This is a genomic window from Geomicrobium halophilum (assembly GCF_014207655.1).
Taxonomy (GTDB): Bacteria; Bacillota; Bacilli; order Bacillales; family Marinococcaceae; genus Geomicrobium; species Geomicrobium halophilum.
Genome location: NZ_JACHHJ010000002.1, coordinates 391,199 through 506,541, shown reverse-complemented (window position 1 = coordinate 506,541; position 115,343 = coordinate 391,199). Strand labels below are relative to the sequence as shown.

Genomic DNA, 115,343 nt, shown 5'->3' with positions numbered 1-115,343 from the left:
ATAAAATAACAATACCTTTTTGAGCAGCCTTTTGAAGTTGTTTACCTTTGCTCACCTTCCATTTGTGTAGCTGTGAAGGTCCATTCAAGCTCTAAAGAGTCCCCCTGGAATTGGTTAAGATCGGCGTCCACGTCACCGAGGAAGTTGAATGCAACGACAAGGTCATGGGATTCACCGACGGGCAGGCCGTCATCGCCCAACTCCGGATAGAAAATATGTTGACTAATCGCTTCCGGCGACATGTCCTCAAGTTCACTCAACGTCGTTTGGTAAATAACTTCGTCCAAATTATTAGCATTATATAAAAATTCCACTTCTATAAAATCCCCGAAATCTTCCGTATTATTCCCTTCCACATCAATAACATTATAATCCGTATCCAACGTCACTGTATCAATGGCCAACGAACCATTGTTTTGAAGTTCAAAATCACGGATCATCGAATCCCCTGGCTTGAGATTGTCCACATCAATCACGGTGGTCGGCTCTGCATCCAAATCAAGTGTACCCGCCGCAAACGTGTTGTTCGTCACTGAACTGTCACTAAAATATGCGAACGTTCCTCCGCCAATTAGCGTTAAACCAAGTACCGCTGTCGTTACACCCATGCCTAGCTGTTGTTTAATTCCCATGTTGATTCCTCCTCATAGAGTTTGTGTGATGTGAAAGCCCCATCAGCTTCAATGATGAACCTGATGAAGGGCGATGACACCCCGTTCATCATCATGATGCTTGTCTATTGATCATTCAAAACATCTACATCATTTTTAGAAAATGCGTTGCTGATAATCAAGTAGATTCTAAAAGCCATCCATGTTCGGTAACTTTTTCAGCTGCTTTTTGTTCTTCAAAATGGCGCACTGTCGTCAAATGGAGATTCAAAGATCGGTGTCTTTACCGCTTTCAAATGCCCCTTTCTACCTGATCTTGCATAAGCATTTCTTTACAAGTTGATAAAACAGGTTAGTACAGCTTTTAATCCCTTTGTTTTTCGATCAACGTATCTGTCTGAGCGCTCAGAACTTCATATGCCTCCTCCGAAATCAAGCCATTCTCTTGTTGATGATCGAGCAAATTCTGAAAGCTCCCCATGTGTTCGACGACTTTTTCATATTCTTCTTGATTTTCATAATGATGGACGGCAGTTAAATGGCGATCAAGTGAGTGAGCGGCTTCCTCTGTCGTGAATTCTCCCTCTTCTTCAAAGCGCTCGATAAGATTGATCATTGAAGCTCCATCAAGCGTAAAGCCAACAGAAGCGCCCCCTCGTCTTGGGTCAGCTACACCTTCAAATACACTTTCTTCATGATTAACTAGAATACTCTGGACATTTCCAATCAGCATAGAACTTTCCTCAAATTCATGACCTAAGGCTTCTAACTCCGGACGTACATCCTGCGGGACCGTGTCTTCCCATGTAATATTCGGGTAACTCATACTGTGAATACGAGGTTCCTCGATCGCCTCTTGTAAGCTCATATTATGATCAATCACATTCGTAGTCACCTGAAATACAGCATTGATAATCCGTGGGCCTCCAGGAGACCCTACACTCATGTACGGTTCTCCATCTTCAAAAATGATGGTAGGTGTCATACTGCTTAAAGGACGCTTATTTGGTTGAACCTCATTAGCTCCACCGGGAGTGGCATCAAAATCCGTCAATTCATTGTTTAACATGATCCCATAATCCGGCACCATGATACCTGTACCAAACACTTGCTCAATGGTGCTCGTATAGCTGACCATATTGCCCCATTGGTCAGTTACGGTAAAGTGAGTGGTTTCACCCAAGCCTTCTTGGTCTTCCAAATGTCCAGAATCATAGCTTGGTTCCTGATCCTCAAATCGCCAAGGATCTCCTGCTTCTATATTTTCATTCGCTTCTTCAGCACTGATTAAATCTCGGCGTTCTTCAATATATTCAGGATGTAATAGACCGTTAAAAGGCACCTCTACAAATTCCGGATCCCCCATGTATTCACCCCGGTCTGCGTAAGCAAGACGCATGACTTCGGTTAGATGGTGGTAACGCTCCGAATCCTGAGAATCGTATTGCCCAATATCAAAACCTTCCAAGAGTGCTAACATTTGCAAAAGGGTTAAACCTCCAGAGCTCGGAGGCGGCATACTCGCGATGTCATACCCTTGGTATGTTCCCCATACCGGCTCATCAATGGTTGCTTCGTAACCTTGAATATCACCCATCGTCATACTGCCGCCGAAATCCTGAACGGTATTAGCGAGTGCTTGTCCAATTTCCCCGTTGTAAAAAGCATCAAGGCCTTCGTTTTGAATGAGTTGAAACGTTTTAGCCAAATCCTCCTGAACGAGATGATCCCCTTCCTGCAAGGGTTCTCCTTCAGGCATAAATACTTCCTCGGCTACACTTTCCGACAATTTATCCTGATGATTGGCAATGGCATTGGCCAATTCCGTATCGATTTCAAATCCCTCTTCCGCCAGTTCGATGGCTGGCTCCATCAAAGTTTCGAAATCAATAGAACCCCATTCTTCATTAGCGGTCATCAACCCGTTCAATGTTCCAGGTACTCCGACCGCATCCCCACTGGTGGACCTTTCAGAAAAAGAAATTACATTTCCGTCTTCATCGAGAAACATATCCGGCTCAGCCCCGGATGGCGCCCGTTCGCGGCTGTTGATAATCGAGGTATCGTCCTCCTCAGCATCGTACACCATCATAAAGCCGCCGCCACCAATCCCGGACATCATCGGTTCTACAACATTTAGCGTAAATTGGATCGCGATCGCGGTATCAACCGCATTGGCATTCCTTTCTAACATCTCTGCCCCAACTTCAGAAGCGATTGGATGGGAAGTAGAAACCATGCCATTCTCACCTTCATCAACCGTCAATTCTTCCACAGCCGCCACTTGTTGCGTACCAAGACCCGTTAGTCCCATCGAAGCGACCAGAGCTACAGATGATAGCACGGCAACACCTTGATGCCAACGATTACTTTTCATCAGCATTCCTCCCGCTTAAAATCTCCTTATTACCTTTGCTCACCTTCCATTTGTGTAGCTGTGAAGGTCCATTCAAGCTCTAAAGAGTCCCCCTGGAATTGGTTAAGATCGGCGTCCACGTCACCGAGGAAGTTGAATGCAACGACAAGGTCATGGGATTCACCGACGGGCAGGCCGTCATCGCCCAACTCCGGATAGAAAATATGTTGACTAATCGCTTCCGGCGACATGTCCTCAAGTTCACTCAACGTCGTTTGGTAAATAACTTCGTCCAAATTATTAGCATTATATAAAAATTCCACTTCTATAAAATCCCCGAAATCTTCCGTATTATTCCCTTCCACATCAATAACATTATAATCCGTATCCAACGTCACTGTATCAATGGCCAACGAACCATTGTTTTGAAGTTCAAAATCACGGATCATCGAATCCCCTGGCTTGAGATTATCCACATCAATCACGGTGGTCGGCTCTGCATCCAAATCAAGTGTACCCGCCGCAAACGTATTGTTCGTCACTGAACTGTCACTAAAATATGCGAACGTTCCTCCGCCAATTAGCGTTAAACCAAGTACCGCTGTCGTTACACCCATGCCTAACTGTTGTTTAATTCCCATGTTGATTCCTCCTAAAAAAGATTTAAAGTATGTGAACGCCTACTCAGGCAACCATTCATGCCTGACGAGACGATGTCACTGTTCATCAATGGCTTGATCGTCTCTAGATCCGTTATCCATTTGTCGCAAAGCTCGCCAAATGATAACGATCGAATAGATGACAAGCAAAATTCCCGGTACAATTAATAATAAAACGGCTCCCTGATCGGAAGTGGCAAAATCAATCGCGTATCCAACATACGGAATGGTAAAGCCTGTATATTCCCCTACTACATTTTCTGCAAGCACCGGTTCTGCATCCGTCGTATTGTTATTATCACCTTTGGTAATATATTGCTGACCTTCGTTTTGAACCTCATGGATTCTGTGAGTGATGAGGGTATCGTCAGCATTCGTAAAAGTAATGACATCCCCTTTTTCAAATTGGCCCTGATCCTCTGTTGGTTGGATGGAAATAATCGAACCCGTTTGAATCCCCGGTTCCATGGATCCAGAAAGCACTGTTTTTAGCTGATACCCAAAAACCTCCGGTTCCCCGTCCGCTGCCTGGGTAGAAATGACAGCAAATACAGTAACTATCAGCAGAGTGAATAATAAGGCTGTTGTAACACCACTGATAAGTTTTTTGATGGTACTCCACATGGTGTTGATCCCTCCTATTTTAGATCAGAATAATTAGGAATATATGATAAAATATATAATCATTGATGCCTATTCTGTCTTCTCCTCTGATTCTCCATTCTCTTCTTCCTCTTTCTCAGCGTCATTATCATCACCTGACGCGTCATCCATTTGATTCGCTTTTGTTTCTTCCTTGTTACTTGGGTCTTCTACCTCTTCTTCTGTCTTCTCTTCCTCCTTCTCTGAGTCACTTTCATCTTCTGACTCTTCATCTGTTCGTTTCGTTTCCGTGTCTTCCTCGTTGCTTGGGTCCTCTACTTCTTCCTCTATCTTCTCTTCTTCCTTCTCAGCTACTGACTCTTCATCGTTCGTGGAACCATCATCTCCCTTCTCGTCTTCCTCGTCATCTTTATCTTCTTCAAAAGTGTGATGAGCAGAAATATTCCCTGCTATCGTTTCCTCCTCAGTAAAAGTTGCTGAGGTGGGCGAAGTCACCAAAACGCCCAAACAAAAGATTAAATATAGAGTGGCGGAGATTTGAAAGGAAAGGCTTATTTGTATACCGTTATTTTTCTTTGGATGGCTGCTTCTCATACGATCCCCTTTCTCTCTATAGAGCAAAAGACTTGGATTCAGCAATAGGTTAAGGCTCATCTACTGGTAGCACTTCTTCAGCCTATATTTTTCTGATTTAACTCAACTATTTTATTATTATGAATTATTATGCAGGAACTTCGTTATAACTCTCATCTCAGCTCCTATCCGGATCGTTTTAACCCTTAAAATGATTGTAAGCCGAATTCACTAAGCTAAGTATATGTACCAAAATTCCTTAATCATTTAGAGCTAATGTTTTTTACAATTTTTTTACTAGATTTAGCTATTTATATCAAATATGTTAACATCATCGGTAATTTTGTAAAAGTCTAAAAACATTCACCGTTATCGCTGGATGATTTTGAATGTTAAAAATAGTTGTTTTTGCCTGCCATAAAGATGTTAATATTGGTTTTAATTTCCTAATCTTTATATGTTCTATGGACGTTTTATCTAACAACAGGTCTATTTACCTGTGTCATTGTTGTATTTTTTTCCTTTATTATTTTATGAAATCCCATTAAAATGCGAATTGTTCCATAAATAGGTAATATCCTGTGGACAAAAAATGACAAAATAGCACTAAATAACTACCCCTAAAAGAGGGCTCATGTTTTGTAAAATAGTGCTTTATATTTAACTGCCATTAATGCTATTATTTTATTAGTTTAAATATTTTGAATTAGGAGGGATTTAATGCTTAAACCCAATCGACAAGCAGGCATTTCAATGGTTTGCTGGATTTTAATAGGTTCTTTATTTGCTCCGACAGTAACAGCTCAAGAGCCTAAAGAGCCTATCCCCCATGTCACCGGAAGTGGTGGAGCAGTGGCTTCAGAAGATGTCCATGCTTCAAAAGCTGGGATGACGATTCTGGAACAAGGCGGGAACGCAATTGATGCTGCTATAGCAGTTGCGGCTGCTCAGGGGGTAACAAGGCCTTACTCCGGCGGGATCGGTGGAGGGGGTATGATGCTCATATATTTGGCTGAAGAGGATGATTACATCGCAATTGATAGCCGCTCTATAACCCCAGCGTCATTTAATGATGAAACATTCTTTCATCCTGAAACAGGTGGAATTTTCCCATCAGCCATGAGAATATCCGGCGGAAAATCTTTTTCCGTACCTGGTACCGTGAAGAATTGGGAATTGGCCTTGGAAGAGTACGGAACGATGACGTTCGAGGAAGTTTTACAGCCTGCCATAGAAGTTGCTGAAGAAGGATTTATCGTCGATGATAATTTTGTTCGTGAAACGTCTGAAAACCAAGAACGCTTCAATCTTTTTACATCAACGAGAGAAATTTACCTTAATGAGGAAGGTTCCACACCAGAAGCAGGCGAGTTGATCCGCAATCCTGATATGGCTTATACCTATCAATTGTTAGCGGATGAAGGAGCCGATGTTTTCTATGAGGGAGAAATTGCCGAAGCAATGGTCGATACAATTAATCATCCTCCAGTGGTGGACGATCCAAATTTCGAAGCTGTAAGCAGCGCATGGGATCCTGACTATGGGGTGTTAGAAGGTAATGTCACGATGGAAGATTTCGCAAACTATGAAACAGTAGAATATGATCCCATCCAAACGGGATACCGAGGGTACGAGATCTACGGAATGCCACCATCTTCAAGTGGCGGAATTACAATCGGACAAACCTTAAACATGCTAGAACATTATGATTTAGAAAGCATGAGCGAAACACAAGTGTGGCATTATTTTATGGAAGCGACAAGATATGCGATCGCAGATCGCCGTGAATACATTGGAGATCCAGCATTTACCGACATTCCTGTTGATGCTTTGCTTTCCGATTGGTATACGGCGGAACGGATCACCAATATTCATCCCGAACGTGCTTCCATTGGACAGGTTCCCCCTGGGAATCCGTGGCCAGACGACGACGGCTTTTTCTATGATTTTAGCGGAGAAGATGGAGATGAATGGAAGCGGCAAAAGTTTTACAGAATCGATACGGGGCCCCGGAGCAGTCCATTTGACACGGCCTTTACAATCGAAGAAGATACAGGCCGTATCGATGTATCAGAACGAAAGGAAGGAAGGGGCAGTGCGTATGGACGAGCAGCAGCAAATATGGATCCAATCGAGGATAATGAACTGAGTTTGCGTATGCGTGCAGATAACGAAGGGTACGACCAACGTTTACGTTTATGGTTGAATGGAGATACCTGGCAATCAGGAAGCAGTATCCCGAACAATGGTTATGGGGTGGAAATCAACACAGAAACCAATGAACTTGTGCTTCGACGTGTAAAGGATCGTCAACTCTCCACACTAGCGCGTATTGATTATCCCGTGACAACAGATTGGCATGACTTGCGTTTTAGAGTGGAAAATCATCAACTCAAAATAAACGCTTGGAATGTTGGTGACGAGGAACCGGGCGAATGGTTAGCTGTCCATGATTTATCAGAAGAAGATCAGCTGGAGCAACCTCTCGGCCGCTTTATGATGAGCGTTATTAATTTTGATTATGAACAAACACAGACTTTTTTTATTGATGAAGTCGAAGTTGAACCAGTGACTGAAGAGAGTGACAATCTCGCTGATCCAGAGCCTGCCAAAGCAAACATCACTGCTAGTACTAGCCCTCCTGCCGAAACGACATCGCTGGAAGAAGAGAAACAAGGGATCAAAGAGGACGAAGAAGAGCGGCGAAAAGATGAAGAGGATGAGGTAGATGAATCAACGATTCATTTAGCGGTTAGTGACGCTGAAGGGAATGTGGTGAGTTACACGACCACGATTGTATCGATCGGGGGGAACGGCATGGTCGTCCCCGGTTATGGGTTCTTACTCAATAACGCGGTATATGGAAGGATTCCTACCGAATCACCTTCCCACCCAAATTACCCCCGCCCTGGCATGCGCTCCATGAGTAGTATGGCTCCTACACTTGTCATGGAAGATGATTCACCTGTGCTTACAGTAGGAGCTCCAGGTAGTGATACCATTTTAACGACGATCGCACAAATCTTAATCAGCCGCCTTGACCTTAACATGTCGCTCCCGGAAGCCATCGAAAAACCACGGCTATCTCAAAGGAACAATTTCAATGCTCTTGCAGAGTATGAAGAAGCTTATTTAGATGAGGAAACCGCTCGAGCCATCGAAGATTTGGAAGCCATGGGACATCGTTTTTCTCCTAATACAGCCGTTCAAGGGATTAGCGCTGCTGTAGGGATCGAGTTTTTAGAAGATGGAAAAGTCACCCCCGCCACTGAGCCTGAACGCAGAGGGGGAGGGAGTGCTATGGTCCAGAGTGACAGCGATGAGATTCGTGCGTCTGACATTAAGGCGCTTGTACAGCAATATGCAGATGAAGGGGCTTTCAAAAACGATGAAGCTGTCCGTTCTCTAGAGGTTCATCTGACTTCCGTCAGTCATTTTGAAGACCAGGAACAAGCAGGAAAAGTCCTCGACCATATGAAAGGATTTAAAGATTTACTCGATCATCAGCACAATCAGAATTGGATTTCGGAGGAAGTGTTTAAAACACTTCAGAATCAGGCTGACGCAATGATAGAGAAATGGCAATAAACATCGCCGAACGTTCCGACCACATAAAAAAGCCAGGATAGGTTTCCTGGCTTTTTTATGGCAAATTCACACGTTCAGGTATTGTATAAATGTTCAATGACTCCTTGCGGATAAATCCAATGGATGTGATCTCTAACTCCTCTGCTAATTCCAATGCTCGCTGCGTTGGAGCTGATTTTGAAAGGACGACCTCACATCCGATTTTGGCTACTTTTAAAAGGATCTCTGAGGAAAGACGGCCACTAAAGACAATGATCTTATCGCGCAAAGAAATCCCGTTATTTAAACAATATCCGTAGATTTTATCAAGGGCATTGTGCCTGCCAATATCCATTCGCATGAGCACAATGCCATCCACCGTACATAACGCCGCATTATGTACACCACCAGTTTCCTGAAACGTCTCGGCTGAGTCCTGCATTTCTTGCATCAGGCGAAAACAATCATCGAGTGAAACCTCTACATTCCGCGATTGCATCGTTTTCGTTGTTTTTACATCCCCAGCAAAGACGAAGCTTTGACGACTCATCCCGCAGCAGGAAGTAATGTAGCGTTTATTTTGCATTTGTTGATGCAATCGATCGAGCTTCCGGTGCAATTGAACGTGTACAAAACCGTTTTTTTCGTCCACTCTCAGCGTTTTAATGTCGTCAGAAGAGCGGATCATACCTTCCGAGGCTAAATAGCCAACGGCCATATCGCCGATATATTCCGGTGTACATACCATCGTTACGAACTCTTCATCGTTTACCTTTAACGTTACAGGAAACTCAGTCGCAACGATATCTTCTTTCCTTTCAACAGTCCCATTTCGGAAACGCAAGATCGATCGAGACGATTGGATATTCTCGTTCATTTATATTCACGTTCCTTTGGTGGGCTTTCTACTTTTTAAAAAGAAAAGGTAAAGCGAGCAGAGAAACGCCTGCTGCAACCATATACCATTTATTGTTCGAAGATGATCGCTGGGAGACACGACTTCTTTCCTTTTTTTCTTGTTCGTGCTTCAGCTTGGCTTCTACGGGTTCCATTTTCTCCCTATCCTCTTGATTAATACCAAAGCCTTTTAGAAAAGCCATAAGGACATTCATTCCTTCGACCACTTCCGGATCTTTTAAGGAATGAAGAAGAGAGGGGTATCCGCCCCCTTCTCTTCCAAAATGCTCGTATTCAGCAACCTTCGAGATCCCCGTATTCAGCTTAAGAAGGAGGGGTTCAAGTTCTTGCATATTAAAGCTGCCTAGTGTATCAAACATGAGAAGAGAATTCTTCATCGACTGGGTGGCATCAGAGTTGTCGATCGCTCTCATTACTCTGTCAAGAACCTTGTCTCCTTCAGCAAGAAGGGCATTTAAGGTGTTAAATATTTCTTTCTCCTGGAGATGCTTCATCAGCTCAAATGTATCAGCAATGACCTCTTTGTTTTCAAGGAGTGTCGTTTCGATTTGTTCCCAATCGCGTTGGCGTAATTCTTCTTCACTCGGTTCTATACGATGGATGACTTTGGTCGCTTTAGCCATTATACTGGGACCTCCTCGCCTTTACGACATCACCTGGGAAGGTGTAATCCTTGCGAGCCCATTTTTTCTCAACATCCACACCAATTTGCGGTTGCGGATTTCCATTCCGATGATTGATTTTCGGCAATGGACTTTCGCCCGTGGATTCAAGTACTTCCATTTTCACAGAAGCCTCTTTATAAGCAGGCGTGTCAGTGTCCTTATCGGCATGGAAGCTCGTCAAGTAATTGATGGCCCCTTCTCCCCGATCGTTCATCGGTAAATATAATTCATGGCCTTTTACTCGATCCGTTACGATACACCGAACTTTCACATTCCCATACGGTGAAGTTAAACGGACAAGCGTACCGTCCTCGACACCACGTTCTTCCGCGAGCTCAGGAGATACTTCAAGGAAAGTGTTCGGGACTTTCTTCGTAATCCCCTCGGACCTATAGGTTAAGTTGCCTTCATGGAAGTGTTCAAGCATGCGTCCATTATTAATGTGCAGATCATATTCTTCACCAAAATCGATCGGTTCTGTCCATTCGACAGGATAAAGTCTAGCTTTCCCATCTGGGAATGGAAACTTGTCTGTGAATAGAAGCGGCGTATCCGTTCCGTCCTCGGCTACTGGCCATTGCAAGCTGTCATAGCCTTCCAGGCGATCATAACTGACACCGGCAAACATCGGGGAAAGGGAAGCGGCCTCATCCATAATTTCACTTGGGTGTTCATAATTCCAGCCCGCTCCAAGACGGTTGGCGACCTCCATAATAATCTGCCAATCAGGTTTAGAATCACCAAGCGGGTCGAGCACCTTATACAAACGCTGGAAGCGACGCTCGGTATTCACAAACGTTCCATCTTTTTCAAAGCTAGGGCTAGCCGGCAATACGACATCTGCAAACTCTGCTGTTTTCGAGAAAAAGACATCCTGAACAACAAAGAAATCCAACTTCTCAAACGCCTCTTGTACATAATTCGCGTTTGAATCAACAATCGCCATTTCTTCCCCTTTTATATACAATACATTCAAATTCCCATCATGAATCGCCTGTACCATTTCGTGGTTGTTAAGTCCCTTTTCACTCGGGAGGTCTACACCCCATCCTTCTTCATAACGGGCACGAGCATCATCATCCGTTACAAATTCATAGCCAGGGAATCGATCCGGCATGCTGCCAAAATCACTCGCTCCTTGAACATTGTTGTGGCCGCGCAATGGATATGTCCCTGCTCCCGGCTTCATGTAATTGCCTGTAATCAGCATCAGGTTAGAGATGGCTGTACTTGTATCGCTTCCTCCCCCGTGCTGAGTGATCCCCATCGCCCATAAGAAACAAGTGGTCTCAGCATTATGGATGGATTTAGCAATTTCAATCATTTCTTCTTTTGAGATGCCTGTCACTTTCTCCGCATAATCTAATGTATAGGGTTCTAAGCTTTCGATATATTCATCAAGGCCATTCACATGATCATTCAAAAATTCCTGGTCATGCCAACCCTGGTCAATGATGTATTTCGTCACAGCGGAAATCCAAACCAGGTCACTGCCTGCTGATGGCTGAATAAATAAATCAGACCGATCCGCCATCTCATGTTTACGAAGATCAGAGACAATCACCTTCTGACCATGCAGTTTCTGGGCACGCTTAACCCTCGTTGCAAGCACTGGGTGTGATTCTGATGTATTGGAACCGGCAATAATGACAAGCTCAGCCTTTTCAATATCCTTAATTTCTCCGGAGTCTCCTCCGTAACCGACCGTTCGCCATAACCCCATCGTTGCCGGGGACTGGCAATAGCGAGAACAGTTGTCGATATTATTCGTTCCGATCACTGAACGACCAAGCTTTTGCATGACAAAAGAGTCTTCATTGGTACATTTGGAAGAAGTGACGAAGGCCAGCGAATCAGGCCCATTCTTCTCCTTCTCTTCTTTAAATTTCTTTTCAATTAAATCGTATGCTTCTTCCCATTCGGCTTCCCGAAAGGCATCCCCGTCACGGATCAACGGCTTCGTAAGACGTTCTTCGCTATTGACAAAGTCCCAGCCGAATTTGCCTTTAACACAAGTAGAAATCCCATTTGCCGGGGCTTCCGTCTGAGGTTCCACCTTTAGTATTTGGCGATCCTTCGTCCATACGTCAAAGGCACATCCTACCCCGCAATACGTACACACGGTCTTCGTTTTTTCAATGCGATTATCACGCATCGAAGCTTCGACATCAGAAACGGTCATCAGCTGCTCATAACCCGTTTCGACTTCTTTCGTAACGTTGATCATCGGGCGCATCGAAGAATCTTTAATCCCAGTCAAAAAGCCGGCTTCTCCTTCCATGCCTACTTCCATCATCGCGTTACATGGACAGACCGTCGAACAATGCCCACAATTGACACATGAGGATTCCTCAATCGGGGAGTCCTTGTCCCATATGACACGCGGACGCTCCCTTTCCCAATCAATGGTCAATGTTTCCGTTACTTGCACATCCTGACAGGCTTCGACACAGCGTCCACAAAGAATACATTGATCCGGGTCATAGCGATAAAAAGCATTGCGATCTACTTCATACGGCTTGTGATCGAAAGGCGTCTCTTGATGACTGACTTTCATTTCTTTGACCGCATTATGTATTTCACAGTTCCCGTTATTATAATCACAAACCGTACAATACAACTCATGATTGCCAAGGACACGGTCTAAAGCAAGTAACTGTGCTTCGTGTGCTTCTTCACCGTTGGTATTGATGACATCACCGCTCTTCAGTTTCGTTGAACAGGATCTCACCAGTTCTCCATTCACACTAACAATGCAAGTGTCACACGTTTCAATAGCGCCCAGACTTGGGTGATAACAAAGACTGGGAACTTCCACGTTATTTTCAGACATGACGTCGATTGCTGTCTGATCTTTTCTGACTTTTAAGCGCTTCCCATTGAGTGTAACTTCAAAATTCTCCGTCAAAAAACAGCACTCCTCTCATTACTGGTATAGCATCTCTCTTTTGTCATATTTATATCATTTTTCGTCAAGCTTTGTAAAGCAGGTAACACGGACCACGCTTGCATGTTATCAAATAACTTAAATAATGTTTACATTTTGTATGGACCGTGTAATTAATATTTAAAGTACGTGTTCAAAAAGGAGGACAAAAAGAGCCGAGAAGCTCGAGAAGACGTAGCTGCGAGCATCCTGTTTGCATCACGAATGCATTCCCTTCTTACGAAGGAAAAGTGGGTTTCTTTTTCGAGGACGTTTTCCCGGACTTTTGAACATCTTCTTTTTGAACATCTTCTTAAAGGTATTATATATAACAAATTTGGAGGGAGAAGGTTGTACAACGACACGCTAGACGATTTAAATAATCAAGCGCGTACAAAGCATGGACTTTTTAAATCCAGTCCACTTCGCTACCTTGTTGCAGCAATGCTTGCCGGGGCTTATGTAGGCGTTGGTTCTCTTGTAATGTATGCAGTGGGAGAGCCACTCGATCAGGCCAATTCACCGATGCTAGATTTAATCACGGGCCTTTCGTTTGGGGTCGGTTTAGCGCTCGTTCTTATCGCCGGCTCAGAACTGTTCACAGGCAACTGTTTAATTTTTACTACAAGCGCCCTATCAAAAGTAACAAGTTGGAAGGACACCTTTCTTGTTTGGGGATGGAGTTACATTGGTAACCTCCTAGGCGCTATCGTTTTCTCTATATTTATCCTATTCTCTGGTGTTTTTGCCGATGCAGGGGCGAATCATTTCATGATGACGCTCTCAGAAGATAAAATGACTGCAAGCGTCACGGAACTATTTTTCCGAGCCATCATCGCTAATTGGGTGGTCTGCCTCGCGATTTGGACGAATTTACGAGTGAATAACGATGCAGCAAAACTCTTTCTTATTTTTATCCTCATTACTGTCTTTATCGTTTCCGATATGGAACATAGCGTTGCCAACATGTCGCTGTTCGGCATCGCGCTGGCTCATGGCGGAACAGAGACCGTCACAATCGGCGGATTCATCTATAATATGATCCCAGTTACGATCGGAAATATTATTGGCGCAGGATTTTTCATTGCAAGTCTCTATTTCTATATTGGTAACAAGAAAAAAGAAGAAGAAGCAGATGAAGAAATGGAAAAAAGTGCGTAAATTAACAAACCTCGGTGTCATTTCCTCTCCGGGGTTCCTTTAATAGATCTCCCCCTTCCTAAACTTCCCCTTTCCGTAAGTATAAATGGTTTCAAAGTACTTAAAATACATACAAACGCCAGAAGCATGAAAGGAGACGTATGTATCACGATACCCTTAAAACATTAAATAACCAGGCGCAGACAAAGAAAGGGCTTTTACAATCCAGCCTCCCCCGCTACCTTGTCTCTTCGATTTTGGCTGGCGGCTACCTTGGAATTGGTACCATTGTGCTTTTCGCTGTCGGAGCCCCGCTAAGCGCGGTGGATTCACCGATGCTTGGCGCGGTAACTGGCGTTGTATTTGGGATAGCCTTAGCACTTGTGCTTTTTGCAGGTTCAGATTTATTCACCGGAAATCATTTAATCTTTACAGTGAGCTCACTTTCGAAGGTAACAGAATGGAGAGACACTCTCGGGATTTGGGGGTGGAGCTTCCTTGGTAATCTTATCGGAGCCTTGGCTTTTTCTCTACTTGTACTGTTCTCAGGATTATTTGCTGAGGTAGGACCGGATCATTTCATGATGACGCTGGCTGAAGAAAAGATAAACCCCGGCGTTATAGAACTCTTCTTTCGAGCCATCCTTTGCAATTGGCTTGTCTGCCTTGCCATTTGGGCCTCTTTGCGCACAGAAAATGATATGGCTAAACTCTTCCTTATTTTTGTACTCATTTTTGCCTTCGTGGCGTCAAGCATGGAACACAGCGTTGCCAACATGGCAATTTTAAGCATGGCGTTGGTACATGGAGGGTCAGAGACCGTAACGATCGCTGGTTTTTTTCATAATCTAATTCCCGTCACGATAGGAAATATCATAGGCGGAAGTGTTTTGGTTGGGGGCAGTTACTATTATATCAGCAAAAATAAGAGAGGAAAATTAGGGGAAGGAGCTTAGCGTACTGAAACGATTCCTTCCCTAACGCAATATAAAGTTGTGCAAATAAAAATACTATGGTAGATTATGACTATTCACTCATTTTTCTAGTCAAGAAAGGAGCCCTTACTATTGAAAGCGAATCGAAACCGCTGGCTCATTGCTTTATCAGCCATAGCCATTCACTTGTCTATTGGCTCCGTATACGCCTATAGCGTTTACCAAAATCCTTTGAATGAAAGTGTTGGCTGGGAAATTTCCGCCGTTACTCTCGCCTTTACAACAGCGATTTTCTTTTTAGGGATGTCAGCAGCTTTCATGGGGAAATTCGTCGAAAGGAATGGCCCTAAGCGCTCTGCCATGATCTCTGCTATTCTTTTTGGCATAGGTACATTAGGATCCGGGCTTAGCGTACAGGTGGATAGCTTTCCGCTTTTTGTGGTCTTTTATGGTGTTATTGGGGGAATTGGTCTAGGGATCGGGTATATCTCTCCTGTTTCCACTTTGGTCAAATGGTTCCCAGACCGTCGGGGTCTGGCTACAGGTATGGCTGTTCTTGGCTTCGGGGCCGGATCGTTAATCACAAGTCCTGTTGCCGACTGGTTGATGGGGACGTTGACAATTCCAGCTACTTTTTACATACTAGGAGCCGCTTATTTAATTCTCATGTTCTCCGGAGCAAGCTATCTTGCACCGCCGCCAGAGGGTTGGCAACCGGCCAATATGCGCGGACATGAACAAGAAGGTAAAAAACAAAAGAAAAAAACGAAGCAAGAGGATCTTGCTCAATTAAACGCTCGGGAAGCATTGAAAACGCTTCGATTTTACTTGTTATGGGGCATGATGTTCATTAACATTTCCGCGGGGATCATGCTTCTTGCCGTAGCTTCTAACATGACACAGACGATCACAGGCGCCAGTTCAGCTACTGCGGCTACCATTGTTGGAATTATGGGTTTTTTCAATGGCTTCGGAAGAATTGGCTGGGCAGGTGCATCTGACTATATTGGGCGTACGAATACCTACATGATATTTTTTGCCTTGCAATTAGGCGCTTTTATTCTTTTGCCACTTACAACGAATATCATTCTTTTTTCCATTCTTCTCTACATTATTATGACTTGTTATGGCGGTGGGTTTGCCTGTCTACCGGCATATATTGGCGACTTATTCGGAACGAAACAGCTCGGTGCGATTCATGGCTATACGTTGACGGCCTGGGCAATGGCCGGCATTGCCGGACCTACAGCTGTCTCGGTTACTTTTGAACTCACAAACAATTTCACAGCCGCTTTCGTACTCTTTATCTTCCTATTAACAGTAGCCCTTATGATATCGATTCTGATGCATTTTAATATCAAACGTATTCGTAATCAATCGCAGACAGTCCCGGCACAAGGAGCAGAAACTGCTTCTGGTTAAGGGTTAAGGGTTAAGGGTTAAGGGTCGTTCAATGCGTCAAAGGAAAAAACGAAAAAGGCTGCACCTTTCCGCAGCCTTTTTTACATCAATTTATGAACTTGTACGATCACCGACAAATCTTCCATCCTCAAAAAACCGTTCAATTTTCGCTTCAACTTCTTCATCTTCAATCAACGGCGGAGCATGATGGGGTTTGATACGAGCATCAATGATCATGGTGTCACAACCCCAATGTTTATGCTCAATAAAACGATTGATGCCATGCATATCGTGGGATGGATTACTGCGTGTGAAGGTTGCCCAAAGAAAATTCTCTTTTGATTGGCTGAGAAATGTGCTGTCGTCACAAACGATGACAAGCGGACAAGGAGTCATATCAATATGCTTTGAAATCTCATCGGCCATTGCGTTGATTTCTTCTACAGCAGCCCCTTCACCCTCATAATCACCGATTTCTACCGCTACTACTCCCGGCATAACGAGCTGAGGTTGACGCATACTTTTGATGTTGTCCAGCCCCTCCGGCATTTCGCGGCAGAGTTCTCGTTTTTTCTCACCATAAGCGGCTAATACGACCTTGCTGCCACTATTCAATCCTGTCCCTGAATAATCAAGCGTATCAATCGTTGTGTTCGTCTGGAAGTGCAAATCCCGATGAAGGTCTATCCTTTCAAGAATATACTGCATAAATTCCAGCTCGTTATGGGTGCTGATTGCCGGGTCATCTTCAGCAGTAATCCATAAATATTTCGCTAAGCTTAACTGCCCAAATCCGAGAATACGATTGGCAATTGTTAACAGCTCCATCGGTTGTTTCACTTGTTCAAAAGGCGTATACCGCTCACTGCCATTGGCCAAAAGAAGTGGATGCACCCCTGCAGCGTCAACAGCATGTACTTCTTTGACCCCTGGGAGCTCTTGTGTGATCGCTTTTCCGGTTAGTTCATGAATAATTTCGCCAAAACTTGTATCTTCTTGAGGGGGACGCCCGACTACTGTAAACGGCCAAATCGCATCTGGTTTTCCATACACTTTATGCACACGCAACACAGGGAAAAGATGCTTAAGGCTGTAGTAACCGAGATGGTCGCCAAACGGGCCTTCTGGCTTTGTATCCTCAGGATAGACCTCGCCCGTGATAACAAAATCCGCATCATGACTGATACAATAGCCGTCCTCATAGCTATAGCGAAAACGACGGCCGGAAAGCAGGCCGGCAAACAACATTTCACTGAGTCCTTCAGGGAGAGGCATAACAGCCGCCAACGTGTGGGCAGGAGGGCCACCAATAAATATGCTCACTTTTAAAGGTTCGCCTTTTTGCTTCGCTTTCGTATGGTGTACACCGATGCCGCGATGGATCTGGTAATGCAAACCGATTTCTTTGTCCTGTTCATAATCATTGCCATTTAGCTGGGCCCGGTACATACCGAGATTTGCGTTCATCATTCCTGGGTTTTCCGGATCTTCTGTGTACACTTGCGGTAACGTCACGAAGGCTCCGCCATCATCAGGCCATGATTGCACCATCGGCAAGTCAGAGATATTAATTTCCTCTAGCTTGGACGTTTTTATGCTCGCTCGCCGCATCGGCAATGCCTTCATTGCAGAGACACCAGTACTCACATTTTTAAACGGATGCTTGAGCGCACTCATCGGATCATCACGCATCGCGATCACATCATGCACTCCATCCCAGGTTTTACGTAACATGTATTTACTACGTTCCGGAGTTCCAAATAAGTTTGAGACCGCACGATATTTCGACCCTTTCACATTTTCAAATAAAATAGCAGGCCCGCCTTCTTGATACACTCTGCGGTGGATTGATGGCATTTCCAAATAAGGGTCAACTTCTTCTCGAATACGGACAAGTTCGCCTTGTTTCTCAAGGTCGAGGACGCAATCGTCTAAACTTTGATACATCATATCTGTTTTGGAGAAGATATGGCGATAAGAAGCATCGGGTTCTCCAACCTTTCTATCACTTAGAATTTTCTCGTTTATTGTACCATCTTCTGAACAAATACCTCGATGCTAACGCTCGCTTCATTCATTTTCTGTCAATCATTCCCGGCTGCGTATTGTACACCACCCATTAACGAACGAAACAGCATACAAAAAACAGAGGCTTCCGCCACAAGATCTTGCGGTAAGCCTCCGTTTTTTCTAGCCTCTATGTTTGCACGTGAATACCTGCGCCCTCGATTTTTTCACGAACATTTTTTGCAAATGCTAATGCGTGAGGGCCGTCTCCGTGAATACATACAGTTTCTGCTAGAATATCAACGTCCTTGCCTTGAAGTGTGTGTACTTTTCGCTCTCCGATCATACGGATGACCTGTTGAGCTGCTTGCTCCGCATCCTCAATCAAGGCGTTCTCAAGGCGCCTGGAAGTCAGTGTTCCATCCTCCTGATACGTGCGATCGGCAAAAACTTCACTGGCTGTCTTCAAGCCAACATTTTCTCCAGCATCCAAGAGCGCACCGCCAGCCAGGCCAAAGAGGACAAGGTTTGGATCGATATCGTACACAGCCTGCGCAATTGCTTCAGCCAGCGCCACATGGGTGGTCGCCATATTATAGAGGGAACCGTGCGCTTTTACATGGCGTAGCCGGCCTCCCTCGGCCTGAACAACCCCCCACAATGCACCGACTTGGTAAGCGACAAGGTCGTACGCTTCTTCCAGGGAGATGTCCATATTCCGCCTCCCGAAACCTACCAAGTCTGGTAAGCCAGGGTGTGCCCCAATCGCAACATCATGATGAATGGCTAGTCGCACCGTCTTGCGCATCGTTGAAGGGTCACCGGCATGAAAGCCACAAGCGATGTTCGCTGAAGAAATGTAAGGAAGAATTTCTTCATCTGACCCCATTGTATAGGCACCAAAACTTTCCCCCATATCACAGTTTAAGTCGATGGTTTTCATCATGAATCCTCCCTTGTATATGATTAGTTAAACCAGAGAGCAACGATATCTTCAAATGCCAAAATGCTTGCACCAATCGTAAATAGCACTGTAATTGCCCCGAAAACGATGAGCCAAGTTGGATGGTGATAATCACCAACGACCGATTTTTTTCGTGATGCGACAAGTATCGTCGTAAGAACGATGGGCAAGATCATCCCATTTAAGGCCCCGGCAAGAATCAAAAGCATTACCGGCTCACCGATGGATATAAATATAAGTGATGAAGCAGTGATAAAAACAACAATAAACCACCCGTTGTGTTTTTCAAATACAGGGTGAAAAGAGCGCAGGAACGACATACTTGTGTAGGCAACTCCGATGATTGAGCTAATGGCGGCTACAGTTAGTACAACACCGAACATATAGTAGCCCAGTTCGCCAAGACCGACGAGAAAGGGTGTAGCTGCAGGGTTATTTTCATCAAGAGAAAAACCGGCACTTACCACACCTAAAAACGCCAAAAAGAGGAAAACACGCATCACACTCGTCGTTAAAATCCCATAGATCGAGGCGCGACTTACAAATCCTACATTATCTTTACCTGTAATTCCCGCATCAACGAGACGATGTCCACCGGCAAATGAGATATAGCCGCCGACCGTTCCGCCAACAATGGTCACGAGCGGGAGGAGCATCAGTAAATAATCCTCCGGGAATACAGATTGAACAAGTGCCTCTCTATAGGGCGGATTTGTACTCAGCATAACATAGCCAGTCATGAGGAGCATGACCGAGCCAAATATTTGCAGCAAAACATCCATGACCCGTTCGTAATTTTTGATCAAAAAGATAGTAATCGTAATAACTGTAATAATTGCAGCGCCTATTTCCAACGGAAGATCAAAAAGGACATTGAGACCCAGGCCCGCGCCGCCAAGATTTCCAATGTTAAACGCAAAGCCTCCGAGGATAATTAATATAGCAATGACATAACCTAGACCAGGTATTACCATGTTTGAAATTTCTTGCCCTCGTTTTCCAGATACGGAAATCACTCGCCAAATGTTAAGCTGAACCCCGACATCAATAATGATCGAGAGCAGAATCGCAAAAGCAAAGCTTGCAAGATAATCTTCGGTAAATGAAGCGGTCTGCGTAAGAAAAGCAGGTCCTATCGCTGAAGTCGCCATTAAAAAGATGGCCCCGCGTAAAAAACGCTTACGCTCCTTATCAGTCATGCGCGGATTTAACCTTTGATTCATTTTACACTCTCCCTTATTTAAACGCTAAAGTAAACCGATGCCTTTGATTTTTTGACGTTGGTCATGAACATATGCCTTGAGGAAAACCTCCTGGCATGTATCTCGTATTCTTTATCTAAACGGCATGGGTAATGTACCGATATAGTAGGGTTACATTCTCCTTTCTTTAGCGATATCTTCGATTTCATACATCATTGTTACATCGATGTCAGACGCGAGCGAAAACGACACCGGAGCGACCCATTCTACCGCATTTAACACGGGCCATCAACAGCTTTTATTCAGCGAATGTATGACCGTATAACCCCCTTATAAATCGTGTTCAAACACCCCATTAAGCATGAAAATGAATCGCCAGTGCAATGTTTCAAAAGATCTTGGGCGAGTGAGCGAGCGCGTGCGAAACAGGATTCGGCGCGAGGGGTGGTTTTTTCGACGCGGCAACACGTTTATTCAGCGTACGACCTATATAATTCGGCGCGTTGGGCATTTTATTCAGCGCTTGAGGAATTTTTTCGGCGCGCAGCGCAGTTTTAAACAACCGCTTAAATGACAAATAAAAACCCCGAGGAGTCCCCGAGATTTTGCATGTCACTTCTGCCATTTTAAAGATATCCCTATTTTTCTTTCATGCATCGCCTGCGCTTGTTGGAGGTAAAGTTCTTCAGCTTTTGCAAATGTTATTTTTTCAAATCTTACGGTTTCATTTGGACGTAATTGGGCAAGCCTTCCTAAATCAACCGCGGCCACTTGTGCAATTCGCGGATATCCGCCGGTGGTCTGTCGATCCGCCATTAACACGATCGGTTGACCATCATGGGGAACTTGCACAGTTCCAAACGCAACCGCTTCTGATAGTAAATTGACGGATTCCATCCATTCAAGCGGGGGAATCATGTGTAACCGATAGCCCATACGGTCAGATTGAGTAGAAATGGTAAACTCACTTTGAAAAAATCGATCTTGGCTTTCCGTTGTAAATGTTTCATAGTGAGTCCCAGGGAAAGCTCGTATCTTTCTATCCCCGTCACCAAGTAGACGTGCGTTTGCGCCCCAACGTTCGGAAAAAGGCTGGCCTCCTCCTTTGCTGGTGATCATTGCCAAACGTTTCTCTGCCTCTTCATTCTTTTCTCCAATATATAAACGATCCCCTTTCTGAAGGGCTCTACCTTTAAAGCCACCGATACCTGCGCGTACATAGGTACTTTTACTATTCATCACGAGGGGAACATCAATACCCCCGGCAACCGCTAGATAAGCCCGACACCCCCGGTTCGTCGGCTTAAACGCAAGTTCGCTATTAGCAGGAATAAATAAGGGGGCACCAAGTGAATACGTTTCTCCGTTAATGACCGGAACCATCCCGCCGCCTGTTACAGCTATGAGGGTATCTGCCTCAACTTTGATCCGGGGGCCTGTCATTGTCATCTCAAGCGCCCCTTCGTTTTCATCATTGCCAACAATGCAATTCGCACTTTTCAACGATTCTCGATCCATCGCTCCGCTCTCCAATACCCCTTGATGTAAAAAACCCAACCGGCCTCCATCCTGAACGGTTGTGAACAGACCCGTTGTCATGATTTGCAGGCTCACAGGTCCCCCTCCTTGTATGCATTAAACTCTTCGTATGTAATGGCCTTGAATCGAACATGATCACCAGCCTTTAGTAAGCTCGGTTCTTCGCGATGGGAATCGAACATTCTAACGGGCGTCTGTCCGATTAACTGCCACCCACCCGGCGTTTCAATCGGATAAATGCCTGTTTGAGAACCAGCAATGCCTACCGACCCAGCAGGAATCTTCGTTCTGGGTTCACGCTTACGCGGCGTAGCAATATCATCTTCCATCCCTCCGAGAAACGGAAATCCCGGCGCAAATCCAATCATATAAACGAGATATTCACCACTTGTGTGGATTTGAATGACTTCATCTTTAGTGAGACCATTTTCTACCGCAACGTGTGACAGATCCGGTCCGAAGTCTTCGTCGTAACAAACAGGGATTGTCACAACATTGCCACTTTCTTTGCTTTGAGGTATTGCATCTAGCGAGTCGACCACCTTCTTTAAATACCTCATCACGGATTCACTAGGTGATCCCTTCTTTTCTTCCATTGTATGATAAATATTGATTGGATCGTAAAAGACAGTTACACCGGTGTAACTCGGGACACATTCAACATATCCGTGAAACGGCTCTTCCTCAACTCGTTCCATTATTTTTTTTACTCGTTGATGAATCTCCGGATCGATGTTATGCCCAAGGGTAATATGGATTGCATTTTCACTTAATGGGTATAGCATGGAAGAACACCCCTCCTCACGCATAAATGTTATCGGTTTTTTCGAATATTTTAATTTAAAAAGTATATCATTCTTTTCCCTAGACTGCATCCCCCAGTAATTTTATAGTTTTTTTCTAATATTTGATTTATATTATTATTTATGATACTTTGATGAGCAGTAATAGAAAATGAATCAAACCACTAGGGGTGCTCCCATGAGCTGAGAGAGACATTGCCTCGACCCTTATGACCTGATCTAGTTCATACTAGCGGAGGGAAGTGGATGGATGAATACCTATGTATCCTACCGTGACCACTTCTCTACTGAAGTGGTTTTTTTAAAGGAGTTGATGGAGGATCGAAGACATAGAAAACCTTATACAAAAGGTCGATGAACGAGAAGACGAGTTGATCCAACTACTTTCAGATTTAATTGCCTTCCCCACTCCTGCCCCGCCGGCTAGAAACACAACGGAGATCCAGCATTACATCGCTGATGAGTTGCGAGCCACACAATTTACGATTGATCAATGGGATGTATATTCAGGCGATCCAAATGTTGTTGGAACCCGTAAGGGCTCGAAGTCTTCCGAGTATCAAAGTCTGATTTTAAACGGCCACGTAGATGTCGCTGCAGTGGAGGAGGATGAATTTTGGCAAACTCCACCATTCGAAGCAACCGTAAAAGACCGAACACTCTTCGGGCGTGGAGCCGCGGATATGAAAGGGGGCATCGCTGCCTGCTTGTTCTCACTTCGACTGTTGCATGAATACGGTATTGCCCTTCGGGGCGATATAATACTTCAATCCGTGATTGGCGAAGAAGTCGGGGAGGCAGGGACAAAACAGTGCTGCGACCGTGGATACAGTGCTGATTTCGCACTCGTTGCCGATACGAGTGATTGCGAAATCCACGGTCAAGGTGGTGTGGTTACAGGGTGGGTCACGGTAAAAAGCCCGACGACTCATCATGACGGAACGCGCCACCGTATGATTCATGCTGGCGGAGAGTTACGTGCAGCCAGCGCTATCGAGAAAATGACCAAACTAATAACGGCTTTACAGGAGTTGGAACGAGACTGGGCGATTCATAAATCATACCCAGGATTTTCCCCTGGAACAAATACGATTAATCCCGCTGTCATTGAAGGCGGACGCCATGCCGCATTCGTGGCTGATGAATGTAGGCTGTGGATCACTGTCCATTTTTATCCGGATGAAAGCGCTGATTCAGTGGCCAAAGAAATCGAGAACCACCTGCTGGCAACAGCAAATGCTGATCTGTGGATGAAAGATCATCCGCCTACATTTCACTGGGGTGGAGCATCCATGATTGAGGATCGAGGCGAAGTCTTTCCTTCTTTTTCTATCGATGAGAAACATCTGGGTGTTCATTTCTTACAAGAGGCTCATGAATCCACATACGCGGAACCTGTGAAAATTTCCATGTCTCCGTCTGTGAACGACGGAGGTTGGCTCGCGGAGGCAGGCATACCGACGGTCTGTTACGGTCCCGGAAAATTAGAACATGCCCACGCTGTCAATGAACAGATGAACATCGACCAATTACTCAACTATACAAAAACACTGCTTCGCTTTATCACCATGTGGTGTAACCAGCCAAAGGAGTGGTCCATATGACATTCACCCAACGCATTCGTAAAAACGCTGATGCTATTTGGAAAGCAAGCCATAAGCATCCTTTTGTACAAGGGATTGGCTATGGCACTCTTGATCTTGAATCTTTTAAATATTTTATGCGCCAAGATTATAAATACCTTATTGAATACTCACGTGTCATGGCAATGGGGACCGTCCTTGCTCCTGACCTTGACACGATGTCGGGTTTTGCAAAAGCGCTCGATGAAACTTTGAACACGGAAATGGAATTGCACCGTTCATACGCCGAACGTCTTGGCATTTCACGCGAAGAACTGGAAGCTACTATCCCCGGGCCAGTGACCCTCGCCTATAGCAGCTATATGATGGCAGAAGCTCAAAAAGGTGCGCTCGCCGAACTCATCGCAGCTATTCTCCCCTGTGCCTGGAGCTATTATGAAATTGGCCTCCAACTCGCAAAAATCCCCGGTGCTACCGAGCATGAACAATACGGCGAATGGGTGCGGATGTATGCATCTGATGAATTCGGCGAAATCGCTGAATGGCTCATTTCTAAACTGGATGAACTTGCTGAAGGCAAAACAGAAGAAGAACTCGAGCAACTCGAAGCGATTTTTCTCAACACGAGTCGTTATGAATATATGTTCTGGGATATGGCATATCAACAAGAAAGATGGCCAGAAGAATTGGAATGATCAAACACTTTCTCTTTTTTATATTGCAATGAGTCTAAAAAGTATATTACACTTTATTATTAATAGAGTGAAAAATATGAAGAGAGGAAGGATCCACCATGAAAAAAATTATGCCGATATTGGGGACTAGTTTACTTCTCGGCGTAGTTGCTTGCACCGATGACAACCTAGATGAGACTTCTACTGAAGAGGCGAATGAGGGGCCAGAAACAGGTGAAGAAGAAACCAACGATGAAGAAACTGGTCCTGTTGAAGGCGGCGAAATGGTTCTTGCCATGCCTTCAGATGCAGTTACCCTGGATCCTCAAGCCGCCAGTGATGTTCCATCAAACATTATTTATACGAATGTGTATGAAACGCTTGTCTATCAAGATGAAAATATGGAAATCCAACCCGGACTTGCAGAAAACTACGAACAGCTAGACGACCATACATGGGAATTCAACCTGCAGGAAGATGTTACCTTCCATGATGGGGAACCTTTTAATGCAGAAGCTGTAGTAGCTAGTCTCGAACGGCTACTTGATCCTGAAACGGCTTCCCCGCGTGCTTCTCTTTTTGAGCTTGTGGAAGACATTGATGCAGTAGACGAACACACCGTTGAAATTACGACGAGCGAACCTTTTGCTCCCTTACCTGCTCACCTTTCCCACGGTGCTGCCAGCATCATTAGTCCAGCAGCGATCGAAGCCGATGCAAACGGAGATGTAGGATTGGACACAAACCCTATTGGCACTGGGCCTTTTGAGTTTGATAACTGGGTCCAGGGAGACGAAGTTACTCTTACAAATAATGCTGACTATTGGGATGAACCTGCATATCTTGATTCGTTATCTTTTCAAGTCGTCCCTGAACAGGCCACGAGAATAGGTATGGTAGAAAATGGGGAAGCACACTTTGCCCAGCAAATTGAACCTTCGAATGTTGGACAAGTAGAACAAATGGAAAACGCATCCCTTGTCACCGAGCAACAACTCGGATTTGAGTATGTAGGCTTTAATACGGAAGAGGAACCATTTGACGATGCCCAAGTGCGCAGAGCTCTGTCCATGGCTATTGATAAAGAAGTCATGCTTGAAGGCATCTATGGAGGTTATGGTTCAGTAGCAGAAAGCCCCTTAAGCGATTTAGTGTTTGGCGCAAGTGACGACCTTGACCCGCTTTCTTACGATCCAGAACAAGCAGAAGAATTACTCGCTGATGCCGGTTATGAAGATGGCTTTGAAACAACGATTTGGACAAACGACGCTAACCCCATGCGTATCCAGGTTGCCGAATATTTTCAAGACCAATTCGCTGAGATCGGTGTTGAAGCTGACATTCAAGAGCTCGAATGGGGAGCTTATCTCGATGCCGTTGGTGAAGGGGAACACGATATATTCGTCCTAGGCTGGTCCACATCAACGGGTGATGGCGATTATGGTCTACATCCAAATTTCCATTCTGACAATCTCGGAGCCGACGGAAATCAGACCTTCTACGCGAACGAAGAACTAGATGAACTCATCATTGATGCACGTGAGGAAAGTGATGAAGAAACCCGTGAACAACTATATGAAGAAGCTGAACAACTCATCATTGATGAAGCGCCTGTCATTCCTACCGTTCACAATGATTACCTGGTTGCTGTCGCTAATAGTGTAGAGGGATTTGTACAACACCCAAGCGGCCTCTTACTATTGGATAATGTCTATATTACGGAAGAAGTAGAAGACAGCGGTTATTAAAAAGGGATAATATCCCCGCAGGGCTTAAGCTGCGGGCGTTTTTGAACTTATAACAACCCAAGCATAATCAGCAAGTACATCTGCACCATGACATAAAACGCTACTGAATAACCGAAATTAAACTTCAATCCATTTTTCCACAACGCTAGGCCATTGGCTTGACTTAAGACGATCAGCGGTAAGATAAACGGTGATAAAAAAACCGTAATCGCACTGCCCAGAGTCAAACTAAGCACAATCAATTCAGGGGGATAAGGTAAGGAAGCGCCTTGAAATATTCCGCCAACAAGAACCATAACCGTCAATGGGCCAAGGCCGATAAATCCTAAAAAGATCACAAGGAAAGGAAGAATCCAAAACATATGAATAAACGTGGTCTCTGATATAGTAAAAATGGTGTCAACGACCCATAAGCCCCCTCCAGAGGCATGTACGACGTTAATCAGCAAGCCGGCCGAAAGCATAATCCCTAATTCCTGAGATTTGTGGAGGATACCTGTGCGCAAATAGTTTTTACCATGATTCCTTAAATGATGTCCTTTCTTTTTAATGATATAATAAAAGCAAGACCAAACAAGCACACATATGGATATGATCATGAGCAAACCCCAGTCCAGAAAATAGTTAATCACTAATACCGGACCAAACAGGGTGATGAACAACAGTACGAATTCGCGGGTCAATGAATGATGATACTTGGCATGATCAGTGGGGATTTTTTTATGTAACTCTTCCAGAATGCCGGATGTATAATCTAATCCACTTCTTTTTTCGTGAATTGTAACGAACAAGAGCGATAAAAAAACTCCGCAAATCGAGATAAAAAAACCTTGTGCCATCGTTAATCCTAAAGAGGCACCAGTACTTTCAATAATAAACACAACACTAGGGATGCTGATGACCCAAATCGTGCTGAGTCCGAAGCCGCGTAATAAAGCCGTTCCTTTAAAATATTCCCAGTCCTCATCCTTTTTGTCTCCGAGCAATACCTGAACAAATTGAAACAGCATCGGAATGGCACCAAACAAGAGAAAGTAAGCTACGAGCTGAGTGATAAACATTAATCCAGCATAGAACCGTTTACTCGTTCTCAACAAGTTTTTCGCAGATCCGATCAACGCTTCAATGTAATTTTCTTCGCGGAGCACCCAACCAATCATGGGAACAATCAGGAGCAATAATATAATACTGTTCATCTCCCGAATTCCTTCCCATAACTGTGGCCATAATTCATTCCCCAACGTGAAATATCCGATGATGAGAGAGGCAATGGTTAGAAAATAAGGTACAGGGCTATTTCGGGGGCTTAGATAGATAAGAGCAAAAAACAACGCTAACAACCCGCTGAAAGACATCAGGTGTAACATCCAATCCTTTCCCATAAAAAAAGAAAAAATGTGCACAAGCACATAGAAAAGAATGCTAACGGTAAAACCATAACGACACATCGATTTCATCTTGTCATGCTCCTTGTGGCCTTAGGAAGGTAGGTGAGTATACATATCTCATTTTATCATATGAGGAAAATAAAACTCATGAACACTGAAAAAAGGGTTGGTGCTCCAAATGTCCTCGGCGTAACGTTGCAATAAACGTCCCTTGCGCTGAATTCTCCGTTGCTTCCGCCGAAAAACGGAGTCTAGTGCTGATATGGGTAGTCTCTCCGTAGTAAACATGCCATAGAAGAAAGGCTGCCCATAAGTCATGAATGATGACTTATGGGCAGCCCTATCAAATATCTTGATGATAGTGATCCATTCGATCAAGCATGTTTTGGGACGGTCCTTGTGTCCATACGGATACAATCATCATCGAAATGATTGAAAGGGGTAATGCAATCAAAATCTCTGAATTATACGGTAACTCAAAACCGAGAAAAGCTACCATAAAACTGACAGCACCGACACTAAGCCCCGTAATTGCTCCCGCTGAGTTGGCCTGTCTCCACCAGATGCCAAATACAAGGGGTGCAAAAAGTGCAGCTACCATAAATCCAACCGCTGCAGTATAGAGCACAACCAAAAATGGCGGTGGATGGAGAGTAATAAACATAACAGTTATGCCAATGACCCATGTGAAAATCGCTGAAGCTCTTAAAATCTGCTGATGGGTAGCCTTTGGCTTATATACTCCTTTATATAAATCATAGGCAAAAGCACTACTTACGGCCAATAGTAAAGCATCAGTTGTTGACATTACAGCCGCCATAATTCCTGCCGTAATAACCCCTACGAGGATCGCAGGAAAAAATTGTTCCACAATCAGCAAAAGCCACATATCCGAATGGGTCGCTTCTAGGAGAGAACTATCTAACAGAGGAACAAAAGGAACAAGAACAAATGTTGAAGCCAACATTAAACTACCATACATAAGCATACTAATATTCATAGAAAGTTTTGCTGATCGGGCATTGGAAGATGTAAATATTCTCATGATTAAATGTGGAGTTACGCATATCGCTGCAGCCCAAGTCACAAACGCTCCGAGATAAGCAGTAATAGGCATAGTGCCTCCAACAGCCCCGAGCATTGGTTGTTCAGCAAAGGTATTAGCAAAAAATTCAGACCAACGAATAGGAAAATGAAAAATTCCTCCCAAGGTGATGATTGATATAAGGGCAACCATCATGATCCCTTGTAAAATATTTGTCCAAGTTACTGCTAACATCCCACCCATGGATACATACAAGATAAATACAACCGTAATAATGAGGAGGCCCCATTGATAAGACAACCCAGTAACATAGGAAGCGATTAACCCTCCGGCTGTCATTTGTGACATCAGGTACATGGCTGAACCAATAATAATCACAATAGGAATGGCCACTTTAAAAAATATGTGTCCATAGCGATCATTTAGAAATTCTGAAACTGTGAATTTACGGGAATTACGTAACGGTTTCGCCACTAATACACTTGCTACTGAAAAACCAACGATTGATCCCACAGTCATCCATGCTAAAAATGGCAACCCAAGGTTAAAAGCGGTGCCAGTACCAGCCATAAACGATCCACCGCTCCCTAGTGCCGCCATCATGGCCAAGGAATTCACACCTGTGCCAACATTACGTCCAGCTACATAGTACTCTTCAACCCCAGCTTGAGACTGTGAAATACGTTTCTGTGTCACTCTACCTAAAATGATTAAAGCGATCAGGTATATAACCACCACCGACAGTTCGATGATTTTCATCATTACCCCCCTCGTAAATAAGAAAAACCATTTACTTATCCTTGGAAATACCTGCTTCCATATGTTCAGGCTTACGACTTGATATATCCTTTTCACTTATGATTAATAAAATCCCTACAGCAGGTACCAGTACGTGTAATAAATACGCCCCCCAAGCCACCAGTGAGACATTTAAAATCATGACATCATAACTCCACGGGAGGAAAAAAACAATGACATAAAAGAAAATCCCCAATAGAAAAATTCCATCTCTCGGTCGTATTTTGTACCATTTTTTACCTTTATTCGTCACTATCCATCTCTCCTTTTTCATTTGCAGAGAATTTCTTCCATTTTTGTTTATTCATTAGCTCTAAGAGAATAGCAAATTGAAAACGAGGGTGTGTGGTAATCCTCCAAGGATCTTTGGGAACTCGCTGGCTAAATTGCTGTAACAATGTTTTTAACTGAGCATCGGAATCACGACTATAATGAATGGATAGATAGGTAATCCCACCTAAATGCTGTCTAGTACTTAAAAATGACGAAAACACCCTTGAGATGGGGTCAGCCGAAACATAAATAAGTACCACAGTTAACTGTTCCGTTTTCAAAATCACTTGCTCATGTTGACCATCATACATCTTATTAGGAGGAGCATAACTGGTTTCATAACCAACCTGCCATTCTTCAAAAATTTCTTGCATTAGTTGCTTTACTTCTTCCTGCGGTATACCCACATAAACTTCCCATTTGTTTCGATACCACGACAACATTCATGGGGCTCCTTTCGTAGAACGAATTTTTGATTTACCGTTTTTTATGATGCAGCTTCCGGGTTTTCGTTAGGGCCTTTCCTAACACTGATAATCATTCTCCTCAGTTACATGGTTACATATTTTTACTTTCCTCTGGCTCTTCCGCAATTTTTCCTTTAATTTGAATTTTCAACCTTATTTGTCGGCGTTCGTGGTAAACTGGATACAGTTCGAATGATCGATGGCCACATGAATTTGGGCATGCTCCTATTAATCCAAACTCTTAAGCTATCATCATCTAGTTGCTCTTGTCTTTGTAATACCACGAAGGCAACAATAACGTCTTCACCACCTTCTCTAGCTGGGATTGCGCCATGATAATTAAAATTAATAGGACTGAAAACGCCCCCTATTTTCCATATACTAAACATCGCTAAAGTAGTCACCAGCGGGTTAACAAGAAAGACCGATATCCGGTCTCCTTTTTAACCCCAAGCCTCTTTAAATAATGAACGAAGCTATTTGACATTTCATTAAATTGTTTAAAAGTAAAACACTGATCTTCTTCCCCATAGTAGAAAAAAGTTTTATCACCAATCTCTTCTGCCTACTGCTCCAGTTTATTGACCACGATTTCTTCATCGGTGTTCATCGTATTTTCAAAGCTTTCCAATCCCATGAAAGACCTCCTCTATTTGAGTTTCAGAATAACCTATTTTGCATTAACAAAAGCTCCCTCATGAACCTATTACGGACGCATCGTATGCGTCGAATACCCAAGCAACTGAGGCAATAATTCATAAGCGTTATGAACCCATTCACATAAAAGAGGACGTGTATCTCTTGGATCAATAATTTCTTCTATACCGAATGCTTCAGCAGTACGAATAGGAGAACGATGAGATTCAATATCTTCCATGATTTCCTGTAACCGGGCTTGGGGGTCTTCACTTGCCTCTAATTCTCGTCGATAAGCGACTTGTATGCCTCCTTCCGGCGGCAAAGAGCCCCAATCTCCAGATGGCCAAGCATAGCGTAAGTTCAGTCCATGCCCATTACTCATTCCTGCGCCACCGACACCATAGACTCGTCGAATAATGATTTCGATGGACGGCACAGTTGCCTGATAAATCGCTGAGATAGCCCGCACTCCTTGACGGATTGTGCCTTTTTTCTCAGCTTCTAAACCGATCATCATTCCCGGTTGATCAACAAGATTAACGATCGGTAAATGAAAGGTTTGACATAAATCCACAAAACGTTCTATTTTTTGACTGCTTTCTGCTGTAAGTCCAGCTCCATGTACATAAGGATCCGGAGCTAAAAACCCTATTGGATGACCATCTAAACGTGCTAACCCTGTGACTGTACTTCCGCCATAATAACACCCCATTTCAAAAATGGAATTTTTATCAAAGATCATGGGCAGTATTTTTCGAATGTGATATGGCCTCCGTCTATTCTTAGGAATGACAAAAATTAATTCTTCTTCCCTTCGTTCAGATTCGTCATCAGAATCAATAACAGGAGGAACTTGGAAAACATTTTGAGGTAGATAAGACAAAAACGTCCGAATCTGATGAAAGGCATCTTCCTCTGATTCAGCAATATTATCAACAGCCCCGCTAGAGCGATGAACTTGAACACCACCCAGCTCCTCCTTACTAACCTCCTCGCCCATTCCAAATTTGACAATTGGGGGTCCTGCAACAAATAGTTGTGATATCTCCTTAACCATAATGGAAAAATGGGAAGCGGCTACCCGCGCCGCTCCTAAGCCGGCCACCGATCCCAAGCAAGCTGCAACGACAGGAACAGTTCCCATATTTTTAACTACTAGATCCCAAGCTGGGTTTACAGGCACATAAGGATAACCGATGTCATCCAATACTTTGACACTCCCCCCTCCGCCTGTGCCATCAACAAGACGGATCATTGGAAGTTGCAATTCATTGGCCATTTTCTCTGAATAGACTTGTTTAACTATAATGGCTCCATCTGCAGCACCCCCACGCACTGTGAAATCATCAGCTCCAATTACAACTTTACGTTTATTAATTTCACCCGTTCCTAATAAAAAATTAGCAGGTGTAAAGTCTGTTATTTCACCATTTTGATATGTGACTTTACCAGTAATCGATCCGCTTTCATGAAAAGTTCCTCTGTCCAGAAGGACGTCAATTCTTTCACGAACCGTTAGCTTCCCATTGGAACGATGTTTTTGAACCCTTTCTTTTCCGCCCATGCGTTGTGCTAATTCTTTTCGATATTTGATTTCGTCAACTTCCGGTTGCCAAGACATATTTACCACCCCTTTAGTAAGCGCTTTCAATATAATGGATAAAACATTCTTCTTACCTTATTCATTCGCCCTCACTTCTTCCTTTAACAAGCGTCGTAACACCTTTCCTGATCCGGTCGCAGGTACGCTTTGAAGAAATTCCACATATCGCGGATACTTATAAGCAGCCATTTTTTCTTTCGCCCAGTCTACAATTTCCGTCTCTGAAATCTTCCCTTTATACTGAGGATGAAGAACAACAAATGCTTTGACACTTTCCCCTTTCTTCTCATCCGGCACTCCAATCACAGCCACTTGGGCGATGGCTTTATGGTCGATGAGTAACGCCTCAACATCTTCAGGAAATACACTGTAGCCGGAACTTTTGATCATTTCTTTTACTCTCCCGGAAAAATACAAATATCCTTCCCCATCAATATATCCGATATCTCCCGTGAACACCCAACCGTCACGCAATGTCTCTGCGGTCGCCTCAGGCCGATTCCAATAACCTTTAAATACCCCCGGATTTTTTACAGCAATTTCGCCCTCCTTATCTGTTGGTAGGTCTTCGCCACTCTCCAGATCAACGATTCGAATATCTGTTTCATGAGTAGGAATCCCACAACTTCCTAATTTTACGTTATCCGCCGGCATAAATGTATCACAGGTATGCGTTTCACTAAGCCCGTAAGCAGCTTCATGTAATTGACATCCTTCCGTAACTTTCTTCCACTGATTGACGAGGTCTTGTGTAATTGGCATTCCGAAGCTGGTACACATATTACGGTTTAAAGACGTCAAATCACGTGTTTCAATGCCAGGATGATGGAGGATCGCCATATTCATAGGTACGATGCTATACCAATTTTGAGGCTTATATTGTTCCATCGCGGTAATGACCGTTTCCGGCTCAAATCTCGTTAGCAATACACTCGTGGATCCGCTATAGACAGGAAGGTTTACACCCATGACCATTCCCGCAATATGACAAAGGGGCATAACGGCTACTGATCGATCTTCATAATTTAACCCATTAGCTTCAAAAGTGGATGCGGTTTTAAACAAGGCATTTCCATACGTTAACATCGCTGCTTTAGGTCTTCCTGTCGTTCCAGATGTAAAAACCATCAAACTAACATCTTCCCAAATGTTAATGGGTACAGCTTCAAAGTTTGGTTGATACGTTCGGATAATATCCAACAAATCTTCCGCTTCTTCAAAGGTCTGCTTTTCCATACTTACTTCCTCTGGAATCGGCAGAATAGTTCCTTCAGATAAGAAATCCAAGTAATTGGTCGTCACAACGATTTCTAAATTCTCACTTTTATCCTTAACCGCTTTGACAAAAGGATATAGCTCTTGACCGGTAATGATCCCCTTAGCATTGATTTGCTCGACCATATACGCCAGTTCAGCTTCCTTTGACATTGGGTTAAATGGAGAAACAATGGCCCCGATTTTTTGAATCGCGTAATGGGCAATCATATACTGCGGACAGTTTTGCATGTAAATCCCGATTCGATCGCCTTTTTGCACACCTTGACGTTGCAAGTAACAGGCAAGACTGTCTGAGTACCGATCTAACTCTTGCCAAGAAATAGAAGTACCATAGAAGATATATGCAGATTGATCTGGTTTCTCTTCCGCATGATGATGCAAATATTCATGCAACGGTTTTTCTCCTAATGAATAATGGAGCTTTGTAGGTACACGGGTAGGCCAATTTTTCATCCAGATTCGTTCCATTATTGATCACTCCTCGAGTATTGTCATAATAGATTTAAAATCCCGTCGGCCAGTTTGCTAAACGACGTTCACTTATAGAGCCATTTTTATGACAAGCATATTCAAGTGACTGACATAAAAATTGACGAGTATCTCTAGGATCAATCACGTCATCAATGAGATGTTTGGCAGCTGCCTTATAAGGTGAGCTTTCGAATTCCCACTCCTTTAAGAGTGTTTGTCGTTCCTCTTTCGGATTCTCTGCTTCTATTAGATGACGGCCATATACGACATTCACCCCTACTTCAGGACCTGTAAAATTAATGTCTGCTAGCGGCCAAGCAGCAACAAAATCAGCTCCCATTTCCGGACCACACATATTACTATAGGCCGCACCTATGCTTTTCCGAATGACAACTGATAATTTAGGAACTGTAGATTGAGCTAAAGCCTGGTTCCAAATCATAATCTTAGATGGAATCCTTTCTTTTTCAGCGGCGCTGCTCACTCGAAACCCAGGAATGTCATGTAAAAAGACGAGCGGAATATGAAAAGAATCACAAAGGCAAATAAATTCCGTGGCTTTATCACATTCATCAGGCCCTGCCGCTCCAGCGTATTGCATTGGCTGATTGGCGACAACTCCCACCACTCGCCCATTTAAACGAGCCAGAATAGTGAGTAAGGCCTTGCCAAATAGGGATTTTATCTCAAAATATTCCCCATCATCGACGATAAGTTTAATAAGCTTTTTCATATCATAAGCCCTCGTCGTTCTTGTCGGCACGAGTGTAGTAACTTCATCTAATATTCGCGCTGGATCATCGGCTGTAGGATGTAAAGGCGGCTCTTCCTCTGCGTGGGATGGCATATATTTTAGAAACTCTTTAATCGTTGCCAAACAATGCTCTTCATCTTCGGCCACATGATCTGTTTGACCCGTTTGTTCGGCATGAATCTTCCATCCCCCTAATTCACCTGGGGACACTTTCTCTCCAGTCGCTATTTCTAACATACGTGGCCCGGCGACGGCCATACAGCTTCCTTTGACCTGACTAACAAAATCAGAGGAAACCGCAAACCATGTGGGGCCGCCAAAACTATCGCCCATGATACTTGTAATTAAAGGAACCTGACGTTCATGTTTTAATAACGTCATAGGCATCATATTTTGGCTTATGTTGTCTGAACCCATTCCGTCAGGCATACGTAGTCCTCCGCCTTCCCCAAGGTTTATGAGCGGGAAACCACGTTTTACAGCATAATCATGGAAGGCCTTTGCTTTTTTCATATGCACTGTACCCTCAGTCCCAGCAAATACAGTCTTATCTAAAGCTGTAACGACTACTGGACGACCTTCCACTTTTGCTAATCCACAGATCAACCCATCGGCTGCACTTTTATGTTCTGCACCCGGAACATCAGAGTGATTAAGTAAACCCATTTCCAAAAATGAGTCTTGATCCACCAGTCTATCGATTCGCTCCCGAGCTGTGTAAAATCCCCCCTCACGGTGGGCATTGACCTTTTCTTGCCCACCCATAAGAAGGGCTCTCTCTTTACGTTCTTGTAGCTCCTTAAGATATGAATTCATTCTTACTCCCCCTTCTCCTATATGCCCTGAAATATTCGAATACCTACTGGTTAGTATATTTAAAAATTAATTTAAAAATGAATATTCTGACTGTCATTTTTTAAGATTACTTTTTTCTTTTTACATCTGCTGCTCTTCTTTCGTATCGTATTTGCTTTTCATACTTGGTGGTCGCCCATTAATTCCCATTAATAAGATGTACATCACTACTCCTACACCAAGCCCCCACGCCGGTCCTTGAAGGGCAGTCAGGACACCAATGAATAATGTCATTCCTCTGGATACGTTTGTCGATACCATGGACATGGCTAAGTATGCACAAGCAAAGCCGGTAAGCAATAATGTCAAGGAAAGAGCGACATCCAATAGTGGAAGAATGAGCGAAATAATTGGCATGAGAAACCCCAAAGGCAGCGCAAGCAGATGAAAGTTTATCGTTCCGGTGAATATCGAGTCCATCACTTTTCTCCCTTGCTTATAACGTTCAATTACATAGACTTGGACACCCGTCCAAATCGGTCCATGTAAAGGAATGAACGCCCCTCCAGTAAGTAAATAGCCTAAATTACGCAGCGTCAATGCATAATGAGTGCGTGTATAATTAACATCTATTTTTTCATCCGGTCTTGACTTTTTCGCAGAACGGATCAAACCATCGGCTACTAACAAATCTCCGAATACCAGGATATAGATGCTCAAAGCCATCGGTATAGCAGCTAAAATCATTTCCCAGGACGGTAGCCCAACACCGTAAGGAGTCAGTGTTGCGAACATTTCACCAAATTGAGGAATAAATATCCCCCACTCAATATTAAATTGAATCTCACCACTGATGCTTCCTACGATACCTGCAGCAATGAACCCCACCAACAATGCATTAGCAGCTAACAAACCTTTTACCTTCACATTATTAATCTTTTGAAACGGTATGGAATATAATACCATTAATACAGCAACCCAAGCACTAATTAATGTGAAAGGAAGCTCTTGGACACGATCAAACTCAGACATAAAAGCAGATATAGCTGCCCCCATGATAATTCCTGCTTTTAACGTATTTGGAACCAGTCGGTTAAACTTGTCACCTAACCCTGTGAGACCGAAAAACAAGAAAAGAACTGATATGACGAGCATCACCGCCATCATTGCGTGAACCGCTTCAGTTCCTGGTGAATAATCGCCGAGAAAGACAATTACTAACGGCAAAGCCGGTGTAATCCATCCTGGAGCATGAGGCTCACCAAATAATACCGTGTGTGACCAAACCCAAAAGAGTTGAATCGACATCGTCGTCCAAGCTACCTCAAACGATACGTTAAAAAACTCCATCATTAATGGAGCAAGTGAACCACCTGTGGCCATAGAAATAATTGCACCTTGAATGAGCATAGGCCACGATATCCCAACATGCACCCCTGGGAGACGTGTTGTAAATGGACCCCATTTTAAGCCAGGATGATATTTCCCATATTCTCTTTTTTTAGCCACTTCATCACCTCTTGTTTATGTTAGTTATAGGGCTGATATTTAGGGGTATATAAGCTGAATTAAGGGACTCATCTCCCCTTTCTGTTTTTATTTCTTAAATACTAACCAGTTAGCATTTAAAGAAGATGATTTCAGAAATATTTGATAGTTATGATTATAATTTATCAATGTAGTTTTGACAATCCCTTTTCGAAAGTGCCAGTAATTCCTCTACAAAAAAGCGTCTGCCCCATTTACTGGAACAAACGCTCTACTAGATTTTATTAAAATAGAGAATACTTTTGCGTAAGCGGGAGTTTGCTTGCTGGTTCACAGAAAAGCTTTTCCCCGTTCGCATAAACATCGTAGGTTTCAGGGTCTATCTGGATATCAGGAAGCAAATGGTTGCACTTCATATCCAGTTTGCTGAGCCCGCGGATTTGTTTCACCGGGACTACCTTCTTTTGCAATCCCAGTTTTTCCGGCACCTGATTGGTAATACCTGCTTGTGACATAAAAGTAAGTGATGTTGAGGCATTTGCTTTTCCGTAAGATGCATACATTTGACGCATAAAGACAGGTTGGGGCGTCGGGATCGACCCGTTCGGATCGCCCATTTGCGCCCTTGCAATATGACCTCCCTTGAAGACAAGTTCAGGCTTGGCTCCGAAAAATGCAGGGTCCCATAAAACAAGGTCGGCAAGTTTCCCAGGTGCGATCGAACCGACTTCATGACTGATTCCATGTGTAATGGCTGGATTAACGGTGTATTTTGCGATATACCGCTTCACACGGTTGTTATCACTTTGGTTGTCTCCTCGAAGTGGACCCCGTTGTTTTTTCATTTTATCTGCTGTTTGCCATGTACGAATGAGAACTTCCCCTACGCGACCCATCGCTTGGGAATCTGAAGATGTCATACTTGCCGCGCCTATATCATGCAATATATCTTCGGCCGCGATCGTACCCGCCCGAATACGTGAATAGCTAAATGCCAAATCCTCCTCAACATTCGGATCCAGATGATGACACACCATCATCATATCCAAATGCTCGGTCATTGTATTTTCAGTATATGGCAGGGTGGGGGTTGTAGACGAAGGTAAAATATTGGCGTAAGATGCGAGCTTCATGATATCCGGGGCGTGACCTCCGCCTGCTCCTTCAATATGGTAGGTATGAATCACGCGATCTCCAATCGCTTCCAAAGTATTTTCTAGATAACCTGCTTCATTTAACGTATCTGTATGAATCGCCACTTGAATATCATTCTCTTCAACCACATTCATACATGCATCAATGGCTGCCGGTGTTGTTCCCCAATCTTCATGAAGTTTCAGACCTATAGCACCAGCTTCTACTTGTTCTACCAGTGGTTGTTTCGTTGAAGCATTCCCTTTTCCTAAGAACCCTACATTCACTGGAAAATCTTCTGCCGCTTCTAACATACGATGCATATGCCAAGGTCCTGAGGTGCTCGTCGTAGCTTTACTTCCCGTTGCAGGCCCTGTGCCTCCACCAATCATCGTTGTAATACCAGAAGAGAGAGCCGTTTCCATTTGTTGAGGAGCGATAAAATGAATATGGGAATCTACGCCCCCAGCCGTTAAAATTTTTCCTTCTCCAGCCATTACTTCTGTAGCCGTACCGATCACAAGACTTGGCGTTACCCCATCCATTGTATCCGGGTTACCTGCTTTTCCAATATCGACAATACGGCCATCTTTAACCCCGACATCTGCCTTTACGATGCCTGTATAATCTACAATCAATACATTCGTGATAACAAGGTCTAGCGCTTCTTCCTGGGAAGTCACTCTTCCATTTTGACCCATTCCATCTCGAATCGTCTTCCCCCCACCAAAAACAACTTCATCTCCATAGATCGTATAATCATATTCTACTTCAACCCACAAATCTGTATCAGCTAAACGAACACGATCCCCTGTTGTTGGTCCAAACAAATCTGCATATTCTTTACGATCTAACTTCATGCTTTTTCCCCCCTTCTTGCCATGCCACGAGCTTTTCTTCCATTTGCTGTTTCCTCCGTACATCTATATAACCATTTGCCTTATTATTAAAGCCGTATACTTGTTGCTTCCCTCCAAAAGGAACGAGTGTAATTGTCTTTTCTTCACCGGGTTCAAAACGCACAGCCGTTCCAGATGGAATATCAAGGCGCATACCCATCGCTTTTTCTCTATTAAATGTTAACCCTAGATTTGCCTCAGCAAAATGAAAATGGGAACCAACTTGTATTGAACGAGCTCCTTCATTTTGTACTAATAAATCAATAGATTCTCTTCCTTCGTTAATTTCTATGGTTCCACCTTGAATATCAAAAGCTCCTGGTTTGACTCTATCCTGATCCATCTGAACCGGATCATGGATGGTTACGAGTTTCACCCCATCCGGAAACGTAGCTTCAACTTGAATGGAATCAAGCATCTCAGCCACCCCTTCCATGAGTTCATCAGAGGAAAGGACGTGTTTCCCTTCTTCCATTAATTGCTGAACGCTCTTCCCATCACGTGCGCCCTCCATAACAAAACAAGATAATATTGCTGTTGCTTCTGGATAATTGAGCTTCACACCCCGGTCTCTCCGTTTGGTAGCCAGCTCTCCTGCTAAAAATAGTTGCAGCTTTTCTTGTTCAACCGGTGTTAACTTCAATGATTCAGCCCCCAATAGTAAGAAATGTATCTTTAACTTTAAACTGATTCACAATGGTGTACCACTTCTTTGTTAGAATACTTCACAAACGATGTGAATAGATTTTGTGTGCGCGGTATCAATTTACTCTTTTTAATATTCTGATATAAAAAAGAGGGACTAGAAGCATTCATTACCTAAAAGTGCGTGTTCAAAAAGGAGGACAAAAAGAGCCGAGTTGTTCAAGAAGACGCAGCTGTGAGCATCCTGCTTGCACCACGAAAGCATTCACTTCTCACGAAGGAAAAGGGGGGTTTCTTTTCGGAAGAGCAAAGCGCCAAGTTGGCTGCTTCGTAAGCGTTCCTTCTCACGACGAAAAAGTGGTTTTTTGAGGATATGGTTTTCATACGTGAGCACGCAGAAGCAAGTCAACGAAGAAATACGACCGCTATTTTTCCCCGGACTTATTGAACATCCTCTAAAAGTATACAGCTGATATGCGAATTAAACTCTCGGTCGCTAACGGCCAAAAAAGAAATTCTTAACCAATTCCTATTGTTAGCTTTTATAACTTGTAAAGTCCTTGATAATACTCTGAGTAAAACTGTCTAAGGCCAAGTATACTGCTGGAATAAAAAGAAATAGATAATTTACGGCGTCATCATGGCTACCTCCGATAAATTCCATATAATAGTTACACATTGTAAAAACAGCTATCATAAAATAAACGGTTATTCTACGTAATCGCTGTTCCTCTTTAGAAGGATTAGTGAAATATACCCACGTTAACATGCTCACAGGCATAGACAATAAAAGTAAAAACGAAAAACTCTCAGGCATATCACCAAAAGCCACCATCCCAACAATACATACGTAAACCACTATGAGGTGCCCCATCGCACTTAAGGCACTATTTTTTAATAAAAGTTTTATTCGGTCTAAAATATAATCTACCTTATCATTTTTTTGAATCCCTGCTAATGCACTTCCCATTTTACTTGTATACGGGTAATGGTTTGTCATCATGACCAAGTAATTAAAAATTAGCCCCATCCAATAAAACGGAAAAAAGAAGGCAGCCGTAAATACCATGAGTGCCAGGTTACTAGGTTCCAAGCTTAATAGAAATAGAGCAACAACTTCAGCTATAGCCATAAGGAAGAATACTAGTTCCATTGTTACTAAGATATTTTTAACAGGAGTCACTTTTATATAAATAAATGAAGCAAGTCTATACGCTGTTCTTGTTAAAAAAGGAGAAATAAGCTTTTTTAATATAAATAATAAAGTAAATAAAGCTACTAATAAAATCAATACATACAATATAAATCCCGCGATCCCGGCCAAGTCTTACCACCCCCATAGTAACGTTAGTTATTAAGAGGACGACTTCTTATACTCCAATTATGATGATGTTACTACTAATTTTTCCTCCCCAACTCCCTCAACCGCTCTTCCAATCTCTCCTCCCTCCTCTCATCCTGCAAAAACTCAGGAGTTGCCAGTTCTTTCAACAACGCCAATTGCCTCTCTCGCGGTGCGTTGGTCCGTAATACCCTCTGCCGTGCTTCCTGTAAGAATTCAAGCTCTTCTTCTGCATTCGCCGGTAATACACGCTCCACTTCTCCCTTCACCCGTTTCGTATAAGAAGGGCTGGCTCCTGCAGTAGATACGCTCACCGTAAGTAATCCATCATTCATCCGTGCAGGAACATAAAAATCCCCTGCTTGCGCATCATCACTACGATAAACAAGCTGCCGGGGGGCTTTATTCTTCTTAATCCCTTCATGTAGCTGGGGCTCATTCGTGCATAAAAATACCAAATCACACAAAAATACTTCCGTATCCATTGCCATCCGCTGCTCCCATCTCAACCATCCTTCCTTCTCAAGCCGTAACAACTCATCATTCAGCATAGGCGCGATCACAACAATTTCAGCCGTCCCCACTTCCACCAAAGGTTTCACTCGGCGGCAAGCAACTGCTCCTCCGCCTACCACAACCGCACTCAGCTCATTCATCTCAAGCATGAAGGGGAGCGCACTCATGCTTACACGCTCCCTTCCTGCCTCAGCGTTTCATCCGTCCGTCTTGCCAAAACGCCGCTTAATCCGCCATCTGAACCAAGAAAATCACAAAGTGTATACCGTGTGTTCGTTTTTCCCACGCGCTCACGGAGCATGTCACCAAGCTCATTCATCAACACTCCTGTGAAAAGTAAATATGGCAGTACGTACACGTGCGGCGCTTCCAGTTTCTCCACTTTCGCAAGCCCCTGCTCCACCGTCGGTGTCGTTGCGGCCAGGAAGCAGGTTTCCACGTTGTTACATGCCACCCTTTCATAGATAAGTCTTGCGGCCTTAGCTACATCGCTCGGCTGGTTCCCATCACTTGATCCTCTGCCTACAACCAAGACCGTGCAATCATCACGTTCTTGACCCTCCTTCAATTCCGGCAGCCCCACGTCCTTCAATCGGCTTACAGCTACGTCGATCACGTCTTCTTGAACTCCAAAGGGACGGCCATAGGATAACGTAACTTCCGGAAACGTTTCCTTAGCAGCTTCCAGTTCCCTCGGGATATCCACGTTTGCATGGTGTGCAGTCAACAATAATACCGGGACAACAGCGATCCGGTCTGCACCTCGCTCCACGCAAGCCGTAACCCCTTCCATGATGGTCGGAGATGAAAGTTCAATAAAGGCAATTTCTTGAATATGATCATGTCGATCTTCTACTCTTTGAATAAAGCGTTTAAACTGTTCATTCCCTTCTGCTACACGACTTCCGTGTCCGACATATAAAATCGCCTGCATATCCCTCACCCCAATCTATTCGTTAGCTCTTATTATATTTTAAACGCCCCCTTGGAACAAATATCAATTGTTCTAAGGGGGCGTTCCTGTTTTTCACTTGTCTTTCGTTGTCGCCATTTCGGCTTCAGCCAACGTTTGTGCTTCTTGCTGTGTTAAGTAATACTCATTCGCAAATGAATTTTCCGGCTCCTCTAATGTAAAGTAACATATCACAAAGCTTACGAGCGCTCCTGCCGCCAGTATAAAGAAAAAATGCTGCGGGGATACAAATGTATACAGTGTTAAATAAATCGTAGAGCCAACGTTCCCGTATGCGCCAACCATTCCTGCTGCTTGCCCTGTAACTCTTTTCTTTACCATAGGAACCATTGCAAACGTTGCCCCTTCACCTCCCATAACAAACAAAGAGGTCAATACAGTTACAGCAACTGCCAGGAAAATCGGCCAGCTGGAATCAATCATACTCATTCCAATAAGGCCTATGGAAATTCCCAGCATATAGATGAGCATGACGTTCCTTCTGCTCCCCATTCGATCGGATAAAATTCCGCCTAATGGCCTCGCCAACAGATTAATAAATGCAAAGCTTCCCGCAATGATACCGGCTGCTGTTGGAGATAATGAAAATGTCGTCATGAAAAACATCGGGAGCATGGAAACGATGGCGAGTTCTGCCCCAAAATTAGCAAAGTAGGTGCTGTTTAACGCTCCTACGTTTTTAAACTTATATTGGTCTTCCACAGGAACTCCTTTTTTCAAAATCGCCACGTTTACTTTTAAAATTTTATAGACCTGGAATAAAAAGGCTAAGAGGACAATACCCCATATGATATACAACACTTCCACGGAGATGAACCCCATTTGTTCGATTCTCCAAAAACTAAGGGCAACGGCTCCTCCTATGGGGATGGTCCATAGAATCAACTGCATCATATCTTTCCATGAACTTACTTCCATAGCTCCTGCTTTTCTCGGTTTTATTAATGGCCGGCCATCAGGTGTATCTCTTACATTAAAATAATAAATGAACCCATAAATAAAGCAGACAAGACCTGTAAAAACCATCGCATATCTCCAACCGTCATCGCCTCCAAAGAGTGTTAGAGCAAGCCAAGGCAGAATCATCGAGCCAGCTGAGGAGCCAAAGTTCCCCCAACCACCGTAGATGCCTTCAGCAAAGCCAACACTTTTAGGTGGGAACCATTCGCTTACCAAACGAATCCCTACCACAAAGCTCGCACCAATACTCCCTAAGATTAACCGGGCAATCATGAGCTGTGCCCAAGTATCTCCAAAGGCAAAAACAAACGTTGGAATCGACATGACAATTAATAATACAGAGAAGACGACCCTTGGACCAAATCGGTCTAGCAAAGATCCAATAATGATACGGGCAGGAATCGCTAATACCACGTTGATAATTCCTAGCGCAGCAATATGATCTTCTGTGAACCAGCCCATATCATTCATCATCGAAGATGCTAAAGGCGCCATATTAAACCAAGCAAAAAAGGAAACAAAAAAGGCGAACCATGTTAAATGCAGCATCTTAACCTTTTCATCTTTAAATGTGAACATATCTCTTATTCTCAAGGAATATCCGCCTTTCTTATTTAATATTTCGCTGCCTGTTTATATCATACGGCGCTACTTTCACTGCACTTACTTTAAATCCCGGCATTCGGCAATTTGGGTCAAGATCCTCGGCCACAAGCCGGTTTACATTTTGTTTTTCGTCCCAATGAAACGGTACAAATACCGTGTCCTGCCGAATCGTCTCCGTACATTTACTACGAACAACGATACCTCCACGCCTGGACTCAATCCGAACCAATTCTCCATTGCGAATATGATACTGTTGAGCCGTTTGTGGGTGGATTTCCAAAAACGATTCAAATTCTCTAGCTGTTAATGCCGAGCTTTTTCTTGTTTGTACGCCTGTCAAATAATGAGCCATCACACGCCCAGTCGTTAAATAGAGCGGGTATTTTTCACATGTTTCTTCTTTTTTGACCACAGGTTCACTAGGAACGACTGTCATTTTCGCCCGCCCATCCGCGTGGGCAAAGGAGTCCTCGAAAATGCGGGCAGCCCCCCCGTGATCTAGGGACGGGCACGGCCACAAAATCCCTTGTTTCTTCCGTAGCCGCTCATATGTCATGCCATAATAATCAGCGATACCACCTCTACTCGCTTCTCGAAGTTCGTTAAACACCTCTTCTGCTGACGAAAACGAGAAATACTCTTCTTTTCCAAGAGACTTAGCAACATCACAAATGATTTCCCAGTCGTGCCTTGCCTCCCCAGGCACTTTCTTACTCGCTTCCCGAAGCGTGACTCTACCTTCCAGATTCGTCATCGTCCCTTCGTCTTCTAAATAGGAAGAAGTCGGTAGAATTACGTCTGCCAACTGAGCGGTTTCTGATTTAAATAGGTCAACGGCAACGAGAAATTTTAATTTTTGTAGTGCCTGTTTGACAAATCGTGCATTCGGATTGGAAACGACCGGGTTGGAACAAAGGAGAAACATACCGGTGATCTCCCTTTGATCAACTTTTTCTATCATCTCGAAAGCCGATGCGCCTTTGCGTGGAAGGTCTTTCTCAGCGATTCCCCAGAAATTCGAAATATGAGCACGGTGCTCTTCATTTTCAATCGAGCGATAGCCAGGAAGTTGATCGGCTTTCTGGCCGTGTTCTCTCGCGCCTTGCCCATTGCTTTGACCAGTGATCGCTCCGTATCCGCAGGAAGGTTTTCCTAGCTTACCAGTAGCGATAAGAATATTAAGCAAATTACGAACCGCCATTGAACCGTCCGTTTGCTGCTCCACACCCCGAGCTGTAAAAATCATTCCAGTTTCTTTTTCTCCTAATGAAAGAGCAACACGCCGAATCTCTTTTACAGGGACATCGGTTTGCGCGGAAATGTCTTCTAACTCTAAAGAAGCAACGTACTCCTTCACGTCCTCAAACCCAATTGATTTTTCTTCAATAAAAGAACGGTCGATCCAATCGTTATCGATAATGACTTTTAGCAAACCATTAGCAAACGCGGCGTCTGTCCCAGGTTTGATTTTAATATGAAGATCAGCCATACGCGTTGTTGCCGTTTCACGAGGATCAACGGCAACGATAAAGGCACCATTTTCTTTTGCCTGTTCAAAATAATGCATTATCGTCGGCTGGCATTCAGCGATGTTTGTACCTGCCAAGACGATCGTTTCCGCATACGGGATTTCCTCGATCGAGTTCGTTAGTCCGCGATCCATTCCGAACACAGCACTTGCTGCCGAAGCTGCCGAGGACATGCAAAGACGCCCATTATAATCGATGTATTTCGTCTTGAGCGCCACTCTTGCAAATTTCCCCATTAAGTAAGCTTCCTCATTTGTAATCGAGGCACTTCCATATACCGACATGGCGTTATATCCATCTTCTTTTTGTATGTTTGTGACATTTTCCCTTATACATTCAAGTGCTTCCTTCCAAGAAACCGGAATAAATTCCCCATCGATTTTTACTAACGGTTGTGTAATCCGGTCTTTATGAAGGGCATGTTGATGGGCATTCATTCCTTTTACACAGAGGCGTCCTTTTGATGTGGGGTTATCTTTCCCGACGGTTTTATACGTTTTTCTAGTTACGCTCCTTTGTTCAATAAGCTGCATTTGACATTGAACGCTGCAATACGGGCATTGCGTGTTATATACTTTTTCTGACTGGACTTGACGTTCTTTCTCTCGGAAGTACTTTAATAACATTTCAGTCATGACGCATCCCCTCCCTACATGATCGTCTCTTCGATCGCGATCGCTTTTTTATTAAGAAAGGCATCTTCCTGTAATTGTTCAAGTAGCTGTTCTCGAAATTCCGTATCCAAAACAATTTCACGGACATGGACGACCCCGACTTTTGTGATCCATTCTTCCATGCTTTGAAGAAAACGAGCCGTCTGCCGGTAGTATTGGAGGAGAGCACTTACGATTTCAAACGTCTCCTCTGTATGTTCAGCTACATAAAACAACGAAGTATCGATGTAAATTTCTTGCCCCACTCTCGTCCAAAAGACGGAAAGGTCGTTAAATAAACGCTCGGCATGATTACATTTCACCTGGATGTTTACAGATGATGGAACTTGCAAACGTTCAAATTGTTGGTCTAATCGTGTCGCCAGTGATTGTATTTCATACAGGTCACAACGACAATTGCTTGAATGGGAGGTAACAACAGGCTGAACATGATACCCCTCGAGCGAATGTTTCGACATGTCTAAATGCGCCCATATAGTTGACAAATGTTCTTCTTTAATCCCTTGCAATTGCAGTCGCTGGTCGCTGGTCATAACTACATAGCCTACGTGCAATCGTTGGGTCAGCGAACTTAAACGCTGCAATTGATCAACGCTTATGACTCCCCCGTGATATGGAGGGGTTACTATATAAGTACCGTCTTCTTGTTGCTCGGCATTCTTTTTTAGATGGTGGGTTAAGTGATATTCCGAGTGGATCATGCCTAGGTAATAAGAGAGCGCGGGCCGGCACGTTTTACAACCATTGTTGCTCGACCAATCTAACGCACTCATCACTTCATGAATGCTCGACAATCCTCTGATTTGCAACTCTTCCACAACTTCTTCTTCAGTAAGCTCCGTACACTCACACATGGAGGTTACTTCAATCTTTTCATTAAAATTATCACTTTCCATGTAGGTAAGTAGCTCACTCACAACTGGTTTACAGCTGCCACAAGAACTAGAAGCTTTTGTGTTTTCCTTTATTTGATCCACGGTAGTTAGGCAATTGGATTGAGCTGCTTCAATGATCGTTCCTTTCGAAACGGCATTACAGTTACACACCATTTCTGCCTGTGACATTTCGGCAACTCCATGATTAGAAGAAGAACCTTGTAAAAGTTCCTGTTTTTCTTCATTTGTTAGCTCTTTTTGTTCAATGACGAGCTGAAGTAGGCGCATCCCCTCACGTGTATCGCCAAACAGAATCGCACCTGACAGCTGATCACCATCAAACACCAATTTCTTATAGTGCCCATTCAATTCATCGAAAACTGTTAGTGCCTTTTGGCCACCGCCTGACATAAAACTTCCAGCTGAAAACACGTCAACACCAGAGACTTTCAATTGCGTAGAAAGAGTCGTTCCCCGATACACAGATCCTCCGATTCCACATACGGCTTTTGCGAGGACTTTTGCTTGTTCATATAACGGTTTTACAAGTGCATAAACGGTATCGCGATGTTCGGCACACTCCCCGACCGCGTAAACATCAGGGATATTGGTCCTCATTTGATCATCCACCACGATCCCTTTATTCACTGTGACTCCGCTGTTTTTGGCAAGCTCTATGTTCGGCTTAACCCCAACGGCCATAATGACCAAGTCTGCAGTAAGCTGCGTACCGTCTTTAAAGCAGACCCCTTCGACACGTTCTCCACCAACCAATTCGCTCGTATCTTTTCCTAAAAAGAAATTCATCCCCTGGGCTGTTAATTCTTCTTGCAAAAGTACAGCCGCATCCTGATCAAGTTGCCGTTCCATGAGACGGTCTGCCAAATGCACAACATCGACTTCCATTCCTAGATTCAAAAGCCCTCTCGCCGCCTCTAAGCCAAGCAAGCCACCACCAATCACCACTGCTTTTTTGTAATGTTTTGCCGCCTCTATCATCTGCTTACAATCATTGATCGTCCGAAAAGCCATCACGCCTTCTTTATCCGCCCCTGGAAAGGGGATAAAAATAGGGTTGGACCCCGTAGCGATTACAAGTTTGTCATAAGACAGTTCCCCATGTTGATCCGTCTGCACCGTTTTCGTATTCGTATCAATCTGCGTCACCGTTTCTTCCGTCCGCAAGTTAATTTGATGTTCCTGATACCAGTCAGGCTGATTGATTTCAATATCCGCAAACGATTGGTTGCCTTGGAGGACGGAGGATAATTGCAGCCGGTTGTAACTCGGGTGTGGTTCACTGCCAAAAATCGTAATCTCGAATTGATCCGAGGAATGGCTCAGCACCTCTTCTACTGACCGAAGCCCCGCCATTCCGTTGCCAATCAACACCAGTCTCTGTTTCTGTTGTGCCATCCTCCCACTCCTTCTCATTCATTCAAACGCTCCCCGGCATCACAACATACACCTGCTCATTCTCAACCTCCACATCAAATCGAGCGACACAGCCTTCATCCGCACCGGCCGCTTCCCCGGTTTTTAAACTAATCTTCCAATCATGCAGGGGACAGAAAACGTGCTCCCCACTTACCATCCCCTCTGATAGAGGGCCTCCGAGATGGGGACAGCTATCTTCGATCGCGTAAACTACTCCATCTTTTTGTAAAAATAAAGCTAGTTCTTTCCCTTCAATGACTACTTTTTTTCCTAGCCCAACGGCTAGTTCATGACGATTGGCTACTAAAACTTTATGCTTAGTATCGACTTGTGCCATCGAAATGCCTCCTTATGTTGTAATTGAGACCTCTTTCTTTTCAAATCCTAGATCTTGTTGTTTCTTGTGATTGTCAATAATGTCTTCCCATGGGTCCTGTTGGTCACTTAATGCAATATCCATGCGTTCGATGAGTGCTGCTCTCTCTTCTTCATCCTCGAGTACCACTTTTTTAACCGCATCTAGCCCGACACGTTCTACCCAGTGAGAAGTGCGTTCCTTGTATTTCGCTTGTTCCCGATAATGTTGCAAGAACGCCGCAACTGTATCAATAACCTCTTTAGACGTTTCAAGTTTACACAAAAGTTCAGATTTTTTGAGGTCTACACCGCCGTTTCCGGCAACATGAACTTCCCATGCACCTTCGACTCCGACGATCCCCACATCTTTAATACCAGATTCTGCACAGTTACGCGGACAAGCGGAAACAGCCATTTTGATTTTGTGAGGCGTATTGAGTCCTTCAAATTTCTTCTCTAACTCAATACCGAGACCAATGGAATCCTGGGTGCCGAAGCGGCAGAAGTCTTCCCCTACACAGGTTTTAACCGTCCGCATCCCCTTCCCATAGGCGTAGCCGGAACGCATGCCAAGATCATTCCATACATCTGGTAAATTTTCTTTTTCAATACCCAGTAGGTCGATACGCTGACCGCCGGTCACTTTTAATAATGGCACTTCATATTTATCGGCGACATCAGCGATCGTCCGGAGTTGATCTGGATTTGTTACGCCGCCGTACATCCGCGGGACCACGGAAAACGTACCATCATTTTGAATATTGGCATGGACACGCTCATTGACAAAGCGTGAGTTCGCATCATCATCGTATTCTAACGGGTTAACCATACCTAGATAGTAGTTTAGTGCCGGGCGGCATTTAGAACAGCCATCTTCTGTTTCCCAGCCGAGCACATTCATCACTTCCTTAATATGCGTGAGTCCCATTTCACGAATGGAAGCGACAACCTCTTCATCTGAATGCTCCGTGCATTCACACATCGGTTCTTTTGCCTGGGTAGCATCTTCACCTGTCGCGAGCGATAAAAGTTCAGTGACTTGCGGCTTACATCCTCCGCACGAGCGAGAAGCATTCGTGCACTGCTTTACTTCGTTTACCGTTGTTAATCCTTGGTCTTTAATGGCGGAAACAATTTCTCCTTTGGTTACGCCGTTACATCCGCAAATATTTTCATCGTCCGGCATGAGCTCAACCGCTGAACCCGCATTATCTTCAGCAGATTCAGAGGGGAGAATCGTTGCTTTATTCATCTCGGAAACGTCTTGACCCGACCGCATCATCGAAAGAATACGAGGAGAATCAGAAGTATCCCCGAACAACACAGATCCAACAACTTGGTTATCTCTTACAACCACTTTTTTAAAGGTATCTTCAAACTCATCATGAACGCGGATCGATTTCGTTTCTTCGGTGTCCATAAATTCTCCGGCAGAAAACACATCAACACCAGACACCTTTAATGATGTAGAGACAATGGAACCTTCATAACCATCGCAATCTTCAGTACAGAGGTGTGAAGCAAGCACTTTCGCTTGCTCAAAGAGGGGAGTGACAAGCCCGTAGACGACCTCACGGTGCTCGGCACATTCACCCACGGCGTAAATGTTTTTATGACTTGTTTCCATATGGTCATTCACAAGAATCGCTTTTCCGACATCAAGCCCGGTTTCTTTCGCCAGCTCTATATTCGGACGGATACCCACTGCCATGACGACGAGATCAGCATCCAAACTATCGCCGTCCTTAAATTTCAGCCCTTCTACTCGATTGCCTCCCACTAATTCTTCTGTTTGCTTATTTAAGTGAATTTTCATCCCTTGGGTCTCGAGTTCTTCCTTCAGCATCCTGCTTGCTTCAGCATCAAGTTGCTGCTCCATTAAACTGTCAGACAGATGAATCACGTCAACTTTCATCCCCAGGTTCAACAACCCGCGCGCTGCTTCAAGTCCCAAAAGCCCTCCACCTATGACCGCTGCTTTTTTGTAAGACTTGGCAGTGTCGATCATCGTTTCGCAATCCTGGATATTTCGAAATGCAATAACTCCTTCTTTATCTGCACCTGGAAGCGGCAGCATAAACGGATTGGAGCCTGTCGCAAAAATCAAGCGATCATAAGAACGTTCCACGCCTTTCGCACTGTAAACCGTCTGCGTGTCTGTATCGACATACGCCACCGGATCGCCTGAAACGAGCTCGATATTGTTCTCGTCATACCAGTCATAATTATTGAGAATAATATCTTCAACTTCAGTATCCCCTTGAAGCACCGACGAGAGAAGAATGCGATTATAATTAGGGTGCGGCTCCTTACCGAATACAGTGATTTGGTAACGATGAGCATCTTGCTTTAAAAGTTCTTCAAGCGCGCGGATACCAGCCATTCCATTTCCAATTACTACTAATTTCTCTTTCATGACAAAACAGCTCCTTTGTTTCGTAATCCAGACATTTGTTCAACGATCTCCGTTTCACTTTTATTGAAATCGACCACCTTTACACTTTCGAATCCGAGCGAGCGCGCATAACTCTCGACGTCTTTGTTAGCTGTAAAAAGGTGTAACGACGTTTCACAAATACTGTCCACATCCCGTTTGTTTCTGCATATTGCGGCGTTCACATGACCTTCCTCGATTAACCTCGTCATAGCCACCTTTTCGGCCGTCGGTTGTTTGTCTTGAGCACCAGCAATAAACAGCGGGGTCAACCATATTCCCTCTGAGAAAAGCGGGACTTGAATGCCAAGGAGTAAAAATTCTCGTTGCACATCTTTATTTCCGGCGACGAGTGCTCCGGCTAGTTTACGAATATCATGTCCTCGTTCCCCCATTTTTTGTAAAAATAACCATATGTCCTTGGTCTCTTGAAAAATGAGTGCCTGATCACCTCCAGCTCCTAAGGCAAGGTCTATTTCCCGATCCGTAACCGTCATCGCCTTATTTTTCTGAATATAGACATCTGCGCCATTTCGTTTTAGCCAATCGTTCTCATCATCCGTTCGTATGAGAATACCCATCCCTGATAACGGATGGTTTTCGAACCAATTCACCTGATCCCGAATCTTGATTACATCTCCAACAAGAATCATCGCGGGATTCGCCATTTTCTGATTGTCCATTTTTTTTGAGATCGTTGAAAGAGTTCCTTCTATCGATCGCTGTCTGCTATACGTCCCCCACTGAATAACAAGTACAGGTGTATTTTTATCTTTTCCGTAACGTACGAGCTCGGAAGTGATGGTTCTGATTTGTTTTACACCCATATAAAACAAGATGGAGTCGACCGATTCCGCAAGCGACTTCCAATTCACATCTGGCTTCCCATCATCCTTTCGCCGATGCCCCGTCACGACCGCGAACGAACCGGAATAATCCCGATGGGTGATTGGCACTCCCGCATACATGGAAGCCGCAATTCCTGAAGTAACGCCCGGAACAATCTCAAAGTGGACACCATTTGCCTTCAACATGGCAGCTTCTTCACCAACTCTGCCAAAAACCGCTGGGTCGCCTCCCTTCAACCGGACAACCGTTTTGCCTTTTTTAGCATGAATCAACATTTCCGTCTGAATATCTTCTTGACGAAGAATATGCTTGCACGGCTCTTTGCCGCAATAGATGAGTTTCACGTCTTCTTTAAGTTCCGTTAACAAATACGGGTTGACCAATCTGTCATAAATAACAACGTCTGCAACTTGTAACACCCGCAGACCCTTGACGGTTAGTAGTTCCTTGTCCCCAGGACCTGCACCAACTAAATAAACCGTTCCTTGCTCGACCATTGTTCACCCCCCCTTGATCAGTGGTATTTTATTTATTTCTTAATTAAGTACTACTGTAAAGGGTAAAAGGAGCATGTCGTTGAGTTATGTAAGGAAAATTAACACACTTTTTCTGGGATAAATAAAGCTCCTTAAATGTGCCCATGACTGTCGAGGTCGAGTACTACTGCTAAAATGAATCATCACATAATAAAACACCACTCATTCATTAGCGATAAGTGGTGTTGTTACGTCCATATGTGATTCAGAAATCTTTTTATTCTCAATCCTGAAAGTGGTTACTCCGTGTTATCACCGAAATTAAGGATTTCGTAAGACGTAAAAATTATGCCTCTTTTCTGATCTAAGAGATCGTTGAAAGGCCTATCATCTGCTCCTTACCTTCTTCATCAATGTCTGCGAATAGCTCGTCAAATACACACAACCTGGGGTCAAGAAGTCCTTTACGGTGATCTTGCTCCCGCCTACATTTGTATTACGGAGGTCGCTTATTTCAATCGCTTATGATTAAAAAAAGTGGTCTTTTAAGGTTTAGAAACGAAGAAACCATGAACGAGTTCGCTTTGGGCAAGGATTAGGATCCTATATTTAGTATAAAAGATCACAATAACAAAACGAGTGTTCCCATTAATTTTTAAAATCTCCAGCTTAAAAAAGCTGAAGAGATTCCTCAGCTTTGTTTCTCTTCAGCACTGATATACCGCCCAAGCTCCACGATCATCGCGCCCATCCGTTCGGTCGTTGGACTTACCACTCGCTTTATTCCTTCTTCATATAGTGCTTCCGCGGTCACCTTACCTACAGCTGTTGCGATGGTTTCGTTTCCAAAAAGCTCCGTTAGCTGTGCATGCTTGTCCGTTTTTCTTGCGCGCTGAAACAGCGATTTCACTTGCAAAGCCGTCGTAAAGCAAACGCCGTCGTATTTTTTTTCATCCAATAATTCTTTGATAAAACGATCAACCGCTTCATCGTCAGGGGCATGATGAATGTAGGGCAACCACGTCGTGAGTATGGCTCCCTGCTCTTGTAAAAAATGTTCGAGTGCTGGTGAAGCCTGGCCATATTGTTGAATAATCAAGCGCTTACCGGAAAAATCCGTTCCCTTCAACTGTTCTTTCAAACCCTCAGTCGTCCCGTCATCGGAGCGAATATCAACATTAATATCCAATTTTTTTAACGCTGCAACCGCTTTATACCCCCGGGCAGCTACAAATGACGATTGAATTTTTTTTACAAGTTTATCTTCCATTCCCGCTTTGCTCGCATCATCCAAAAGAGTAGTGACGCCGATGCCTGTAGTGAAAATAAACCCGTCAACGCGCTCAGCCAACCCTTCTTTCATTAACCGGGTCACTGTTTCTTGATCCTGCTGAACCGTCCCCTGCATGGAACGCACTTCGCTTGTTGCTCCTTGTTTATGTAAAAGAGTCTGCATTTCATCAGTCTTTCGTGAAGCCGTTAACGCAATGTGTTTTCCTTCTAGATTCTTCATTTTCTCACTCCCCATCATTCCCTATCTTAATGTACCTAAAGGAAAAAGAAAAGGTCATACAACGCCGTAACAGGCGTTATATGACCGAAGAGTTTTTATTGAAAGCTTCCTTGAGATGACTGGCTTTGAGCACCTTGTTGTTGGGGCTGCTGTTGTTGTCCCATTTGGCCTTGTTGTCCTTGTGAACCTTGTTGGTTCATTTGATTTTGTTGCTGTTGTTGTTGCTGTTGTTGCTGGGACTGTTGATTAATCTGATCAAGTTGCTGTTCAGCTTGCTTCAACGCTTGATTAACCTGACTTAAAGCCTGATTGGACTGCACCGTTTGCAAACCTTGAGTTAGAATATCAACCGCTTGCTGCATGGATTGTTGAAGCTGCTGATCTGCTTGCTGACTTTGTTGAGTCGTTTGGTCGCTAAATTGTTGAAGTTGCTGCAGCAATGAATTCAACTGCTGGTTTGAAGGTTGTTGTTGACTTGATGATTGTTGGTTGGATGATTGCTGAGAAGACATTTGTTGCTTCAATTGATTAAGTTGTTGTTTCATATCGCTTACATCCTCTGCAAGTGCATATTCCGCAACCTCTACCTCAGCCCGACGAACATCACTCATTAAAACGCCTCCAGTGCTTTTTATTGAGAAATAATCATGCATTTGCATGACTTACCTTCCTTAAGATTCGTCGCGTTCACCCCTTTTATGCGTTCCAGTACATTCCTTTACATACAAACCACACCGACTCCAAAAGCTATCTGCAGACGATCTTTTGTGTAATGATGGTTTTCCATACTTTTTCATCGTAAACACCCTTTATTCAGCGGAGTCGATAGTGGATTCAGTGCAACCCAGGGCTCAGGGCAGGAAAAAATCACTAAAGCCCCTTTCTCACAGCATGCTCTCTAGAGGTACCGCCAGTTCTACTGTCGTGCCACTCTTTTGGACGAATATTCCATAACTCAACAGTGATCGCTCGGGTATTGGAAACCCCCCCTAATTCTAGACAAAAAGCCTTTGTTGCCTTTTCATCCTTACCTATATATGGGACAATAAATATATTTAGAGGATGTTCAAAAAGTCCGGGAAAAATCGCTTTCGTATTTCTTCGTCTCCGCTGTTCACGTATGAAAGCATATCCCCGGAAAAGAAACCCACTTTTCCCTTCGTGCGAAGTGAATGTTTTCGTGGTTACAAGCAGGATGCTTAGATATACATCTCCTCGACCTCCTCGGATCTTTTTATCCTCCTTTTGCACAATTTAGGAAAGGAGCACATCTCATGGAATCTTGTCCGATCGATCACACACCCGAACAAGTGAAAGAAAAGTTAGAAAGCCAGCAGAACTTTTTACCGAGTGAGGTTTACGAGCACGCCAACCAGCTTTTAAAAAGAGAACTCTCTCAAGAAACATTAAACGAGCTATTTCATTTATTAAAAAAATACGACCTTGCAGAGCCTCAAGAGCAGGAACAACGAAATTCAGCTCTATTACAGCTTTCGTAGAAGCCTTCTCCTGCTGGAGGCTTCTCTTTCTTATTCCGAAGAAAGGTTGCCGTTGCACATGAAAACATCCATCTACTTATTCATACTCACCTTAACGATCACCATGGCCTCTGCCTGCTCATCTTCACAGGAAACAGAAGAACCTGTGGAAATCCAGATCGCTGCTGCCAGCAGTCTCCAAAATGTTCTAGGTGAAATGGAGGAAAAACTGGAAAGTACTATTGAAGGCGTGGATGTCGTTTTTCAATTTGGTGGATCAGGGTCACTACGGCGACAAATTGAACAGGGCGCCCCTTTTGATATTTTTCTTTCGGCATCGGAAGCCCATTTTGATGCATTAGTAGAGGATGGAAAAATCGATCCAGAAAACTCCACGAGCCTATTCACAAATTCACTCGTTTTAATACAGCCGGCGGATACAGAAAAGCCGATCGCTAACGTTGATGAATTGAAGGAAGGATCGATTGAGACGATTGCCATTGGCACCCCAGAAAGCGTTCCCGCAGGTACGTTCGCAAAAGAAACATTGAAGCAATTACATATGTGGAACGATGTTGAAGATAAAATGGTTCAGGCAAGAAGCGTACGGCAAGTGCTTACTTATACCGAAGAAAATAGTGTGGACGCCGGTTTTGTTTATGCCACCGATGCCGCCTCTACGGACAGTGTGGAAACGGTTGAAACCATTGATCCTCACCTTCACTCAAACATTGTATATCCGATTGGGGTTATCGAAGATACGGATCATCCAGCGGCTGCAGCTCAAGTTTTCGAGTATCTTGTCAGTAATAAGGCAAAGTCCTTATATGAAAAAAATGGCTACGAGGTGGCCGACTAATGATGATTCTTTTTACATCCTTTTGGAATCCTGTTTTGATTTCTTTGCAAACCGCGTTTACGGCTCTCCTATTGATTTTTATTCTCGGAACCCTCCTTGGCCGGATTATGTCTCGGTCACGTTTCCCGGGTAAAACGATTGTGGAAACGCTGTTCATCCTCCCTACCGTTCTCCCCCCAACGGTGATCGGTTTTCTTCTCATCATAGTGTTGGGAGCGAATGGTTGGCTAGGTCAAGTCATCGACTTTTTCTTTCAACAATCGTTGATGTTTACATGGAGCGCCACCGTCATTGTTGCAGTTGTCGTCGGTTTTCCTTTTATGTATCAATCGGTGAAAACAGGGCTTGCTGCGGTCGAGCCCGAAATTGAAGAAGCCGCACGAGTGAGTGGTGCCAGTGAATGGCAAGTGTTTTTTTACATTTCGATGCCGATGATTGCTCGCTCGCTTGTCACCGGGGTCATCCTTAGTTTCTCACGGGCCATCGGTGAATTCGGTGCCACCTTCATGTTTGCAGGAAATATTCCGGGAACGACACAAACCATGCCCATTGCGATCTTTACAGCCCTGGAGGCCGGAGATACAACACTTGCCTGGGCTTGGGTCATCGTAATTGTTCTTCTGTCGTTTAGTTTATTGTTCTTTGTGCGCAAGTTTTCGGATTAATGGAAAAGCATCCCCACTACCTCCAGACGTGGGATCAACTGGTCAGAGCGGATCCTGCATCATTCCCTTGGAATTGTGAGAGCCTCTTAATAGGCTCTCTTTTTCGGTATTGATGTAAATTTTTTATTCTTTATTATTCCCTTTTTTATTGACGGATTTGTATATACAAGCTAAAATGAAAGCGCATTATAACTTGTATATACAAATTTATGTTCGTCTAATTGTAAACGTTTTCTGAATATAGGGGGAAGAAACATGAGTATCAATTACCGCAAAACAGCACAACAGGTTCTTGAGTTGATCGGCGGGGAAGAGAACATATCCTCTGCGACTCATTGTGTGACACGCCTTCGTATCGTTCTAAACGATACAGATCAGGTTAACACAGAAGAACTTGAACGTGTTGAAGCTGTCAAAGGCTCTTTTTACTCGAATGGTCAGCTACAAATCATCCTTGGAAACGGGGTGGTTGATAAAGTCTATAAAGAATTAATGGAGATAACTGGAAGAGAAGAACAAACCAAAGATGAAGCCAAAGAGGATGCGGCTAATAGGGGGAATCCTCTGCAGCGTGCCATTAAAGTTTTGGCAGATGTCTTTATTCCCATTCTTCCGGCCATTGTTACCGCAGGACTCTTACTTGGTATTAATAATATCTTAACGGGCGAAGGAATCTTTTTTGACGGGGCATCGGTCATCGATGTTTATCCTCAATGGGCTGATTTTGCAGAGATTATTAATGTAATTGCCAGTACTGCTTTTGTCTTTTTACCAGCGTTAATCGGTTGGTCAGTGGTTAAGCGGTTTGGCGGAAGTCCATTGTTGGGAATTGTATTAGGTCTCATTTTGGTCCATCCAGATTTAATGAATGCCCATGCATACGGAGATGCAGTTGCTGCTGGAGAAGATATTCCAACTTGGAGCATATTTGGATTAGAAATTGAAGCCATAGGTTATCAAGGACAAGTTCTGCCTATTTTTGTGGCGGGGATTATATTAGCTAAACTGGAAGTGTTCTTACGGAAATATATCCCTAACTCCCTTCAGTTGTTATTAGTTGCTCCGATCGCACTTCTTCTCACAGGTTTCCTTGCATTTATCTTTATCGGCCCGATCACATTTGCCATCGGGAATTGGATCATAGATGGGTTTATTTGGTTGTTTGGAACATTGCCTATGTTGGCCGGGTTATTATATGGTGCGCTTTACGCTCCTCTTGTCATTACCGGTATGCATCATACGTTCCTCGCTGTAGATTTACAGTTAACAACAACAGCAGATGGCACATTTTTATGGCCCATCTTAGCATTGTCTAATATTGCTCAAGGTTCGGCTGCCTTTGCCATGTACTTTGTTCTTAAAAACCAAAATCTTAAAGGATTATCTGGAACTTCAGGACTTACTGCTTGGCTGGGAGTTACCGAGCCTGCCCTATTTGGTGTAAACTTACGTTTTCGTTTCCCTTTCCTTTGTGCCATTATTGGTTCCTCGATTGCCGGAATGTATATCACGATCAATCAAGTTCTAGCAACGACGGTAGGCGTAGGAGGGGTTCCTGGAATCTTCTCTATTCAAATTGGCAGCTGGGGAGCCTTTGCCATTGGCATGGTCATCGTGATCATCGTTCCATTTATTTCTACACTCTTAGTTGGGCGTGTCATGAAACCAAAAAGTTTGAACGAATAAACAAAGGAAAAAGAAGCTGTAGTTGAGACTGCAGCTTCTTTATTTTATACTTGTATATACAAGTTTTACAGGAAAGTGGTGAACAATGATGAACGAATGGTGGAGAACATCGACCGTCTATCAGATTTATCCTAAAAGTTTCAATGATACTACCGGTAACGGCAAGGGTGATCTCCAAGGCATTATAGAGAAGCTCGATTATCTTCAACACTTGGGCATAGATGTCATATGGATCACACCTATTTATGCATCCCCACAAAATGATCACGGCTATGACATCTCTGACTATTATTCCATTCATCCTGAATACGGAACGATGGAAGATTTTGATCAGCTGTTACAGGAGACCCATCGCCGTGGCATGAAACTCATCATGGATCTCGTCGTCAATCATACCTCGACTGAGCATCCCTGGTTTCAAAATGCTCAGCAATCAAAAGACGCACGTTACCGTGATTTTTATATTTGGAAAGATGGCGTTAATGGGGCTGAGCCTACGAATTGGCAATCAAAGTTTGGGGGAAATGCTTGGAAATATAACGAAGCTACCGGTGATTATTATTTGCACTTATTTGATGTTACACAGGCAGATCTGAACTGGGAGAATCGAGAACTCCGCCAGCAGGTTTACGAAATGATGAAATTTTGGTTTGACAAGGGCATTGACGGCTTTCGACTAGACGTGATTAATCTTATATCCAAAGATCAACGTTTTCCTAACGATGACGGTTCAGTTGCCCCTGGAGATGGACGGAAATTCTACACCGATGGTCCTCGAGTGCATGAATTTTTACACGAAATGAATAGGGAAGTTTTGTCTAAATATGATAGTATGACGGTTGGGGAAATGTCATCAACGTCTATTGACCATTGTATTAAATATTCCAACCCCGATCGCCATGAGCTGAGTATGACCTTTCAGTTTCATCATTTAAAAGTCGATTATCCAAATGGTGAGAAATGGGCCCTTGCTGATTTCGATTTCGTAGAGCTGAAACGAATCCTTTCAGAGTGGCAAGTCCGCATGCACGAAGGTGGAGGCTGGAATGCGCTTTTCTGGTGCAATCATGACCAGCCGCGTGTGGTTAGCCGTTACGGAAATGATGGTAAATATCACAGCAAATCCGCGAAGATGTTAGCCACAACGATTCACATGATGCAAGGAACCCCTTACATCTATCAAGGTGAAGAATTTGGCATGACGAACCCAAAATTCGAAGATATTTCACAGTATCGAGACGTAGAATCTCACAATATGTACAAAAAACTTAAAGATGACGGACTGGATGAAGACACAGTCATGGCTATTTTAAAAGAAAAGTCTCGAGATAATTCACGTACACCTGTACAATGGGACGATCATAAAAATGCCGGATTCACCACAGGGACTCCGTGGATCGATATAAATAAGGATTATAAGGAAATCAATGCAAAAGAGGCCCTTAAGAACCCAAACTCGATCTTCTATCACTATAAAAAATTGATTCATTTACGCAAGGAATATGACATTATTACGTATGGGGATTATGAACTTCTGACTCCGCATGACAAACGTCTTTTTGTTTATAAACGTACGTATCGTAATAAAACACTTCTTGTTATTAATAATTTTTATGAGGAAGAAGTAGAGTATGCTTGTCCTGAAGAGCTCCTTGGAAAAAAGACAGAATTACTCATTAGCAATGACCATAATAGGGAATTAGAACCACGAATGATGTTGAATCCTTATGAATCACTTGTTTTTTATGTAACTGAATAAGTGGGGAGAACAAATGAAGAGAAAGTTCCAAGATATTTATAAACAATTAAGTGAAAGCATTGAAGCCGGTACCTTTCAAACAGGAACGACACTGCCATCGGAAAATGAATTGGCCGAAAACTACAATGCCTCCCGAGAAACGATCCGTAAAGCTTTAAATATGTTATCGGAGCACGGGTATATCCAAAAAGTTCAAGGGAAGGGGTCGATTGTTCTCGACATGTCGAGAATTAATTTCCCTTTTTCCGGGGTTATCAGCTTCCAAGAGCTTAGCCAGAAGCTAGGCACGCGCACGAAAACCGAGGTTGTTTATCTTAAAAAGGAACATGCAACGGATCATCAACTAAAGGGCGAGGAAAGGGTTTGGCGTGTCCACCGAGTGCGACATATTGATGGAGAACGGATTATTTTGGATAAAGATGTCTTTTCAGTACAAGCCGTTCCCCATTTGACAAATGAAATATGTGAAAATAGCATTTATGATTTTATTGAGAATAATCTTGGGCTCACCATCAGTTTTGCTCATAAGGAAATCGTTATTGAAGAACCCTCGGAAGAAGATCAGCACTTGCTTGACCTGAATGGTTCTCATAACATTGTTGTGATCCGAAGCTTTACTTATTTAGAGGATGCTACGCTTTTTCAATATACAGAGTCGAGGCACCGGCCTGATAAATTTCGATTTGTCGATTTCGCCAGGCGGGTGCAAACATGAACCAACTCCTACCCTCCGCTAACCGGAGGAATAAACGCAACCGTGTCCCCTTCTTTTAATTGATCTTCATCCGCCGCAAATTCTTCATTAACAGCGGTCATGGTACGGGTAAGCGAAGATACAGCATAGTTATCTTCAACCCAGCGCTTTAATTCTTTGATTGATTTTCCAGCAAAATCGGCTTCAAGCCGTTCTTGGCCCACTTCATCCTGAATCCGGGCAAAAAGCAGCACTTGTATCATGATCGCTCCTCCTCTTCATACGACGTCTCTTCCAGTTGATCGCCAATCCATTGCGTCCCGTCCTCCCAGAATTCTTTTTTCCATATCGGAACCATCTCTTTGATTCTTTCCATCGTGTATTCATTCGCCTCATAAGCCGCTTTGCGATGAGGAGAAGAGACGGCAATAATCACTGCGATATCCGAAATGCCAAGCGTTCCTAGACGATGGGTGATCGCGATTGTTGTGTCTGGCCATTTCGTTTGCACTTCCTCACCAATCTTTGCGAGGGTCTTTACGGCCATGGGTTCATAAGCCTGATATTCTAACTGCAGCGTTTTTTTGCCTGCTGTCATCTCGCGCACCGTTCCGACAAAGGTCGTAATAGCCCCGCAATTACGGTGAACCACTTTATCAATGACTTCCTGAACATGGAGAGGCTCTCTCGATAATTTAAATAAATTTGAATTCATAACTATCCTCCACCTGGCTGACGATAAAACGCATGTATACATCCGGATCTTCGTCGAGGGAAAAAGAAGGCAGCGTCGTCTGCGGATGATCTCCCCAATAGAGCACACAACAGATATTTCTAACCTGCGCTAATAATTCTTCATCCTCTCGTCCGCGTAACAAGACAACCTTTTTATAATCTTCATGTTTCCAGCCTTCAACGAGTACGACATCAGGTTCCATTCGAGCCTGCAAGCGCAATAGCTGGTTAAGCGACCACGTGTTTGTCTTTGCTGAAAGCTGAAGCATACCTTCTCCTTCAACAGCAGAAGAAACGGCACCCGCCTGTTTCAGACGTTCGCTATCCGTTTGCGGCTCGGGGGGGACAAGTTCCCCACCATGACCGTGATGTTTCAACGTAGCTACGCGCATGTCTTTCATCGATAACGCTTGAACGAGCCGTTCCATTACTGTCGTTTTTCCAGCATGTTTAAAGCCTACGACCTGTAAGACGCGACAATGTTTTCCCATGGCCATTCGCTTCCTTTGTGATCTTCTAGCATTAAAATATCAACGGACATCCCTTTTTCATAGCCTCTTGTTCCTCCCGGGAGAACAATAAGAACATCCGCACCAGCAATCGAGGTAACGGATCCCGATTTATCGAGGCCGGCGGGTTCAACGACAAAATGTCCATCAGCATCATCCAGACTTGCACGAACGAGACGGGTGAATGGGTTAGGCTTCGGAAAGTCCATGCCAAGCACCGCTTTTGTTTTTCTTAAATGAGGTTTTTGTGAAAAAAGAGCTCTCCTTAAAATCGGACGCACAAATAGCTCAAAACCGACGAAACAGGCACTAGGGTTCCCAGATAGGCCGAAAAATAGTTGTCCATTCGTTTCCCCAACCGTCGTCACGCTACCTGGCCGCATAGCGACTTTATTAAACAACGTAGTTGCTTTAAGTTCCCGTAGTATATTAGGAACATAATCATAGTCTCCGACAGACGCACCTCCGGTTGTAATCAGTATGTCTACCTTTTTGAGCGCGTCTTTAGCCGCTTCCGTACACGCTTCTAAATCATCCGGTAGATTCCCTAAAAGAACCGGTTCCCCGCCGGCCCGCTCGACTTGGGCCGCCATCATGTAAGCATTACTGTTACGGATTTTTCCTGGCTTCAGCGGTTCATGAACCTCAAGCAACTCACTTCCTGTCGCGAGAATTCCTACCCGGGGACGAAGTGCCACGGGCACCTCTGCGTAACCAAACGTTGCAAGCAAAGCAGTAACGCCCGGGTTAATCGTCGTCCCTTTCGCCACGAGGGAAGAACCTTTTTTCGTGTCCTCACCCTGGAACGAAATATTATCATTCGGTGAAAACGAACGCTTAATAGAAATCTCTTCATCACTATGTTCATGGACTAACTCGAGCATGACGACCGCGTCACAACCGGCTGGAATCTTCGCCCCCGTCATAATCCGAACCGTTTGTCCAGGCTTCACCTCTCCATCGAACACTGTCCCCGCACCAATTTCTCCAACGACGTGCAAATGTACCGGGTTGTTCCGATTGGCCCCTGCACTATCTTCGGCGCGAATGGCGAAACCGTCATATGGCGAACGGTCAAACGACGGAACATCATGATCAGCGACAAGGTCCTCCGCCAATACTCGCCCATAACTATTTTCTAGCGGAACATATTCCTGTCTCGGCGTATATTCGACGTTCATCACCGATTGTACCGCCTCTCTTACGGCCATCGGCTTCCTTTTTTCTACCATATTTCGGCTCCTTCCACACTTGCTACTTTTCGTAGTTTCATCGTTTTCAGATATTTTATTTGCGGCTTCATACTACACGTTCATAACACATATGCCTCATACAGACCCCGTGCTTGCTCAATGTCCTTGGTTCCATGTACAAGGACACGTCCGTCCTGAAAAATAGCCAAGCGATGTTCGTTCAGCTCACACGACACTAAATACGGATTCCGCTTAATTTTTCCATAGGGCTGCAGCTTGGCTGCCATGTGCGTCAAGTCAAAAGAGCGTTGATGGTCCGGACGGATTTGCACCGTTTCACGTCCACAAAGAACTGCTGTTTTCGTATTTTCTTCTGCTATCAAATAAGGATACACCGGCGTATCCCCACACGTTGAGCATTCTTTTACCTTCGCCCGCTGAACACCCAGGCGTTGATGATCGCCGCGCCAAACATCATATATAACCAGCTTGTCTTCCACCACCGTGCGGTTGCCGCTTAGCCATTTCATCGCTTCCACCGACTGCAATAGCGTCGTCTGTTGAACAACAGGAGCGATCACACCATCACTTTCGCACGTCATTACCGAGGACGGAATCGATGACAGTAAGCAGTTCAAACATGGGCCTTCCCAGGGGCGTACCATATAAGCCATACCGTAGCTTCCGGCACAGGCCCCGAACAACCACGGAATTTCATACTTAGCAGATAGATCATTCATAATAAAACGAATATCAAAATTGTCCGTAGCGTCAATCATAAGATCAACGGAAGCGTCCAACAGCGGCTCAAGGTTGGAAGCTTTCGCGTCCAAAATATACGCTCGAATATCAGTGTCCCCATTGATCAATTGTAAATGCTCTTTCGCGGCCACAGTCTTTGGCATCTGATTCAACGCGTCCGCCTCCGTATACAGCTGTTGCCGGTGGAGGTTGCTGCTTTCCACATAATCACGATCAATCAATGTGAGCGTGCCAACACCAGCCCTCGTCAACATTTCCGCGTTGGAGCTTCCCAGCGCCCCTGCCCCGACAATAAGGACATGGGCTTTTGCCAATTGGTTTTGACCTGCCGTGCCTATAGGACTGAACAGCGTTTGCCTTGAGTATCTGTCCGTCATACACTTTCCTCCGTTATCCACCGATATAGGACATCTCTATTTTGTTGCGGTTTTTCGCCGTTTCCTCTGTCCGCAGCTCAGAGTACCGATCCTCTCTCTTTTCCCAAACAGCACGAATCCAGTCTCGAATCTGCGAATCGGTCACACCTTCTCTCAATAACGCACGTAAGTCAAAACCACTTTCTGAAAATAAACAAGTGAAGAGTTTTCCGTCAGCGGAAAGACGTGCCCGCGTGCACGATCCGCAAAACGTTTCCGTGACCGAGGAAATAAAACCAACTTCTACGTCCGAGCCCACATAGCGATATCGTGAGGCCACTTCGCCGAAATAATCACGTTCAACGGGTTCCAGCAGCGCGATTTGGGAGACTTGCTCATAGAGTTCTTTTTTCGATACAACTTGGGAAAACTCCCAACCGTTCGTCTGTCCGACGTCCATAAATTCAATAAAACGCAGAGTGATCCCTTTTTGCTTACAATAACGCGCCATGGGAATCACTTCTCCATCGTTGACACCTTTTTTAACAACCATATTGACTTTGACACCAAGGCCGGCATCGGTGGCAGCGTCGATCCCATGCAAGACAGCGTCTGGCTTTGTTTTTCGTCCGCTCATCGTTTGAAAAACTTCCGGATCAAGAGCATCCAGGCTGACATTCACACGTTCAAGTCCTGCATCATATAAAGATTTCGCTTGCTTCGTGAGTAGAACAGCGTTCGTCGTTAATGCAACATCTTCAATGCCTTCGATCGTTCTCAAGGAAGCGACAAGCTCCGGAACATCTTTGCGGAGCAAAGGCTCCCCGCCTGTTAAGCGTATTTTTTTAACCCCAAGGGCTGCAAATTGTTCTGCTGATCGGATAATTTCGTCAAAAGAAAGCAGTTCTTCTTCTGACATAAATACATGGTCTGGCCCAAATATTTCAGCCGGCATGCAATACGAACAGCGAAAATTGCAACGGTCCATAATAGAAATTCGTAAATCTTGAAGAGGGCGAGACAATTGATCATTAACTTCTTGTCTTATCATCGAGTCCTCCTTTTTTGCATGCATCTTGATGAAAGGCATTAACCTGTTAAAATGAATAATATTACTCTAATTTTAACACAGGTAGAGGGAGGAAGAAAAAAATGCATCATGAGCGAGATGCTTCTACAGTTCAGGCGGCGATCCTGACGATGTCAGATACGCGAACGGAGGACGAAGATAAAAGCGGCGCCCTTATTGGTTCCTATCTTGAGGGACATGATCACAAAATCGCCGCCTATCAATTGATACAGGATGATCACGAAGCGATTCAAAACATGCTTACGGAATGGACGAGCAAAGGTGGGATCGATGCCATCATTACCAATGGCGGTACCGGTATTAGCGGCAAAGACGTCACCTACCAAGCCATGAAAAGCATTATCCATAAGGAAATGGAAGGATTCGGAGAGCTGTTTCGAATGAAAAGCTACGAGGAAATCGGTGCAAAAGCTATGCTCAGCCGAGCTTTAGCCGGCACGCGGGATCAAACTGCTCTTTTCGCCCTTCCAGGATCCTCGAACGCCGTTCGTCTCGCAATGAAAGAGCTGATTTTACCAGTGCTTCCCCATATTGTAGGAGAGCTGCGCAAATGAAAACAGCTGGTGTTATACTTGCTGGAGGGCGTTCATCGCGCTACGGTAAACAAAAACTTTTTGAAGAATATAATGGAGCCCCCCTCTATCAGCAAAGCATCACTGCAATGACAAACGCCGGCATTCCTTCAATCTATATCGTAACCAATCAAGAGCTTGCCTGTGCTTTTAATCATGCCAATGTGATCATTGAGCCAAACGCTCACGGAGGCCCCTTATCTGCTTTATATACCGCAATGGAAGAATTGTCTTCCCACCCTTTCGACTGGCTGCAAATATTAGCCGGGGACCTCCCTTACATGTCCAAAGACATTGTGCAGGCCAATCTTCGAGCGGCCAACAGCCTTCCATCCGCTGATATCATCCTGCCGACGGCTAAACGTTATCAGCCGCTTCACGCCGCCTATCATATGCGCCTCTTGCCTCGTTTAAGAGAATTGATAAAAAAAGAAAGCAGTATGAAAGCTTTATACGAAACTGTAAACACATATACATTATCTTTTTCACCGAATCATCCAGCTTTTATTAACATTAATCAGCCAGAAGACTGGCATCTGAAGGAGGAATAAATCGTGAGTGAGTTTTCCCATTACAATGATGAAGGTCGTTCGAAAATGGTCGATATCTCGCATAAAGAAGAGTCAACGCGAACGGCGACCGCTGAAAGCCGAATCTTAATGTCCGAGGAATTATACCAAGCTATTCAACGTCAAGGACTGAAAAAAGGAGACCCTTTACAAGCCGCACAAATCGCTGGTGTGATGGGTGCCAAGAAAACACCGGACTGGATCCCCATGTGCCACCCGATTCCACTTCAAGGCACCGATCTATCCTTTGATTACCAAGAAGCCGATGATGGTTACGAACTCATCATTCAAGCTACAGTCACGGTAAAAAGCAACACAGGCGTGGAAATGGAAGCCTTAACCGCTGTCACTGCTGCTGCTTTGACATTTTATGACATGTGTAAAGCTATCGACAAATCCATGATCATTAAAGAAACATTACTGATCCAAAAAACCGGCGGGAAAAGCGGTGATTTTGCACATCCAAGGCGGGCTGGGGAATAAGATAAAATGTGAACCTCACATGTCTGGAATCAATACATCATTCAACTTCGGATCCGTTGATGACATTCAACTCTCGGGCTTCTCGCGTAAGTTCATTCCGAATTTTAGAGCGGGCAATGCTCATTAACAACTTAGCCCGTTCTACAATACTTTTCCTTTAAGGTTGACTACCCCGTATTCAGTCACAATATAGTGAACATCATTTTTTGCGTTACCGCTGACCCTGGAGTCAGATGAACCAATATAGCTTCTGCTGAAATTTGTAAAAGCAGCACCTTGAACAAAGTCTGATTGGCCACCCGTAGAGCTGTAAAAACGACCTTCTATCTTTTCAGAGGCACACGGCCCGAAGAGTTAACCATAAAATCGTACAATCTCTATATTCCGATCGTTCACTTTAGCCGAAGTACGAATCCTTAAGTTGCGTTGGAATGCTTCGGGACTTATGTTTTCTAATTAACATCTCCGATAAAAAAGATGCTGGCTTTGGTAAAAGCACAGCACCTGTTGAAAAATTAGTCGTTTTCATCTTCCACTTCAATTTGTTCATCGTTATCAAGGAACTCAATTTCCACTTCCAACTCGTCGTAGTCTTCATCGAGTTCAAAGGCATCAATGGCAGCATCTAGTACTTCATCGTCACTAGAGTCTTCGTTAACATCCATTTCTGGAAGAATACCGGAAAGTTCATCTAAAGCCTCTTCGCCTTCCATTTCGATATCTTCGCCATCACGAGTGTCTTCAATTTCTGCTTCTGGATTGCCGTCTTCATACTCATATTGAGCTTCATATTCTCCGTCGCTATACTCAGCTTCTATTTCAAATTCATCAAATGAGAGCGATTCAAACCAGTCTTCATCACCGTTTGCCTCTTCATCACCTGTATCCTCGTCCATGTCATCTTCGCCTTCATCATCTTCGTCTTCGCCTTCATCATCTTCGTCTTCGCCTTCGTCTCCATTGTCCGCATCTGTGTCGTCATCGTCATCCGTTTCTTCTGCAGGATCATCTCCGTTCGTGGCTCCGCCGTTATCGCCCGCAGCATCATCATCTTCACCACCGACTCCGCAAGCGGCTACACCTGTGGCAAACACTGCAGATAACGCCATCATTCCAAATTTTTTCATGTTAAAAACCTCCAAGTCAATAATTCCTCTATTCGCATTCCCACTCGGATGTTTTTTTAAACTAGATGAAATGATTACCACTCGTTACTTCTATTTTTTTATCATTAAAGAGAAAAGAAATCCTGCAACCGCAAACAGAAAGGCTACAAAAAAAGCATGTAAGACTCCGTCCAAAAAGCTTAGTGCATCCACGGCACCATTTTCAGCAGTTTCTAGAGTAATAAATGAAATAATAAACGTTAAACCTAGCGATCCTCCAAATTGACGAGCAGTATTTACAATCGCCGTTCCATGGGCAACTAATGAATCCGGCAAAGCGTTGATACCCGCGGTCATGATCGGCATATTGATCAGAGCAACACCGCCCATGACAAACATGAATACTATCGCTACGAAAACGAGAGGTGTATCCACATCAAGCATCAAATAATAACACAGTGTAGTTACAGCAAGCAGGAGAAAACCAATCTTAGCCATACGTTTCCCTCCGTACTTGTCGAATAGTTTTCCTGCCAAAAGCGACATGACCGCGAGTGTCATAGCCCCGGGGAAAACAATAATTCCTGCGTGTAGAGCCGAAAGTCCCTGAACATTTTGCACGTACATCGGCAAGATCGTTTCGGTAGAAATCAATAAACTAAAAGAAAGGATTGAAATGATCGTAACTAGAGCAAATATAGGCACCTTGAGAACATGTAATTCCAGAATAGGGGTTTGTAGCCGAAACTGTCTTACCACAAACAAACATAGAGATACAATTCCTGCACTCATGATGAAGATGGCAATTCCAGTTTCTGCACCCGCCGCTTCCATTGTGTTAAAACCATAAAGGATACCGCCAAAGCCTATGCTTGATAAAAGAATTGAAAGAACATCAATATTTGACTCTCTTTGCTCAGTGACATTACGCATAAACAGGAAAATAAAAAGCATAATCAGCGCAGCAATCAAAAGCGTTAATAAGAAAACCGCACGCCATTCGAAACTGTTAATAATAACGCCAGAGATTGGGGGACCAATCGCAGGTGCAACGTTAATCACAAGCCCCGCCATCCCCATCGCAAACCCCCGTTTTTCCCGCGGATAAATGAGCAGCAGAATCGTCTGCATGAGCGGCATCATAATGCCAGATCCAGCCCCTTGAAAAATGCGCCCCGCAAGTAAAATTTCAAATGTTGGCGCAAACAATCCAAGCAGCGTCCCTATAAAAAATAAAAACATCGCACTCATCATTAATGTTCTTGTTTTAAAAGTATCGATCAAAAACGCCGTTATTGGAATAAGAACAGCAATCGTCAACATAAAGCTGGTCGTCAGCCACTGAACTTCACTTGCGTTTACATCGAATTCAACCATGATTCGTGGAAACGCGGTAATAAGGAGAAACTGAGTAAGTACAGATAAAAAAGAACCTGAAAGTGCAATGGCAACAATCAAACGTCGATGTAAAGAAGATAGATTATTTGAACTCATGATAGGACCTGCCTTTATCTTACGATTGAGTGCTAGAGGATCGTAGGAATTATACCAATAAAAATAAAAAGATTACGAGTCTCTAAATCAAGCCGAGAAACGATCATTGCCACACCTGTTCAATGAAAATCAAGCTTATTACTTTTAACGATCGAAAGCCGCATTCTTCCATCCAAAATGCGGCTGTTAAAAATTTTTAAACGATTACTCGCAATCGCCTTTTGTTAAAGATCATTTCATCGCATCATAAGTGAGCTTCTTTTGGCTCCCTCTATTTTAAAACCGCATTTCTCATATAGAGTTAGAGCTGGCTTATTTTGAATGACCACCGTGAGCTCTAATCATGTAATAGAATGATTGATTGCCCGATTTTCTATCCGTTGAAATAAGGCTGTTCCTCCCCCTTGACCTCGGTACTCCTTTACGATACCAATGACAAGATAAGCAGCGTGCTTTGTCCGCTTTACACTTCCCCCAATAAACAATAAGGTAACCAACGAACCTTCCTTCTTTTTCTGCAATAAAGATTGTTTGATTGCTCTACTGTTGCATAATTTCTAGTTGTTTACGTTGTTGTTGAAGGGAAGTCTTTCTCCTGGTTCCATAAGCATAAAATCTGTTTCCGTATCCATTTGCTTCATTAGAGTTAAAAAACGTTCTGCATCTCCAGGTTCTCTCTCTAATTAACATTAAGAACCACTTTCCTTCACAATCCAGCCATATAATTTTATAACAATTATTTCAAATTTCCATTTCATTAACAAGTAGTTCCTGATTCTTCCCTTTCGTTAAAAGTATTAAAAGCTATTTATCTTATCGTTCTTTCTGGGGTCGAAAACAATTGAATGTTTTATGTGAGATGATCCTAACTTGACATTAGGATAAAAGGTATGATTTTAATTATTTGAATTTTTATAATGTTACGTTTGTTGGGTAGCATTTTATTACTTCGTGTGACAAAATATTGACAAGCTTTTATAAGGAGGAGAGACGAAATGTCTAAAAAGAAGTGGACAAGCTGTTTATCGATGACGTTAGTAATGGGGCTTATAATGGGCAATGGAGCTTTTGCTGAGTCAGAAAAAGAAGTTCCGGAAGAAAACAGTGAAGATTCCAGAATTCTTTACCAACAAGAGGACACTGCTTTTCAAATGCAGCGCTCGCTCAGGAGTCAAGCAAGTGATGCTGATGCGGCTAAGAATTTTTTAGAAACAAACAAAAGTCTCTTTGACATGCAGAACCCATCCGAGGACTTTAAAGTATTAGAGGAATGGACCGATGACGAAGAAATGACTCACGTTCGCTTACAGCAATTGAAAGATGGCGTACCTGTTGAAGGGCACCAAGTTATTGTCCATTTTAATGAAGAAAATCGTGTTCAAACAGTGAACGGCCATTTCCATACACACATCGATCAAATGGAAATGGATACAGATGCAAGTGTTTCAGAGAATCAAGCCTTCGATATCGCTCGCAATGCCGTTTCAGCTCCTGAAACGTTAGAAGAAGAGCCCACTTCAGAGTTAGTGGTGTATCCATTAGATGGAGAGGGACACCTCGTTTATAAAGTAAACATTAATTACTTGACGGAAGATCCAGGGAATTGGTTTGTTTTTGTTGATGCAATGGATGGAGAAGTGCTTGACAAATACGATACCATTTCCGATTTGGCTGAATCAGCAGGACTAGAAACCGAGCAAATGTCAAACGAGGAAAATAACCAAGAGCAACAAATAGAGGCTTTTGCTGCACAATCTCCAGACGAACTAGACCCTGAGCAATATCAATCCGCGTCCGGGCCCGGAATAGGCGTACATGGCGATAATCGCGTGTTGAACATTTCCCATAAACCAGCAGAAGAAAGGCAGGGCAGAACGTTCAGTTTGCTAGATTTTTCTGTTCCTGACTTAGACGGAATCTTTACTTACGATTTTAAACATCAATGGCCAAGCGAGGATTTCAATTTGCCGGGTGTTCCTTATTCCAATGTCAATGCTGCATTTAACTTTAGAGATGAATCCCATGCTGCTGCGGTAGATGCCCATTATAATTCAACTAAAGTCTATGAATATTTCTTAGAAGAACATGACCGAAACTCCATCGATGATGAAGGGATGGCCCTTGTATCTACCGTCCATTACGGCGAAGACTTTGGTAATGCTTTTTGGAACGGAAATCAGATGACCTATGGGGATGGTGACGGAGAATTTTTTATTCCCCTTTCAGCGGGTCTTGATGTTGCTGCCCATGAAATTACTCACGGTGTTACAACCCATACAGCTGGACTGGTTTATCGTTTTCAATCCGGTGCAGTAAATGAAGCCATGTCCGACATATTTGGAGTACTCGTCGATGATTCCAGCTGGCACGTCGGTGAAGACGTGATGGCGCCAGCTGCTATTGAAGACGGCCGTTTTGCGTTGAGGAGTCTTGAAGATCCCGGCCAATTTGAAGTAGATGAGGATTATTGGGAATATGGAGATGGATCAGGGGGATATCCTTCACACATGGACGAATATTATGACTTGCCAATTACGCTAGATAGAGGCGGGGTTCATACCAACTCATCCATTATTAACCATGCCGCTTACCTCATCGGACAAGACATCGGACGTGAGGATCTTGGACAAATCACCTATCGTGCCTTAACCACTTATTTAGCTCCTTTGTCCGACTTTGATGATACCCGCTTTGCCTTCGTTCAGTCAGCTATCGACCTCTACGGAGAAGATAGTGAACAAACAGAGGCTACCAGATCTGGCTTTGATGGTGTGGGGATTGAATAAAGCTTTAATGCATAGGGGCTATCCAAAGTCCTTATAATTTCAACCCGCTATAATAGCTAAAATCGCCTCTAAAAAAGCGATCCCGTACCACTTTTACAGTGATACGGGATTACTTTTTAGGATTAAACCAACTGCTTATAGGACAGCCTCTTCAAGTAGAAAAATCCGTTAAGCTGCCGGTCATAAGCAGTCCTTAACTTATATCTTCTTATGGTCTGTCTTATTGGAAACTTTCGTAATGCCAACGCATGATTCATTCAAGAATTTCAACAATTCTTGGGCGAACCATAAACCTATTTTAAAATCTGTTGGATCTATTAAAATGATATTGTTTGTTTTTACAGAGGATGTATAGCCTCATTCAAATACATACCTTATTTTTCTGCTAAGCTGGCTTTCATTTCTTCTACGGACTCCACCTCAAACCCTAAGTCAAGTAACATTTTATGATCTTTGGTTTCTTCTTGTCCCCCTGTTGTTAAGTAATCGCCAACGAAGATGGAATTGGCCGCATATAGGCCCAATGGCTGTAGGGAACGAAGATTTACTTCACGTCCGCCTGAAATTCGAATTTCTTTAGTTGGATTGATAAAACGGAATAACGCCAAAACTTTCAGGCAATAGAGGGGATTTAATTCATTCACTCCTTCTAGCGGAGTCCCATCAATAGCATATAAAAAATTTACTGGAATTGAGTCTGCATTAAGAAGTTTTAAACTGTTAGCCATATCGACTACCTCTTGCTTTGTTTCTTTCATACCTACAATGACACCTGAACATGGAGACATTCCGGAGTCTTTCGCTACTTCCACTGTATTAACTCGGTCATCGTATGTATGGGAAGTTGTAATGTTTGGATGGTTGCTCTTTGATGTATTAATATTATGATTGTAACGATCGATCCCGGCTTCTTTTAGTCTGTTCGCTTGCTCAGGGTTTAACAATCCAAGACATGCACAAATTTTTAATCCATATGTGTCCTTGATTTCTTTTACTGCTTCAACCACTTTGTCAACTTCTCTATTAGATGGTCCTCTGCCGCTAGCAACGATACAGTACGTTCCTATATTTAAATCATGCGCACGCTTTGCACCTTCTAAAAGAGTATCCTTATCTACAAATCTATAGGAATCAATCGCTGCCTTTGAAATTATAGACTGAGCACAATAGCCGCAATTTTCCGGACATAATCCAGACTTCGCATTCATAATCATATTAAGTTTTACTTTTTTTCCGTAAAACTGCTTTCTAATTTGGAAAGCAGCGTGCATAAGCAGAAGAATATTTTCATCTGGGCATTCCAAAATTGAAAGTGCTTCTTCATTTTTTACTTCCCCACCATCCAACACTCGATCTGCAAGTTCCATCCATTGATTCATTTTCCTACCCCCCACTGATCCATCAGTAATGTAATGTCAAGATTATCACTAACCATTTTTTGAACACTTTCTTTTGTTAGCTCTTCAAGCTTTGGTGTTATACCTACAATGGGCACACCGCATAACTCTTCTATTATTCTTGGGTTTGTTTCTACAGCGAGGTCGAGACGATCACTCATTCCGTTTATCACGATTCCTGCGATCTTCAGACCTATGCTTGTTGCATATTGAACGGTTAGAAACGTGTGATTAATCGTCCCAAGATCGGGTCGAGCTACTATAAGAATTGGCATCTGCAAAGCTTTGATTAAATCACTGACTAAGAGACTTTCAGCTAGCGGTACTGAGATCCCGCCAGCACCTTCTACAATAAAATACTCGTGTCTTTTACTGATTCTCTCGCAGTGACACAATACTTCCTCAATGCGAACTTCCTTCCCTTCCAATTTCCCAGCAACGTACGGAGCAAGTGGTTCCTTGAATTCAAAAGGGGTAATGTCCTCTATGGAAAGAGGTGTTTGTGACATTTGCTTCATTAAATAGGTATCGCTTTCTGGATCGTAACGAGAAATACCGCTTAAAAATGGTTTAAACACACCAGTATCCATCTTTTTTTCTTTAAATACAGCTGCAAGTCCACAAGATATAATGGTTTTTCCAACTCCAGTATCAGTGCCTGTTACAAAAATGCCATTCATTTAATCAAGTTCAACTCTTTTCCGATTAAATTAAATACCTCTACCAGGTAATCGATCTCTTTGGAATCATGGTCAGTAGTGATTGTTAACCGGATACGACTTTCTCCTTTTGCAACAGTTGGTGGACGAATAGCTGAGGCGTATATTCCTTTTGCCTGCAGCCCTTCCGCAAATTTGACAGCTTTTTCGGCGTCCCCAATGATCACAGGAATAATAGGGGTAATCTCCCCCTTCACGTTATATCCCATTTGTTTTAAGCTAGCTTGTATCTTTTTGACATGTGAAAACAGCAGGTTGCGCTTTTCCTTACTATGTTCCATCACCTCCAAGGCTGCAAAGGAAGCGGCACAGCTGGCTGGCGGGATAGCTGTTTGAAAGATAAACGTTCTGGCATGGTTTAACAGAAAGTCAATCAATGCCTTCGATCCCGCGACAAAACCGCCTTCTGTACCAACGGCTTTACTTAAGGTACCAATGACTATATCAGGAGAGACTCCGAAATATTCACTTGTCCCTTTTCCATTTTCCCCCAAAACACCTGTCGCATGGGCATCATCAACAATTACGTAGGCATGATAACGCTTAGCAAGTGAGATGATTTTATCAAGAGGTGCGATGGTACCATCCATACTAAATACTCCATCCGTTACAATAAAACGTCGATGATAACGCTCTGTTTCTTTCAGCTTTACTTCAAGATCACTTAGATCGCAATGGTCATAAATAATCGTTTTAGCTTTTGATAGCCGGCAGCCGTCGATAATACTCGCGTGATTTAATTGATCGCTTAAAAGTACATCCCCTTTTTCAGGTAACGATGACAGTACACCGACATTCGCTAAATAACCATTAGAAAATAATAAAGCTGATTCCGTTTGCTTAAAGCTTGCGATTTTCTCTTCAAGACGTTCATGCCATTCGGTGTTGCCGGTTGTTAATCTTGATCCGCTGCTTCCGACTCCAAAATCAAGTAGAGCCTTATTGGCTTCCCCGAGCAATCGTTCATCATTTGCTAATCCTAAATAATTGTTGGACGAAAAGACGATTTGTTTCCACCCATCTATAAACATCTCTGGTTCAGGGGCCATATTCATGGTTCGTAACTCCCGATACAAACCTGCTTTTTTCGTATTTTCTATTCGCGTTTCCAGCCATTCACTTAAGTGTGACACTTGTTACCTCACTGATTGCGTCCTTCATAATCGATACCATCGCTTCTAGTTCATCCCTTGTACTGGCAAGAGGAGGCATAAAAACAATGACATCTCCCATTGGTCTCGTTAGCATGCCAAGCTCTCTCATTTTTAAAGAAACTTGATATCCCACTCGTTTTTCAGCAGGAAACGGCAATTTTGTTTCCTTTGATTGTACGAGCTCGATTCCGCACATAAAGCCCAACTGCCTAATATCTCCCACATGAGGGAGGGATTCTAATTCATTCAAGAGCAAATGTAGACCTTCAGCCTTTTCGGCCACCTGTTCAATGATTGTTTCTGTTTCAAATAAACGCAAATTTTCAATCGCAACTGCACAACCAAGCTGATTTCCTGTATAAGAATGACCGTGGAAAAACGTTTTTAGCGTCTCGTAATCATCATAGAATGCTTCATAGATTTCCTCTGTTGTTAATGTTGCAGCAATGGGCAGATACCCGCCAGTTATTCCTTTCCCAGCGGCCATCAGGTCTGGCTGCACACTCTCGTATTCGCAAGCAAACATTTTCCCTGTACGACCAAAGCCTGTTGCCACTTCATCAACAATCATCAAGACATCATATTTTGTGCATAGTTCACGTACACCTGATAAAAATCCAGTTGGCATAACAATCATGCCGGAGGCCCCTTGGACCATCGATTCAATGGATAGTGCTGCAATTTCTCCGTGGTTTGCAATAAGCAACTGTTCAAGTTCATATAAGCATTCATCGCGGCATTGTGCTGGATTACCACTTTTAGAACGATATACATAAGGAATAGGCGACTTGAAACTATCAAACATTAATGGGCCATATACATGATGGAAGAGATCAATTGAGCCGACACTTACAGCGCCAATCGTGTCGCCATGATAGCCATTTTGCATGGAGATAAATTTATGTTTGTCTGGTTTACCAATATTTTTCCAATATTGAAACGCCATTTTAAGAGCAATTTCCATTGCTTCTGCTCCACTATCTGAATAAAAGACACGTGTCAACTGTTCTGGACTTATGTTAATAAGTTTTTCTGCAAGCTCCGTTGCTGGGACGTTCGTCATGCCTAACAATGTCGAGTGGGAGATTTTCTCAAGCTGTAATTTAATGGCATGATCGAGCTCCTTTTTTCTATGGCCATGGACATTGAGCCATACAGAAGAAAACCCGTCATAATATTCATTCCCATCAATGTCTTTCACCTTAATGCCATTGCCACTATCAATAATCAACGGATCATTATCATAATCTTTCATTTGAGTAAAAGGCAGCCAAAGATGGTTTTTACTCTTTTCAATTAAATTTTGTGTCATGCTCTTCCCCCATTGAACAAAGATCGGTTGCTTTTCAAGATCATTTATATACGCATTCAAATCTTCTAAGCTATTCGTAAAGAAAATATGGCCTCTCTGTTCGCTCCGTATTCCTTTAACTTCGTGATTCGTTGATAGTCTAGATTTATACCTGCACACCATATCCGGTTATGTAATCAGGGTTACTTAACCAACATCCCTGCGACGGCTGCCGGATGTTCACACACACCTTAGCGGCTAGAGCAAGTGTCTTTTTTTTGAAACATTTGATAGTAATTTGGCTATTTTCCAAAATCAGAGGCTAACCAGTCCTCCAAGAATTAAAATAGCTCCCCTAACTCTGAATCTTCTGTGATTATTATATGTGCCTCATCTTTCAGACTTTTCGATATACCTGTTTTATCCAAAAGCTCCTTAGCTAATCTTTGCCCTATTTTTGGTGATTCCACTTTTCTTGCCTCGTCCCGTTCAAATTGTATCCTACATAAAATTAGACTGCCGTTTTCCATTATGAGATGCACTCTTACTGGCCCTCATTCTCACGCTATTATACTTTCCGTCTTGCATTCCTTTTTATCGATTCTCCCTTCTATCGATAAATTGTTAACCTAATAAATATTTACGTTAACAATAATACTAATATTCCTTATCTATTCTGTCAATATCATAGAAGACAACTTATAACCTAAGCGGAATAAAAGCGAACAATAGAATCGTCGGACCACCACTTTAAACAATCCCGAAAATGCAAAGGGCGTTGGATAAACATTATTAAAATCATATGAATGGTTACCTTTATGTAAAATACGATACTGAATTGTCTTGTGGGTTTAACTAAAACTCGCGGGAGGGGTTTACGAAGTGTTAAAATATGCGGAAACATTAGCGATTGAACACCAACTTATAACGAAAGAGGATAATTATTAAAAAGTACTCCTTAGGTGTAGCGTCCGCCGGTAATTTAAGCTTAGTATTGGTATCATAAGTGCAGCGCCCAGACGGACTCGTCGTTGGTAGGTTCTCCTGTTTTGCCACTGACATTAGTAAGGATGACGAGCTGTTCAAATTTCTTGCATTATGAATGGATACAGAAGGATTTAAAATGGAGCCTTCAGCTGCCACACATTTCACGGCCACAAGAGGATCACTTGTTCTTGAAGAAGAATGAAAGTGTTTTATGGTAGGGGAAAAGCTAATAAGTGAGAAATAAGAAGGCAGAGCTCATTAGACTTTATAATCGTGCTCCCCCCTTACCATAATACAGAAATAAATGAATGATTGATTTAACGATATATTATACGCATTGATGAAAACTCTGTTATTTAAACAGCTTCCTCATTGCCTGCCCCGTCACCCGTCCAGCCGCACGACGACCGATAAGTCTACCTACCTTGCCACGCTTCACCGCATTTACATCACCAAGAATCCGTGCCAATTTATAAAGGAAACTCCGAAACTCATTCATTAGCCTGAAGGCCACCTTTCATGACTTTCCATATGATGATAAGTGTGTTATCCCTTAGGTAATTGTACCCTATCTGTTTGGCTTCCTATAAGAGGTTGTTCAAAAAGCCCCGGAAAAAATAGCTTTTGTATCACTTTGTCGTCTTGTTTCTAAGGTTCCTCACGTATGAAAACCAAATCCTCGAAAAAGAAACCTCCTTTTCCTTCGTGAGAAGGGGAATGCTTTCGTGGTGCCATCAGGATGAAACTTTGTCTTCTCGACCTACTCGGCTCTTTTTGTCCCCCTTTTTGAACACGCACTATCATAAATAATCCCTCGACATTTCCCGGGAAATATCGAGGGATTTTACACCTATATCGCGAATGAATATAGCATACGATCAAGAGCTGTGCGCGCTTCAGCAGTTATCACTTCATCCACACTAATTTGATTGACAACCCTGCCCTCAACAAGCTCTTCCAGGCACCAGGTGAAATGGGCAAGATCAATGCGGTTCATGGTTAAGCAAGGACACATATTCGGATTGAGTGACATAATCGTTTTATCCTTGTAGGTGTTCGCCAGCCGATGCACGAGATTCATCTCCGTACCAATAGCCCATGTTGTACCGGAAGGGGCATCGTCAATAGTATTAATAATTTTTTTCGTTGATCCGTCCATATCGGCTGCTTGTACGACTTCCCAGCTGCATTCTGGATGCACAATCACCTGCAAGTCTGCATGCTCCGACCGTAGCTTTTCCATATAATCAACTGTAAACTTCTCATGTACAGAACAGTGACCTTTCCAAAGAATAATTTTGATATCATCACTGACCTCGCCCTCAAATTTCTCCTGGATTGGATTCCAAACAATCATTTGTTCCAAAGGAATTCCTAAATCATACGCAGTGTTTCTCCCCAGGTGTTGATCTGGCAAAAATAACAGTCGCTCTTTTTGCTGCAAGGCGTCTTTGATCATTTCAGATGCGTTCGAAGATGTAACAGTCGCTCCCCCATGACGCCCGCAAAAAGCTTTAATGGCCGCTGTACTGTTCACGTACGTAAGCGGCAGGATTGTATCACCAAACTGTGCAGTGAGCGTTTCCCAAGCACGCTCCGTCTGAGTGATATCCGCCATGTCCGCCATGGAACACCCAGCCCTCATATCGGGTAAGATGACTTTCTGGTCGGATGTTGTTAAAATATCAGCTGTTTCTGCCATAAAGTGAACACCGCAAAAAACGATATAATCTGCTGTGGTTTTCGCTGAGCTTTGGGCCAACTGTAATGAGTCCCCGGTTTCGTCAGCAAACTCAATAATTTCATCGCGTTGGTAGTGATGACCCGGGATGAATAAGCGTTCGCCAAGTTTTTCCCGTGCAACTTGTGCACGCTCCTTCAGCTTTTGTTCGCTTAGTTTTTGATAGGTGTCGGGCATGGCTTCTTTTTTGAGAGCATCAAGAAAAGACATGGAGCTTCTCCTCCTTTGAATGGATCATGCTGATATCAAGGGCTTTAGCAGAATGAGTTAAATATCCTAATGATATATAATTAACACCACAGCCTTGATAATGAGGGAGCGAATCAGAATGAATGCCCCCAGATGCTTCGGTGATGATCGTTTTCGGAACCCATTCACGCCAAGATCGAATCATGGTTGGGTCTACATTATCGAACATGATAACATCAGCCTCTGCGGAGACAGCTTCGATGCCTTCCTGTTCGTTACGAACTTCAACTTCAATTTTAACGAGTGGTCCGGCCACTGCTTTCGCTCTTTGCATAGCATCATGAATGGAACCCCCACTAGCATCAACATGGTTGTCTTTAATCATAATGGCATCATAAAGACCATAACGATGATTGACACCGCCCCCGCAACGAACCGAATACTTTTCGAATATTCGTAAACCAGGGGTCGTCTTGCGTGTGTCGGTTATTTGGATACTGGGATCGTTCAACTTCCTTATGGCTGCATTTGTGGCTGTCGCGATTCCACTCATCCGTTGAATGAGATTGAGGAGAACCCGTTCCCCACTAAGAATGGGAGCAATTGGGCCGGTGATTCGTGCGATCAGATCCCCTTCCCCTAGGTCATCACCATCTTTCTTATAATATATTACCTCAATGCGATCATCCAAAAGTTGATACCCTATTCTCAATAGATCAATACCAGCCATTGTTCCAGCTTGTTTAGCAACAACGGTAACGGTTGTTTTTTCTTCCTGAAACCCATTTGTGGATAAATCACGATCCCCGATATCCTCTAGAAAAAAGGATTGCAATTTTTCTTTTACCTTTAAGTCGTTCATGTTGCTCTGAGCCCTCCTTCCACGACCATTTGAGTGGGATCTGCTGAGACCGGATAGCGTTTACCATATTCTTGCTGGCTCCAAGCAAGTGTCACACCCTCCCAAGATTTCACTTTCATTGGATGATCTCCCCGATAATGACTCCCTCGTGACTCTGTGCGCTTTAGTGCAGCTTTTGTCATCAATGCTGCAACAAGAGTCATATTACTGCGTTCCTGAATCTCCGGATCATCACTGATACCTGCCAATGACAAGTACGCTTGAAAAAAATCATCGGCTTCCTTGAGTGTCTGTTCATTTCGAATCACGCCACATGCTTGATCCATGACTTCCCTTATCACTTGTTTTGTTGGCAGGGAAGATGGTATAGCCGTCCGATGTTGATCGCTTCTGTGTGATGGACCTATTCTTGGGCTGTTCAATATTTTCCGGCCAAGATTACGGCTAAAAACAACAGCTTCCAATAAAGAATTGCTAGCAAGACGATTGGCTCCATGGACCCCGGTCGCAGCTACTTCGCCGATGGCATACAAGCCTGGAACGTTCGTCTCCCCTTCGGTTGTTGCCGCAACGCCGCCCATCATAAAATGAGCACCAGGAGCAACAGGTACACGCTGCTTCTTAAAGTCGAATGCTTTATAAAGCGAAGTAACACCAGGAAAACGATCAGCCAAGTGGGAAACAGCAGAGAGATCAAGAAAAACCTCTTTTTCATCAGTTCTAGCTGCCGCAATTGCACGCGCGACAACATCACGGCTTGCCAAATCTTGTTGTGGATGTCCAGCCATTATCCGCCGGTTGTCCGACGTCACCAACTGCGCTCCTGCACCACGGGTCGCTTCTGTAATTAGACCTGCCGCTTCCTTTTTATTTTTCATCAATAAAGTCGGATGAAATTGGATAAACTCCATATCACGTAAGATCGCACCGGCACGATAAGCGAGGGCATAGCCGTCCCCGGTCGCAAAGGAGTGGTTCGTCGTTTTCGAAAACAACTGACCAGCACCGCCGGTAGCGAGCACAGTATATGAGGCATACCATAATGTCATTCTCCCTGCCCCGTCCACTGTTTTCGCTCCAATACAGCGCCCATTTTCTTTTAACAAGGAAAGAACAGTCTCCTTAGTAAAAAAATGGACGTAGGAGCGAGTTCGTTCATGTAACGTCTGAACCAGCGCCTTACCTGTCTGATCTCCACCCGCATGTACAATTCGCGGATATCCATGTGCTCCTTCGCGACCGAGTCCTTCATCAAAGGAAACACCCCAGTCAGTCAGCATTTTTACAGCATCCTGTCCGTTCTTTGTCAAAATGGATGTATTCGTTAGGCAATTATGATCATCACCCGCCCCTAGAGTGTCGCTTAGATGATTTTCCCAATGGTCACCTGCTGCAATAGCAGCTGCAATTCCACCTTGAGCCTTTTGCGAATTGCTATCGGTGATGTCCCCTTTCGACAAAACAGCCACATTTAACTTATGAGCAATAGTTTCTGCCACAACCATCCCCGCAAGTCCACTGCCGATGATCAAGACATCGATTTCTCTTGTTTCCACCTCCGCACCCCCCTTTGCTCAATGATTCACGTTCTTCACCGCAATAAATTCCTAATGACTCCATCAATTGATTTTACATATGTCTTTACATATATCTTTACATAAAATGTGCTCTATGACAAGATAAAAATAGGAATACAAGAAAGAGAAAGGAATATGATGATGGTCTATTTGGATTATGCAGCAACAACGCCCATGGCCGCTGAAGTCATCCAAGTGTATGAGGAGATCGCCACGACTTATTATGGAAATGCAAACAGCCTTCACACAAAAGGAACCAATGCTTCAAACGTCTTAACGTCGGCGATTCACACGTTACGCCATACGATAAAAGAAATCGAAACAAGCGTACATTTAACAAGGAGTGGCACAGAAGCCAATCAACACGCCCTCAATGAATTGTTAAAAATCAATCATTATCAGGGACATATTCTTACATGTCGAACGGAGCACCCTTCGCTACGGCAGCATTTAGAGCACCTTGTCCAGATACACCCTGGTTTGAGAATCGAGGATGTTCCTGCAGATGGTCAAGGACAAGTCCATCCTTTTGAAGTTGAAAAACGTCTGCGTAGTGACACCATTCTTGCTACTTTCGCCCATGTACAGCACGAAATTGGAACGATTCGAGATATTACAGCGATCGGAAACGTCCTGGCTCAAGCCAAGGTTCCTTTTCATAGTGACTGTGTACAATCCTATGGAAAAATTCCGATTCCAGTTAAAGAATCCGGTTTAAAGGCAATAAGTACCGCCGCTCATAAAATCCATGGACCGAAAGCACTTGGTGCTGTTTTTTTTCCTACATCCGTTCAGGCCACTGACGAAATTCCCACCGGAACCATCGATGTCGCTTCGATTGCAGCTTTCGCAGCAGCAGCTGAAATCCAGTTTAAAAAATCAGAAGAAGCCATTACACATATCAGGGAGTTGCGTGCTAAAATGATAGAACGTTTACCTTCTCATTTTCGTATTCTCGGAGAACAGCAATGTTCCCCGTATATACTTGGACTACTGTTACCGGGAATTGAAGGGCAAGAGGCCATGCTGGCTTGTGACCGGCAAGGGATCGCCATCGCAACCGGTAGTGCCTGCCGCAGCGGAGATCACGAACCTTCAGAGACGTTGCTTGCCCTCGGAAATACCCCAGACACCGCTCGCACATTTATCCGCCTTTCTTTTGGGAAAGATACAAGCATGACAGACATCGAACAAACCGCTGCCTGCCTGAGGAATATCCGTGATGATATTCCCACCGTTAAAAGGAGGACCGCTAATGCAAAATCAAAAAAAATTAAGCGGGGAGGAACGTCGCCAACAGATACTTGAATTTTTAAAATCAGAGACCCAACCGCAAAAAGGAGGAAGACTGGCAGAAATTCATCAGGTAAGTCGTCAGGTCATTGTGCAGGATATTTCCTTGTTGAAAGCGGCCAAACACCCGATTTTAGCAACCCCGCAGGGCTATTTATACAATCAACCGCAAGGACCAGAAGATAAATATACAAGCATCATTGCATGTCGACATACAAAAGCGGACATGGAGGAAGAGTTAATTATCCTCGTCGACCATGGGGTTGTTATCAAAGATGTTACTGTCGAACACGCGGTGTACGGGGAAATATCCGGGCAATTAATGATTAAAAACCGAAAAGACGTCGAGCGTTTTTGCCAACTGATGGAAGAAAAACAAGCCTCCTTACTAGCCGATTTAACCGAGGGGATTCATCTTCATACACTTGAAGCCGAAGACGAGCACGCACTTATCGAAGCGAAACAAGCTTTACAAAAAAGCGGTATTCTCGTCGAAGAAGAAACGGATTGAATCTAGTGAAGCCCCTCTTTTTTGTGGTCCTCGATTTATTTGCAGATTCAGTCCGTTTCATTACGAGTATCCCTTTAATTTTCAGATCTAATGATATGATAGAAAGAAAGTCTAGGAGGTTAACCACATGCAAGCCGTAACCGGAGAAGAAATGGGAGCCGTTGATCGCTACGTGATCGAAACACTTGGATACCCTGGTGCAATGTTGATGGAAAACGCAGGACGTGCGGTTACTGAACGATTACTCCATTATTACCACACCGGTGAACGCTTCCTGATATTAATCGGGAGCGGAAATAATGGCGGCGACGGCTTCGTCATTGCACGGACCCTCAAGGATGCAAAGCGGGAAGTCCATGTATGTCTCATTCCCCCTGAGGAAAAATTTAAAGGGGATGCGAAGCTGCATAAAAACCTCTACGAAAATGCCGGCTACACGTGGACAAGTTATGACCCGATTTATTTTCAAAAGGCTGACATCGTCATTGATGCATTATTAGGTACTGGGATCTCTGGAGACATCCGGGAACCGTACAGCAACGTTATTGAAGCAATCACTAATGCCGAGAAAACCGTTGTCTCTGTGGACTTGCCGAGTGGAATACCCGGGGATGAAACAACGGTCCCGGAAGGTTCACTTCAAGCAGATCGCACGATTACTTTGCAGCAACCAAAGTTAAGCTATTATACGTACCCCGCCCGTGACTATTACGGGGAGACGGAAGTGGTACCCATCGGCATTCCACCAACCGCGTTTGAACACACAGTGAAAACGAAACGAAACGTATGGAGCGCCAGCGAGACCGCCAACCATTGGCAGCCATGGGCTGCTTCCTCACACAAAGGAAACCACGGAAAAGTAGGCATCATCGCAGGAAGCGAGACAATGCCAGGCGCGGCCGCAATAGCAGCAGGAGCAGCAGTGAAAAGCGGTGCTGGCCTCACCACTATCGCGACACCTCAATCAGTAATTCCAATGGTCGCCGCCCACGTACCCGAAGCGACTTATTTTCCTCGCGAAAATGAGATATCATCATTTTATGAAAATAAAGATGGCATTGCCGTCGGCCCCGGCACCGGATTCGACACTGATGGACCTGAAATATTGACGGAGCTCATCGAAAATTTTGAGGGACCACTCGTCGTCGACGCTGATGGTCTGCATCAACTCGCGGAGATGCTTGATAGAGTACGCGCTCGGAAGCACCCCCTCATCATCACCCCGCACCCCGGGGAAATGGCAGCGTTGATCGGCTCTTCACCAAGAGATGTAAACAGCCGCCGCTTTGAAGTCGCGGCATCCTTTGCACAAGAACACGGCATTTACGTCGTTCTCAAGGGACCTTATACGCTCGTCGCAACACCCGAAGGCGAAATCTGGATCAACGACTCCGGCAATGCCGGCCTTGCTAAAGGCGGTTCTGGCGATGTACTCACCGGCATAGTTCTTGCTTTTGTTACCAAGACTAACAATATCCAGCCGGCGATTTCTTCAGCTGTTTATATGCACGGATATACCGCGGATTATCTGCTCGAACGGGGAGTGCCCATGGAAACAATGAATGCCATGGAGATGATCCAGGCACTACCGAATTCTTTTAGAGAAATAAGGTGAAAGGTCCGTTCACCTTATTTCTCATTGACATACAAAACAGCGGCTTTTCATTTATTAAATAAGAAAAGCCGCTAAGCCAGATATGTTAACTCCCCCAAACAATCAGCGCATTTCGGAATTTAGCCGAAGGTCCTTAACATCCTCTGTTACTGTTGAAGGAGCAGCACTGAAAAATACTTCCTAGCATCAGCATTACCTATACGTAGTGTCTCACTTTTCCCTCGTTTATCCATCAAAGTAAGCAATGCTCCACTTAAATCTTCTGAAACATCCGTTATACGGTACCCCTCATTGACATATCGATCGATTTTTTCTTTTTCTGCTATATAATTATTGTATTCAGACATTTTTGTCTGTTCCATATGGTCTCACACTGCTCTCACATAGAACAGGTTACTCACCTCTTTTCTAAATAATGTTAATTGGCTTCCTTTAATTCCTGCTTTTCATCGTTATCTGATTCAATCGTCCAATCCCTGCCAACGGTTAAGCCTAGGTACATTTCATCATTCGGGTTTTCAAGTTCCGCCTGTTTATAAACCTCAAACCACCAATACTTCGCAAGTATATAATATACAAAGCCACCTACTAGAAAACCGACAATAAACGAATACGAAGGAAAGAAAATGGATACTGCTCCCCCAGATACCCATGCAAGAAGACCCGCAACATTAATACCTTTCCAATAGTGATACTGTCCTGTTTCTTCGTAAAGATCAGTAACATTCACACGACGCTTTCGTATCACATAATAATCAACGACAAGTATGCCTACTATGGCCGCCAATATTCCCCCAACAACTAATAAAGCAGGAACCATAATCTCAAAGACATTCCAAGGTTGTACGAGCACACCTATTGTTCCTGCAATCATAACTCCAACCCAAAACGGGATTCGTGGTCCTCCGACATTCGAAAAGATGGTAGCCGCCGGTATAACATTTGATGAAGTGTTCGTCGACCACTGAGCCAAAGCAATCATAAGCATCAATAAACCAAGTAATAAGCCTTGGGAGGTCGTTTCTAAAAGCGCCTCTACTGGATTTGAATTAAACACTGCCGCATAAGAAACGGCGCCGACAATAACCATAAATGTATGAACCACTGGCATCGCAACTAAACTGCCGATTAATTGACCTTTATTTCGCTTAAACCAGTTTCGCTCGAATTTTGGCGCCTTAATAAAACGAGATAACGAAGGCATATCAGCAGCTAGCGTTCCCCAGAATCCCATTGTTGACATTACCACGACGAAAAACGCACTCACTGCTGTTATTCCTGTGGCTGGGTTCTCTACCCAAACCCAAACGTGTCGACCAGCATCGCTTGCCTGATTCGACAACGTAATATACATCCAACCAGAAATGATCACAATGATCGGAGCCGCTAAATTTGCAAATCGCTCAACCGCTTTAATCCCAAAAGCTGTATTCAATAATTGAAAAGCGGCAAATAACAGAAAACAGAGAAACCACTGATCAATCCCAAACATCATGAATAAAATGGCATTAATACCAGTAGCTCCAAAAAAGGTGTTTACCCCGAACCAGCAAGAGGCTACAAATCCACGTACGACTGACGGTATATGGGTCCCAATCGTACCGAATGGAGCTCTCATATAGACGGGAAACGAAAGGCCATGCTCTATTCCAATATCACCTGTAAGTGTCATACAAATCCCAATACTTACAGACCCAATGATCGTAGCGATAATAACAAGATAAAGGGGCAAGTTTTGAATCCCATCTCCACCGATGGCAAATGCAGCAAGGACCACGGCCATACTGACCCAAAGTATGGCAAAGCCAATCGTATTCATTTTTCGTTTAAGCTGAGAGATCGGAAACAAATCGGGGGATTTTAAATAACGGCCTTTTGCGCTCATAATGTTCTCCCTTCCATTTTAAAATTCCACAAGAATGGTTTGCTCCGAGATCTCTCTATAATGTTTTATTTACTGCACTGTCTGTTCCTGAAGCACCTCTCCATATTTTGCGCGTTTAATAAACTGGCCATCACCGTTGGAACCGACAAATATTTGATCATTAATAATTGTTTTTCCTCGAGATAAAACAGTTTTCGGTTGACCTTTAACTTCCATTCCCTCAAAAGCATTATAGTCAACCGCAAGATGATGAGTATCTGCTGAAATCGTTCGTTTCACTTCGGGATCAAAAATAACTAGATCAGCATCTGCGCCAACAGAAATGGTTCCTTTTTTCGGATAAATCCCAAAGAGCTTAGCAGCACGTGTTGAAGTAATGTCTACAAACTGATTGAGAGACAACCGCCCTTTTGCTACACCTTCAGAAAAAAGAATACTCATACGATCCTCAATCATCGGACCACCATTCGGAATTTTCGTGAAATCTTCTCGACCTAAATCCTTCTGACCTTGAAAATCAAAAGAACACTGGTCACTACCAATCGTTTGGAGTGCTCCAATCTTCAGCGCATTCCAAAGTACCTCTTGATGCTCTTTATCTCTAAGTGGAGGTGACCATACATACTTTGCACCTTCAAAATTAGACTGCCTCATTACTTCTTGATCAAGCACCAAGTATTGTGGACATGTCTCTCCCCAGATATCTGCACCTGATTTACGAGCTTCGTCTATCTGCTTTACTGCTTGTTCACAAGTGACATGCACCACGTAAAGTTGGGAATCAGCAAGCGAAGTTAACTGACAAGCGCGTCCTGTTGCCTCTCCTTCTGCAGCTGGTGGACGTGTGAGAGCATGATGGATCGGCTCCGTCTGCCCTTTCGCCAGAGCTTCTTTGGTTAAATAGTCAATCACATCCCCATTTTCAGCATGTACCATGACGAGCGCACCTAACTCTTTCGCTTTTATAAGGGTGTGGAAAAGGGTAGCATCATCCGCTTGAAAGACATTTTTATAAGCCATGAATACTTTAAAAGACGTGATTCCTTCCTCCTCAATGACTGAAGGCAGTTCATCCAATACTTCAGCTGTGATCTCACCAATCATTAAGTGGAAACTGTAATCAATGACTGCTTTATCCTGTGATTTTTCATGCCAGGTGTTAATTGCATTGTTCAGCGACTTCCCCTTTTCTGAAAGGCAAAAATCAATCACGGTTGTCGTTCCACCATGGGCAGCAGCAACAGTCCCGGAATCAAAATCATCCCTCGTTACCGTCCCGCCAAAAGGCATGTCAAGATGAGTATGCGGATCAACCCCTCCTGGGAAAATGAAACAGCCACTGGCGTCAATGACTTCAGCTACATCTTCTTCCTTAAAATCCTTACCTAATGCTACAATTTTTTCGTTATCTATGAGAATATCACCTTTATATGTTTCTGAAGCTGTTACAATCGTTCCATTACGAATCAATTTTTTCATTGGCAATCCATCCTTTTCTACGAATTCGTTATACTTTTCTCTTTTATCGCGTTTTGGCGGTTATTCCAGGTGAGGGGCGGTAAATCATTTTGCTTTTCCACCATATCAATCGCTCCCTCGACTGGGCAGACAATTGCACAGAGGTTACATCCTACGCACTCTTCTTCACGTACTTGTAAAATAGGTTTGCCATCCTCCCCTTTCAACATATCAATACACTGATGAGCCGTATCTTCGCAGGCAATATGGCACTTATTGCAGTTAATGCAGATATCATTATTGATACGTGCAACGGTTTGATAATTAAGATCCATATCTCCCCATTCTGAGTATTTGGATACCGATTGCCCAACGATATCACGGAGAGATTCAATTCCTTTATCATCCAAATAGTTATTGAGGCCATCAATCATATCCTCAACAATGCTAAAACCATGGTGCATAGCAGCTGTACACACTTGTACCCCTGAAGCTCCCATCAACATATATTCCACCGCGTTTTGCCAATCTGATATGCCTCCAATACCGGAAATCGGAACATTAATTCGCGGGTTTTTTGCACATTCGGCAACCATATTAAGAGCAATGGGCTTTACCGCTGGTCCACAATAACCACCATGTGCCCCTTTCCCATCCACATGTGGAATAGTATTCCAAGTATGAATATCAACACCTGCCAAACTATTAATGGTATTGATCATGCTTACGGAATCCGCTCCACCTTGAACCGCCGCTTCAGCTGTTGCGGTGATATCTGTAATATTGGGGGTTAGCTTAACGATGACAGGCGTGGCTGCCACCTCTTTAACCCAACACGTCTGTTTTTCTACCAATTCCGGTACCTGTCCAGAGGCCGAGCCCATTCCCCTTTCAGCCATACCATGAGGACAACCAAAGTTAAGCTCAAGACCATCTACGCCTACAGCCTCGACCCGTTTTACGATCTCATGCCATTTCTCCTGTTCTGGCTCAACCATTAACGAAGCCACAATGGCTCTATCTGGAAAGCGTTGTTTTGTCTGCTCAATTTCACGCAAGTTTTCTTCTAGCGGACGGTCGGTAATCAATTCAATATTATTAAAACCTGCAACCCTCTGCCCATTATAGGAAACACTTGCAAATCGTGAGGTCGTATTGATGATTGGTTCTCCTAACGTTTTCCATACTGCTCCTCCCCATCCTGCTTCAAATGCACGTTGCACTTGATAGCCAGAGTTGGTTGGCGGTGCACTTGCAAGCCAAAACGGGTTCGGCGATGAAATGCCTGCCACATCGGTATACAAGTCAGCCATCCTATCCCTCCTATGCTGTAGATTCAGCGTTTATGTCTGAAATTTTTTTATGCACCTCATAGGCCGTTTGCTTGCCTTGTTCTGCAGCCGATACCACCATTGCTTCGCCCTGATTTTTACCAAACATCACATCTCCACAGGCAAACACATGCTCTACAGACGTTTCAAAACGATCCTCCTTAAGCTTGACAACTCCACCTTCATGTTGAATTCCGAATTGCTCAAGAAGTTCTGTATAACGCGATTGACCTATCGCTTTAATGACAAAATCAACGTCGATCGTAAAAGACGAGCCTGGCAGGGGCACTGGTTTTCTTCTACCGTCCGCATCTGGTTCAGCAAGTTTCATCCTTATACATTCAATGGCACACACCTTGCCTTCTTCATTACTAATTATCTTCGTCGGGGATGTAAGCCAGCGAAATTCGACTCCGTCCTGCTTAGCAAACTCATACTCAAAGTCATAGGCAGTCATTTCTTGCTCTGAACGCCTGTACAGAATTTTCACATTTTCGGCACCAAGGCGAATGGCACAAGTAGCTCCATCAATCGCTGTATTCCCGGCTCCAATAACCACTCCTGTTTTTCCAACATAGTCTTTAGATAACTTGCCACTCTTTGTACTTTTTACAAAATCAATCGCATCGTGGACCTCTTCAAGTTCTTCACCAGGAATATCAAGCATAGGCACACCTGACATTCCAATCGCTAACACAACCGCATCATAGTTTTTCTTCAGTTCCTCTATGCCAATGTCTGTTCCTATTCGAGTATTCGTCCTGATTTCCACACCTACCTGCTTTACCTGATCGACCTCCCAAAAAGAAACGCGCTTGGGTAAACGGAACGAGACAATTCCGTATGTGTTTAGCCCTCCAGCCTCAGGCTCTGCCTCATAAATAGTCACTTTGTATCCCATCATTCCAAGTTCACGTCCAGCTGCCAGTCCTGCAGGTCCAGACCCAATGATCGCGACAGATTTTCCGTTAGGCTTACCTGCCTTAAAAAGAACCTTCTCGTTATGAATCGCCCAATCCGTTGCGTACCGCTGTAATTTACCGATTAAAATGGGCTGGGTCGAATCATTAAGAACACATGCCCCTTCACATAACTCTTCTGTTGGACATACACGGGCACAGCTTGCACCAACTGGATTAGCCTCCATAATAGTTCGGGCCGAGCCGTGAAGATTTTTTGTTGTAATTTTTTTAATATAGGATGGTATATCAATCCCGGTTGGACAAGCAGTAATACATGGGGCATCATAACAATACAAACAACGGCTTGCCTCTTCAAAAGCCTCTTGATGAGACAGTGGTGGTTCGACTTCCTCAAAGTTCGCCTGCAATTTATCTAGCAGATTTTGATATCCTTTTCTCATATGATTTCACCTGCTTTCCTATCAAAATAATGATCAGTTTTTGACGAATAACGTCTTATTTTTTACGTTAGCTTTCTTTTAAGATAATATAAATAATATTTATATTGTTTAAAATATTTAATTCCTATAGTTTTTTTTGAGGACTTACTTTATTGCCATTGCTAAAACAGCTTCTAATATAACATTCACCCCTTTTTCACAATCTTCCCATGAAGTTAACTCATCTTCATCATGACTTCTCCCATTTACACTTGGAACGAATATCATCGCGGACGGGATATAATTTGCAATAAATTGAGCATCATGGCCTGCCCCGCTTACCATTTTTTTGTGAGGATACCCTAATGATGTTGCAGATTGTTCTAATGTATCAACAACCCTTTGATCAAACCATACTGTATCCCTCCCCCATAGCTTTGTGATTTTCACTTCACATTCCTCATTTCCGGATGAATGAGTAAGACCATGTATAATTTCTTCCACTTGCTGAATCGTTTCTGGGTCTTGATGTCTGGCTTCTAGTGAAAATACGACTTTTTTAGGAATGACCGTGTGTATGTTCGGAACCATATTCATGCGACCCATGGTATACACCAACTCATGATCTAGCCTGCTCAATTTCTCACGCGCTTCAGTAATTAAATCATTTGCCGCAAACAAAGCATCTTTTCGCATATTCATTGGCGTAGTTCCTGCATGATCAGACTCTCCGATTACTTCTATTTCATAGCAAACCATTCCAACCACACATTCCACCACACCAATCTTAAGATCCTCCCTTTCAAGAACAGGGCCTTGTTCGATGTGTAATTCCAAAAAGGACTTGGCTTCATTTAACCGATTCTGTATTTCTCCTTCGTATCCTATTCCGTTTAATGCTCTTTCAAATGTAATTCCTTCTGAATCTTCTTTTTGTAACATGACAGATCTCTCGAACTTACCTGAAAGAACCCCAGATGACATCATAGATGGTTCAAATCTAGCCCCTTCTTCGTTTGTGATGTTGGCAATCATAACAGGAACCTCCGGCTTAATATCATGATCCACCAATGTCCGCACAACTTCTAAACCAGCCAATACACCGAGTGCACCATCAAAACGCCCACCTTTTTTTACTGAATCTAAATGAGATCCCACTACAACAGGAGGTTTGTCGTTTTCTACCCCGAAAAGAGTAGCATACATATTTCCCATATCATCAACTTTTACTGTCATCCCCAGGTCTTCGCAGCAGGAACGAAAGTAATCTCTAGCTTGCCGGTCTTCCTCCGATAATGCCAAACGTGTGACTCCGTTATTATCTGTCCGTCCAAAATCAGCGAATTCCTCTAACGAGTGTTTTAACCTCTCTCCATTAATTAGTAATTTCTGATTTTTCACTTTTTTACACTCCCTCTTAAATAAAAAAACCACAACGGTACCGATCTTCTGTTTTGAATTTATTGATTTTTGTATTTAAATCAAATATTACACTGTTCCTTTATACTTCTCTTCTGACATAATGTTAATTTATCATTAAATTTATCAGTCAAAGTGTCTAAGCATGGGATATCCTTAGCCGTTTCTTCGCCCCGTTTAAAAGCACCATGGCATTTTGTCTAAACTTTTTCGATCATTAGTTCATCGACGTTTACATATTTATATCCATGTGCGTCTGCCACAGCTTTATGCGTAACATATCCATTGAACGTATTCATACCCTTTTTTATCGTTACATCGTTTAAACTAGCTTTTACATATCCTTTGTTAGCGATTTGTAAAACATATGAAATCGTGGTATTTGTCAAGCCAAGGGTAGAAGTTCTCGGAACAGTACTCGGCATGTTTGCCACTGCATAATGGACGACACCATATCTATAATAGATAGGGTCATCATGGGTAGTGATTGTATCAATAGTTTCTACCACTCCGCCTTGGTCAATTGCAACATCAATAATAACAGCACCGTCTTTCATTGATTTCACCATCTCTTCTGTTACAACCTTAGGAGCCTTTGCTCCCGGAATTAACACGGCCCCAATTACAAGATCTGCTTCTTTAACTGTGCTAGCTATATTCACGTGATTAGATGTTAAAGTTTGTACTCCGGTTCCAAAAATATTCTCTAATTCCCTGAGCCTTCTTGGGCTAAGATCAAGGACTGTAACGTCTGCTCCAAGTCCTACGGCAATCTTCGCGGCGTTTGTGCCTACTACACCTCCTCCAATAATGCACACTTTTCCCCGTTGAACTCCAGGCAGTCCACTAAGAAGGATCCCTCGCCCTCCCTTCATTTTCTCTAGAAACTGAGCACCAATCTGTGAAGCGATACGTCCCGCTACTTCACTCATGGGGGTTAATAGAGGCAGACTTCCATCCTTTAGCTGTATCGTTTCGTACGCAATGCCAACAACTTTTTTATCAATGAGAACTTTTGTCAGCCGTTCATCTGCCGCAAGATGTAAATACGCGAATAAGATTAACCCTTCGTACAAGTACTCATATTCCTCGGGTAATGGTTCCTTTACCTTTATTACCATTTCACTGTTCCAAATATCTTTTGTACGATCACTAATAATAGCTCCAGCGTTTTCATATTCGTCATCAGTAAACCCTGCGTCAATCCCGGCTCCGGCTTCAATTGTAACGAAATGCCCCGCCTGATGAAGTTGCATTACTTCCGCAGGCGTTACCGCAACTCTATTTTCATTATTCTTGATTTCTTTTGGAATTCCGATCTTCACTACGACCGCCTCCTATACAGTTTAAATAAAATTAAAGTGGATGATATTGGCCTGTAACAGCATCCACAATAAAATCAGGTACTTCTTTTGGATTATTACTGGTCACAACCCAATACGGCCGATAAAAGAATTCATGATATTTAAATATTAACTCGGAAATAGATAACATTTTCATTTTTAAAGATATAGATTGATAGATAAATGATTCAGAGATCGTTCGGCATTCTTCAAGGGTATATGTTTGAGGAACTTGTTTTTCTATCGAAATTTCTACAGAACTTAGCTTTGGGGTGTAATCAATAAGCGATCCTATACCACTAACAGGCTCTACCGTGCACCCCACCTCTTCATTCTTGGGTAGAAAAATTCGCTTAGCCTTAACATCATAATGGAAAAAATGATAAGGATAATAAATCACACTATGGACGGCAAAATTTATATTTGACTGTATTTTCTTAAGACTTGATTTAAGTTTTTCCTCTGTAAACGTAATAGATTGGGCTAACACTTTATTCCTCAAGTATCTTTGCCTCCCCTCGAGACCTAGGCCTGAAAGAAGAATTTATAAATCGTGAGATATTTTTCGCTTCAGGTGCAATGTCATCGGAAATGCCTTTTTCAAGGTTCTTCGGGATTCTATGATTATACTTGGCAAGTTCAAAAGACTCTAAAATGGGTGGTGAAGGAGTACGCCCAAAAGTATTGCCAATGACCATGCCGATAATGGAAATGAGTAATCCAGCCAAAAATGGATGTAAACCAGTAACATTTTGTAAGGTAAATGTCTCCCATACGATATTCGTACCAGCACCACCAATCATGGCACATAATACCCCTCCTTTATTGGCCTTCTTCGAATACACAGAGGCAACATACGGCACTAAAAAAGTGTTACCTAATACACCAAATGCAAAGACTACAAGCGTAAATACCGCCGGAGGCTCATATGTCGCCAAAACAATGCCAATGATTCCGCCAACTAGAATACACAACCTAGACACCAGTAAAACTTGTTTATGACTGGCCTTGGGATTAATAAAACGATGATATACATCACGCGAAAGAGTTGTACCCGCCTGCATAAGTAAAGAATCACAAGTAGACATAATGGCCGCCATAATGGCTGAAAGCAGTAAAGCAGCTAAAACACCAGGGAAGAACGTATATGCTAATTCTGGTATAACCATTTCAGGGTCAGATATCGTAGGTAATAAAACAATCGCAGACAACCCTAATATATAAGGGGTAAAAGTAAATAATTGATTGAAAGCTGCTGACCAGATGATTGCATTTTTTACCGTTTTTGGGCTCTGCATTGACATATGTCTTACAGTCACATGGGGAAGACCCATATAACCGATGGCATAAATTAAAACTGCGCCTAAAATCACTCCCCATTGACCGTAATAAATTAAATCTCTTCCCCAAATACTTAAGTACGTAGGATCAATAGCCCTAAGGGATTCATTTAACCCTGAAATGCCTCCTACGTACGGAATGGCCATCACCCCAATAGCTGTAACACCTATGAGCATAATAATCCCTTGGATAAAACCACTTACCGCAACAGCTAGATAACCGCCGGCAACGGTATAAATGATAATCACACCTACACCGATGATGAGGGCTAATTCATATGAAAAACCTGATAAAGACTCTAAAGCTTTACCAGCAGCAATAAATTGAGCAAAAGCATAAGCGAACAAAAATATGATGGCTATAACTGACCCCACAACACGTACACTAGCGCTTTCGTATCGTTTCTCTAGATATTCAATCGGGGATAAAGCTCCGATTAGTTGGGATAGTCGCCTCATGCGTTTTCCTAACACCGATAAATTGACAATAGAGCCTCCTGCATCCCCTATTGCGTACCATAAGGCATGCCAACCTTCTTGAAATGCCTGTGCAGGTCCCCCCATAAACATGAAACCACTCATTGAGGTGCTCTGCATACTTACAGCTGTTACAGGAGCTCCTATTTTACGATTTCCTAGCAAATAATGATCTACGGAAGTTGAAGCTCGTCTGGTAAAATACAATCCGATTGCTAGCATCCCAAGTAAATAAATAAAAAATATTGTAATATCCAGATTCACTAGCCTCAACCCCTTTCATTTTCACCATTTTCCCATTGCTCTTCGAGCTTATCATCTCGCCTAAATTTAAAGAACATAACCAAAGCTAACGTTATCCAAATAAACGGCCACGGTAGCATCAACCAGGTGGTTTCTACCGGTAAATTAAACATTTTTGCCCCCTTTAAATCACTTAATTCTGAACCACCTTAAAAAGAACATTGGTACATTGCTCAATCTGCTGGATATCTACAAATTCGTCAATGGCATGGGCTTGATCAAGATGACCCGGCCCAAAAACTATAAGGTTTCTATTACCAGTCTTTAGACCGATCATTGATACATCGGTATATGCTGGAAAACCACTATTTTTAATATCTTCTCCCATAACTTCCATATACCCTTTCTCAGTTGCTTGGATAAGTGGAGTATCCGGCGATGATTCTAAAGGAGGACGTTCCCAACCATAATGTTTGACTTCTGCAGAAGTGCCTGTTACCTCTCTGCATCCCTGTTTAACTGCTTCTCGGACAATGTCATTGGCTTCTTCTTTCGTCATTGGAGGAACTAAACGAAAATCTAACTCTATACGAACTGAGCCGGTCACCATGTTCGTTTTTTGCCCACCTTGAATTATTCCAACCGAAATTGCAGGACGACCAAAAATCTCATGATTGTATGGAAGATTATTTACTTGCTTTTTAAGTCGTGTAATAACTTCAGCCGCAGCGTGACCTGCGTCTGCACCTAAGTGAGCGTTTCCCCCATGAGCGCTTTTTCCTTGAATATTAATCTCATACCAGATCGTGCCTTTGTGTACAGTAGAGAGCGTTAAATTTGTGGGCTCCGTAGCGATGAGGTGAGCATTTTCCGGGATTAGACCTTCTTCTACCAGAGCTACTGAACCTTTCATATAAGGACCCTCTTCATCGATGCTCGCAATTACGAACAAATCTCGTTTTAATTTAACTTCCTTCTGAGAAACTTCTTTGAGAGTAACCATTGCTGAAGCGAGCCCACTTTTCATATCACAGGAACCTCGGCCATATAGCTTCCCGTTTTCAATTTCACCACCAAAAGGATCTTTCGACCAAGTCCCTTCTACGGGTACTGTGTCCATATGACCAATGATCACAAGAGGAGCTAAGTTTTGAGAACCACTTTTATATTTTGCGATCACATTCGTTCGTCCCGGCTCAACCATTTGGGTGGTTACCTTGACATTTTCTAGTCCAGAGAACCAATTTTCAACGAATCTTGAGCAAGAGTCTTCATTTCCTGTTGGATTTTCGGAAGGAATTTGGACAAGTTTCTGTGCAAGCTGAATCGCTTCGTGATATTCTGCCATAATAGTTCTCCTCCATTGCCTTCTAAAATAATATTTAACCAATATCAACTTGATTTGAAGTACTTTTGTTCTTCTATTCCTCCAGCTTCATAATCTCTGAAATCAAAAAGGGCTTCTTCAAATCTGTTAACGACCTCTTGGTTACGTGGTGCAGTGCTGAGACTTACTGCGACAAAAAGGGTAGCATTTACGACAAGACCCCACATTGCTGGATCAAGACCTAATGGACTAACGAAACCCGGCACAAAGGTAAATAAGACAGTTATACCTATCCCACCTAATAAACCCGTCATCGCACCATAAGCATTCGATCTTTTCCAAAATAGGGCTCCTATCGTCGGTACAATAAGTTGTGCTGTACCTCCAAAAGCAATTAAACCTACTGTCACCAATAGTCCCGGTGCAAAAAGAGCTAAAAAATAGGCTAAAGCAGAAAATACAACCAGAAAGTACCTCCCTACCTGAATTAATTGATGATGTGAGGCAGATGGATTCGTGTATCGTTGATAAAAATCTTTTGTCATCACGGTAGAAACAGCGTGTATCTGACTGTTTGCTGTTGACATAGCTGCAGACGCACCAGCAGCTAGTATTAAAGCAGTTATAATAAACGGAGCATATTCTACAAGCATTAAAGGAAGAATTTGATCAGCATTCTCCACCCCCGGCATCACTAATACGGCCGTCCAGCTTACGAGTAAAGAACCAATATATGTGAATGCAATTACTGATAGTAAAAAAGGCATTAAATTAAATAATTGTCCATTTTTAACGGCATACATACGGAGCCATAGTTGAGGGCCCATCAGAGCACCGATAGCTGTAATAAAACATAAGGATATCCATGCAGCATAGCCCGACTCCCCATCAGGCCCAGGCAAGGTAAGATGATCCGGATTGTATTGTTGAAGTTGTTCAAACATCGCAGTAGGTCCACCAACGATTCCCGAAAGATAAATACCAGCAAAAAGAAGGCCAAATAATAATACTGCTCCATACACAATATCTGTCCATGCGACTGCTCTAATCCCCCCGACCCATACATATACAAGGATCACTACATAAAACATAAGTGCAGCTAGCCAAAAAGGGATTATACCTCCAGAAGCAACTTCAATAAGGTAAGCCCCTCCGGTTAACTGAATCTGTAAATATGGAATTGTAAAAATGATGACCACTAGACCAACTAGAATTCGAACTTTTTCATTATTATAGAAATCACCAAGCATATCAGAAGGGGTGATGTAATTAAATTTTTTTCCTAAATACCAAATCCTTTTGCCCACAATAAAATATAAAAACCCAAATAATATATTCCAGGCAAATGCCGTTAAATAAATGGGCCCTTCTGTATAAAAAGAAGCGTTTGATCCCAAAAAAGCAAACGCACTCCACCACGTAGCTGAAACAGTGAAAAATGTAGCAACAGATCCCATTCCTCTTCCTTGGATAAAGTAATCGGCACTTGAAGATTTAGCCCTTGAAGCAGCGTAAAATCCGATGAAAAGAGGGATTATCATAAATAATAAGATGATAACAACACCAGCAATCACAGACTCACCTCCTTTTCTATTTCTCAGGGTATATGCTTTTTACCTCTACCCCAATTAAGTTTATAAGCAATAAAAAAGATAATCGTACAAAAACTCCACCAAATAAGGACCCATGCTATTAGAAAAGGGAGGCCGAAAATAGTTGGTTCAATTCTATTGGCCAATAAAATTATTGGGCTCTCCAGCATTGCTAAGCCAACCACGGTAGCTGAGATAAGGAAGAAACGACTCTTGGAGCTTATCAAAGTGATTCTCCTTTCTAAGACTCTATGGATGATAAACTGATCCCTGTAGAACCTCTTGCAAAGTCTGAATAATCATATGGCAATCGTCATCCGTCATACTCAAAGGAGGAGCTAACGTTAATATATTACTGTAACCGGCAACAGTGTCTGCATTTTTTCCTATGATTAACCCTCTCGATTTACACTGGGCTATAATGCTTCCAATCGCTTCCTGAGAAATAGGTTCTTTCGTTCCTTTATCATTGACGAGCTCAATCCCTATAAGCAAGCCTTTCTGACGTATATTTCCAATGTTGGGGTAGCTCTCCAAGTGGGCAATCCCTTCCCTGATCTTGGCACCTAAATCTTTAGAACGAGCAACAAGGTTCTCCTCTTCTATAATTTCCAGATTTTTAATCGCCAACTTACAAGCAGCAGGATTACCGCCAAAAGTGTTCACTTGTCTAAAGTGATCACTTTCTTCCTCCTTTTTAAAAGGTTCATACAGTTCTTGTTTCACAGCCGTTGCAGCTAATGGTAAATAACCACTAGTAATTCCTTTTGCCATCGTTACAATGTCCGGTTCAATCCCATAATTTTGATAACCGAAATTTTCCCCCGTACGTCCGAACCCACAAATCACCTCGTCATTAATCAAAAGAATACCATATTTTTTGCAAATTTCTTCAACTGCATGAACGTAAGAGGGATGAGGGATAAGAATACCACCGCCAGTGATGATCGGTTCCATAATAACGCCAGCAACAGTTTCGGGGCGCTCCCAAAGGATGGTATCTTCCATCATTTTTGCACATTCCTGACTCCATTCCTCAAATGTTTGCCCAGAAGGAACTCTGTACTCATCAGGTGCATGGACATGGATAAAACCAGGAGGAAGTGGCTCATAACGATACTTACGCTGAGCTTGCCCTGTCGCCGCTAGAGCTCCAAGTGTATTTCCGTGATAACCCCGATACCGGGATATAAATTTAAATCGCCCAGGTTCTCCATTTTGATAATGATATTGCCTGGCAATTTTAAATGCGGTCTCGTTTGCTTCCGAACCACTATTTGAAAAGAAAATACGATAATCACCTCTTAGCCATTGATTGAGCTTTTCTGCTAATTCAATGGCAGGGATATGGCTGTTGGAAAGGGGGTGAAAGGGCATTTGACGAAGTTGTTCGGAAGCTGCATCTACCAGCTCATCACGACCATACCCAGCATTTACACACCAAAGCCCAGACATCCCGTCTAAATAATGATTTCCTTCGATATCTGTCATCCATGCACCTTTAGCACTTTCGATCACCATAGGGTTTTGCTCTTTTTGATGAGGCTTAAGATGATGCCACACGTATTTTTTATCTTTTTCGTACAAATTCCTTTGAAGGGTTTTATCGACCATTAAGACAGTCCTTTCTTATTAGTTTTAATCAAACCAACGGCTGGTAAGCATTTTTTTGCGTGTATAAAACTCTACTCCATCCCGTCCATTAGTATGCAGATCCCCATAAAATGATTGTTTCCATCCTGAAAACGGGAAGAAAGCCATCGGTGCCGGTACATTGACATTGACGCCAAGCATCCCGACTTCAATATCTTCTCTATATTCTTGAACGGCGGGTCCACTTGAGGTATAAAGAACCGATCCATTTCCGAAGTCCGACTCATTTGTGATGGCAATGGCTTCACTAAGATCCTTGACCCGGATTACACAAAGGACAGGAGCGAAAATTTCTTCTTCCCAAATGGTCATATCCGTGGTGACATGATCAAAGATGGTTGCCCCTAAATAAAAACCATTGGCACTTTCTTCAATATCCTTACGACCATCACGAACCAAAACCGCATTTTGCTTCTCACCTAGATCGATATAGTTACGAACTTTTTGTAGGTGGCTGCCACGAATAACTGGACCTAAATCTACATTCGGATCAAGGCCATCTCCAATGGTGAGCTGATCGCAAGCTTCGTTTAGTTTTGCAACAAAATCATCCGCAATATCTTCCTGAACGACACAAACCGAAGTGGCCATACACCGCTGTCCAGCACTTCCAAACGCCCCATTCATAACACCTTCTACAGTTTTATTGAGATTGGCATCATGGAGAACGATAGAATGATTTTTAGCCCCTCCCAATGCCTGTACTCGTTTGCCATGTTGGGAAGCTGTTTGGTACACATGTTCCGCTACAGGTTGGGAACCTACAAATGAGATTGCGTTTACTTCTTTATTCTCTAATAAACCATTCACGACATCCTTAGCACCATGAACAATATTAAAAACTCCTTTAGGAATGCCAGTTTCCTCCAACAATTCAGCTAATCGTTGCGCGAGTAAAGGAGTACGTTCTGAAGGTTTTAATACGAATGTATTTCCACAAACAATGGCAAGAGGAAACATCCAGCAAGGGACCATCATTGGAAAATTAAAGGGCGTAATACCGCCCACGACACCAACAGGATACCGATACATCCCAGATTCGATCCCATTAGCGATATCGGGTAAGGTCTCCCCTTTCATTAATTCAGGCGCCCCGGAGGCAAATTCCACATTTTCAATACCTCGTAAGACTTCACCATAAGCATCCTTATACGTTTTTCCATTTTCCTTTGTAAGCAACTTTGCAAGCTCTTCATGATGTTTAACCAATAGCTCATGAAAGGTGTACATATATCTTGCTCTTTTAGGAACGGGAACTTTTCGCCAATATTGATAAGCATCACGAGCAGATTGTACTGCTTTTTCTACATCTTCTTTCGTAGAATGGGGGGTATGTGCAATCACAGATCCATCGGCAGGATTATATATATCTTCACCGTCACTATCCGAATCTGTCCATTCTCCATTGATGTAATTTTTCAAAATCCTAGTCATAAACAGACCTCCTATACTCATTTGTATTTAGGAATTTTATCAATTATATTCAATGTAGACACTATAACAAATATTCTGCATAATAGAGGGTGACAGACTGTCTAAAGTTTGAGAGCTTTTGACTTACATCATGATTAAGAAGGGAGGAAGTATATGCTTACTATCGATGAGATTGTACAAAGGCCAATGTTTCAGAATGCTCAAGTGGTGAATAAAAAAGCCAATCTTCAACGAACGGTTCGCTGGGTCCATGTATTAGAGATTATCGATTTTGATACATTGATTCATGGAAATGAAATGATCTTAAGCACAGGTGTTGCAATTAGTGATCAAGGGTTAGAATATGTTAAAAAATTAATCGATCATGGTGCTGCTTGTTTATGTATTGAGCTTAGTAGCCATTTTCCCTCTGTCTCCAAAGATATCGTGGACCTAGCGGATACCTATCACTTTCCCATCATCGTTTTTACTTCCATCGTTAGGTTTGTAGACATCACTCAAGACCTTCATGCAGAAATCATCAATCACCAACATCAGCAACTATCCGAACTCGATCAATTATCCAATGAATTTCATCAGTTTACGCTCCATACACACGGGAACCTTAAAATATTAAAAAAACTGCGTGAATCAACTCGTAAAGAGCTCATTTTTTTACCAAATGAAGGCGCACCTCACTTTCTTCCAGCTTTAGAAAAACAGGAACAACAACGCATTCAATCAATGGTTGAACAGATGATAAAGAAAAATCAAACAGGCAGTTGGTATGATGAAAAAAGGCAGAAATCATTTCTCATTAAACGCATCGAAGCGATGGGACAAAACTGGGGAATGATTCTGATGAGAAATTGTACCCCCTTAACTACTTTTGAATCTCTCGCACTCGAACGAGCAACAAACGCACTCGCCCAAAATCTCCTTCGTTTCTTTTATACAGAAGAAAAAAGACTCCTTAATGAACAATCTTGGATTCATGACTTGATTGAAAAAAATATCAAAACCGAAAGAGAAGCCGTTGCAAAATTACCTATGTCTATCAAAGAATCTGAGGAATTATTATTTCGTATTTGCGTGATTAAAATGAAGGAGCCTTATGATTCAACTTCAGACATACAAGGGATGCAATATCACACCATCCGTTACATCCGCCATTTTTTTCAGCAGCATATGATTGACCCTTTGATTACAACGGGGAAAAACCATACATTTATTGTACTTGCGGTAGACAAGGCAACTGATAACCTCGAAAAGAAACGTATGATGAAAACCGTGGATGCGATCGAAAAAAATCCGCTTCATATGCCTCTACGTGTATTTGTTAGCCAGCCTTACGTAAAACTGCAGCAGGCTCCTTCCGCTATTCAGGAGGCTGAAGATGTAATGAAAATCGTAAATATTCAAAGCGATCCCCCCATCCACTTCTATGAAGACACTGGCATATATCAATTACTCATTAAATTGGACGACTATACATTAGAAAATTTTGTGCAAACATATCTATCTCCTATTCTCGAATATGATCGTAAAAAAAACAGTGATCTTCTCTACACACTTAACGTCTATTTACAACTCAACTGTTCGAAGCAGCAGACGGCAAAAAAGCTGCATATTGCACGTCAGACACTTTATCACCGCTTAAACACCATTGAGAATCTTCTGGGTCAAAAATTAACTCACTCCCCTCTTTTGCGCCTAGCTACGGAAGTGGCCATCGGGGCTTTTAAATTAAATGAAAACCTTGGATCTGCTACACCATGAACCTCAAATACCAAAAGACCAACCCCCCTGGAGTTGGTCTTCCTTCAACGCCTTAGCTCGTCACTTCACCCTTTTTTACCCAATTGATCAAGCCGCCTACGAGCATAATTTCATTTTGGCGTTCGGAGAGTCCGTGTTGAGCTTCGATGGTGTTTTTGCCTTTGATTTCAACGTTGATTTTATTCGTTTTCTGGATCGCTTCGCGAATGTTTGTCAATTTGAGAACGTCGCCTTGTTCGATTTTGTCGTAGTCCGCAACGTTTGTGAACGCGAGCGGCAAAATCCCGAAGTTTTTGCCAGTGAATGCGGGCGAATTCCTTAACAATGTCAACGCGTAGCCCTAAAAAGTGCGGCGTGTTCTCGGCTGGAGCCCTGGCCGTAGTTCGTTCCGCCGATAATCGCGTGGCCGACTTCTTTCTCCTTCAACTCTAACGAACGATCGTAAACTGGGGCTCGAGGCCCCTCCTAAGGTCTTTGATATGCAAGCTACCTGTGTCCATGCCTGTGCCCATTTGCGAAATTTTGTTTGCCTAGGGGCTGTTTAACTCGAGTCTCACTTTTCCCTCGTTTATCCATCAAAGTAAGCAATGCTCCACTTAAATCTTCTGAAACATCCGTTATACGGTACCCCTCATTGACATATCGATCGATTTTTTCTTTTTCTTCTATATAATTATTGTATTGATCGGGCGACAGGCGTCGCCCTCCTCTGTCCCCGAGCATTCAACGATTCCTCAGGAATTCGCTAGCCTTCCTTGCAACGCGCGACTGGTTCCGCTTGAATCACGCCTTGACGAAGCCAATGCCGTTCGTCTTTCAGTTGAATTATTGTTAAAATAATTATATAGGCTTACAGCGGATTGGGGTGAAAAATGTAATGCAAGCGTATTGGAGGGAAACAGGAATATCAAAGCGCTTTATTCATGAATTACAAAGATACTGTGCGCGAAACCATCGAATAGAAAAAATTGTTTTATTTGGGTCCAGAGCAAGAGGTGATTATCACAAGTCTTCAGATATAGACTTGGCTATCTTTACTATAAATAGTTCACATTCTCAGCAAAACTTGATGGAACAATCGATATATGAACTGCCTACGCCTTTAAAAATTGATGTGGTTTTCATCAGTCGCCTATCTAAGGAAAAGATGATTTCAAATATTCTAAAAGAAAGTGTGGTTATTTATGAACAAGGAAAGGCTCTTCGAGAAACTTAGTGATTACAGACGTGCGAGCCGTAGGCTGAATGAAGCAACGAGAATTCAATTAGACGATGATATTGTTTACGACGGGGTTATTCAGAGATTTGAGTTTACTTTTGAATTAAGTTGGAAGTTGATGAAAATGTATTTGGAATACACGGGAATCAGTGAACTCAAAAGTCCTAGGGCTACCATCAGAGAAGCTTATACATATGGCTTAATTGAGGACGGGGATCAGTGGATTGATATGATGATAGACCGTAATAAAACTTCCCATCTCTATGATGAAGAGGAAGCTAAATTGATTTATAAAAAAGTAAAAAACATCTACAGCAACCTTTTGTCCAACTTGGGCCGTACCTTGGAAGAAGAATTGAAAAAAATATGGTAGTTTTTAGGTCATGATTTTTAGATCTTCTCTACACACTTAACGTCTATTTGCAATTCAACTGTTCGAAGCAGCAGACGGCAAAAAAGCTGCATATTGCACGTCAGACACTTTATCACCGCTTAAACACCATTGAGAATCTTCTCGGTCAAAAATTAACTCACTCCCCTCTTTCGCGCCTAGCTACAGAAGTGGCCATCGGGGCTTTTAAATTAAATGAAAGCCTTGGATCTGCTACACCATGAACCTCAAATGCCAAAAGACCAACCCCCCGGAGTTGGTCTTCGTTCAACGCCTTAGCTCGTCACTTCACCCTTCTTTACCCAATTGATCAAGCCGCCTTCGAGCATGATTTCAATTTGACGTTCGGAGAGTCCGTGTTGAGCTTCGATAGTCTCTTTTCCTTTGATTTCAACGTTGATCTTATTCGCTTTCTGGATGCTATCACGAATGTTTGTCAGTCTAAGAATGTCACCTTGCTCGATTTTGTCGTAATCCGCAGTGTTCGTGAATGTAAGCGGCAAAATCCCGAAGTTAACAAGGTTTTGCCAGTGAATACGGGCGAAGTCTTTGACAATGACAACGCGCAGCCCTAAAAAGCGCGGTGCGAGCGCGGCGTGTTCTCGGCTGGATCCCTGGCCGTAGTTCGTGCCGCCAATAATCGCGTGGCCGCCTTCTTTCTCTTTCAACTCCAACGAACGGTCATAGTAGGATTCATCAAGTTTTTCAAAGGTAAACTTGCTGATTTCTGGAAGGTTACTACGGTATGGTAGAACTCTTCCGCCGCCTGCAAGGATTTCGTCCGTGGAAACATCATTCCCCACTTTGAAGCCAACCGGGATTTCCAGTTCATCTGGTAGATCATCAAAGTCCGGAATGGAGGCGATGTTCGGCCCTTTTGTAATCGTTACCTTTTGAGCTTCTGCATGAGGCAGCGGTTCATCTAGCAAGTCATTATTAATCGTCGGTTCCGGGATTTCCACTTTTGGATAATCCATATCAAGATCGCGCGGGTCGGTGATTTCTCCGGTCAACGCAGCCGCTGCTGCTACTTCAGGACTGCAAAGAAAAACGCTGTCCTCTCTCGTCCCCGAGCGTCCGGGGAAATTCCGCGGTACAGTTCGTAAACTATTTCTTCCCGAAGCAGGCGCTTGCCCCATACCAATACAGCCGTTACAGCCCGCTTGATGCAAACGACCGCCGGCATCGATCAAGTTAAAGAGATTTTCCGTTTTAATTAAATCCGACAACGTCTGACGTGAAGAAGGATTCACATCCAATGATAATCCCTCCGCGATCGTCTTCCCTTTTACGATTTGCGCGACAATCGCAAAATCACGATACCCGGGGTTGGCCGATGAGCCAATATACGTTTGGTATACTGGTTCGCCGGCTACTTCACGAACCGGCACAACATTGCCTGGGCTGGAAGGCTTAGCGATTAATGGTTCCAATTCGGACATATTAATTTCTTCCTCGATATCGTACTTGGCATCATCGTCTGCCTCCAACGCTTTCCAATCTTCTCCGCGTTTTTCCGCCTGCAAAAACTCCTGAACGTTCTCATCCGATGGGAAAACCGAAGTCGTAGCTCCCAGTTCTGCTCCCATGTTGGCAATCACGTGACGGTCCATCGCTGAAAGTTTCTTAACACCAGGACCATAATATTCAATAATTTTTCCTGCTCCGCCTTTAACCCCGTGACGACGGAGCATTTCTAGAATCACGTCTTTTGCACTCACCCAGTCTGGCAAGTCTCCTGTCAGCTTAACTCCCCATACCTTTGGCATTTTTACATAGAATGGCTTACCAGCAGCAGCGAGTGCTACCTCCATCCCGCCAGCACCAATAGCAAGCATTCCTAAAGAACCTGCTGCACAGGTGTGACTGTCAGAACCAAGTAACGTTTTCCCTGGTTTTCCTAGCCTCTGCATGTGTACCGGGTGGCTTACCCCATTCCCGGCCTTGCTAAAGTGAATCCCAAAGCGCTGAGTTGCACTTTGCAAAAACAGATGATCATCAGGGTTTTTATGGTCTTCTTGAATCAAGTTATGATCGACATATTGTGCCGAAACTTCTGTTTTCACCTGATCGATACCCATCGCTTCAAGCTCAAGCATCACAAGTGTTCCCGTTGCATCCTGCGTTAACGTTTGATCAATCTTTAAGCCGATCTCTTCTCCCGCTTTCATTTCACCGGATACAAGATGATCGTTAATCAATTTCTGGGTTACGTTCATTCCCATGGCAAGACCTCCTCGTGTAAGGCTATAAAGATGTATATAATCCTCTTTCCCTTATATTGCTTTTTTAAATCTTTTTCATGCTTTTTTTGAAAAATTATCGAGCATGGGAGCATGGATGAAAAAATGTAAATCATTCCTTCACCGGATAACATGTTCTGAATTTCTACCGAGTCTCCACTTTGGGGCCCCATAAAAGCAATGTCAAACCAGCTAAGTACGAAAGACCATACGATAATCCCAATGGTCAAGTAGATAAAAAGCATGAAAGGATGCTAAAGCATACACCCGACTCGTTCGTTCACCCCATCTAGAATCCGAGAGCCGAGTCCTTTATTAGTGTTTCTTTGTTCGACCAATATGATCCCTCCCCATTACATAAAACTTTCACGCTGCATAAGTTCGGTTGTGATCGCTATGTAAGCACTCAACCCAACGTTAAGCACACCCTCTTCAAAATCAAATGCGGGGTGATGATGACCATAAGGCAATGCCGTCCCAAGAAGCATGAAGGTAGCTTTTCCTCCTCGATCTTGCACTCGTTTCATCATATACGTAACGTCTTCGGAAGCTCCGAGTGGAAGTTCGTCATGAATTTTATTTATGTAAACCGTATTCTTTGCAGCCTGATCCAAAATCGATCTCCATTCAGGGTCACACTCCCCGGTTATTCCTTCACCTACAACTGAAACCTCAGCTTCGACATTCGCCATCCGGGCTGCTCCTTCTGCGATGCGCTCAACTTCTGTGAACATATAATCATTGAGTGCCGTCGTTTCCCCTCGTACTTCTCCTTGAATCATCGCCGTATCAGCAACCACATTTCGACCAGTGCCAGCATGAAGCGTCCCCAGATTAATACGCGTTTGGCCTTCTGAATGCCGAGAAATCCCGTAGCTCCCCTGCACAAACGAGGCAGCCGCTACCAATGCATTTCTTCCTAACTCCGGTTTAGCCCCCGCGTGAGAAGCTTCTCCTTGAAAAGAAACATCAAATTTCTTCGAGGCTAAAAAGCTTGATGTCATCGCGGAAATTTCCCCGACGGAAAGATTATGGATCCCTATGTGAGAACTAGCAAAATAATCGACGTCATCCAGCCACCCCTTGTCCACCATCGATTTAGCCCCACGACCTCCTTCTTCTGCCGGTTGGAAAAGAAGCGTAAATTTGCCGCTTAGTTGTTCTTTATGTTCAGAGAGATAATGGGCGAAAGCCAATCCAATGGCTGTGTGCCCATCATGGGCACACGCGTGCATATGCCCCGGTTCCTCAGATTGAAATGAATGAGCAGCAGGAAAATGGCAGTCATCCCCCGATTCTTTGACCGACAAGGCATCAATATCGAAACGAAAGGCAAGATGCGGGCCTGGCTGCTCAGTATCCATAACGGCGGCAACCCCGGTATGCCCTCCTTCCATTTGATGAATGAAACCTTCCGCAACCCCTTTGGATCTCGCTCTCGTTTTCGCTTTTTCCAGTTCTTCTTCACCCGGAACTCCATACCTTGAATGACTTTCGATGGCCTCCACTCCCATGTATAAATGAAAAGCCAATGGTTGAAGTTCCTCGAAAATAGTCGCTGTTGCCACGTACTCCGTCCAACCTTCTTCAGGCACACGATGCAACCTTCGCCTAATATCCACCATGTAATGTTCCATCGCCTCTACCCAATCGTTTTTTCGTTCACTCATCTCATCGCCCCCTATCGTTGGATTCTTCTGAAAAAAATACACGTATGAAAAAAACCCCGACACGATCAAATCGTATCGAAGGTTGTTCGGGAAACAGCTATCTTATTCCTCTCCTTGCAGAGCAGCTTCTAAATAATCAAGGTTGACAAGTCCTTCAATGTCATCAGATTGCGCATAGTCTGCTTCATAACTGATGGTCGCCATTTCTTGAAGAATTTCCTCGTTCACTTCATACGTCGGGTTGAGGCGGTTACTGGCTTCAAGCGTCTCTTCGAAATCTAGTTCATTGCCTGTGATTTCTTCAATGTGATTAATAAAGGCTTCCACTGCTTCTTCCTGATTTTCTTCAATAAACTCAACGGCTCGGATATGGGCGCGGAGGTATTCTTCAGTTAAATCCGGGTTCCCTTCTGTAAAGGCATTCCGAGCAGCAACGACTGTCGTTGTTGATTCTGTGCCCCAGGCAAATTCTTCTTCATCAAGGAGAATATCGGCATTAGCCTGATTTTCCAAATACACGCCCCACGGTTCTTGCGTGGCTGCCGCATCAACATCTTCTTGAAGGAAAAGCGTGGATGTATCGGCAGGTTCTTGCGGTAACATCCTCACTGTACCCCCAGAATCTTCAACATCCATACCTTCTTCCATTAGCGTCGCCCTAAGCATGATGTCTTGGGTAGAGCCAATGGTCGGGATCGCCACTCTCGTGCCTTCTAGGTCGCTTAAACTCTCAATCCCGGAGTTTTCCCGTGTGGCCAGGACTGCACCGCCGTTTACAGCTCCGGCTACAATTTCATGTTCAGGGTTCAGTTGAAAATTTTGCGTGGCAGGCGAAGGGCCTACAGTCCCAATATCAACATCCTGTGTCGACATCGCTTCCATAAACGCCCCGCCATCTGGGAATGTGGACGTTTCAATATTAATGTCACTTCCGAATTCTTCTTCAAAATAACCATTTTCCAAAGCTATTACGGTTGTAATATGTGTAAAGTTCGGGAAATAGCCTATCGTAATTTCTTCAGCATTCTCTTCTGATGCATTGCATCCCGCTAAAGTTAATAAAAGAAAAGCGCTCATACCAGCGATGCTTTTTTTCATGTCCGTCATCTCCTCTATTTTTTCAATTATGCTCCCATGCCCCATTTTCTAGCGACAGAGCGTTCCATTCTCCGAAATACTTGATTATCCATAATCGTGCCAATGATTCCAATGACGATCATAATCGAGAGTACAAGATCCATGGATTGTAAGGACCGACCCATGTCTAAGAGATAACCCAGACCGCCGCTTCCTCCGAGTAATTCACCGGCCATAATCGCCCGCCAGGCAAATGCCCAAGCCACACGCAGGCCAGAAATTAAGTGAGGCACTGATGCGGGAAGAATCACCGTCCTTGCAAGGTGGAAACCAGAGGAACCAAGTGTACGGGCTGCATTTAAATAAAGGCTTGGTACATTTTTAAAACCGGTACTCGAATTCACTGTCATCGTCCAAGTGGCGCCAATAGCAACAATGAACAAAATGGATATATTGCCAAGCCCAAACCACACGATCGCTAACGGAAACCATACAATACTTGGAATCGACTGCAATGCGGTCACAAAAAAACCAAGCGTGTCATCCACCCATTTGTAACGGGAAATCAAAAACCCGAAAGTAAGTCCTAAAACAACGGCAATGGCAAAACCTACTAAAAGCCGGCTGAGGGTCACACCCGTAGCTTCAAGGATTTGTCCTGAGATAAGGCCATTCACGAACGTACTCAATACAGTAACCCCGCCTGGATCATTTGGAATCAACAACGGCGGAAACATAAAAGTAGGAAACAAATTGGATTTAGATATGATCTCCCATGTGCTCACGATTACGATCACGAACAGCACTCGTCTTAAGGCGGTACCCATCCCCAAATTCCTCCTTCAGCACTTTCTCCATCTCTTCTTCTAATTCACTCATGACGCGTTTTTCTAGTTGTACAAGCACACTATCAGAAGGATCCCTTGGGCGTGACGCCTGCACAGTAAATGAGTTCTTAATCGCCCCCGGTCGAGTGCTCATTAATAAGACACGTTCAGAGAGCGTAAGCGCTTCACGTATATTATGGGTGATAAATAAAATCGTTTTCCCTGTTTTCTCCCAAATCTCCTGAAGCTCCTGATGTAAAATGATTCGAGTCTGTTCATCAAGAGCAGCAAAAGGTTCATCCATTAAAAGAACGTCAGGATCCATGACAAGCGACCTTGCAATCGCCACCCGCTGCTTCATCCCGCCTGATAACTCGTGTGGAAAAGATTTTGTGAAATTACCAAGGTGTACCATGCGAAGTCCTTCCATCGCTTTCTCCTGGGCTTCTTTTTTACTCATATTTTTAAGAAGCAAGCCGTATGTAACGTTATCCAGCACATTCATCCAAGGAAACAAACCACCTTGTTGAAAAACAACCACACGGTCGGTACCCGGTCCTTTCACCTTTTGTCCGTTCACATACACATCTCCTGACGTTGGGTGATCCAACCCAGCGATTAAATTTAAAATCGTAGACTTTCCGCAACCCGATGGCCCCAGCAACGAGACGAACTCGCCTGCCTCGATCTTAAGATCGATATCTTGAAGGACATGGAGCGAGTCATTCTTGCCTTTAGGAAACGTCTTATTCACCTGCTCCAAATTCACCTTCATAAAGGGACCCTCCAATATTTTCAATTTAATCACAACCAAACTTATATGGATTATATATTATATGCGAAAAGAGCGTCAAGGGAACTATAATAAAAAATTTAATGAATTTTCCTGCGTTATGAAAGGAAATGCGCAGTCACTACAGATTCCATCCTATCTACGCATGTGGCTCCTCCTATGTATCCCTTTAGAGATAAGATTTAATAGAAAGATATTAGGTTGGGATAATTCAATTGTTTTATCACGTGGAAATTGAGAAATAAGAGGTAGGGGGCAGCCGAAAAATATGATCAGTTAATGATACACTCAGATCAAGGGTGGCATTATCAAATGAAAAAATATCACCATACATTAGAAATCATGAAATTACACAAAGCATGGCGCGCAAAGGGATTTTTATGACAATGTGGTTATTGAGAATTTCTTCGGTTTATGGGCTCAACACCAAAATCTAGGGTTGACTCAATTCAAGTTTCCATATATTTCTCCATATAGTCTTCATTACACTCAACAAGAATTTGTTGGCGATAGACGTCAGGATTTCGCGTGAAATAATGTATTAAATCAAAATTAAAAGGCACGAGTCCGATTCAATACCGAACACATGCCAAGCAAATTAATCATTATTCTACCTATCTAACTTTTTGGGGGCACTTCATTGTAGCAGGCAGCTCTTTATTAAAGAAATCATTCATTGAAAAAATAGGACCGGACCTTTTAATAATTGCTCTGACAACAGGAACTGAGAGCAATCCTTTTGACTAGGCGTTCCAGGGGAATAGCCCCCACTCGGCCTTCACGTCCAAAGATTAAGTCACCTTCTCCTTTGCGTATTTGGAGGCGCCAGTTGAAAGTAGTGAGTTAACTACACCTTTATTATAATTCGCTTCACTTCCATAGGTGCATGCCTATGGATAACTGCCCATATAGGCATGCACCTATGGAAGGTTGGATCTTACCACTTATCCTGTGGATAAAGATTTGGTATATCAAGAATAGTAGACAAATGATGGTGCTTACATGTGCCCATGACTGTCGAAACCGATTTAGATATGCCTCTTCCAACAGTCCCAGTAACCTTTGTTATCTCACCAAACAAGGGCGCTTATTATCAAATGTCCACCCCGGAATCAGGTACTGCATAGCGATGGAATCATCCCTTGCGCCTAGGTTTTTGCTTTTATATAAATGATGGGCTGCCTCCAACTGCTCCATATCGATCTCCACTCCGAGACCCGGCTTTTCCGGAACTCGGATTTTGCCTTCTTTAATTTTCAAAGGATCTTTGGTCAATCTTTGTCCGTCCTGCCAAATC

The 115,343-nt window shown here is 43.4% G+C and carries 100 protein-coding genes, 3 pseudogenes and 1 riboswitch (1 of these 104 cut by a window edge); of the genes and pseudogenes, 26 read left to right on the top strand and 77 right to left on the bottom strand.

Annotated elements, in window-relative coordinates; all coding sequences use genetic code 11:
- Positions 1–41 precede the first annotated feature (41 nt).
- The 5 genes from HNR44_RS10405 to HNR44_RS10385 form a co-directional block, all read right to left on the bottom strand.
- The gene (locus HNR44_RS10405; protein ID WP_184404105.1) at positions 42–632 is read right to left on the bottom strand and encodes a CalY family protein; all 591 of its coding nucleotides are present in this window, start codon (positions 630–632) and stop codon (positions 42–44) included.
- Between the two features lie 343 nt (positions 633–975).
- The gene (gene ggt / locus HNR44_RS10400; protein ID WP_184404106.1) at positions 976–2,988 is read right to left on the bottom strand and encodes a gamma-glutamyltransferase; all 2,013 of its coding nucleotides are present in this window, start codon (positions 2,986–2,988) and stop codon (positions 976–978) included.
- A gap of 29 nt (positions 2,989–3,017) precedes the next feature.
- On the bottom strand, positions 3,018–3,608 hold the full coding sequence (locus HNR44_RS10395) for a CalY family protein (protein WP_184404105.1): 591 nt from the start codon (positions 3,606–3,608) through the stop codon (positions 3,018–3,020).
- 75 nt (positions 3,609–3,683) lie between these two features.
- Positions 3,684–4,250: a signal peptidase I SipW gene (sipW, locus tag HNR44_RS10390; RefSeq protein WP_184404103.1), complete on the bottom strand. Its 567-nt coding sequence runs from the start codon at positions 4,248–4,250 to the stop codon at positions 3,684–3,686.
- 69 nt (positions 4,251–4,319) lie between these two features.
- The gene (locus HNR44_RS10385; RefSeq protein ID WP_184404101.1) at positions 4,320–4,883 is read right to left on the bottom strand and encodes a hypothetical protein; all 564 of its coding nucleotides are present in this window, start codon (positions 4,881–4,883) and stop codon (positions 4,320–4,322) included.
- A gap of 639 nt (positions 4,884–5,522) precedes the next feature.
- Here HNR44_RS10385 and HNR44_RS10380 point away from each other — a divergent pair.
- The gene (locus HNR44_RS10380) at positions 5,523–8,390 is read left to right on the top strand and encodes a gamma-glutamyltransferase (protein ID WP_184404099.1); all 2,868 of its coding nucleotides are present in this window, start codon (positions 5,523–5,525) and stop codon (positions 8,388–8,390) included.
- Positions 8,391–8,445: 55 nt separating this feature from the next.
- Here the strand turns inward: HNR44_RS10380 and fdhD are convergent, their stop codons facing one another.
- The 3 genes from fdhD to fdhF are packed head-to-tail and all read right to left on the bottom strand — an operon-like array spanning position 8,446 to position 12,860.
- Entirely contained in the window at positions 8,446–9,246 is an 801-nt protein-coding gene (gene fdhD, locus HNR44_RS10375) for a formate dehydrogenase accessory sulfurtransferase FdhD (RefSeq protein WP_184404097.1), read from the bottom strand.
- A 28-nt stretch (positions 9,247–9,274) separates the two neighbouring features.
- Positions 9,275–9,910, bottom strand: coding sequence for a helical membrane plugin domain-containing protein (locus tag HNR44_RS10370; protein WP_184404095.1), 636 nt, complete (start codon positions 9,908–9,910; stop codon positions 9,275–9,277).
- Positions 9,903–12,860: a formate dehydrogenase subunit alpha gene (gene fdhF, locus HNR44_RS10365; RefSeq protein ID WP_184404094.1), complete on the bottom strand. Its 2,958-nt coding sequence runs from the start codon at positions 12,858–12,860 to the stop codon at positions 9,903–9,905. Before fdhF ends, HNR44_RS10370 begins: the two co-directional genes overlap by 8 nt.
- A gap of 369 nt (positions 12,861–13,229) precedes the next feature.
- Between fdhF and HNR44_RS10360 the strand changes: the two genes are divergently transcribed.
- From HNR44_RS10360 to HNR44_RS10350, 3 genes are all read left to right on the top strand, one after another.
- Entirely contained in the window at positions 13,230–14,039 is an 810-nt protein-coding gene (locus tag HNR44_RS10360; protein ID WP_246407248.1) for a formate/nitrite transporter family protein, read from the top strand.
- Between the two features lie 140 nt (positions 14,040–14,179).
- Complete coding sequence (locus HNR44_RS10355) at positions 14,180–14,974, top strand: formate/nitrite transporter family protein (protein ID WP_184404092.1); 795 nt, start codon at positions 14,180–14,182, stop codon at positions 14,972–14,974.
- Between the two features lie 111 nt (positions 14,975–15,085).
- Positions 15,086–16,375, top strand: a complete 1,290-nt coding sequence (locus tag HNR44_RS10350; protein WP_184404090.1) for an L-lactate MFS transporter — start codon at positions 15,086–15,088, stop codon at positions 16,373–16,375.
- A 90-nt stretch (positions 16,376–16,465) separates the two neighbouring features.
- On the opposite strand, the gene HNR44_RS10345 is transcribed toward HNR44_RS10350, so the two are convergent.
- The 6 genes from HNR44_RS10345 to pxpB form a co-directional block, all read right to left on the bottom strand.
- A complete protein-coding gene (locus HNR44_RS10345) occupies positions 16,466–18,301 on the bottom strand; it encodes a UbiD family decarboxylase (protein WP_184404180.1) in 1,836 nt (611 codons plus the stop codon).
- A 250-nt stretch (positions 18,302–18,551) separates the two neighbouring features.
- The gene (locus HNR44_RS10340) at positions 18,552–19,304 is read right to left on the bottom strand and encodes a LamB/YcsF family protein (protein ID WP_184404178.1); all 753 of its coding nucleotides are present in this window, start codon (positions 19,302–19,304) and stop codon (positions 18,552–18,554) included.
- A 23-nt stretch (positions 19,305–19,327) separates the two neighbouring features.
- On the bottom strand, positions 19,328–20,548 hold the full coding sequence (locus HNR44_RS10335; protein ID WP_184404088.1) for an NRAMP family divalent metal transporter: 1,221 nt from the start codon (positions 20,546–20,548) through the stop codon (positions 19,328–19,330).
- A gap of 367 nt (positions 20,549–20,915) precedes the next feature.
- Positions 20,916–21,152, bottom strand: a complete 237-nt coding sequence (locus tag HNR44_RS10330) for a hypothetical protein (protein ID WP_184404086.1) — start codon at positions 21,150–21,152, stop codon at positions 20,916–20,918.
- Positions 21,140–22,141 (bottom strand): 5-oxoprolinase/urea amidolyase family protein, encoded by a 1,002-nt coding sequence (locus HNR44_RS10325; RefSeq protein WP_184404084.1) that lies wholly within the window; start codon positions 22,139–22,141, stop codon positions 21,140–21,142. The genes HNR44_RS10330 and HNR44_RS10325 overlap by 13 nt, the downstream gene beginning before the upstream one ends.
- Positions 22,138–22,851, bottom strand: a complete 714-nt coding sequence (gene pxpB / locus HNR44_RS10320; RefSeq protein WP_246407246.1) for a 5-oxoprolinase subunit PxpB — start codon at positions 22,849–22,851, stop codon at positions 22,138–22,140. Before pxpB ends, HNR44_RS10325 begins: the two co-directional genes overlap by 4 nt.
- Before the next feature lie 174 nt (positions 22,852–23,025).
- Positions 23,026–23,127: riboswitch (TPP riboswitch) on the top strand.
- Between the two features lie 62 nt (positions 23,128–23,189).
- On the opposite strand from pxpB, the gene HNR44_RS10315 reads away from it, so the two are divergent.
- From HNR44_RS10315 to HNR44_RS10305, 3 genes are all read left to right on the top strand, one after another.
- A complete protein-coding gene (locus HNR44_RS10315; RefSeq protein ID WP_184404174.1) occupies positions 23,190–24,473 on the top strand; it encodes an acetylornithine deacetylase in 1,284 nt (427 codons plus the stop codon).
- The gene (gene tenA, locus HNR44_RS10310) at positions 24,470–25,147 is read left to right on the top strand and encodes a thiaminase II (protein ID WP_184404082.1); all 678 of its coding nucleotides are present in this window, start codon (positions 24,470–24,472) and stop codon (positions 25,145–25,147) included. Before HNR44_RS10315 ends, tenA begins: the two co-directional genes overlap by 4 nt.
- A 98-nt stretch (positions 25,148–25,245) precedes the next feature.
- Positions 25,246–26,874 carry a glutathione ABC transporter substrate-binding protein gene (locus tag HNR44_RS10305; protein ID WP_184404080.1) on the top strand — a complete coding sequence of 543 codons (1,629 nt, stop codon included), beginning with the start codon at positions 25,246–25,248 and terminating at the stop codon, positions 26,872–26,874.
- Between the two features lie 47 nt (positions 26,875–26,921).
- Here the strand turns inward: HNR44_RS10305 and HNR44_RS10300 are convergent, their stop codons facing one another.
- The 22 genes from HNR44_RS10300 to HNR44_RS10195 form a co-directional block, all read right to left on the bottom strand.
- Positions 26,922–28,331, bottom strand: coding sequence for a hypothetical protein (locus HNR44_RS10300; RefSeq protein ID WP_184404078.1), 1,410 nt, complete (start codon positions 28,329–28,331; stop codon positions 26,922–26,924).
- A gap of 274 nt (positions 28,332–28,605) precedes the next feature.
- On the bottom strand, positions 28,606–30,069 hold the full coding sequence (locus HNR44_RS10295; protein WP_184404076.1) for a sodium:solute symporter family protein: 1,464 nt from the start codon (positions 30,067–30,069) through the stop codon (positions 28,606–28,608).
- 28 nt (positions 30,070–30,097) lie between these two features.
- Positions 30,098–30,358 (bottom strand): hypothetical protein, encoded by a 261-nt coding sequence (locus HNR44_RS10290; protein ID WP_184404074.1) that lies wholly within the window; start codon positions 30,356–30,358, stop codon positions 30,098–30,100.
- Complete coding sequence (locus HNR44_RS10285) at positions 30,348–30,821, bottom strand: hypothetical protein (RefSeq protein ID WP_184404072.1); 474 nt, start codon at positions 30,819–30,821, stop codon at positions 30,348–30,350. Before HNR44_RS10285 ends, HNR44_RS10290 begins: the two co-directional genes overlap by 11 nt.
- A gap of 158 nt (positions 30,822–30,979) precedes the next feature.
- Positions 30,980–31,234 (bottom strand): AMP-binding enzyme, encoded by a 255-nt coding sequence (locus HNR44_RS18090; protein ID WP_184404070.1) that lies wholly within the window; start codon positions 31,232–31,234, stop codon positions 30,980–30,982.
- A 317-nt stretch (positions 31,235–31,551) separates the two neighbouring features.
- A complete protein-coding gene (locus HNR44_RS10275; protein WP_184404069.1) occupies positions 31,552–33,105 on the bottom strand; it encodes an acyl-CoA carboxylase subunit beta in 1,554 nt (517 codons plus the stop codon).
- 57 nt (positions 33,106–33,162) lie between these two features.
- The gene (locus tag HNR44_RS10270; RefSeq protein ID WP_184404067.1) at positions 33,163–34,833 is read right to left on the bottom strand and encodes a class I adenylate-forming enzyme family protein; all 1,671 of its coding nucleotides are present in this window, start codon (positions 34,831–34,833) and stop codon (positions 33,163–33,165) included.
- Positions 34,834–34,867: 34 nt separating this feature from the next.
- The gene (locus HNR44_RS10265) at positions 34,868–36,406 is read right to left on the bottom strand and encodes an acyl-CoA carboxylase subunit beta (protein WP_184404065.1); all 1,539 of its coding nucleotides are present in this window, start codon (positions 36,404–36,406) and stop codon (positions 34,868–34,870) included.
- 120 nt (positions 36,407–36,526) lie between these two features.
- Entirely contained in the window at positions 36,527–37,894 is a 1,368-nt protein-coding gene (locus tag HNR44_RS10260; protein WP_184404063.1) for a solute carrier family 23 protein, read from the bottom strand.
- 263 nt (positions 37,895–38,157) lie between these two features.
- Complete coding sequence (gene ureC, locus HNR44_RS10255) at positions 38,158–39,867, bottom strand: urease subunit alpha (RefSeq protein ID WP_184404061.1); 1,710 nt, start codon at positions 39,865–39,867, stop codon at positions 38,158–38,160.
- Positions 39,851–40,549 (bottom strand): urease subunit gamma, encoded by a 699-nt coding sequence (gene ureA, locus HNR44_RS10250; protein ID WP_184404059.1) that lies wholly within the window; start codon positions 40,547–40,549, stop codon positions 39,851–39,853. Before ureA ends, ureC begins: the two co-directional genes overlap by 17 nt.
- Positions 40,550–41,086: 537 nt before the next feature.
- Entirely contained in the window at positions 41,087–41,875 is a 789-nt protein-coding gene (locus HNR44_RS10245; protein WP_184404057.1) for a hypothetical protein, read from the bottom strand.
- A 74-nt stretch (positions 41,876–41,949) separates the two neighbouring features.
- The gene (locus tag HNR44_RS10240) at positions 41,950–42,576 is read right to left on the bottom strand and encodes an NAD(P)-dependent oxidoreductase (protein ID WP_184404055.1); all 627 of its coding nucleotides are present in this window, start codon (positions 42,574–42,576) and stop codon (positions 41,950–41,952) included.
- A gap of 2 nt (positions 42,577–42,578) precedes the next feature.
- The gene (locus HNR44_RS10235; RefSeq protein WP_184404053.1) at positions 42,579–43,343 is read right to left on the bottom strand and encodes a sirohydrochlorin chelatase; all 765 of its coding nucleotides are present in this window, start codon (positions 43,341–43,343) and stop codon (positions 42,579–42,581) included.
- Between the two features lie 93 nt (positions 43,344–43,436).
- Positions 43,437–44,936 (bottom strand): MFS transporter, encoded by a 1,500-nt coding sequence (locus HNR44_RS10230; RefSeq protein WP_184404051.1) that lies wholly within the window; start codon positions 44,934–44,936, stop codon positions 43,437–43,439.
- A gap of 16 nt (positions 44,937–44,952) precedes the next feature.
- Positions 44,953–47,112, bottom strand: coding sequence for an assimilatory nitrate reductase catalytic subunit NasC (gene nasC / locus HNR44_RS10225; RefSeq protein WP_184404049.1), 2,160 nt, complete (start codon positions 47,110–47,112; stop codon positions 44,953–44,955).
- Between the two features lie 14 nt (positions 47,113–47,126).
- Positions 47,127–49,442, bottom strand: coding sequence for a nitrite reductase large subunit NirB (nirB, locus tag HNR44_RS10220; RefSeq protein ID WP_184404047.1), 2,316 nt, complete (start codon positions 49,440–49,442; stop codon positions 47,127–47,129).
- A 22-nt stretch (positions 49,443–49,464) separates the two neighbouring features.
- The gene (gene nirD / locus HNR44_RS10215; protein ID WP_184404045.1) at positions 49,465–49,800 is read right to left on the bottom strand and encodes a nitrite reductase small subunit NirD; all 336 of its coding nucleotides are present in this window, start codon (positions 49,798–49,800) and stop codon (positions 49,465–49,467) included.
- Positions 49,801–49,812: 12 nt separating this feature from the next.
- Positions 49,813–52,236, bottom strand: coding sequence for a nitrite reductase large subunit NirB (gene nirB, locus HNR44_RS10210; protein WP_184404043.1), 2,424 nt, complete (start codon positions 52,234–52,236; stop codon positions 49,813–49,815).
- Positions 52,233–53,600, bottom strand: coding sequence for a uroporphyrinogen-III C-methyltransferase (gene cobA / locus HNR44_RS10205; protein ID WP_184404042.1), 1,368 nt, complete (start codon positions 53,598–53,600; stop codon positions 52,233–52,235). The genes nirB (HNR44_RS10210) and cobA overlap by 4 nt, the downstream gene beginning before the upstream one ends.
- Positions 53,601–54,270: 670 nt before the next feature.
- Entirely contained in the window at positions 54,271–55,092 is an 822-nt protein-coding gene (locus tag HNR44_RS10200; RefSeq protein ID WP_184404040.1) for a uroporphyrinogen-III synthase, read from the bottom strand.
- Between the two features lie 95 nt (positions 55,093–55,187).
- On the bottom strand, positions 55,188–55,703 hold the full coding sequence (locus HNR44_RS10195; protein ID WP_184404038.1) for a hypothetical protein: 516 nt from the start codon (positions 55,701–55,703) through the stop codon (positions 55,188–55,190).
- 663 nt (positions 55,704–56,366) lie between these two features.
- Between HNR44_RS10195 and HNR44_RS10190 the strand changes: the two genes are divergently transcribed.
- From HNR44_RS10190 to treR, 6 genes are all read left to right on the top strand, one after another.
- Positions 56,367–56,591 carry a group-specific protein gene (locus tag HNR44_RS10190; protein WP_184404036.1) on the top strand — a complete coding sequence of 75 codons (225 nt, stop codon included), beginning with the start codon at positions 56,367–56,369 and terminating at the stop codon, positions 56,589–56,591.
- Positions 56,592–56,649: 58 nt separating this feature from the next.
- Positions 56,650–57,429 carry a molybdate ABC transporter substrate-binding protein gene (gene modA, locus HNR44_RS10185; protein WP_184404034.1) on the top strand — a complete coding sequence of 260 codons (780 nt, stop codon included), beginning with the start codon at positions 56,650–56,652 and terminating at the stop codon, positions 57,427–57,429.
- On the top strand, positions 57,429–58,094 hold the full coding sequence (modB, locus tag HNR44_RS10180; protein ID WP_184404032.1) for a molybdate ABC transporter permease subunit: 666 nt from the start codon (positions 57,429–57,431) through the stop codon (positions 58,092–58,094). The genes modA and modB overlap by 1 nt, the downstream gene beginning before the upstream one ends.
- A gap of 255 nt (positions 58,095–58,349) precedes the next feature.
- Complete coding sequence (treP, locus tag HNR44_RS10175; protein ID WP_184404030.1) at positions 58,350–59,780, top strand: PTS system trehalose-specific EIIBC component; 1,431 nt, start codon at positions 58,350–58,352, stop codon at positions 59,778–59,780.
- An 85-nt stretch (positions 59,781–59,865) separates the two neighbouring features.
- Positions 59,866–61,539 (top strand): alpha,alpha-phosphotrehalase, encoded by a 1,674-nt coding sequence (treC, locus tag HNR44_RS10170; protein ID WP_184404028.1) that lies wholly within the window; start codon positions 59,866–59,868, stop codon positions 61,537–61,539.
- Positions 61,540–61,552: 13 nt separating this feature from the next.
- Entirely contained in the window at positions 61,553–62,254 is a 702-nt protein-coding gene (gene treR, locus HNR44_RS10165) for a trehalose operon repressor (protein ID WP_184404026.1), read from the top strand.
- Positions 62,255–62,262: 8 nt separating this feature from the next.
- On the opposite strand, the gene moaD is transcribed toward treR, so the two are convergent.
- The 6 genes from moaD to moaA all read right to left on the bottom strand — a co-directional run bounded on the left by moaD (position 62,263) and on the right by moaA (position 66,836).
- Positions 62,263–62,496 carry a molybdopterin converting factor subunit 1 gene (gene moaD / locus HNR44_RS10160; protein ID WP_184404024.1) on the bottom strand — a complete coding sequence of 78 codons (234 nt, stop codon included), beginning with the start codon at positions 62,494–62,496 and terminating at the stop codon, positions 62,263–62,265.
- On the bottom strand, positions 62,493–62,948 hold the full coding sequence (locus HNR44_RS10155; RefSeq protein ID WP_184404022.1) for a molybdenum cofactor biosynthesis protein MoaE: 456 nt from the start codon (positions 62,946–62,948) through the stop codon (positions 62,493–62,495). The genes moaD and HNR44_RS10155 overlap by 4 nt, the downstream gene beginning before the upstream one ends.
- Complete coding sequence (gene mobB, locus HNR44_RS10150; protein ID WP_184404020.1) at positions 62,929–63,459, bottom strand: molybdopterin-guanine dinucleotide biosynthesis protein B; 531 nt, start codon at positions 63,457–63,459, stop codon at positions 62,929–62,931. The genes HNR44_RS10155 and mobB overlap by 20 nt, the downstream gene beginning before the upstream one ends.
- Entirely contained in the window at positions 63,426–64,709 is a 1,284-nt protein-coding gene (locus tag HNR44_RS10145) for a molybdopterin molybdotransferase MoeA (RefSeq protein ID WP_184404018.1), read from the bottom strand. The genes mobB and HNR44_RS10145 overlap by 34 nt, the downstream gene beginning before the upstream one ends.
- A gap of 80 nt (positions 64,710–64,789) precedes the next feature.
- Positions 64,790–65,809 (bottom strand): ThiF family adenylyltransferase, encoded by a 1,020-nt coding sequence (locus HNR44_RS10140; RefSeq protein ID WP_184404016.1) that lies wholly within the window; start codon positions 65,807–65,809, stop codon positions 64,790–64,792.
- Positions 65,810–65,822: 13 nt separating this feature from the next.
- Positions 65,823–66,836, bottom strand: coding sequence for a GTP 3',8-cyclase MoaA (gene moaA, locus HNR44_RS10135; protein ID WP_343069463.1), 1,014 nt, complete (start codon positions 66,834–66,836; stop codon positions 65,823–65,825).
- Positions 66,837–66,940: 104 nt separating this feature from the next.
- Between moaA and HNR44_RS10130 the strand changes: the two genes are divergently transcribed.
- The 3 genes from HNR44_RS10130 to moaC are packed head-to-tail and all read left to right on the top strand — an operon-like array spanning position 66,941 to position 68,502.
- Positions 66,941–67,432 carry a MogA/MoaB family molybdenum cofactor biosynthesis protein gene (locus HNR44_RS10130; protein WP_184404012.1) on the top strand — a complete coding sequence of 164 codons (492 nt, stop codon included), beginning with the start codon at positions 66,941–66,943 and terminating at the stop codon, positions 67,430–67,432.
- Entirely contained in the window at positions 67,429–68,001 is a 573-nt protein-coding gene (gene mobA, locus HNR44_RS10125) for a molybdenum cofactor guanylyltransferase (RefSeq protein ID WP_184404011.1), read from the top strand. The genes HNR44_RS10130 and mobA overlap by 4 nt, the downstream gene beginning before the upstream one ends.
- Positions 68,002–68,004: 3 nt before the next feature.
- Positions 68,005–68,502: a cyclic pyranopterin monophosphate synthase MoaC gene (moaC, locus tag HNR44_RS10120; RefSeq protein WP_184404009.1), complete on the top strand. Its 498-nt coding sequence runs from the start codon at positions 68,005–68,007 to the stop codon at positions 68,500–68,502.
- Between the two features lie 141 nt (positions 68,503–68,643).
- On the opposite strand, the pseudogene HNR44_RS18085 reads toward moaC, so the two are convergent.
- The 4 genes and pseudogenes from HNR44_RS18085 to HNR44_RS17655 form a co-directional block, all read right to left on the bottom strand.
- Positions 68,644–68,844 (bottom strand): annotated as a pseudogene (locus HNR44_RS18085) (acetyl-CoA hydrolase/transferase C-terminal domain-containing protein); the annotation flags it as partial.
- 173 nt (positions 68,845–69,017) lie between these two features.
- Positions 69,018–69,629, bottom strand: a complete 612-nt coding sequence (locus tag HNR44_RS10110) for a YusW family protein (RefSeq protein WP_184404007.1) — start codon at positions 69,627–69,629, stop codon at positions 69,018–69,020.
- Positions 69,630–69,719: 90 nt separating this feature from the next.
- Positions 69,720–71,102 carry a DHA2 family efflux MFS transporter permease subunit gene (locus HNR44_RS10105; RefSeq protein ID WP_184404005.1) on the bottom strand — a complete coding sequence of 461 codons (1,383 nt, stop codon included), beginning with the start codon at positions 71,100–71,102 and terminating at the stop codon, positions 69,720–69,722.
- Positions 71,103–71,443: 341 nt separating this feature from the next.
- Entirely contained in the window at positions 71,444–71,599 is a 156-nt protein-coding gene (locus tag HNR44_RS17655; protein WP_246407240.1) for a GNAT family N-acetyltransferase, read from the bottom strand.
- Positions 71,600–72,097: 498 nt separating this feature from the next.
- Here HNR44_RS17655 and HNR44_RS10095 point away from each other — a divergent pair, with 498 nt between their 5' ends.
- On the top strand, positions 72,098–73,888 hold the full coding sequence (locus HNR44_RS10095; RefSeq protein ID WP_184404003.1) for a M4 family metallopeptidase: 1,791 nt from the start codon (positions 72,098–72,100) through the stop codon (positions 73,886–73,888).
- A 374-nt stretch (positions 73,889–74,262) separates the two neighbouring features.
- On the opposite strand, the gene bioB is transcribed toward HNR44_RS10095, so the two are convergent.
- The 8 genes from bioB to nadB all read right to left on the bottom strand — a co-directional run bounded on the left by bioB (position 74,263) and on the right by nadB (position 83,784).
- On the bottom strand, positions 74,263–75,267 hold the full coding sequence (gene bioB, locus HNR44_RS10090; RefSeq protein WP_184404001.1) for a biotin synthase BioB: 1,005 nt from the start codon (positions 75,265–75,267) through the stop codon (positions 74,263–74,265).
- Positions 75,264–75,965, bottom strand: a complete 702-nt coding sequence (gene bioD / locus HNR44_RS10085; RefSeq protein WP_184404000.1) for a dethiobiotin synthase — start codon at positions 75,963–75,965, stop codon at positions 75,264–75,266. Before bioD ends, bioB begins: the two co-directional genes overlap by 4 nt.
- Positions 75,962–77,137, bottom strand: coding sequence for an 8-amino-7-oxononanoate synthase (gene bioF / locus HNR44_RS10080; protein WP_343069458.1), 1,176 nt, complete (start codon positions 77,135–77,137; stop codon positions 75,962–75,964). The genes bioD and bioF overlap by 4 nt, the downstream gene beginning before the upstream one ends.
- Entirely contained in the window at positions 77,121–78,470 is a 1,350-nt protein-coding gene (bioA, locus tag HNR44_RS10075) for an adenosylmethionine--8-amino-7-oxononanoate transaminase (RefSeq protein ID WP_184403998.1), read from the bottom strand. Before bioA ends, bioF begins: the two co-directional genes overlap by 17 nt.
- A gap of 1,318 nt (positions 78,471–79,788) precedes the next feature.
- Positions 79,789–79,935, bottom strand: a complete 147-nt coding sequence (locus tag HNR44_RS10070; RefSeq protein WP_184403997.1) for a hypothetical protein — start codon at positions 79,933–79,935, stop codon at positions 79,789–79,791.
- Between the two features lie 351 nt (positions 79,936–80,286).
- On the bottom strand, positions 80,287–81,387 hold the full coding sequence (gene nadA, locus HNR44_RS10065) for a quinolinate synthase NadA (protein ID WP_184403996.1): 1,101 nt from the start codon (positions 81,385–81,387) through the stop codon (positions 80,287–80,289).
- Positions 81,374–82,228, bottom strand: coding sequence for a carboxylating nicotinate-nucleotide diphosphorylase (gene nadC / locus HNR44_RS10060; RefSeq protein WP_184403995.1), 855 nt, complete (start codon positions 82,226–82,228; stop codon positions 81,374–81,376). The genes nadA and nadC overlap by 14 nt, the downstream gene beginning before the upstream one ends.
- The gene (nadB, locus tag HNR44_RS10055; RefSeq protein WP_184403994.1) at positions 82,225–83,784 is read right to left on the bottom strand and encodes an L-aspartate oxidase; all 1,560 of its coding nucleotides are present in this window, start codon (positions 83,782–83,784) and stop codon (positions 82,225–82,227) included. Before nadB ends, nadC begins: the two co-directional genes overlap by 4 nt.
- Before the next feature lie 156 nt (positions 83,785–83,940).
- On the opposite strand from nadB, the gene HNR44_RS10050 reads away from it, so the two are divergent.
- From HNR44_RS10050 to HNR44_RS10040, 3 genes are all read left to right on the top strand, one after another.
- Positions 83,941–85,113, top strand: a complete 1,173-nt coding sequence (locus tag HNR44_RS10050) for a cysteine desulfurase family protein (RefSeq protein WP_184403993.1) — start codon at positions 83,941–83,943, stop codon at positions 85,111–85,113.
- The gene (locus tag HNR44_RS10045; RefSeq protein ID WP_184403992.1) at positions 85,061–85,609 is read left to right on the top strand and encodes a transcription repressor NadR; all 549 of its coding nucleotides are present in this window, start codon (positions 85,061–85,063) and stop codon (positions 85,607–85,609) included. The genes HNR44_RS10050 and HNR44_RS10045 overlap by 53 nt, the downstream gene beginning before the upstream one ends.
- A gap of 127 nt (positions 85,610–85,736) precedes the next feature.
- Positions 85,737–87,224, top strand: coding sequence for an NAD(P)H-hydrate dehydratase (locus tag HNR44_RS10040; RefSeq protein WP_184403991.1), 1,488 nt, complete (start codon positions 85,737–85,739; stop codon positions 87,222–87,224).
- A gap of 146 nt (positions 87,225–87,370) precedes the next feature.
- Here the strand turns inward: HNR44_RS10040 and HNR44_RS10035 are convergent, their stop codons facing one another.
- From HNR44_RS10035 to HNR44_RS09965, 15 genes are all read right to left on the bottom strand, one after another.
- Positions 87,371–87,586: a hypothetical protein gene (locus HNR44_RS10035; RefSeq protein WP_246407237.1), complete on the bottom strand. Its 216-nt coding sequence runs from the start codon at positions 87,584–87,586 to the stop codon at positions 87,371–87,373.
- A 56-nt stretch (positions 87,587–87,642) separates the two neighbouring features.
- Positions 87,643–89,109, bottom strand: a complete 1,467-nt coding sequence (locus HNR44_RS10030; RefSeq protein ID WP_184403990.1) for an NCS1 family transporter — start codon at positions 89,107–89,109, stop codon at positions 87,643–87,645.
- Between the two features lie 69 nt (positions 89,110–89,178).
- Entirely contained in the window at positions 89,179–90,588 is a 1,410-nt protein-coding gene (gene hydA, locus HNR44_RS10025; protein ID WP_184403989.1) for a dihydropyrimidinase, read from the bottom strand.
- 17 nt (positions 90,589–90,605) lie between these two features.
- Positions 90,606–91,880: an NAD-dependent dihydropyrimidine dehydrogenase subunit PreA gene (preA, locus tag HNR44_RS10020; RefSeq protein WP_184403988.1), complete on the bottom strand. Its 1,275-nt coding sequence runs from the start codon at positions 91,878–91,880 to the stop codon at positions 90,606–90,608.
- A gap of 10 nt (positions 91,881–91,890) precedes the next feature.
- On the bottom strand, positions 91,891–93,261 hold the full coding sequence (locus HNR44_RS10015) for an NAD(P)-dependent oxidoreductase (protein ID WP_184403987.1): 1,371 nt from the start codon (positions 93,259–93,261) through the stop codon (positions 91,891–91,893).
- Positions 93,262–93,405: 144 nt separating this feature from the next.
- Positions 93,406–94,641, bottom strand: coding sequence for an allantoate amidohydrolase (locus HNR44_RS10010; RefSeq protein ID WP_184403986.1), 1,236 nt, complete (start codon positions 94,639–94,641; stop codon positions 93,406–93,408).
- Between the two features lie 218 nt (positions 94,642–94,859).
- Positions 94,860–95,984 (bottom strand): alanine dehydrogenase, encoded by a 1,125-nt coding sequence (gene ald, locus HNR44_RS10005; RefSeq protein ID WP_184403985.1) that lies wholly within the window; start codon positions 95,982–95,984, stop codon positions 94,860–94,862.
- 31 nt (positions 95,985–96,015) lie between these two features.
- Positions 96,016–96,504 carry a hypothetical protein gene (locus HNR44_RS10000; protein ID WP_184403984.1) on the bottom strand — a complete coding sequence of 163 codons (489 nt, stop codon included), beginning with the start codon at positions 96,502–96,504 and terminating at the stop codon, positions 96,016–96,018.
- A complete protein-coding gene (locus HNR44_RS09995; RefSeq protein ID WP_184403983.1) occupies positions 96,494–98,083 on the bottom strand; it encodes a sodium:solute symporter family transporter in 1,590 nt (529 codons plus the stop codon). Before HNR44_RS09995 ends, HNR44_RS10000 begins: the two co-directional genes overlap by 11 nt.
- 5 nt (positions 98,084–98,088) lie before the next feature.
- Positions 98,089–98,235 carry a hypothetical protein gene (locus HNR44_RS09990; protein WP_184403982.1) on the bottom strand — a complete coding sequence of 49 codons (147 nt, stop codon included), beginning with the start codon at positions 98,233–98,235 and terminating at the stop codon, positions 98,089–98,091.
- A gap of 20 nt (positions 98,236–98,255) precedes the next feature.
- Complete coding sequence (locus tag HNR44_RS09985; RefSeq protein ID WP_184403981.1) at positions 98,256–99,410, bottom strand: M20 family metallopeptidase; 1,155 nt, start codon at positions 99,408–99,410, stop codon at positions 98,256–98,258.
- A gap of 44 nt (positions 99,411–99,454) precedes the next feature.
- Positions 99,455–100,963 carry a sodium:solute symporter family transporter gene (locus tag HNR44_RS09980; protein ID WP_184403980.1) on the bottom strand — a complete coding sequence of 503 codons (1,509 nt, stop codon included), beginning with the start codon at positions 100,961–100,963 and terminating at the stop codon, positions 99,455–99,457.
- A gap of 23 nt (positions 100,964–100,986) precedes the next feature.
- Entirely contained in the window at positions 100,987–101,151 is a 165-nt protein-coding gene (locus HNR44_RS09975) for a DUF3311 domain-containing protein (RefSeq protein WP_184404167.1), read from the bottom strand.
- A gap of 79 nt (positions 101,152–101,230) precedes the next feature.
- Positions 101,231–102,595: an aspartate aminotransferase family protein gene (locus HNR44_RS09970; RefSeq protein ID WP_184403979.1), complete on the bottom strand. Its 1,365-nt coding sequence runs from the start codon at positions 102,593–102,595 to the stop codon at positions 101,231–101,233.
- A 24-nt stretch (positions 102,596–102,619) separates the two neighbouring features.
- Positions 102,620–104,068 carry a CoA-acylating methylmalonate-semialdehyde dehydrogenase gene (locus tag HNR44_RS09965; RefSeq protein ID WP_184403978.1) on the bottom strand — a complete coding sequence of 483 codons (1,449 nt, stop codon included), beginning with the start codon at positions 104,066–104,068 and terminating at the stop codon, positions 102,620–102,622.
- A 153-nt stretch (positions 104,069–104,221) separates the two neighbouring features.
- On the opposite strand from HNR44_RS09965, the gene HNR44_RS09960 reads away from it, so the two are divergent.
- Together HNR44_RS09960 and HNR44_RS17950 are read left to right on the top strand one after the other, a co-directional pair.
- Positions 104,222–105,826, top strand: a complete 1,605-nt coding sequence (locus HNR44_RS09960; protein WP_184403977.1) for a PucR family transcriptional regulator — start codon at positions 104,222–104,224, stop codon at positions 105,824–105,826.
- Positions 105,798–106,148 carry a hypothetical protein gene (locus HNR44_RS17950; RefSeq protein ID WP_343069456.1) on the top strand — a complete coding sequence of 117 codons (351 nt, stop codon included), beginning with the start codon at positions 105,798–105,800 and terminating at the stop codon, positions 106,146–106,148. Before HNR44_RS09960 ends, HNR44_RS17950 begins: the two co-directional genes overlap by 29 nt.
- Before the next feature lie 5 nt (positions 106,149–106,153).
- Here the strand turns inward: HNR44_RS17950 and HNR44_RS17945 are convergent, their stop codons facing one another.
- Positions 106,154–106,252, bottom strand: a complete 99-nt coding sequence (locus HNR44_RS17945) for a hypothetical protein (protein WP_343069455.1) — start codon at positions 106,250–106,252, stop codon at positions 106,154–106,156.
- A gap of 451 nt (positions 106,253–106,703) precedes the next feature.
- On the opposite strand from HNR44_RS17945, the gene HNR44_RS09950 reads away from it, so the two are divergent.
- From HNR44_RS09950 to HNR44_RS09940, 3 genes and pseudogenes are all read left to right on the top strand, one after another.
- On the top strand, positions 106,704–107,042 hold the full coding sequence (locus tag HNR44_RS09950) for a nucleotidyltransferase domain-containing protein (protein ID WP_184403976.1): 339 nt from the start codon (positions 106,704–106,706) through the stop codon (positions 107,040–107,042).
- Complete coding sequence (locus HNR44_RS09945) at positions 107,011–107,418, top strand: nucleotidyltransferase substrate binding protein (RefSeq protein WP_184403975.1); 408 nt, start codon at positions 107,011–107,013, stop codon at positions 107,416–107,418. The genes HNR44_RS09950 and HNR44_RS09945 overlap by 32 nt, the downstream gene beginning before the upstream one ends.
- A gap of 35 nt (positions 107,419–107,453) precedes the next feature.
- A pseudogene (locus HNR44_RS09940) lies at positions 107,454–107,660 on the top strand (helix-turn-helix domain-containing protein); the annotation flags it as partial.
- Positions 107,661–107,711: 51 nt separating this feature from the next.
- On the opposite strand, the gene HNR44_RS09935 reads toward HNR44_RS09940, so the two are convergent.
- The 6 genes from HNR44_RS09935 to HNR44_RS09910 all read right to left on the bottom strand — a co-directional run bounded on the left by HNR44_RS09935 (position 107,712) and on the right by HNR44_RS09910 (position 114,028).
- Positions 107,712–109,661, bottom strand: a complete 1,950-nt coding sequence (locus HNR44_RS09935; RefSeq protein WP_184403973.1) for an aconitate hydratase — start codon at positions 109,659–109,661, stop codon at positions 107,712–107,714.
- Entirely contained in the window at positions 109,652–109,924 is a 273-nt protein-coding gene (locus HNR44_RS18080; RefSeq protein WP_184403972.1) for an AbgT family transporter, read from the bottom strand. Before HNR44_RS18080 ends, HNR44_RS09935 begins: the two co-directional genes overlap by 10 nt.
- A 108-nt stretch (positions 109,925–110,032) precedes the next feature.
- Positions 110,033–111,349, bottom strand: a complete 1,317-nt coding sequence (locus tag HNR44_RS09925) for an amidohydrolase (protein WP_184403971.1) — start codon at positions 111,347–111,349, stop codon at positions 110,033–110,035.
- A 102-nt stretch (positions 111,350–111,451) separates the two neighbouring features.
- Complete coding sequence (locus HNR44_RS09920; protein WP_184403970.1) at positions 111,452–112,447, bottom strand: ABC transporter substrate-binding protein; 996 nt, start codon at positions 112,445–112,447, stop codon at positions 111,452–111,454.
- Between the two features lie 26 nt (positions 112,448–112,473).
- Positions 112,474–113,253, bottom strand: coding sequence for an ABC transporter permease (locus HNR44_RS09915; protein ID WP_184403969.1), 780 nt, complete (start codon positions 113,251–113,253; stop codon positions 112,474–112,476).
- On the bottom strand, positions 113,186–114,028 hold the full coding sequence (locus tag HNR44_RS09910) for an ABC transporter ATP-binding protein (protein ID WP_184403968.1): 843 nt from the start codon (positions 114,026–114,028) through the stop codon (positions 113,186–113,188). Before HNR44_RS09910 ends, HNR44_RS09915 begins: the two co-directional genes overlap by 68 nt.
- A gap of 291 nt (positions 114,029–114,319) precedes the next feature.
- On the opposite strand from HNR44_RS09910, the pseudogene HNR44_RS17650 reads away from it, so the two are divergent.
- Positions 114,320–114,461: pseudogene (locus HNR44_RS17650) on the top strand (IS3 family transposase); the annotation flags it as partial.
- 650 nt (positions 114,462–115,111) lie between these two features.
- Here the strand turns inward: HNR44_RS17650 and gudD are convergent.
- Positions 115,112–115,343, bottom strand: partial view of a glucarate dehydratase gene (gene gudD / locus HNR44_RS09905; RefSeq protein WP_184403967.1) — the end only. 1,112 nt of this gene lie beyond the right edge of the window; the window shows 232 of its 1,344 coding nt (coding positions 1,113–1,344); its start codon lies beyond the right edge, outside the window; its stop codon occupies positions 115,112–115,114.

Excerpts from the sequence above, each read along its gene's own strand:
- HNR44_RS10405 (WP_184404105.1), bottom strand. The coding sequence starts at position 632 with ATGGGAATTAAACAACAGCTAGGCATGGGTGTAACGACAGCGGTACTT.
- ggt (WP_184404106.1), bottom strand. The coding sequence starts at position 2,988 with ATGAAAAGTAATCGTTGGCATCAAGGTGTTGCCGTGCTATCATCTGTA.
- HNR44_RS10395 (WP_184404105.1), bottom strand. The coding sequence starts at position 3,608 with ATGGGAATTAAACAACAGTTAGGCATGGGTGTAACGACAGCGGTACTT.
- sipW (WP_184404103.1), bottom strand. The coding sequence starts at position 4,250 with ATGTGGAGTACCATCAAAAAACTTATCAGTGGTGTTACAACAGCCTTA.
- HNR44_RS10385 (WP_184404101.1), bottom strand. The coding sequence starts at position 4,883 with ATGAGCCTTAACCTATTGCTGAATCCAAGTCTTTTGCTCTATAGAGAG.
- HNR44_RS10380 (WP_184404099.1), top strand. The coding sequence starts at position 5,523 with ATGCTTAAACCCAATCGACAAGCAGGCATTTCAATGGTTTGCTGGATT.
- fdhD (WP_184404097.1), bottom strand. The coding sequence starts at position 9,246 with ATGAACGAGAATATCCAATCGTCTCGATCGATCTTGCGTTTCCGAAAT.
- HNR44_RS10370 (WP_184404095.1), bottom strand. The coding sequence starts at position 9,910 with ATGGCTAAAGCGACCAAAGTCATCCATCGTATAGAACCGAGTGAAGAA.
- HNR44_RS10355 (WP_184404092.1), top strand. The coding sequence starts at position 14,180 with ATGTATCACGATACCCTTAAAACATTAAATAACCAGGCGCAGACAAAG.
- HNR44_RS10345 (WP_184404180.1), bottom strand. The coding sequence starts at position 18,301 with ATGTATCAAAGTTTAGACGATTGCGTCCTCGACCTTGAGAAACAAGGC.
- HNR44_RS10340 (WP_184404178.1), bottom strand. The coding sequence starts at position 19,304 with ATGAAAACCATCGACTTAAACTGTGATATGGGGGAAAGTTTTGGTGCC.
- HNR44_RS10335 (WP_184404088.1), bottom strand. The coding sequence starts at position 20,548 with ATGAATCAAAGGTTAAATCCGCGCATGACTGATAAGGAGCGTAAGCGT.
- HNR44_RS10330 (WP_184404086.1), bottom strand. The coding sequence starts at position 21,152 with ATGGCAGAAGTGACATGCAAAATCTCGGGGACTCCTCGGGGTTTTTAT.
- pxpB (WP_246407246.1), bottom strand. The coding sequence starts at position 22,851 with ATGCTATACCCATTAAGTGAAAATGCAATCCATATTACCCTTGGGCAT.
- tenA (WP_184404082.1), top strand. The coding sequence starts at position 24,470 with ATGACATTCACCCAACGCATTCGTAAAAACGCTGATGCTATTTGGAAA.
- HNR44_RS10305 (WP_184404080.1), top strand. The coding sequence starts at position 25,246 with ATGAAAAAAATTATGCCGATATTGGGGACTAGTTTACTTCTCGGCGTA.
- HNR44_RS10300 (WP_184404078.1), bottom strand. The coding sequence starts at position 28,331 with ATGAAATCGATGTGTCGTTATGGTTTTACCGTTAGCATTCTTTTCTAT.
- HNR44_RS10295 (WP_184404076.1), bottom strand. The coding sequence starts at position 30,069 with ATGATGAAAATCATCGAACTGTCGGTGGTGGTTATATACCTGATCGCT.
- HNR44_RS10285 (WP_184404072.1), bottom strand. The coding sequence starts at position 30,821 with ATGTTGTCGTGGTATCGAAACAAATGGGAAGTTTATGTGGGTATACCG.
- HNR44_RS18090 (WP_184404070.1), bottom strand. The coding sequence starts at position 31,234 with ATGTTTAGTATATGGAAAATAGGGGGCGTTTTCAGTCCTATTAATTTT.
- HNR44_RS10275 (WP_184404069.1), bottom strand. The coding sequence starts at position 33,105 with ATGTCTTGGCAACCGGAAGTTGACGAAATCAAATATCGAAAAGAATTA.
- HNR44_RS10270 (WP_184404067.1), bottom strand. The coding sequence starts at position 34,833 with ATGGAACGAATCTGGATGAAAAATTGGCCTACCCGTGTACCTACAAAG.
- HNR44_RS10265 (WP_184404065.1), bottom strand. The coding sequence starts at position 36,406 with ATGAATTCATATCTTAAGGAGCTACAAGAACGTAAAGAGAGAGCCCTT.
- ureC (WP_184404061.1), bottom strand. The coding sequence starts at position 39,867 with ATGAAGTTAGATCGTAAAGAATATGCAGATTTGTTTGGACCAACAACA.
- HNR44_RS10240 (WP_184404055.1), bottom strand. The coding sequence starts at position 42,576 with ATGAGTGCGCTCCCCTTCATGCTTGAGATGAATGAGCTGAGTGCGGTT.
- HNR44_RS10235 (WP_184404053.1), bottom strand. The coding sequence starts at position 43,343 with ATGCAGGCGATTTTATATGTCGGACACGGAAGTCGTGTAGCAGAAGGG.
- nasC (WP_184404049.1), bottom strand. The coding sequence starts at position 47,112 with ATGACTGAAATGTTATTAAAGTACTTCCGAGAGAAAGAACGTCAAGTC.
- nirB (WP_184404047.1), bottom strand. The coding sequence starts at position 49,442 with ATGGCACAACAGAAACAGAGACTGGTGTTGATTGGCAACGGAATGGCG.
- nirD (WP_184404045.1), bottom strand. The coding sequence starts at position 49,800 with ATGGCACAAGTCGATACTAAGCATAAAGTTTTAGTAGCCAATCGTCAT.
- nirB (WP_184404043.1), bottom strand. The coding sequence starts at position 52,236 with ATGAAAGAGAAATTAGTAGTAATTGGAAATGGAATGGCTGGTATCCGC.
- cobA (WP_184404042.1), bottom strand. The coding sequence starts at position 53,600 with ATGGTCGAGCAAGGAACGGTTTATTTAGTTGGTGCAGGTCCTGGGGAC.
- HNR44_RS10200 (WP_184404040.1), bottom strand. The coding sequence starts at position 55,092 with ATGAAGAATCTAGAAGGAAAACACATTGCGTTAACGGCTTCACGAAAG.
- HNR44_RS10195 (WP_184404038.1), bottom strand. The coding sequence starts at position 55,703 with ATGAGTGATGTTCGTCGGGCTGAGGTAGAGGTTGCGGAATATGCACTT.
- HNR44_RS10190 (WP_184404036.1), top strand. The coding sequence starts at position 56,367 with ATGGAATCTTGTCCGATCGATCACACACCCGAACAAGTGAAAGAAAAG.
- modA (WP_184404034.1), top strand. The coding sequence starts at position 56,650 with ATGAAAACATCCATCTACTTATTCATACTCACCTTAACGATCACCATG.
- modB (WP_184404032.1), top strand. The coding sequence starts at position 57,429 with ATGATGATTCTTTTTACATCCTTTTGGAATCCTGTTTTGATTTCTTTG.
- treP (WP_184404030.1), top strand. The coding sequence starts at position 58,350 with ATGAGTATCAATTACCGCAAAACAGCACAACAGGTTCTTGAGTTGATC.
- treC (WP_184404028.1), top strand. The coding sequence starts at position 59,866 with ATGATGAACGAATGGTGGAGAACATCGACCGTCTATCAGATTTATCCT.
- treR (WP_184404026.1), top strand. The coding sequence starts at position 61,553 with ATGAAGAGAAAGTTCCAAGATATTTATAAACAATTAAGTGAAAGCATT.
- moaD (WP_184404024.1), bottom strand. The coding sequence starts at position 62,496 with ATGATACAAGTGCTGCTTTTTGCCCGGATTCAGGATGAAGTGGGCCAA.
- HNR44_RS10155 (WP_184404022.1), bottom strand. The coding sequence starts at position 62,948 with ATGAATTCAAATTTATTTAAATTATCGAGAGAGCCTCTCCATGTTCAG.
- mobB (WP_184404020.1), bottom strand. The coding sequence starts at position 63,459 with ATGGGAAAACATTGTCGCGTCTTACAGGTCGTAGGCTTTAAACATGCT.
- HNR44_RS10145 (WP_184404018.1), bottom strand. The coding sequence starts at position 64,709 with ATGGTAGAAAAAAGGAAGCCGATGGCCGTAAGAGAGGCGGTACAATCG.
- HNR44_RS10140 (WP_184404016.1), bottom strand. The coding sequence starts at position 65,809 with ATGACGGACAGATACTCAAGGCAAACGCTGTTCAGTCCTATAGGCACG.
- HNR44_RS10130 (WP_184404012.1), top strand. The coding sequence starts at position 66,941 with ATGCATCATGAGCGAGATGCTTCTACAGTTCAGGCGGCGATCCTGACG.
- mobA (WP_184404011.1), top strand. The coding sequence starts at position 67,429 with ATGAAAACAGCTGGTGTTATACTTGCTGGAGGGCGTTCATCGCGCTAC.
- HNR44_RS10110 (WP_184404007.1), bottom strand. The coding sequence starts at position 69,629 with ATGAAAAAATTTGGAATGATGGCGTTATCTGCAGTGTTTGCCACAGGT.
- HNR44_RS10105 (WP_184404005.1), bottom strand. The coding sequence starts at position 71,102 with ATGAGTTCAAATAATCTATCTTCTTTACATCGACGTTTGATTGTTGCC.
- HNR44_RS10095 (WP_184404003.1), top strand. The coding sequence starts at position 72,098 with ATGTCTAAAAAGAAGTGGACAAGCTGTTTATCGATGACGTTAGTAATG.
- bioB (WP_184404001.1), bottom strand. The coding sequence starts at position 75,267 with ATGAATCAATGGATGGAACTTGCAGATCGAGTGTTGGATGGTGGGGAA.
- bioD (WP_184404000.1), bottom strand. The coding sequence starts at position 75,965 with ATGAATGGCATTTTTGTAACAGGCACTGATACTGGAGTTGGAAAAACC.
- bioA (WP_184403998.1), bottom strand. The coding sequence starts at position 78,470 with ATGACACAAAATTTAATTGAAAAGAGTAAAAACCATCTTTGGCTGCCT.
- HNR44_RS10070 (WP_184403997.1), bottom strand. The coding sequence starts at position 79,935 with ATGAATGAGTTTCGGAGTTTCCTTTATAAATTGGCACGGATTCTTGGT.
- nadA (WP_184403996.1), bottom strand. The coding sequence starts at position 81,387 with ATGTCTTTTCTTGATGCTCTCAAAAAAGAAGCCATGCCCGACACCTAT.
- nadC (WP_184403995.1), bottom strand. The coding sequence starts at position 82,228 with ATGAACGACTTAAAGGTAAAAGAAAAATTGCAATCCTTTTTTCTAGAG.
- HNR44_RS10050 (WP_184403993.1), top strand. The coding sequence starts at position 83,941 with ATGATGATGGTCTATTTGGATTATGCAGCAACAACGCCCATGGCCGCT.
- HNR44_RS10045 (WP_184403992.1), top strand. The coding sequence starts at position 85,061 with ATGCAAAATCAAAAAAAATTAAGCGGGGAGGAACGTCGCCAACAGATA.
- HNR44_RS10040 (WP_184403991.1), top strand. The coding sequence starts at position 85,737 with ATGCAAGCCGTAACCGGAGAAGAAATGGGAGCCGTTGATCGCTACGTG.
- HNR44_RS10035 (WP_246407237.1), bottom strand. The coding sequence starts at position 87,586 with ATGGAACAGACAAAAATGTCTGAATACAATAATTATATAGCAGAAAAA.
- HNR44_RS10030 (WP_184403990.1), bottom strand. The coding sequence starts at position 89,109 with ATGAGCGCAAAAGGCCGTTATTTAAAATCCCCCGATTTGTTTCCGATC.
- hydA (WP_184403989.1), bottom strand. The coding sequence starts at position 90,588 with ATGAAAAAATTGATTCGTAATGGAACGATTGTAACAGCTTCAGAAACA.
- preA (WP_184403988.1), bottom strand. The coding sequence starts at position 91,880 with ATGGCTGACTTGTATACCGATGTGGCAGGCATTTCATCGCCGAACCCG.
- HNR44_RS10015 (WP_184403987.1), bottom strand. The coding sequence starts at position 93,261 with ATGAGAAAAGGATATCAAAATCTGCTAGATAAATTGCAGGCGAACTTT.
- HNR44_RS09990 (WP_184403982.1), bottom strand. The coding sequence starts at position 98,235 with ATGTTTAATTTACCGGTAGAAACCACCTGGTTGATGCTACCGTGGCCG.
- HNR44_RS09985 (WP_184403981.1), bottom strand. The coding sequence starts at position 99,410 with ATGGCAGAATATCACGAAGCGATTCAGCTTGCACAGAAACTTGTCCAA.
- HNR44_RS09975 (WP_184404167.1), bottom strand. The coding sequence starts at position 101,151 with ATGCTGGAGAGCCCAATAATTTTATTGGCCAATAGAATTGAACCAACT.
- HNR44_RS09970 (WP_184403979.1), bottom strand. The coding sequence starts at position 102,595 with ATGGTCGATAAAACCCTTCAAAGGAATTTGTACGAAAAAGATAAAAAA.
- HNR44_RS09965 (WP_184403978.1), bottom strand. The coding sequence starts at position 104,068 with ATGACTAGGATTTTGAAAAATTACATCAATGGAGAATGGACAGATTCG.
- HNR44_RS09960 (WP_184403977.1), top strand. The coding sequence starts at position 104,222 with ATGCTTACTATCGATGAGATTGTACAAAGGCCAATGTTTCAGAATGCT.
- HNR44_RS17950 (WP_343069456.1), top strand. The coding sequence starts at position 105,798 with ATGAAAACCTTGGATCTGCTACACCATGAACCTCAAATACCAAAAGAC.
- HNR44_RS09950 (WP_184403976.1), top strand. The coding sequence starts at position 106,704 with ATGCAAGCGTATTGGAGGGAAACAGGAATATCAAAGCGCTTTATTCAT.
- HNR44_RS09945 (WP_184403975.1), top strand. The coding sequence starts at position 107,011 with ATGAACAAGGAAAGGCTCTTCGAGAAACTTAGTGATTACAGACGTGCG.
- HNR44_RS09935 (WP_184403973.1), bottom strand. The coding sequence starts at position 109,661 with ATGGGAATGAACGTAACCCAGAAATTGATTAACGATCATCTTGTATCC.
- HNR44_RS18080 (WP_184403972.1), bottom strand. The coding sequence starts at position 109,924 with ATGCTTTTTATCTACTTGACCATTGGGATTATCGTATGGTCTTTCGTA.
- HNR44_RS09925 (WP_184403971.1), bottom strand. The coding sequence starts at position 111,349 with ATGAGTGAACGAAAAAACGATTGGGTAGAGGCGATGGAACATTACATG.
- HNR44_RS09920 (WP_184403970.1), bottom strand. The coding sequence starts at position 112,447 with ATGAAAAAAAGCATCGCTGGTATGAGCGCTTTTCTTTTATTAACTTTA.
- HNR44_RS09915 (WP_184403969.1), bottom strand. The coding sequence starts at position 113,253 with ATGGGTACCGCCTTAAGACGAGTGCTGTTCGTGATCGTAATCGTGAGC.
- HNR44_RS09910 (WP_184403968.1), bottom strand. The coding sequence starts at position 114,028 with ATGAAGGTGAATTTGGAGCAGGTGAATAAGACGTTTCCTAAAGGCAAG.